Annotated in this window: 102 protein-coding genes, 1 tRNA gene and 2 pseudogenes (1 of these 105 cut by a window edge); 49 read left to right on the top strand and 56 right to left on the bottom strand. The window is 61.1% G+C overall.

Annotation, left to right across the window (positions count from 1 at the left end; translation table 11 throughout):
* The 3 genes from HBN54_RS14090 to HBN54_RS14080 all read left to right on the top strand — a co-directional run.
* A protein-coding gene (locus HBN54_RS14090) for a peroxiredoxin family protein (RefSeq protein ID WP_168673857.1) crosses the window boundary here: on the top strand, window positions 1–584 show its end. 742 nt of this gene lie to the left of the window's left edge; only the last 584 of its 1326 coding nucleotides appear in the window; the start codon falls outside the window, past its left edge; its stop codon occupies window positions 582–584.
* A gap of 150 nt (window positions 585–734) precedes the next feature.
* The gene (locus HBN54_RS14085; protein WP_168673856.1) at window positions 735–1607 is read left to right on the top strand and encodes a universal stress protein; all 873 of its coding nucleotides are present in this window, start codon (window positions 735–737) and stop codon (window positions 1605–1607) included.
* A 291-nt stretch (window positions 1608–1898) separates the two neighbouring features.
* A complete protein-coding gene (locus tag HBN54_RS14080; protein WP_168673855.1) occupies window positions 1899–2753 on the top strand; it encodes a universal stress protein in 855 nt (284 codons plus the stop codon).
* 160 nt (window positions 2754–2913) lie between these two features.
* Here HBN54_RS14080 and HBN54_RS14075 read toward each other — a convergent pair whose 3' ends face one another.
* Window positions 2914–4332, bottom strand: coding sequence for a cytochrome P450 (locus tag HBN54_RS14075; protein ID WP_168673854.1), 1419 nt, complete (start codon window positions 4330–4332; stop codon window positions 2914–2916).
* 159 nt (window positions 4333–4491) lie between these two features.
* On the opposite strand from HBN54_RS14075, the gene HBN54_RS14070 reads away from it, so the two are divergent.
* Window positions 4492–4794, top strand: coding sequence for a hypothetical protein (locus HBN54_RS14070; protein ID WP_168673853.1), 303 nt, complete (start codon window positions 4492–4494; stop codon window positions 4792–4794).
* Between the two features lie 185 nt (window positions 4795–4979).
* Here HBN54_RS14070 and HBN54_RS14065 read toward each other — a convergent pair whose 3' ends face one another.
* Complete coding sequence (locus tag HBN54_RS14065; RefSeq protein WP_168673852.1) at window positions 4980–5987, bottom strand: polyprenyl synthetase family protein; 1008 nt, start codon at window positions 5985–5987, stop codon at window positions 4980–4982.
* Window positions 5988–6112: 125 nt separating this feature from the next.
* On the opposite strand from HBN54_RS14065, the gene HBN54_RS14060 reads away from it, so the two are divergent.
* Window positions 6113–6973: an alpha/beta hydrolase family protein gene (locus HBN54_RS14060; protein ID WP_168673851.1), complete on the top strand. Its 861-nt coding sequence runs from the start codon at window positions 6113–6115 to the stop codon at window positions 6971–6973.
* Complete coding sequence (gene folK / locus HBN54_RS14055; protein WP_168673850.1) at window positions 6970–7467, top strand: 2-amino-4-hydroxy-6-hydroxymethyldihydropteridine diphosphokinase; 498 nt, start codon at window positions 6970–6972, stop codon at window positions 7465–7467. Before HBN54_RS14060 ends, folK begins: the two co-directional genes overlap by 4 nt.
* Here the strand turns inward: folK and HBN54_RS14050 are convergent.
* The 4 genes from HBN54_RS14050 to HBN54_RS14035 form a co-directional block, all read right to left on the bottom strand.
* Entirely contained in the window at window positions 7414–8751 is a 1338-nt protein-coding gene (locus HBN54_RS14050; protein ID WP_168673849.1) for a hypothetical protein, read from the bottom strand. The genes folK and HBN54_RS14050 overlap by 54 nt on opposite strands.
* Window positions 8752–8895: 144 nt before the next feature.
* Entirely contained in the window at window positions 8896–9792 is an 897-nt protein-coding gene (gene fabD / locus HBN54_RS14045) for an ACP S-malonyltransferase (protein WP_168673848.1), read from the bottom strand.
* 182 nt (window positions 9793–9974) lie between these two features.
* Window positions 9975–12932 (bottom strand): T9SS type B sorting domain-containing protein, encoded by a 2958-nt coding sequence (locus HBN54_RS14040; protein ID WP_168673847.1) that lies wholly within the window; start codon window positions 12930–12932, stop codon window positions 9975–9977.
* A 249-nt stretch (window positions 12933–13181) separates the two neighbouring features.
* Window positions 13182–16145 carry a T9SS type B sorting domain-containing protein gene (locus HBN54_RS14035; protein ID WP_168673846.1) on the bottom strand — a complete coding sequence of 988 codons (2964 nt, stop codon included), beginning with the start codon at window positions 16143–16145 and terminating at the stop codon, window positions 13182–13184.
* A 289-nt stretch (window positions 16146–16434) separates the two neighbouring features.
* Here HBN54_RS14035 and HBN54_RS14030 point away from each other — a divergent pair, with 289 nt between their 5' ends.
* The 3 genes from HBN54_RS14030 to HBN54_RS14020 all read left to right on the top strand — a co-directional run bounded on the left by HBN54_RS14030 (window position 16435) and on the right by HBN54_RS14020 (window position 20116).
* Window positions 16435–17193: a succinate dehydrogenase cytochrome b subunit gene (locus HBN54_RS14030; protein WP_168673845.1), complete on the top strand. Its 759-nt coding sequence runs from the start codon at window positions 16435–16437 to the stop codon at window positions 17191–17193.
* A 102-nt stretch (window positions 17194–17295) separates the two neighbouring features.
* The gene (locus tag HBN54_RS14025) at window positions 17296–19230 is read left to right on the top strand and encodes a fumarate reductase/succinate dehydrogenase flavoprotein subunit (protein ID WP_168673844.1); all 1935 of its coding nucleotides are present in this window, start codon (window positions 17296–17298) and stop codon (window positions 19228–19230) included.
* A 130-nt stretch (window positions 19231–19360) separates the two neighbouring features.
* Window positions 19361–20116, top strand: coding sequence for a succinate dehydrogenase/fumarate reductase iron-sulfur subunit (locus HBN54_RS14020; protein WP_168673975.1), 756 nt, complete (start codon window positions 19361–19363; stop codon window positions 20114–20116).
* Between the two features lie 156 nt (window positions 20117–20272).
* Here HBN54_RS14020 and HBN54_RS14015 read toward each other — a convergent pair whose 3' ends face one another.
* Complete coding sequence (locus tag HBN54_RS14015) at window positions 20273–21142, bottom strand: aldo/keto reductase (RefSeq protein WP_168673843.1); 870 nt, start codon at window positions 21140–21142, stop codon at window positions 20273–20275.
* A gap of 161 nt (window positions 21143–21303) precedes the next feature.
* On the opposite strand from HBN54_RS14015, the gene HBN54_RS14010 reads away from it, so the two are divergent.
* The 3 genes from HBN54_RS14010 (at window position 21304) to HBN54_RS14000 (ending at window position 23889) form a co-directional block, all read left to right on the top strand.
* The gene (locus tag HBN54_RS14010; protein ID WP_317170223.1) at window positions 21304–22530 is read left to right on the top strand and encodes an MFS transporter; all 1227 of its coding nucleotides are present in this window, start codon (window positions 21304–21306) and stop codon (window positions 22528–22530) included.
* Window positions 22531–22669: 139 nt separating this feature from the next.
* Complete coding sequence (locus tag HBN54_RS14005) at window positions 22670–23098, top strand: carboxypeptidase-like regulatory domain-containing protein (protein ID WP_168673842.1); 429 nt, start codon at window positions 22670–22672, stop codon at window positions 23096–23098.
* 263 nt (window positions 23099–23361) lie between these two features.
* Window positions 23362–23889: an NADPH-dependent FMN reductase gene (locus HBN54_RS14000; RefSeq protein ID WP_168673841.1), complete on the top strand. Its 528-nt coding sequence runs from the start codon at window positions 23362–23364 to the stop codon at window positions 23887–23889.
* A gap of 181 nt (window positions 23890–24070) precedes the next feature.
* Here the strand turns inward: HBN54_RS14000 and HBN54_RS13995 are convergent, their stop codons facing one another.
* Together HBN54_RS13995 and HBN54_RS13990 are read right to left on the bottom strand one after the other, a co-directional pair.
* Window positions 24071–25453, bottom strand: coding sequence for a DUF2254 domain-containing protein (locus HBN54_RS13995; RefSeq protein ID WP_168673840.1), 1383 nt, complete (start codon window positions 25451–25453; stop codon window positions 24071–24073).
* Between the two features lie 12 nt (window positions 25454–25465).
* A complete protein-coding gene (locus HBN54_RS13990; protein ID WP_168673839.1) occupies window positions 25466–26011 on the bottom strand; it encodes a DUF2062 domain-containing protein in 546 nt (181 codons plus the stop codon).
* Between the two features lie 105 nt (window positions 26012–26116).
* Here HBN54_RS13990 and HBN54_RS13985 point away from each other — a divergent pair, with 105 nt between their 5' ends.
* The 5 genes from HBN54_RS13985 (at window position 26117) to HBN54_RS13965 (ending at window position 31547) form a co-directional block, all read left to right on the top strand.
* Complete coding sequence (locus HBN54_RS13985) at window positions 26117–27052, top strand: YihY/virulence factor BrkB family protein (RefSeq protein WP_168673838.1); 936 nt, start codon at window positions 26117–26119, stop codon at window positions 27050–27052.
* A gap of 215 nt (window positions 27053–27267) precedes the next feature.
* Window positions 27268–28719, top strand: a complete 1452-nt coding sequence (locus tag HBN54_RS13980) for a DEAD/DEAH box helicase (RefSeq protein WP_168673837.1) — start codon at window positions 27268–27270, stop codon at window positions 28717–28719.
* Window positions 28720–28868: 149 nt separating this feature from the next.
* A complete protein-coding gene (locus tag HBN54_RS13975; RefSeq protein ID WP_168673836.1) occupies window positions 28869–29195 on the top strand; it encodes a low molecular weight protein tyrosine phosphatase family protein in 327 nt (108 codons plus the stop codon).
* A gap of 21 nt (window positions 29196–29216) precedes the next feature.
* Entirely contained in the window at window positions 29217–30572 is a 1356-nt protein-coding gene (locus tag HBN54_RS13970) for a gluconate 2-dehydrogenase subunit 3 family protein (RefSeq protein WP_168673835.1), read from the top strand.
* Window positions 30573–30608: 36 nt separating this feature from the next.
* Window positions 30609–31547 carry a M90 family metallopeptidase gene (locus tag HBN54_RS13965; RefSeq protein WP_168673834.1) on the top strand — a complete coding sequence of 313 codons (939 nt, stop codon included), beginning with the start codon at window positions 30609–30611 and terminating at the stop codon, window positions 31545–31547.
* Window positions 31548–31872: 325 nt separating this feature from the next.
* On the opposite strand, the gene HBN54_RS13960 is transcribed toward HBN54_RS13965, so the two are convergent.
* A complete protein-coding gene (locus HBN54_RS13960; protein WP_168673833.1) occupies window positions 31873–33471 on the bottom strand; it encodes an alpha/beta hydrolase in 1599 nt (532 codons plus the stop codon).
* Between the two features lie 84 nt (window positions 33472–33555).
* Window positions 33556–34551 carry a fasciclin domain-containing protein gene (locus HBN54_RS13955; RefSeq protein ID WP_168673832.1) on the bottom strand — a complete coding sequence of 332 codons (996 nt, stop codon included), beginning with the start codon at window positions 34549–34551 and terminating at the stop codon, window positions 33556–33558.
* Window positions 34552–34763: 212 nt separating this feature from the next.
* On the opposite strand from HBN54_RS13955, the gene HBN54_RS13950 reads away from it, so the two are divergent.
* Window positions 34764–35669: a hypothetical protein gene (locus tag HBN54_RS13950; RefSeq protein WP_168673831.1), complete on the top strand. Its 906-nt coding sequence runs from the start codon at window positions 34764–34766 to the stop codon at window positions 35667–35669.
* 97 nt (window positions 35670–35766) lie between these two features.
* On the opposite strand, the gene HBN54_RS13945 is transcribed toward HBN54_RS13950, so the two are convergent.
* The 4 genes from HBN54_RS13945 to HBN54_RS13925 form a co-directional block, all read right to left on the bottom strand.
* Complete coding sequence (locus HBN54_RS13945) at window positions 35767–36489, bottom strand: pirin family protein (protein ID WP_168673830.1); 723 nt, start codon at window positions 36487–36489, stop codon at window positions 35767–35769.
* Window positions 36490–36623: 134 nt separating this feature from the next.
* Window positions 36624–37460 (bottom strand): LexA family transcriptional regulator, encoded by an 837-nt coding sequence (locus tag HBN54_RS13940; protein ID WP_168673829.1) that lies wholly within the window; start codon window positions 37458–37460, stop codon window positions 36624–36626.
* Window positions 37461–37749: 289 nt separating this feature from the next.
* Window positions 37750–40449: a DNA helicase RecQ gene (gene recQ, locus HBN54_RS13935; RefSeq protein ID WP_210428063.1), complete on the bottom strand. Its 2700-nt coding sequence runs from the start codon at window positions 40447–40449 to the stop codon at window positions 37750–37752.
* 185 nt (window positions 40450–40634) lie between these two features.
* Entirely contained in the window at window positions 40635–41843 is a 1209-nt protein-coding gene (locus HBN54_RS13925; protein WP_168673828.1) for a THUMP domain-containing class I SAM-dependent RNA methyltransferase, read from the bottom strand.
* A 99-nt stretch (window positions 41844–41942) separates the two neighbouring features.
* Between HBN54_RS13925 and HBN54_RS13920 the strand changes: the two genes are divergently transcribed.
* Window positions 41943–43343, top strand: coding sequence for a sugar MFS transporter (locus HBN54_RS13920; RefSeq protein WP_168673827.1), 1401 nt, complete (start codon window positions 41943–41945; stop codon window positions 43341–43343).
* A gap of 128 nt (window positions 43344–43471) precedes the next feature.
* Window positions 43472–44026, top strand: a complete 555-nt coding sequence (locus HBN54_RS13915; protein ID WP_168673826.1) for a hypothetical protein — start codon at window positions 43472–43474, stop codon at window positions 44024–44026.
* A 15-nt stretch (window positions 44027–44041) separates the two neighbouring features.
* Here the strand turns inward: HBN54_RS13915 and HBN54_RS13910 are convergent, their stop codons facing one another.
* A complete protein-coding gene (locus HBN54_RS13910; protein WP_168673825.1) occupies window positions 44042–44587 on the bottom strand; it encodes an RNA 2'-phosphotransferase in 546 nt (181 codons plus the stop codon).
* A 131-nt stretch (window positions 44588–44718) separates the two neighbouring features.
* Here HBN54_RS13910 and murB point away from each other — a divergent pair, with 131 nt between their 5' ends.
* From murB to HBN54_RS13895, 3 genes are all read left to right on the top strand, one after another.
* Window positions 44719–45756 carry a UDP-N-acetylmuramate dehydrogenase gene (murB, locus tag HBN54_RS13905; protein ID WP_168673972.1) on the top strand — a complete coding sequence of 346 codons (1038 nt, stop codon included), beginning with the start codon at window positions 44719–44721 and terminating at the stop codon, window positions 45754–45756.
* Between the two features lie 115 nt (window positions 45757–45871).
* A complete protein-coding gene (locus HBN54_RS13900) occupies window positions 45872–46882 on the top strand; it encodes a fibronectin type III domain-containing protein (protein ID WP_168673824.1) in 1011 nt (336 codons plus the stop codon).
* A 153-nt stretch (window positions 46883–47035) separates the two neighbouring features.
* Complete coding sequence (locus tag HBN54_RS13895) at window positions 47036–49393, top strand: phospholipase D-like domain-containing protein (RefSeq protein WP_168673823.1); 2358 nt, start codon at window positions 47036–47038, stop codon at window positions 49391–49393.
* 181 nt (window positions 49394–49574) lie between these two features.
* Here the strand turns inward: HBN54_RS13895 and HBN54_RS13890 are convergent, their stop codons facing one another.
* On the bottom strand, window positions 49575–52019 hold the full coding sequence (locus HBN54_RS13890; RefSeq protein ID WP_168673822.1) for an endonuclease MutS2: 2445 nt from the start codon (window positions 52017–52019) through the stop codon (window positions 49575–49577).
* A 382-nt stretch (window positions 52020–52401) separates the two neighbouring features.
* Between HBN54_RS13890 and HBN54_RS13885 the strand changes: the two genes are divergently transcribed.
* The 5 genes from HBN54_RS13885 to HBN54_RS13865 all read left to right on the top strand — a co-directional run bounded on the left by HBN54_RS13885 (window position 52402) and on the right by HBN54_RS13865 (window position 57956).
* A complete protein-coding gene (locus HBN54_RS13885; RefSeq protein WP_168673821.1) occupies window positions 52402–53415 on the top strand; it encodes a WD40/YVTN/BNR-like repeat-containing protein in 1014 nt (337 codons plus the stop codon).
* A gap of 4 nt (window positions 53416–53419) precedes the next feature.
* Window positions 53420–54061, top strand: a complete 642-nt coding sequence (locus tag HBN54_RS13880; RefSeq protein WP_168673820.1) for a hypothetical protein — start codon at window positions 53420–53422, stop codon at window positions 54059–54061.
* Window positions 54062–54105: 44 nt separating this feature from the next.
* The gene (locus HBN54_RS13875) at window positions 54106–55812 is read left to right on the top strand and encodes a hypothetical protein (protein ID WP_168673819.1); all 1707 of its coding nucleotides are present in this window, start codon (window positions 54106–54108) and stop codon (window positions 55810–55812) included.
* 148 nt (window positions 55813–55960) lie between these two features.
* Window positions 55961–57643 (top strand): hypothetical protein, encoded by a 1683-nt coding sequence (locus HBN54_RS13870; protein ID WP_168673818.1) that lies wholly within the window; start codon window positions 55961–55963, stop codon window positions 57641–57643.
* Between the two features lie 172 nt (window positions 57644–57815).
* Window positions 57816–57956: a hypothetical protein gene (locus HBN54_RS13865; protein ID WP_168673817.1), complete on the top strand. Its 141-nt coding sequence runs from the start codon at window positions 57816–57818 to the stop codon at window positions 57954–57956.
* A gap of 23 nt (window positions 57957–57979) precedes the next feature.
* Here HBN54_RS13865 and HBN54_RS13860 read toward each other — a convergent pair whose 3' ends face one another.
* From HBN54_RS13860 to HBN54_RS13840, 5 genes and pseudogenes are all read right to left on the bottom strand, one after another.
* Window positions 57980–58360 carry a hypothetical protein gene (locus HBN54_RS13860; protein WP_168673816.1) on the bottom strand — a complete coding sequence of 127 codons (381 nt, stop codon included), beginning with the start codon at window positions 58358–58360 and terminating at the stop codon, window positions 57980–57982.
* Window positions 58361–58583: 223 nt separating this feature from the next.
* Window positions 58584–58877 (bottom strand): annotated as a pseudogene (locus tag HBN54_RS13855) (DUF2400 family protein); the annotation flags it as partial.
* A gap of 9 nt (window positions 58878–58886) precedes the next feature.
* Complete coding sequence (locus HBN54_RS13850) at window positions 58887–59561, bottom strand: hypothetical protein (protein ID WP_168673814.1); 675 nt, start codon at window positions 59559–59561, stop codon at window positions 58887–58889.
* A 102-nt stretch (window positions 59562–59663) separates the two neighbouring features.
* Window positions 59664–60416 carry a TIGR02757 family protein gene (locus HBN54_RS13845; protein WP_168673813.1) on the bottom strand — a complete coding sequence of 251 codons (753 nt, stop codon included), beginning with the start codon at window positions 60414–60416 and terminating at the stop codon, window positions 59664–59666.
* A 90-nt stretch (window positions 60417–60506) separates the two neighbouring features.
* Window positions 60507–61445 carry a DPBB and LysM peptidoglycan-binding domain-containing protein gene (locus HBN54_RS13840; RefSeq protein WP_168673812.1) on the bottom strand — a complete coding sequence of 313 codons (939 nt, stop codon included), beginning with the start codon at window positions 61443–61445 and terminating at the stop codon, window positions 60507–60509.
* A gap of 190 nt (window positions 61446–61635) precedes the next feature.
* Here HBN54_RS13840 and kdsB point away from each other — a divergent pair, with 190 nt between their 5' ends.
* Complete coding sequence (gene kdsB, locus HBN54_RS13835) at window positions 61636–62385, top strand: 3-deoxy-manno-octulosonate cytidylyltransferase (RefSeq protein ID WP_168673811.1); 750 nt, start codon at window positions 61636–61638, stop codon at window positions 62383–62385.
* Here kdsB and HBN54_RS13830 read toward each other — a convergent pair.
* The 4 genes from HBN54_RS13830 to gap all read right to left on the bottom strand — a co-directional run bounded on the left by HBN54_RS13830 (window position 62382) and on the right by gap (window position 65383).
* Entirely contained in the window at window positions 62382–62828 is a 447-nt protein-coding gene (locus HBN54_RS13830) for a DUF1622 domain-containing protein (RefSeq protein ID WP_168673810.1), read from the bottom strand. The two genes, kdsB and HBN54_RS13830, sit on opposite strands and share 4 nt — an antisense overlap.
* A gap of 59 nt (window positions 62829–62887) precedes the next feature.
* Window positions 62888–63223, bottom strand: a complete 336-nt coding sequence (locus HBN54_RS13825) for a translation initiation factor (RefSeq protein ID WP_168673809.1) — start codon at window positions 63221–63223, stop codon at window positions 62888–62890.
* 109 nt (window positions 63224–63332) lie between these two features.
* Window positions 63333–64202 carry a diacylglycerol/lipid kinase family protein gene (locus HBN54_RS13820; protein ID WP_168673808.1) on the bottom strand — a complete coding sequence of 290 codons (870 nt, stop codon included), beginning with the start codon at window positions 64200–64202 and terminating at the stop codon, window positions 63333–63335.
* 173 nt (window positions 64203–64375) lie between these two features.
* Window positions 64376–65383, bottom strand: coding sequence for a type I glyceraldehyde-3-phosphate dehydrogenase (gene gap, locus HBN54_RS13815; protein ID WP_168673807.1), 1008 nt, complete (start codon window positions 65381–65383; stop codon window positions 64376–64378).
* 315 nt (window positions 65384–65698) lie between these two features.
* On the opposite strand from gap, the gene HBN54_RS13810 reads away from it, so the two are divergent.
* Together HBN54_RS13810 and HBN54_RS13805 are read left to right on the top strand one after the other, a co-directional pair.
* Window positions 65699–65770: transfer RNA gene (locus HBN54_RS13810), tRNA-Glu, on the top strand.
* Between the two features lie 149 nt (window positions 65771–65919).
* Window positions 65920–67233 carry a tyrosine-type recombinase/integrase gene (locus HBN54_RS13805; protein ID WP_168673806.1) on the top strand — a complete coding sequence of 438 codons (1314 nt, stop codon included), beginning with the start codon at window positions 65920–65922 and terminating at the stop codon, window positions 67231–67233.
* Window positions 67234–67379: 146 nt separating this feature from the next.
* On the opposite strand, the gene HBN54_RS13800 is transcribed toward HBN54_RS13805, so the two are convergent.
* The 7 genes from HBN54_RS13800 to HBN54_RS13770 all read right to left on the bottom strand — a co-directional run bounded on the left by HBN54_RS13800 (window position 67380) and on the right by HBN54_RS13770 (window position 73336).
* Entirely contained in the window at window positions 67380–68303 is a 924-nt protein-coding gene (locus HBN54_RS13800; protein ID WP_168673805.1) for a hypothetical protein, read from the bottom strand.
* 22 nt (window positions 68304–68325) lie between these two features.
* Window positions 68326–69066 carry a hypothetical protein gene (locus tag HBN54_RS13795; RefSeq protein ID WP_168673804.1) on the bottom strand — a complete coding sequence of 247 codons (741 nt, stop codon included), beginning with the start codon at window positions 69064–69066 and terminating at the stop codon, window positions 68326–68328.
* 35 nt (window positions 69067–69101) lie between these two features.
* Window positions 69102–70013, bottom strand: a complete 912-nt coding sequence (locus tag HBN54_RS13790) for a serine hydrolase (protein ID WP_168673803.1) — start codon at window positions 70011–70013, stop codon at window positions 69102–69104.
* Complete coding sequence (locus HBN54_RS13785; protein ID WP_168673802.1) at window positions 69997–70860, bottom strand: ATP-grasp domain-containing protein; 864 nt, start codon at window positions 70858–70860, stop codon at window positions 69997–69999. The genes HBN54_RS13790 and HBN54_RS13785 overlap by 17 nt, the downstream gene beginning before the upstream one ends.
* Window positions 70857–71399, bottom strand: a complete 543-nt coding sequence (locus tag HBN54_RS13780; protein ID WP_168673801.1) for a GNAT family N-acetyltransferase — start codon at window positions 71397–71399, stop codon at window positions 70857–70859. The genes HBN54_RS13785 and HBN54_RS13780 overlap by 4 nt, the downstream gene beginning before the upstream one ends.
* Window positions 71399–72721: a hypothetical protein gene (locus tag HBN54_RS13775; protein WP_168673800.1), complete on the bottom strand. Its 1323-nt coding sequence runs from the start codon at window positions 72719–72721 to the stop codon at window positions 71399–71401. Before HBN54_RS13775 ends, HBN54_RS13780 begins: the two co-directional genes overlap by 1 nt.
* A gap of 414 nt (window positions 72722–73135) precedes the next feature.
* Window positions 73136–73336: a hypothetical protein gene (locus HBN54_RS13770; protein WP_168673799.1), complete on the bottom strand. Its 201-nt coding sequence runs from the start codon at window positions 73334–73336 to the stop codon at window positions 73136–73138.
* 70 nt (window positions 73337–73406) lie between these two features.
* Between HBN54_RS13770 and HBN54_RS13765 the strand changes: the two genes are divergently transcribed.
* The 6 genes from HBN54_RS13765 (at window position 73407) to HBN54_RS13740 (ending at window position 77723) form a co-directional block, all read left to right on the top strand.
* A complete protein-coding gene (locus tag HBN54_RS13765; RefSeq protein ID WP_235955535.1) occupies window positions 73407–74012 on the top strand; it encodes a thermonuclease family protein in 606 nt (201 codons plus the stop codon).
* Between the two features lie 60 nt (window positions 74013–74072).
* On the top strand, window positions 74073–74819 hold the full coding sequence (locus tag HBN54_RS13760; RefSeq protein ID WP_168673798.1) for a hypothetical protein: 747 nt from the start codon (window positions 74073–74075) through the stop codon (window positions 74817–74819).
* 117 nt (window positions 74820–74936) lie between these two features.
* On the top strand, window positions 74937–75329 hold the full coding sequence (locus tag HBN54_RS13755) for a hypothetical protein (RefSeq protein ID WP_235955534.1): 393 nt from the start codon (window positions 74937–74939) through the stop codon (window positions 75327–75329).
* A 267-nt stretch (window positions 75330–75596) separates the two neighbouring features.
* Window positions 75597–76064, top strand: a complete 468-nt coding sequence (locus tag HBN54_RS13750) for a LexA family protein (RefSeq protein ID WP_168673796.1) — start codon at window positions 75597–75599, stop codon at window positions 76062–76064.
* 2 nt (window positions 76065–76066) lie between these two features.
* Window positions 76067–77404, top strand: coding sequence for a Y-family DNA polymerase (locus HBN54_RS23860; RefSeq protein ID WP_168673795.1), 1338 nt, complete (start codon window positions 76067–76069; stop codon window positions 77402–77404).
* A gap of 55 nt (window positions 77405–77459) precedes the next feature.
* Window positions 77460–77723 carry a hypothetical protein gene (locus tag HBN54_RS13740; protein ID WP_168673794.1) on the top strand — a complete coding sequence of 88 codons (264 nt, stop codon included), beginning with the start codon at window positions 77460–77462 and terminating at the stop codon, window positions 77721–77723.
* Window positions 77724–77775: 52 nt separating this feature from the next.
* On the opposite strand, the gene HBN54_RS13735 is transcribed toward HBN54_RS13740, so the two are convergent.
* The 8 genes from HBN54_RS13735 to HBN54_RS13700 form a co-directional block, all read right to left on the bottom strand.
* Complete coding sequence (locus HBN54_RS13735; RefSeq protein WP_168673793.1) at window positions 77776–78831, bottom strand: AlbA family DNA-binding domain-containing protein; 1056 nt, start codon at window positions 78829–78831, stop codon at window positions 77776–77778.
* A gap of 42 nt (window positions 78832–78873) precedes the next feature.
* Window positions 78874–79509 (bottom strand): PD-(D/E)XK nuclease-like domain-containing protein, encoded by a 636-nt coding sequence (locus HBN54_RS13730; RefSeq protein ID WP_168673792.1) that lies wholly within the window; start codon window positions 79507–79509, stop codon window positions 78874–78876.
* Window positions 79510–79550: 41 nt separating this feature from the next.
* Window positions 79551–79799: a hypothetical protein gene (locus HBN54_RS13725; protein WP_168673791.1), complete on the bottom strand. Its 249-nt coding sequence runs from the start codon at window positions 79797–79799 to the stop codon at window positions 79551–79553.
* A gap of 138 nt (window positions 79800–79937) precedes the next feature.
* Window positions 79938–80669: a hypothetical protein gene (locus HBN54_RS13720; protein ID WP_235955533.1), complete on the bottom strand. Its 732-nt coding sequence runs from the start codon at window positions 80667–80669 to the stop codon at window positions 79938–79940.
* Window positions 80670–80734: 65 nt separating this feature from the next.
* Window positions 80735–81049 carry a DUF3846 domain-containing protein gene (locus HBN54_RS13715; protein ID WP_168673790.1) on the bottom strand — a complete coding sequence of 105 codons (315 nt, stop codon included), beginning with the start codon at window positions 81047–81049 and terminating at the stop codon, window positions 80735–80737.
* A 32-nt stretch (window positions 81050–81081) separates the two neighbouring features.
* Complete coding sequence (locus HBN54_RS13710; RefSeq protein ID WP_168673789.1) at window positions 81082–81339, bottom strand: hypothetical protein; 258 nt, start codon at window positions 81337–81339, stop codon at window positions 81082–81084.
* Window positions 81340–81384: 45 nt separating this feature from the next.
* On the bottom strand, window positions 81385–81705 hold the full coding sequence (locus tag HBN54_RS13705) for a hypothetical protein (protein WP_168673788.1): 321 nt from the start codon (window positions 81703–81705) through the stop codon (window positions 81385–81387).
* Window positions 81695–82150 carry a hypothetical protein gene (locus tag HBN54_RS13700; RefSeq protein WP_168673787.1) on the bottom strand — a complete coding sequence of 152 codons (456 nt, stop codon included), beginning with the start codon at window positions 82148–82150 and terminating at the stop codon, window positions 81695–81697. The genes HBN54_RS13705 and HBN54_RS13700 overlap by 11 nt, the downstream gene beginning before the upstream one ends.
* A gap of 195 nt (window positions 82151–82345) precedes the next feature.
* On the opposite strand from HBN54_RS13700, the gene HBN54_RS13695 reads away from it, so the two are divergent.
* From HBN54_RS13695 to HBN54_RS13685, 3 genes are all read left to right on the top strand, one after another.
* Window positions 82346–82753, top strand: coding sequence for an SLOG family protein (locus HBN54_RS13695; RefSeq protein WP_168673786.1), 408 nt, complete (start codon window positions 82346–82348; stop codon window positions 82751–82753).
* A 1231-nt stretch (window positions 82754–83984) separates the two neighbouring features.
* A complete protein-coding gene (locus HBN54_RS13690; protein ID WP_168673785.1) occupies window positions 83985–84284 on the top strand; it encodes a hypothetical protein in 300 nt (99 codons plus the stop codon).
* Entirely contained in the window at window positions 84271–84753 is a 483-nt protein-coding gene (locus HBN54_RS13685; protein WP_168673784.1) for a M15 family metallopeptidase, read from the top strand. Before HBN54_RS13690 ends, HBN54_RS13685 begins: the two co-directional genes overlap by 14 nt.
* A gap of 207 nt (window positions 84754–84960) precedes the next feature.
* Here the strand turns inward: HBN54_RS13685 and HBN54_RS13680 are convergent, their stop codons facing one another.
* From HBN54_RS13680 to HBN54_RS13635, 11 genes and pseudogenes are all read right to left on the bottom strand, one after another.
* Window positions 84961–85638: a hypothetical protein gene (locus HBN54_RS13680; RefSeq protein WP_168673783.1), complete on the bottom strand. Its 678-nt coding sequence runs from the start codon at window positions 85636–85638 to the stop codon at window positions 84961–84963.
* Window positions 85639–85672: 34 nt separating this feature from the next.
* Entirely contained in the window at window positions 85673–86074 is a 402-nt protein-coding gene (locus tag HBN54_RS13675; protein ID WP_168673782.1) for a hypothetical protein, read from the bottom strand.
* A gap of 4 nt (window positions 86075–86078) precedes the next feature.
* Complete coding sequence (locus tag HBN54_RS13670) at window positions 86079–86819, bottom strand: TIGR04255 family protein (RefSeq protein ID WP_168673781.1); 741 nt, start codon at window positions 86817–86819, stop codon at window positions 86079–86081.
* A gap of 304 nt (window positions 86820–87123) precedes the next feature.
* On the bottom strand, window positions 87124–90141 hold the full coding sequence (locus HBN54_RS13665) for a type ISP restriction/modification enzyme (RefSeq protein WP_168673780.1): 3018 nt from the start codon (window positions 90139–90141) through the stop codon (window positions 87124–87126).
* 158 nt (window positions 90142–90299) lie between these two features.
* Complete coding sequence (locus HBN54_RS13660) at window positions 90300–90761, bottom strand: VRR-NUC domain-containing protein (protein WP_168673779.1); 462 nt, start codon at window positions 90759–90761, stop codon at window positions 90300–90302.
* 13 nt (window positions 90762–90774) lie between these two features.
* On the bottom strand, window positions 90775–91539 hold the full coding sequence (locus tag HBN54_RS13655; RefSeq protein ID WP_235955532.1) for a hypothetical protein: 765 nt from the start codon (window positions 91537–91539) through the stop codon (window positions 90775–90777).
* Entirely contained in the window at window positions 91502–92500 is a 999-nt protein-coding gene (locus HBN54_RS13650; protein ID WP_168673778.1) for a hypothetical protein, read from the bottom strand. The genes HBN54_RS13655 and HBN54_RS13650 overlap by 38 nt, the downstream gene beginning before the upstream one ends.
* Window positions 92501–92585: 85 nt before the next feature.
* Complete coding sequence (locus HBN54_RS23560) at window positions 92586–92975, bottom strand: hypothetical protein (protein WP_235955531.1); 390 nt, start codon at window positions 92973–92975, stop codon at window positions 92586–92588.
* Between the two features lie 37 nt (window positions 92976–93012).
* Window positions 93013–93444: pseudogene (locus HBN54_RS24140) on the bottom strand (DNA cytosine methyltransferase); the annotation flags it as partial.
* Window positions 93441–93728: a DNA-binding protein gene (locus tag HBN54_RS13640; protein ID WP_168673776.1), complete on the bottom strand. Its 288-nt coding sequence runs from the start codon at window positions 93726–93728 to the stop codon at window positions 93441–93443. The pseudogene HBN54_RS24140 and the gene HBN54_RS13640, both read right to left, overlap by 4 nt.
* Before the next feature lie 2 nt (window positions 93729–93730).
* Window positions 93731–93991, bottom strand: a complete 261-nt coding sequence (locus HBN54_RS13635; protein ID WP_168673775.1) for a hypothetical protein — start codon at window positions 93989–93991, stop codon at window positions 93731–93733.
* Between the two features lie 207 nt (window positions 93992–94198).
* On the opposite strand from HBN54_RS13635, the gene HBN54_RS13630 reads away from it, so the two are divergent.
* Window positions 94199–94933, top strand: coding sequence for a S24 family peptidase (locus HBN54_RS13630; RefSeq protein ID WP_235955529.1), 735 nt, complete (start codon window positions 94199–94201; stop codon window positions 94931–94933).
* A 406-nt stretch (window positions 94934–95339) separates the two neighbouring features.
* Here the strand turns inward: HBN54_RS13630 and HBN54_RS13625 are convergent, their stop codons facing one another.
* Window positions 95340–95663 carry a hypothetical protein gene (locus tag HBN54_RS13625; RefSeq protein WP_168673773.1) on the bottom strand — a complete coding sequence of 108 codons (324 nt, stop codon included), beginning with the start codon at window positions 95661–95663 and terminating at the stop codon, window positions 95340–95342.
* Window positions 95664–96285: 622 nt separating this feature from the next.
* Here HBN54_RS13625 and HBN54_RS13620 point away from each other — a divergent pair.
* The 7 genes from HBN54_RS13620 (at window position 96286) to HBN54_RS13590 (ending at window position 107913) form a co-directional block, all read left to right on the top strand.
* The gene (locus tag HBN54_RS13620) at window positions 96286–96897 is read left to right on the top strand and encodes an RNA polymerase sigma-70 factor (protein WP_168673772.1); all 612 of its coding nucleotides are present in this window, start codon (window positions 96286–96288) and stop codon (window positions 96895–96897) included.
* Window positions 96898–97038: 141 nt separating this feature from the next.
* A complete protein-coding gene (locus HBN54_RS13615; protein WP_168673771.1) occupies window positions 97039–98070 on the top strand; it encodes a FecR family protein in 1032 nt (343 codons plus the stop codon).
* A 148-nt stretch (window positions 98071–98218) separates the two neighbouring features.
* Window positions 98219–101518: a SusC/RagA family TonB-linked outer membrane protein gene (locus tag HBN54_RS13610; protein WP_168673770.1), complete on the top strand. Its 3300-nt coding sequence runs from the start codon at window positions 98219–98221 to the stop codon at window positions 101516–101518.
* Window positions 101519–101527: 9 nt separating this feature from the next.
* Window positions 101528–103081, top strand: a complete 1554-nt coding sequence (locus HBN54_RS13605) for a RagB/SusD family nutrient uptake outer membrane protein (protein ID WP_168673769.1) — start codon at window positions 101528–101530, stop codon at window positions 103079–103081.
* A gap of 106 nt (window positions 103082–103187) precedes the next feature.
* The gene (locus HBN54_RS13600; protein ID WP_168673768.1) at window positions 103188–104534 is read left to right on the top strand and encodes a glucoamylase family protein; all 1347 of its coding nucleotides are present in this window, start codon (window positions 103188–103190) and stop codon (window positions 104532–104534) included.
* A 169-nt stretch (window positions 104535–104703) separates the two neighbouring features.
* The gene (gene bglX, locus HBN54_RS13595; RefSeq protein WP_168673767.1) at window positions 104704–107007 is read left to right on the top strand and encodes a beta-glucosidase BglX; all 2304 of its coding nucleotides are present in this window, start codon (window positions 104704–104706) and stop codon (window positions 107005–107007) included.
* Window positions 107008–107109: 102 nt separating this feature from the next.
* Window positions 107110–107913, top strand: coding sequence for a porin family protein (locus tag HBN54_RS13590; RefSeq protein WP_168673766.1), 804 nt, complete (start codon window positions 107110–107112; stop codon window positions 107911–107913).
* Between the two features lie 9 nt (window positions 107914–107922).
* Here HBN54_RS13590 and HBN54_RS13585 read toward each other — a convergent pair whose 3' ends face one another.
* Both HBN54_RS13585 and HBN54_RS13580 read right to left on the bottom strand, forming a co-directional pair.
* Window positions 107923–108528, bottom strand: coding sequence for an efflux RND transporter periplasmic adaptor subunit (locus HBN54_RS13585; RefSeq protein WP_168673765.1), 606 nt, complete (start codon window positions 108526–108528; stop codon window positions 107923–107925).
* 255 nt (window positions 108529–108783) lie between these two features.
* Window positions 108784–111501, bottom strand: a complete 2718-nt coding sequence (locus HBN54_RS13580; RefSeq protein ID WP_168673764.1) for an MGH1-like glycoside hydrolase domain-containing protein — start codon at window positions 111499–111501, stop codon at window positions 108784–108786.
* Window positions 111502–111600: 99 nt separating this feature from the next.
* Between HBN54_RS13580 and HBN54_RS13575 the strand changes: the two genes are divergently transcribed.
* Window positions 111601–112038 carry a DUF4174 domain-containing protein gene (locus HBN54_RS13575; protein ID WP_168673763.1) on the top strand — a complete coding sequence of 146 codons (438 nt, stop codon included), beginning with the start codon at window positions 111601–111603 and terminating at the stop codon, window positions 112036–112038.
* Window positions 112039–112207: 169 nt separating this feature from the next.
* Here HBN54_RS13575 and HBN54_RS13570 read toward each other — a convergent pair whose 3' ends face one another.
* Window positions 112208–114121 carry a DUF294 nucleotidyltransferase-like domain-containing protein gene (locus HBN54_RS13570; protein WP_168673762.1) on the bottom strand — a complete coding sequence of 638 codons (1914 nt, stop codon included), beginning with the start codon at window positions 114119–114121 and terminating at the stop codon, window positions 112208–112210.
* Window positions 114122–114337 lie beyond the last annotated feature (216 nt).

Raw genomic sequence — 114337 nt, 5'->3', positions numbered from 1 at the left:
ACTCCGGCAAAGCGGGCCACGAAACCTGGACGGCCGTGCCCGACCCCAAGGCCCAGCTGCCCGATGCCGATACCTTGGTTTACCTCAAAAAAGGCGAGTCGCGGCTGAATTTCAAGTTCCCGAACGTGCTGGAAGGCGGCAGCATCTCCCCCACCGACCCCAAGTACCGGGGCAAGGTGGTGGTGGTGCAAATCCTGGGCTCGTGGTGCCCCAACTGCATGGACGAAACCAACTTCCTGGCCCCGTGGTACGAGAAAAACAAGGCGCGCGGCGTGGAAATCATCGGCCTGGGCTACGAGCGCAGCGGCGACTACGCCAAGTCGGCACCCAAGCTGCGCAACATGCGCGAGCGGTTTCACATTGGCTACGACGTGGCTTTCGCGGGCGTTTCTGATAAGGACTCGGTGGCGCGGTCGCTGCCGCAGCTGGCGAAATTCGTAGCGTTTCCGACCACCATTTTCCTGGATAAAAAAGGCAACGTGCGGAAGATTCATACCGGCTTCTCGGGGCCGGGCACGGGCCAGTATTATCAGGAAGAAATTTCGGCCTTCAATAAGGAGATTGATAAGCTGCTGAAGGAGTAGCGGGGGGCGAAAACATGAAGCGGAAGGGAGGATTGGGCGCTGGAATAAGTTCTATTAAGCAGAAGCTTACGACCTAAGTTAGTAATCTACGTAAGCATTATAGCGGCTTTCTTACCCGCGCTGCATCTTTCAGCACCCAATCTTTTTCCTATGAAAAACATTCTTGTTCCCACCGACTTTTCGGCCGAGTCACACCACGCGTTTGAAGTAGCCCTGCAGCTGGCCCGGCAAACCGGCGGCACCGTAACCCTGCTGCACGTACTGGAAGCCCCCGAGACAACTACGGGCAATTTCAGCACCTACGGCGGCCCCGTGAACGGCAGCGAGCTACCCAACAGCGACGGCGGCATCGACAAGATTTTCTTCATCAAACTGATGGAGGTAACCAAAGGACGGCTGCATGCCCTGCGCAACGAAGCCGAAACCCTGGCCCCCGGCGTGCCGGTGACCGATGCCGTGGAAGCCGACCGCATTGGCGACGGCATTCTGAAAGCCGTGGAGCGCCACGGCTCCGACCTGGTGGTGATGGGCGCGCAGGGCCACGGGGCGATGGAGAACTTTTTTGTGGGTTCGAACACCGAGCGGCTCATCCGGCTGGCCAAGGTGCCGGTGCTGACCGTGAAGCACCAGCAAAGCACGTTTGAGGTGCGCAACATCGTATTCCCGTCTGATTTCACGGAGGAATCGACCGGGGCCATTGCCGGTTTGCAGCAGGTGCAGGCCGCTTTCCCCAACGCGGTTGTGCACCTGCTGCACGTAACCAACGGCGCCGAAACCACCACGACCCGGCAGCACGAGCTGGCCTTTGCCGAACGCGCCCAGCTGACAAGTTTCCAGACGGCCTCCATCTCCGCCGACAGCACCAGCGCCGGCATCGAGCAATTTGCCCGGCAGGTCAGCGCCGACCTAGTGGTGATTCCGACCCGCGCCCGCTCCGGCCTCAGCCGTCTCTTCCAAAGCAGCATCGCCGAAGCGGTGGCGACCAATGCCTTCCCACCGGTGCTCACTTACCATCTGGCATAGCGAGCGCCCGGGTTCCACGCGCTATTGCAACAGTTTCTTTCTCAACAAAAAAGGCTGCCCCAGGGGCAGCCTTTTTTGTTGAATACCCAGACTTCTGACAAGTACTATCCTCCAAAAACCTGACAATCATTTTACTTAAACACCCTTCAATCAATTACATATTTAAAATATAGAATTATAAATATCAATCCTGAAATTTATGTGGTAACTTATAGAACAACTCAATAGCTGCGCCCCGCCATTACACGGCAAAAATGACGGATTACTGCCCACCCTAATTCCATTTCGGCCATGAAGAACATATTGGTTTGCACCGATTTTTCGCCCGAAGCCCACAACGCTTTTGAAGTGGCCCTGCAGTTGGCCAAACGCACGGATGGCCGCGTCACGCTGCTGCATGTGCTGGAAGAAGCCGAGGGCGTAGCAGGCGGCTTCAGCACGATGGGCATCCCGACGGGCGCCCACAGCGTCGACCGGATTTTCACCATCAAGCTACTGGAAACCACCAAGCGGCGCATGCACTTCCTGCGCGATGAGGCCGCCCAGCTGGCCCCCGAAGTACCGGTGCACGACGAAGTAGAAATTGCCCGCGTCGGCGATGGGATTCTGCACGCCATCCGGCGCGACCACCCCGACCTGGTGGTGCTGGGCGCGCGCGGCCACGGCGCGGTAGAGCACTTTTTCGTGAGCTCCACCACCGAGCGCCTCATTCGGCTGGCGCCCTGCCCGGTGCTCACGGTGAAGCACCCGCACATAGATTTCGACGTGCAGAACATCGTATTCCCATCCGATTTTGCGGCCGATGCTGCCAGCGCCCTCGAAGGCCTGCGCCAGGTGCAGGCCGATTTTCCCAACGCCACGCTGCACCTGCTGCACGTAGCGGCCGGTGGCAGCGGCCACGTCGCCCAGCAGCAAATGGAGGCTTTTGCCCAGCAGCACCACCTGCTCAACTGCCAGACGGCCGAGGTAGACGCGGAGCGCACCAGCCTCGGCATCGAAGAATACGCCCAGCAGGTAGGAGCCGATATGGTGGTCATCCCCACGCACGCCCGCTCGGGCCTGAGCCGCTTCCTACGCACCAGCATTGCCGAAACCGTGGCCACCCACGCCTTCCCGCCGGTGCTGACGTACCATCTGGCAGCATAATCATTGGCTGTTTGGTTATTCAGACCGCCACAATCAGGACTGTCATGCAGAGCGCGGCGAAGCATCTTTACCTCGATACTAATTATTTACTACTGCGGTAAAGATGCTTCGCTGCGCTCTGCATGACGGTCTAACCAGTTCGTTCTGCAATCAAAAACGTTTACCCCCGCACCCGCAGCCGTACCTGAAAGTCATTTTTCGGCCTTAGCGTAACGAGCGGCTGCATGGCCACGAGTGGCTGTCCGGCCACCCACTCGATATCGAACTGCCGGAGCAACTCCAGGGTCACGAGTTGCATTTCGGTGAGGGCAAACTGCATGCCGATGCACAGCCGCGGCCCGCCGCCGAAGGGCATATAGGCATTGGCCTGCACCGGATGCGCCTGGCCGGGCGCGAAGCGGCCGGGCCGGAACTCCCCGGGTGCCGGCCAATACGTCGGGTTGTGGTGCAGGCCGTGGAAATAGAGCGAAAACAGCGTGCCTTTGGGAATGCGCAGGCCCTGGTATTCGTCGTCGGCCAGGGCCACGCGGTCTACCATCCAGGCGGGCGGGTAGCGGCGCATGGCCTCCTGCACGGCGTATAGCGCGGTGCCGAGGCGCGGCAGGTCCTCGAACGTGGGGGTGCGGCCGGCCAGTACGGCGGCCATTTCCTGCTGCACTACCACGGCCTCGGCCGGGTGGTGGGCCAGCAGGTAGGTGAGCCAGGTGAGGGCGTTGGCACTGGTTTCGTGGCCGGCTACGAGCAGGATGAGAGACTCGTCGATGAGCCGGTTGGTCGGCATGGGTTCGCCGGTGTCCTCGTAGCGCACGTCGAGCAGCATTTGCAGCAGGTCGTCGGGAGGCGCGGGGGCGTTGGGGTGAGCGTTGGCCTGCTGGCGCTGGGCAATGAGGCCGCCCAGCAGCGTGCGCAGCTTGGCGGCCAGCGCATCGTGGTAGGCAAACCGACCCCGCAGCCGGAACCACGGCTTGAGATAGGGCTGCCGGATGGAGCGCACGAAAAACGCCTGAATTTCGGTAATCAGCCCCGCCAGCCGGTCCAGCTCGGCTTCCGGAAAGTTGGTACTGAACACCGAGCGGGCGATGATGCGGAAGGTCAGGCGCGTCATCAGCTCGTGCACGGCCACGGTGGTAGCGCCGCCCGCAGCCGTGGCCTGCGCCACCAGCGGGGCCAGCGTTTCGGTCGTTATTTCCTGCATCAGGCCGGTGAGGCCCGCCACCCGCTGCCGGTGAAAACCAGGCTGAATGAGCCGACGCTGCCGCAGCCAGTCGGGCCCGTCATTGGTAAGCAGGCCGTGGCCGATGTAGCGCGAAAAGCCCCGCGTGAACTTCGACTTGGCGTAGTTCCGGTTGTTTTTCTGCAGCACATGCTGAATAAGGCCGGGGTCGCGGGTGAGGATGCTTTTTTCGACCCCACCAATGAACAGCTCCACCGTATCGCCGTGGCGGGCCAGCACCTGGTTCAGCACCGGCAACGGGTCTTTGGCCAGGGCAAATGAGCGCAGTAGCGAGCGCCAGCGCGGCAGCCGGGGCAGCCGAAACGGCGTTTCCGAGGCTTTATCAGCAACCAGCAGCTCACTCATGGCACGGGGCCGCACTTGGATGCAGCCCCCAAAAATACAGTCGGCCACGCGCCGGCTCATCTTTTTTGTCCCTATCGCGTACAGCCAAAGGCATCTGGCATATCCCCTACGCCCGTGCGCCACTTACCTTTCTTCCCATCCCAAAAACCCTTCTCCGCTATGTGGATTCAGCAACAAGCCAACGCTCCCGCCTCCCTTTCCGACCTGCAGGGCCGCACGGTGGGCCTCAAATTTGAGTGCAACAAGTGCCAGACCGAGGTATTCACGGACCTCATCGGTGTGCCGGAAATCAACGAAAGTGCCGACTCCATCAAGCACGCCGCCAACCATGAAATTGAAGAAGTGAAGTGCCCCACCTGCGAAATGACGCACCAGTTGGAAGTAGACAGCACTACCGCCGGGGTCCGCTTCAAAGTGAGCGAAGTGGCACCCGAAAAAGTGAGCTACCAACTAAGCCACTAATCAGCAAAGATTTTAGCAAATTTCACGGATTGTGTAGCCGACCTTCGTTTCTCCGGTTCCCACAATAAAAACACAAAAAAGCCTCTCACACGAGAGGCTTTTTTGTTGAATTAATACCATTAATTAAAATCAGCAGTCGACTACAAAATCCGTGAAATCCGCTAAAATCCGTGCTAATCAGTGATTTATTTTTCCCGCTCAATCGTGTAGTTAATCAACGCTTCCAACGACGTGCGGCTGGGCGATTCCGGGAAGGTGTGCAGGATGGCGAGGGCCTCATCGCGGTAGCGCTTCATGGTTTGCACGGCGTAGTCCAGGCCGCCCGATTTTTTCACGAATTCAATGACCTCCTGCACCCGGTCGCGGTGGCCGTTGTTATTTTTTACGTTGAAGATAACCTTGCGCTTTTCCAGCCAGGAAGCTTGTTGCAGGGCATAAATGAGCGGCAGGGTCATCTTTTTTTCTTTGATGTCGATGCCCACGGGCTTACCGATTTCGGCAGTACCGTAGTCGAATAAATCATCTTTAATCTGGAAGGCAATTCCCACTTTCTCACCAAATAAGCGGGCGCGCTCAATCACCTCTTTATCGGCCCCCACAGAGGCGGCACCCACCGCCGTGCAGGAGGCGATTAATGACGCCGTTTTTTGCCGGATAATGTCAAAATAAACCTCTTCGGTGATGTCTAATTTGCGGGCTTTTTCGATTTGCAATAATTCGCCTTCGCTCAGTTCGCGCACGGCGTTGCTCACGATTTTCAGCAGGTCGAAATCGTCGTTTTCGAGGGCTAATAAGAGGCCACGCGAGAGGAGATAATCGCCGACCAGCACCGCGATTTTATTTTTCCAGAGCGCGTTGATGGAAAAGAAGCCGCGCCGGTAGTTGCTCTCGTCCACCACGTCGTCGTGCACGAGGGTGGCGGTGTGCAGCAGCTCGATAAGGGCAGCGCCCCGGAAGCTGGCGTCGGGCAGCGGGTCGCCGGTGGCGGGCTCCAGGCGGGTGGCGCGGGCCGTGAGAAACACGAACATGGGCCGGATTTGCTTGCCCTTGCGCTTCACGATGTAGCCCATTATCTTGTCGAGGAGCAGCACTTTGGTGCGCATCGACTGGCGGAATTTGTGCTCAAACTCTTCCATTTCGGCCGCGATGGGGGCCTGAATCTGGTCGAGGGACAAGGAGGAGTGTTGGGGCATTGCGGCGACAATGATACGGCAGAACGGCGGAGGGACCACCCGGGAAGCGCCAACCTTTTGGGCCGGCTACGAATTATAACCGCGGCGGCGGCCAATTGGCTGCGCTTCGCTCCTACCTTCGCCCTATGCTCACCCACGCCTCCTTCCTGCTCACGGGCCCCGCCCACGGCCGGCCCTTCGAGGCCGACGCCACGTACCAGGCCACCGGCCAAGCCAAGCCGGTGCTGCTGTTCGTGCACGGTTTCAAGGGGTTTAAGGACTGGGGACACTTCCCGTTGCTGGCCGATTATTTCGCCGCGCAGGGCTTTGTGTGCGTGAAGCTGAACCTGTCGCACAACGGCCTGGTGGTGGGCGGCACCGGCGATTTGGAAGATTTGGAGGCTTTTGGGCGTAATAATTTCTGTATTGAGCTCGATGACATTGGCCAGGTCATCGACGCACTTTTTACGCCCGGCGCCACGCCCGTGCCCACCGCCGAAATGGATTTGCAGCGGTTCTTCCTGGCCGGGCACAGCCGGGGCGGCGGCCTGGCGCTGCTGAAAGCCGCCGAAGACCCGCGCATCCGGGCCGTGGCTACGTGGGCCGCCATCGCCGAAATTCATCCGCAGTGGCCCCAGGCGGTGTTTGATGAGTGGCAGCGCGTAGGAGTGCTGCACGTGCCCAACACCCGCACCGGCGTGGAGCTGCCCATGCACTACCAGATTGTGGAGAACTACCACGCCAACCGCCCGCGCCTCGATATTCCGCACAACGTGCGCCGCAAGCTGAAGCAGCCGCTGCTCATCATTCACGGCGATGAGGACGAGACGGTGAGCGTGGCGGCGGCCCACCAGCTGCAAGCCCTCAAGCCCGATGCGGAGCTGCTGCTGGTGCCCGGGGCCACGCATATGTTTGGCGGTGCCCACCCCTGGCCCGAAGCGGAATTGCCCGCGCCCGCCCGGCACGTTGCGGAGGCCACGGCAGCCTTTTTTAAGCGGCAAATATGAGCGAGCCCGTGCTGGCCTACCTGCTGCTGGGCAGCAACCTTGGCAACCGCGCCGCGCTGCTGGCGCAGGCCCGCGCCCGACTGGCGGCCACGGCCGGGACCATCGTGGCTGAATCCGGCATTTATGAAACCGCCGCCTGGGGCCGCGAAGACCAGCCGGCATTTCTGAACCAAGCGCTGGCCGTGCGCACGGTTTCATCACCGGAAGCACTGCTGGCAGTCTGCCAGGCCGCCGAGCAGGCCGCCGGCCGCGAGCGGTTGGAGCACTGGGGCAGCCGCACACTGGATGTCGATATCCTGTTTTTGGGGCACGAAACCATTGCCACGCCCACGCTGAGCGTACCGCATCCGCGCCTGGCTGAGCGCCGCTTTGCGCTGGTGCCACTGGCCGAAATTGCCGGCTCCCTGGTTCATCCGCAGCTGGGTGAAACGGTGGCCGCGCTACTCGCCCGCTGCCCCGACCCCTTGCTCGTACGGCCCTGGTCCGGCGAATGAGCCGGCCGGCAGCGGCGGCACCCGGCGCAATTCCTGCGCTACGTGGCCTACCCGCACCGCCGCGCCCAGCAGCAACACGGCCACCAGCCCCACCCCCAGCCAGCGCGGTGCCCGGGCCGGCCACGCCGCCAGCACCAGCAGCACAAATGGCGCAAATAGCACACTGGCGTACCGCTCGGCATCGTGAATGCCAGCCGCACTTTGGGAGAATACCGTCAGGCCCGCCACCAATAAAATCAAAGCGGCACCGGCACTCCAAAGTATTTTCAGCATTAGCTGACGGCTGAAATCAATATCCAATTGTGGCCTAAAAAGCAGATTTGAGCTACGTAGCAACGCGGCAGCCGGAGTAGCAGCCTGTTCAGTAGCAGCGGCCGTTTTGGTCGTGGTCGTCATATGGCGTGGCCATATCAGCCAACCCAAGCCAAACAGGCTGATGGCCCATATCAAATCAGGCAGCATGATTCGGCCCGAAACCGGCAGCGGTAGCAGCCAGCGGCCCAGCACGAAGCCGTAATCAGCCGCTGAGCTGAGCAGTTGGCTCCAGCCGCGGCTGGGGTGGTAGCGGCTGGGGCCAGCCACCAGCAGCGCGTACCACTGCCACAGCACGCCGCCGGTGCCGCTCATCAGCAAGTGGAAGAAAAACATGCCCCAACCACGCGCCGAAAGCCTGCTCCAGCCGCTCACCAGCAGCCACGCCCCTACCCCAGCCAACAGAAAAAGCCCCAAGGTCCGCTGCAAAGGCAGCAACGCCCCGGCAACCGTGAGTACGCCCCACCATTGCCACTGCCCCGTGCGCAGCCACTGCCACTGCGCCGTTGCATAAGCCGCGAATAGCAGCAAAAACACACTTTCGGCCCACACAAATTTGCTCACCAGCAGCCACGGTGTGCTCAGCGCCAGCAACAGCGGTAGCACCAGCGCCCGGCGGGCCGGCAACAGCTGGCGGCCCATCCAGCTCCACAGCAGCAGGCTGCCCAGCAGGCACGCGCCGTGCAGCAATCGCGCACCGGCCAGCGAGCCAACGGCACTCAGCAGCAGCGGAAATAGCGGCGGCCAGTAGCGGTACGGCGTGCCATCGAGGTTGAGCAGGCGGCCGGTTTCGCGCAACGTGTGGGCGGCGTGGAGGTAGTGGCGCGAGTCGCCGGTGCCGGCCAGGCCGGGCGCGGTGGCATAGGCAAAAAGGGCCAGCTGCAACAGCCCGGCCGCCACCAGCAGCCCCGCGAAGGGCCACTGGAAGCGCCGGGCGGCAGCAGGGTCAAAGGGAAAATTGGCAAACGCCATAGATTCTATTATGATGGCGTACAAAACGTCATGCTGAGCGGAGTCGAAGCATCTCTACCGCAGGAGTAAATCAAATTACTTGAGCAGTAGAGATGCTTCGACTCCGCTCAGCATGACGATAAAATTCACCCTGACGCCCTCGGTTTACACCACGAAGCTACCCACCGTGGCCGTGGGCACTATTTTTTTCACCAGGCCTTGCAGCACTTTGCCGGGGCCGCACTCCACGAAGTCGGTCGCGCCATCGGCGGCCATGTTTTGCACCAGCTGCGTCCAGCGCACGGGGGCGGTGAGTTGGGCCAGCAGGTTGGCTTTGATTTCGGCCGGGTCGGTGTGGGGCAGGGCGTCCACGTTCTGGTACACGGGGCAGCGGGCGGGACTGAAAGTGGTTTTCTCGATGGCCTCGGCCAGGGCGGCGGCGGCACTCTGCATCAGGGGCGAGTGAAAGGCGCCGCCCACGGGCAGCGGCAGGGCACGCTTGGCCCCGGCGGCTTTCAGTGCTTCACAGGCCTGGGCCACGCCTTCGGCCGAGCCGGAGATGACGAGCTGGCCAGGGCAGTTGTAGTTGGCGGCTACTACCACGTTGCCGGCGCTGGTAATTTCCTGGCAGATGCGCTCCACCGTGGCATCGTCGAGGCCGAGGATGGCGGCCATGGTGCCGGGCTGCTCCTCGCAGGCGGCCTGCATGGCTTGGGCGCGGCGGGCCACGAGTGGCAGGGCATCTTCAAATTTCAATACCCCGGCGGCTACCAGGGCCGAGAATTCGCCCAGCGAATGCCCGGCCGTGCTGGCTGGCTGGAAATCGGGCCGCGCTACAAACTGCGCCACCGAATGCACAAAAATGGCGGGCTGCGTAACGTCGGTGCGGCGCAGGTCGTCCTCGGAGCCGCCAAACATGATGTCGGTGAGGCTAAAGCCCAGGATGTCGTTGGCGTGGGTGAGCAGGGCGCGGGCGTCGAGGTTCTGGTCGAACAGCTCGCGGGCCATGCCAGGAAACTGGCTGCCCTGGCCGGGAAATAGCACGGATTGAGTAGGATTCATTGGAAGTCGCGGATTCGCGGTTTTCGGGTGGTGGGAATTGATAATCGGGGGCCGGCCGCTGCCTCAGCAGCGGCAAAGCGGGCGCAAGCTGCACAAAAAGCCGCATTGCCCAAAAAAAAGCGGAGCGAACCATCAGGCCCGCTCCGCTTCAATAGTAGCAGTCAATTAATCTAAAAGCGTGATTACCGGACGATTTCGACCCAGCCCTTGTATGTGCGCTTGGTACCGGCGAAGTCGGCAAACTCTACTTCGGCCAGGTAGAAGTACACACCGTCCACATTCTTCAGCTTGGTGTTGGCTTCGCCCGTGGGCCCGCCGCCGTCCCAGTTGATGAGGATGGGGTCGTCGGACGTGGTGGTATTCTCAAATACCTTGGTGCCCCAGCGGTTGAAGGCCTGGAAGTGGACGCGCCGCACCGGGCTGCTGTTCTTGGGCCGGAACTGGTCGTTGGCCCCGTCGCCGTTGGGCGTGAAGATGTTGGGCAATTTGAAGAACACGCAGTTGTCCTGGCAGGCCACGTTGCTGGTGTCGCTCACCGCCCCGCTGCTGGCAATGGCCTGCAAGGCGTAGCAGCCGCCCGAAAACGCCAGGTTGCCGTGCACGTAGCTGGTGGCGGTGGTGGTGCCCAGTAGCGTGAAGCGGCCCGTGGGCGTGGGCCGGTAATACACCCGGTAGCTCACCGGGGCCGCGTCGCAGCCAGCCGGCGTATTGCCCACCGTCCAGCGCAGGCGGTTGGTATATTTCTCATTCTGACGCGGAAATTCGGACAGATTGGCCAGGCTATCGCAGTTGGTGGGCAGCAGCTTGAGCACCGGCGTACAGGGCGGCGAAATGAGCGTGAGGCAGCGCTCCTGACTGCGGTTCAGCAGCGAGCTCAGGAAGGCAAAGCCCGGGTAGCGGCCGTTGGTTTCTACGTAGTAGCAATAGTTCTGGCCCTTCACCAGTGCGGGGTCGCGGTCGGCATAAGTGCCGCCAGCGGCGGTAGAAGTTGCCGTGCCGATGCGTACGTAAGCCCCGGTATTGCCGGTGCGGCGGTAGATGGCAGTAGGCTGCGTGGCGTTATCCCAGGGCACATTATACGTCCAGCTTACCGTGATGGCCGAGGCGGCCACGTTGGCCGGCAGGGCATTCACGCGCACGCTGCTGGCCGTGGGCGAAATCTCGCTGATGGGTGTGGCCAGGGCCTGCACAAACTCCAGCTTGTAGGTGTACTGCTTGTTCTGGGTGTCGAGGCCCAAGTCTACGTAGCTCGTATCGGTTAGGGCCGTGAAGGGGCCGTGGGCCACCGGCACGAAGTCAGCGGCGGCGGGGGTCAGCCCCTCGGCCCGCGACAGGTTGTAGCGCACCGCGCTGGCAAACGTGCCCCCGCCGGTGGGGCGAGGCTGGGTCCAGCGCACGGCAATCTGGCCGGTGGTGGCGCTGGTGGTGGCCACGTCCACGTTGGTCAGCAGCGCCCCCCGGCCCGATACCTGGGCGCAGGCCTCGTTCGAGGCGATGCTCTCGCCCCCGGCCGGCAGCGGGAAGTCGGCATAAATGCGGTAGCAGTAGTTCTGGCCCCGGTCCAGGCCGCGGTTGGTGTTGGTAGCGTCCGTGTTCAGGTCTGTAAACGTGGTCACGTTGGGTCCCACCTTGCCAATGCGCACGTAGCCCGACGAGGCCGGAATACCCGTTTCGCACGTTGCCGGCGCGGGTCCCGGGTTCACCTTGCGGTAGATGTAGAAGTTGGCCGCGTTAGCACAGGTGTAGGTGTCCCAGTTCAGCACCATGCTGTTGAGGCCGCCCGGGGCCGCCGTGGGCGTAGCGCGCAGGTTCTGGGGCGGCGGCCCTACTACCGTGATGCGCCAGGTTTTCTCGTCTATCAGCGCGGGGTTGGTGTTGGAGGGCAAAACGGGGTTGTCCTGAGCCTTGAACACGACCAGATATGGCACCTTGGCGATGTTGTTGCAAGCAGTCTGCCAGCTGAAGGAGCCGACGGCCTGCGGTGGGCCGGATGCGGTTTGGCGGAAGGTGGCCGGCGGAATAATGCCGCTGTAGGCAAATAGCGTGATAGGCGACTGCGGACTGCTGGGCGTAGCTCCGTCCACGGCCGTTACCGTGCCCGTTATCCGCTGCCCGGCCACCACGCAGATGTCCTGCGGAATGGTAATGGTGGGGCGGATATTGACCGAGGCCGTCACGATTATCTGCATGTCGCGAATCACGCGGCCAATGAGCCGACGCCCCAGCGGCACACGCCGCCATTCTTCCACTTCAAACGCGATGTTGTAGAAGCCCACTGCCACGGGCGCATTCCAGGTAATCTGACCGGTATTTACGTCCTGCACAAAAATGGCGTCGGCATCAACCACACCTGCCGGCACACCGCCGTAGGCTACCTGCACGGCGCGGGGGTTGCCGGCGGTAATGGCCTGGTCGCTGGGAAAGCGAAAATTCGGCACCGACCTCGGCACGGGCGTATTGTTACCTGTACCAGCCCCCGGGCCCGTGCACGGAAAGCCGCCCACTGTGCCGCGAATGCCAGCCGGCACCTGCTGGCTGGCCATGAGGTGGAAAGCCAGCGAATCCTGGTCGGCATCGTATGCCCCGGGGTTGTGCAGAAACACCTGGCCCGTGGCCGCTTTGTCGATGGCCGGAGCCGTGAATACGGGCGAGCGGTTCAGCCCCAGCGCCGGGTCGATGTAAACGTAGGTTCGGATGTAGAACGACTGGCTTTTTGAGTCGCTCATGTTCACCACACCGTCGTTGCGGTTTTCGCCGATAAACTCAACGTTGTAGCCGCCCGTTGCCGGGTAAATATGCTCGAAATAATAAATATTAACGCTCGTATCGGTGTTGCCCGGAATGGCCCGTTTCACGGCACGCGGAATGCCATCGATGCAGCTGGAGGTGCCATCGCCAAAGAAGATGGTGGCCGCCGGCTGGTCCACCGGCGAGCTGTTGTCGGTGTAAAGCACCATCTTAAAAAAGATGCGGCGCGGGTTGGCGGGCGACGTGGTGTCTACTTTGGCCTGAATGTCGCCGGCGCGCAGGTGCGATGCCTGAGCAGCATTCGGGCGCAGGCTCAGCCCCGTCATCATGAGCAGCAGCATCAGCGCCATCCGCGCCCCGGCCCCACCCCGGAGTAGAAAAGATTGTATCATATAATGTTGAACGGAAGAAAGAAAAATCGTTAGCCTTACGCTGATTCGGGTCTCAAGGGCGAGCCCGGCAGCGCGAAGCTATACGAGAAGTAACGGGAGAAAGAAAAGTTACGCCTTGTTTGGCCGAAAGGGCATCGGCCACCGGCCGCACCCAGCGGGTTGCTTACGCCAGATAGCCCCGCAAAAACCGCTCCGAGCAGGGCAGTTTTTGCGGGGCTATCAGTATATTAATCCAGCCAACCGCCAGCGTTAGCGGATAATTTCAACCCAGCCCTTATACGTACGCTTGGTATTGGCAAAGTCGGCGAACTCCACCTCGGCCAGGTAGAAATACACGCCATCGCTCACTTTAGCACTGTTGCCGTTGCCCGATTCGCCCGTGGGCCCGCCACCGTCCCAGTTGATGAGCACCGGGTCGTCGGCCGTGGTGGTATTCTCAAATACCTTGGTACCCCAGCGGTTGAAGGCCTGGAAGCGAATGCGCCGCACCGGGCTGTTGTTCTTGGGCCGGAACACCGAGTTCTGCCCGTCGCCGTTGGGCGTGAAGATGTTGGGCAGCTTGAAAAACAGGCAATTATCCTGGCAAGCCACGTTGCTCGTGTCGCTCACCGCGCCGCTGGCCACCACGGCCTGCAAGGCGTAGCACCCACCCGAAAACGCCAGGTCTGAATGCACAAAGCTGGTGGCCGAGGTGGTGCCCAGCAGGGCGAAGCGCCCCGTAGGCGTGGGCCGGTAGTACACCCGGTAGCTGATGATATTGGCATCGCAGCCGGCGGGCGTGGTGCCCACCGTCCAACGCAGGCGGTTGGTGTAGCGCTCGCGCAGGCCCGGGAACTCGGGCAGGTTGGCCAGGCTGTCGCAATTGGTGGGCAGCAGCGTGAGCACCGGCGTGCAGGGCGGCGAGTTGAGCGTGAGGCACTGCACCTGGCTGCGGTTCAGCAGCGAGCTTAGGAAGGCGAAACCGGCATAGCTGCCTTCGGTCTGCACGTAGTAGCAATAGCTCTGGCCCTTTGCCAGCGTGGGGTCGCGGTCGGTAAATGTGCCGCCGGTAGCGCCCGTGGGGGCGGTGCCCACCTGCACCAGCGCCCCGGTAGTCCCGGTGCGGCGGTAAATAGTCACCGGCTTGCCCGCATTATTCCACGGCACCTGATAGGTCCAGCTCAGGGTGATGGCCGTGGGCGGGTTGTTGGGCAGCGCCGTGAGGCGCACGCTGCTGGCCGTAGGCGAGGCCTCGGTGAGCGTGGCACCCTGGCCCGGGGCGAAGGTGCGCACAAACTCCAGCTTGTAGGTGTACTGCTTGTTCTGGGTATCGAGCCCTAAGTCTACATAGCTCGTATCGGTAAGCGCCGTGAACGGCCCGTGCGCCACCGGCACAAACGCCGTGGCCAGCGGGTTAAGCCCCTCGGCCCGCGACAGCAGATACGATGGCGTGCCCGTGAACGTGCCCCCGCCAATGGGGCGGGGCTGGGTCCAGCGCAGGGCCATCTGGCCGGTGGTGGTGCTGGTGGTGGCCACGTCCACGTTGGTCAGCATGGCCCCCCGGCCCGATACCTGGGCGCAGGCCTCGTTCGAGGCGATGCTCTCGCCCCCGGCCGGCAGCGGGAAGTCAGCGTAAATGCGGTAGCAGTAGTTCTGGCCCCGGTCCAGGCCCCGCGTGGTACCGGTAGCGGGGTCCACGTTCAGGTCGGTGAAGGTGGTGGCACCGGGCGCTACCGTGCCAATACGCACGTAGCCCGCCGAGGCGGGAATGCCGGTATCGCACGGCCCGGGCGTGAACGTGGAGGGGTTCACCTTGCGGTAGATGTAGATGCGGGCCGCGTTGGCGCAGGTGTAGGCGTCCCAGGTCAGCACCATGCTGTTGAGGCCGCCGGCTGCCGCCGTAGGCGTGGCGCGCAGGCTTTGGGGCGGTGGGCCTACTACCGTAATGCGCCAGGTTTTCTCGTCTATCAATATCGGCGCGGGGGCCGTGGGGCTGTCCTGGGCTTTGAATACCACCTGGTAGGGCAGTCCGGCCACATTGCTGCAATTCGTCTGCCACTGGAAGGTGCCAGCGGCCTGGGGCGGGCCGGTCGTGGTTTGCCGGAAAGTGGCGGGCGGGAAAATTCCGCCGTAGGCAAACAGCGTAATCGGCGTTTGGGGGCTGCCGGCAGCTGCGCCGTCCACGGCGGTCACACTGCCGGTCACGGTTGTCCCGGCCACCACGCAAATGTCGGACGGAATGGTCAGGGTCGGCCGCAGGTTGTTGGTGGCAACGATGGCAATCTGCATATCCCGAATCACCTCGCCGATGAGCCGACGCCCCAACGGCGTGCGCCGCCATTCTTCCACCACCATCGCCACGTTGTAGAGGCCGGCCGCCACGGGGGCGTTCCAAGTAATCTGGCCGGTGTGCACGTCCTGCACAAATATGGCGGGGTTGCCACCGGTGGGGTCGGCCGGCACCCCGCCGTAGGGCACGGTCAGGGGGTTGGCCGCAATGGCAGGGTCGTTGGGATATTTAAAATCGGGCACCGTTACCGGTCGGGGCGAGTTGTCGCCGGTGGCACCGGGGCAGGGTGGGCCGATAATGGTAGAGGCCAGCCGGGGCTCCTTCTGGCTGGTGCGCAGGTGAAAGGCCAGCGAATCCTGGTCGGCATCGTATGCCGCCGGGTTGTGCAAAAACACCTGCCCCATGCCTCCCTTGTCAATGGCCGGAGCCGTGAGCACCGGCGAATGATTCAACCCCAGGGCCGGGTCGATAGTGATTTTGGTGCTGATGTAGAACGACTGGTCGAGTGGGTTGCTCATGTTGATGACACCCCCGTTGCGGTTTTCGCCCACAAAGCTGACCGTGTAGCTGCCCGTGGCCGGATAAGTGTGCTCGAAGTAATAAATACTGAGCGCCGTATCGGTGTTGCCGGGAATGGGCAGCCGCCCCCCCTGCCGGGCAATGCCCGGATTACAGCTCGACGTGCCATCGCCAAAGAAAATAACCGCGTTGGGCTGGTCTACCGAATTTGCCCCCCGGCTGATGTCGAGGTACAGAATCATCTTAAAAAAGATGCGTCTCGGGTTTGGGCTGGCCGTGGTATCAACCTTGGCCTGAATGTCGCCCGCCCGGATGTGGGTGGCCTGGGCCACCTCGGGCCGCAGGCCCAACCCTACCAGCAGCACCATCAACAGCAGCGCCGTCCGCGCCAGCGTGCCAGCCCTCGGAATAGTAAACTGTACCATACCAACTAATTTACAAGAAAAGGAAACCGCGATGCAGGCACGGGCACCCGGCAAGAAAGCCGGCCGCTGAATTCGACTTCATCAGCTGTTACTATTTGCCAATAGCTAACATCAGCACGCCCGTGCGTGTTAACGATGCCGGGCGCGGATAGATTCACCACGCCCCCGCAATGTTTTTCGGCCTGCCTCTCCTTGCAAGAATCGGGCCCGCCCGTTGCCCGGTTAGCGGGTGGGGGCTACCTTTGAGCAACCTAAACACACCTCTTCACTTCCCTAGTTTGGCTACTTTATGAGTTGGATAACAAAAACCTTAACCAGCAGCATCGGCCGGAAGATAATTATGTCCGCTACGGGCCTGTTTCTGTGCACGTTCCTGGTAGTTCACCTGGTTGGCAACTTGCAGTTATTCAAGCACGACCAGGGCGCGGCCTTCAATACCTACTCCCACTTCATGGGCACCAACCCCATCATCCGCACCATCGAGTGGGGCCTGGTGCTGGGTTTCGGCTTCCATATTTTTGAAGCCTTCGCGCTCACCCGCCGCAACAAAGCCGCCCGTGGCACGCAGGGCTACGTGAGCAACCACTCGGAGCAAAACAGCGAGTGGACCTCGCGCAACATGGGCATTCTGGGTAGCATCATCCTGATTTTCCTCATTGTTCACCTCTACAACTTCTTCTGGCGCGCCCGCTTCGCCGGCGACCTGCCCCGCATGGGCGGTGCCGACCCGCTGACCAGCGACTACGACAACCTGTACCTGGCCGTGGTATCGTCGTTCCACATCTGGTGGTACGTGCTGCTGTACGTGGCTGCTCAAATCAGCCTTGGCTACCACTTGTGGCACGGCTTCCGCTCGGGTTTTCAGACCCTGGGCCTGAACCACCGCAAGTACACCCCGCTCATCAAGTACGTAGGCTATGGCTTTGCCGTGTTGGTATCGGCGGGCTTTGCCTCCATGCCCCTCTACTTTTTCCTGTTCACCGATGCGCAGGGAGAAATGGCCGCCAACGCCCCCGCTTTTCTGCACACCGTGGCTTCGGCTTTTTAATTGATTAGGAGCGATAAAACTCGCCTAACGCGCTAACACCTGCGGCGTTTCGCTGTTATCTTATTGCTCCATCACTCAGTCATTCAATCACTCCGTCGCTCTATGCTGTTGGATTCCAAAATTCCCGAAGGCTCCCTCGCCGAAAAATGGGACAAGCACAAGTTTAACGTCAAGCTCGTGAACCCCGCCAACAAGCGGAAATACGACGTGATTGTGGTCGGCACGGGCCTGGCTGGTGCTTCGGCCGCCGCCTCGCTGGCCGAGTTGGGCTACAACGTGAAAGCCTTCACGTACCACGATTCGCCCCGTCGCGCGCACTCCATCGCCGCGCAGGGCGGCATCAACGCCGCCAAAAACTACCAGAACGACGGCGACTCCGTGTTCCGCCTGTTCTACGACACCATCAAGGGGGGCGACTACCGCTCCCGCGAGGCCAACGTGTACCGCCTGGCCCAGGTATCGGTCAATATCATTGACCAGTGCGTGGCGCAGGGTGTGCCTTTTGCCCGCGAATACGGCGGCCTGCTGGCCAACCGCTCATTCGGTGGTGCCCAGGTAAGCCGAACGTTCTACGCCCGGGGCCAGACTGGCCAGCAGCTGCTGCTGGGAGCCTACTCGGCCCTGAGCCGTCAGATTGCCTACGGCAAGGTGAAGATGTACACCCGCTCGGAAATGCTCGACGTGGTGATTGTGGATGGGCAGGCGCGCGGTATCGTGACGCGCAATACCATCACGGGCGAGATTGAAACCCACGCCGCCCACGCGGTAGTGCTGGCCACGGGTGGCTACGGCAACGTGTTCTACCTGAGCACCAACGCCATGTACTGCAACGTGACCGCCGCTTGGCGGGCGCACAAGCGGGGTGCCTATTTCGCCAACCCCTGCTTCACGCAGATTCACCCTACCTGCATCCCGGTGTCGGGCGACTACCAGTCGAAGCTCACGCTGATGTCAGAATCGCTCCGCAACGACGGCCGCGTGTGGGTACCCAAAACGGTGGAAATGGCCGAGCGCGTGCGCCAGAACCAAATCAAGCCGCAGGACATTCCCGAGGACGAGCGCGACTACTTCCTGGAGCGTAAGTACCCGGCTTTCGGCAACCTGGTGCCACGCGACGTGGCTTCGCGCAACGCCAAGATGATGTGCGATGAAGGACGCGGTGTGGGCAGTACCGGCCTGGCCGTGTACCTCGATTTCTCCGACATCATCAAGCGCACCAGCGCCGAGGCGGTGAGCCAGAAGTACGGCAACCTGTTTGCCATGTACGAGAAAATCACCGACGAAAACCCCTACGAGCGGCCAATGCGCATTTACCCGGCCGTGCACTACACCATGGGTGGCCTGTGGGTTGACTACAACCTGCAAACCAGCGTACCCGGCCTGTATGCTGCCGGCGAGTGCAACTTCTCGGACCACGGCGCCAACCGCCTCGGTGCTTCGGCCCTGATGCAGGGCTTGGCCGATGGTTACTTCGTAATCCCCTACACCATTGGTGATTACCTGGCCAGCACGCCGCCCAAGCCGGTGGACACCAACCACCCCGCCTTTGCCGAGTCGAAAGCCTACGTGCAGGCCCGCACCGAGCAGCTGCTCAACATCAAGGGCAACCGTACCCCCGATGAGTTCCACAAAGAGTTGGGCCTCATTATGTGGGAATACTGCGGCATGGCCCGCACCGCCGAAGGCCTGCGCCACGCCAAAGCCGAGATTCAGAAAATCAAGAAGGCTTTCTGGAGCGACGTGAAAGTGGTGGGTACCGGCGAGGAAATGAACCAGGCACTGGAGAAAGCCGGCCGCGTAGCCGACTTCATCGAACTCGGCGAGCTGATGGTGGACGACGCCCTGGACCGCAACGAAAGCTGCGGCGGTCACTTCCGTGAAGAGTACCAGACCCCCGAAGGCGAGGCCCTGCGCGACGACGAAAACTACGCCTACGTGGCGGCCTGGGAGTATCAGGGCGAAAACCAGCCCGAGAAGCTTAACAAGGAAGAATTGACTTTCGAAAACGTGAAGCTGACCCAGCGCAGCTACAAGTAATTAATTAATAATTATGAATTAATAATTAGGAATTGAGAATTGGCAAAAAATTAAATGCGCTAATTCTCAATTCCTAATTATTAATTATTAATTCAAAAAAATGGCCGGTTCCAACCCCAACGCTAAACCGATGAATCTGACCCTGAACGTATGGCGGCAGCCCAACCGCCAGGCGCAGGGGAAAATTGTGGAGTACCACGTGAAGGACATTTCGCCCGATATGTCGTTCCTGGAAATGCTCGATGTGCTGAACGAGGACCTGCTGCGCGGCGGCCAGGACCCGGTGGCTTTCGACCATGACTGCCGCGAGGGCATTTGTGGCTCGTGCGACCTGTTCATCAACGGCCGTTCGCATGGTCCAGAGAAGGGCACCACTACCTGCCAACTGCACATGCGCAAGTTCTCGGATGGCGATACCATCACCATCGAGCCCTGGCGCGCATCGTCGTTCCCCGTGAACAAAGACCTGAGCGTGGACCGCTCGGCGTTCGACCGCATCATTCAGGCGGGCGGTTACGTGAGCGTGAACACCGGCGGCGCACCCGACGGCAACGAGATTCCGATTCCGAAGGAAATTTCGGACCGTGCTTTCGAGGCGGCTACCTGCATCGGCTGTGGTGCCTGTGTAGCGGCTTGCAAAAACGCCTCGGCCATGCTGTTCGTTTCGGCCAAAGTTTCGCAGCTGGCGCTGCTGCCCCAGGGCCATGTGGAGCGCAAAACCCGCGTCGAAAATATGGTGGCTCAGATGGACAAGGAAGGTTTTGGTGCCTGCACCAACATCGGCTCGTGTGCGGCTGAGTGCCCGGTGGGGATTTCGCTGGAGAACATCGCCATCCTGAACCGCGAGTTCCTGGCGGCTAAGGCTACGTCGAATAACCTGGCGTAAGGCAGATAAAGCGTAAGCAACCGAAAGCCCCGGCAGTCGTGCGACTGCCGGGGCTTTCGGTTGTAGGGTGCGGGGCTTGCCCCCGCCCGTCGTCGAACGGCTCATTCACAGACGTTCAACGGCGGGCGGGGACAAGCCCCACACCCTACTGCACTTCTAGGCTGTTACGGCATCAAGCGCCTTCATATCCTCGGCGGAGAGGTGAATGTCAGCCGTTTTCATGTTCTCTTCCAGGTGCTTTACTTTGGAAGTGCCGGGGATGAGCAGGATGTTGGGCGAGTGATGCAGGAGCCAGCTCAGGGCAATCTGCTGGGGCTTTACGCCGTGTTTGGCAGAAATCTGGTCAAGGGCCTTGAGTGCGTCGGCATTGCCGCCGCCCAGCGGGAACCAAGGGATGAAGGCGATGTTCTGCTCGCGGGTGTAAGTGAGCTCGGCTTCCCACTTGCGGTTTTCGACGCTGTACATGTTCTGCACCGACACGATGGGCACGAATTCCTGGGCCTTTTTGATGTCGGCTACGCTTACTTCGGACAAACCGATGTGCTTGATACGGCCGTCCTCCTGCGCCTTTTGCAGGAATTTCAGGGTATCCTCGAAGGGTACGTTGGGGTCGATGCGGTGGAGTTGGTAGAGGTCAATCTGTTCCACCTTCAGGCGCTTCAGGCTGCCGTTGAGGACTTCTTCGAGGTGCTTGGGGCTGGCATCGATGGGCCACTCGTTGGGGCCGGTGCGGAGCAGGCCGCCTTTGGTGGCAATCACCACGTCTTTGACGTAGGGATGCAGGGCTTCGGCAATCAACTCCTCCGACACGTTGGGGCCGTAGCTGTCGGCGGTATCAATGAAGTTGACGCCCAGCTCCACGGCCCGCTTCAGCACGCGGATGGATTCGTCGTGGTCGGCGGGCGGGCCCCAGATGCCTTCGCCGGTGATGCGCATGGCACCATAGCCGAGGCGGTTGACAGTGAGGTCGCCGCCGATGGCGAAGGTAGCGGGGTAAGTAGTAGCGGTGGCAGTGGTATCGGACATGAAAACTGGTTTGAGATGAAATGCCCCGGCACAAATAATAGCGGGGTGGTTTATAAGACGTTTAAAAGACAGATTTGTTTTATTTGGGCAGGAACCGTGGGATAGCGCGGGCGGGTGGGCACCAGCCGGATTACCCCGCAGCAGTGCCGTTACTTTGTCGCGTGCCCCTGCCCTCCGACCGTCGCCTGCCGCTTCTCTACGCCATTATTCTTGTTGATGTGATTGTGGGGGCGGCGGTGGGGCCGGTGCTGCCGGAGTTTGTACGGGGCCTGCCCCAGCCGCAGCTGTGGCTGAGCGTGGGCACGGGCATTTTCCTGGGGGTGCAGCTGTTTTCGGCTCCGCTGCTGGGGCGGCTGGGCGACGGCTACGGGCGGCGGTCCATTTTCATTCTTTCGGCGGTAGGCACGCTGCTGGCTAATATGTTGCTACTGCCGGTGCGGGCGGGGCTGTACTTCGCAAACCGGGTTTCCGACGGCCTCACCAACGGCATGTACGCCACGGTGCGCTCGGCCATTACCGATATTTCCCCGCCCGAGCGGCTGTTTCGCAACCTTGGCATCGAAGGCGCAATTATCTCGCTGGGCTTTGTGCTGGGGCCCATGGCGGCGGGGCTGATGCTGACGTTTCTGGCGGTGCCGCCAGGCCAGCAGGCCACCTACGTGGTGCGCCTGGCCGTGGCGCTGGCCGCCCTCAACGTGCTGCTGAGCGTGTGGCTGCCCGAAACGCACGCCGGACGCGGGGGCGTGCGCGGGGCCGAGCTACGGGCCGAGCTGAGCCTCGCCATCAACCCGCTCACGCTCTGGGCACGGCTGCGCGAAAAGAACGGGCAGAACCCTGGCGTGCGGCGCATCGTGCTCACGCAGGTAGCGCTTACGCTCAGCACGGGCTATTATTTCTACTTTGTACCCTTCGCCAGTCTGGGGCCGCTGCACCTCGATGCGCGGCAAATTTCCTACTTCTTCATGTACTTCGGGGCGCTGAGCGTGGGGCTGAATTACGTATTCTACACCTATTTTGCCGACCGCATTAACCAGCGCCGGGCCATTGTGTGGCTGGCCGCGCTGGGCGCCCCGGTACTGGCCGGCTACGGCCTGATGGGCACCTCCAAGCTGGCGCTGTATGTGCTCGTCACGCTGGACTGCTTCACGCTTTCGCTCATTCAGGGCTTGCTGGAAGGCCGCCTGGCCCGCCACACCACCGAGGCCGACCGGGGCGAAATCTTCGGGTTGAACCAGGCTTTTCAATCCCTGGCCAGCTTCGGCACGGCGCTGGTATTCGGGGGCTTATCGGTGCTGGATTTGCGGCTGCCGTGGGCATGGTTTGCGCTGTGCCTGGGGGCAGTAGCCGTGCTGGCGGCTACGGATAGCGAAGGCCGGAAACGCGGGTAAGGCACGGGTTGCTATATTGCCATATCAGGGAATTATTGTTTTTTCACTTTTAGCTGATTTCCTGATTCCGGCCTGGCACTCTCCGCTTCCTGCGGGCGTTTGGGGTGAACTGGTTTCATTACTGCTAATTACCGCTCTCATGAGGCACTTTTCCGTTGCGATTAAGCTGGCTTTGCTATTGACTGCTACCACCGTGCGAGCCCAGCAGCCGGCAGCGGCTAAGCCATCACCGCAGGCCGATGAGCTGGATTGCCGGGTGCTGACCGGCCGGGTAACCGACCCGTTTGCGTACCCGCTCACGGGGGCCACCATCATGCTGCGGCATCCCGGGCAGGGCCTCAGCCCCGATGCGTTCAGCACCAACGCCGAGGGGCACTACATCATCACATCGAAGCAGCCCATTGCCCGCAATACCATTATGGAAATCAACGCCCTGGGCTACAGCAGCCTGGAGCTGCCCCTGACCAACTGCCAGCCGCTCGACATCACCCTGACCCCACTGGCCAGCCCCTACGCCAAACCCAAAGGCCGCAACAAAAAGCTCCCCGGCAACGGCAAGGTGCGTTAGCCTGGGGCGGGCCGGAAAAGAGCCTGTTTTATTTCAGAGCCCCACTCTATTGCCCCGAACCTATTGCCCGAACCGGGTAGCCGCTCAGGCAGCTATGGTAGCCGCACCGTCCTGCGTTGGGCACCCCTTTCTTTTCGCGTCAGCAGGTTGCTTTGCCGAGGCTATTTCCGGCAAAGTGATACTATTATCCAATTGGCCGTAACCAGCAGCCATCCCAACCGGTTAGCAACACGGTTTCCATTGTTAGTTAGCCCATTCTTGTTTTGATTACCATTCTCGCGGGCACCAACCGGCCCCATTCGCGCGCCCGCCGCATTGCCGACTACTACCGCAACCTGCTCACGGAACTGGGGGACGAAAGCCAGATTCTGGACCTGGCCGAGCTGCCGGCCGATTTCGTTGCCACGGCGCTGTATGCCAACGCCGGCACGCACCCGGAGTTCAACCGCCTGGCCGCCATGCTCGATGCCAGCGCAAAGGTGGTCATCATCGTGCCCGAGTACAACGCCTCGTTTCCCGGCGTGCTGAAGGCGTTTATCGACGGCCTCACTTACCCCAGCGGCCTTCAGGGCAAAAAGGCAGTATTGGTGGGCCTGAGCAGCGGCGGCCAAGGCGGCCTGCTGGCCATGGCCCACCTCACCGACGTGCTGATGTATCTCGGCACCACGGTATTGCCCCAGCGCGTGCGCCTGCCCTTCATCAATCAGGATTTGAACGCCGAGCACGGCCTCAACCACGACCTGTCGCGCCAGCTGCTGCGCGAGCAGGCAGTGGCACTGCTGGCGTCTTAAGTAGTCGTACGACAATAACCGTATGCTCCGGTCTGACCGCCCTAGGCGGTCTGACCGGTTGTCGTTAAACCGAAATCGCTGGTGCTTCAACCGGTCAGACCGTCTAGGGCGGTCAGACCGGCGCTTGCGCCAACCAGTCGCTTACTTATTGCTGCATAGCTCCCTGGCAACCCGCACCCCATCATTGCCAGGCGGCACTCAGTTCCGCATGGGTCGCCTCCACTTGTTGGCGCTCGTAGGCGTAGGGCAGGGTGGCCACGGCACCGGCCAGGAGTAGGCCGGCCTGCTCGCGCAGAATGTGCCGGCGCTCGGGCAGGGTAGTCTGGCCGCCGATGAGGGCCAGGGCGCACAGCATTCGGCGCAGCACGGCCGGATTGTTCAGGGCATTAGCACGAATCAAATCGAAGGCCAGGCGGATGTAATCGTCGAAATCGGGCACTTTCACCAATACGCGCAGGTGCTGGCCGTCGGAGCGCAGGGGGCTGGGGAAGTCGCGGCGGGCCAGCCGGCCGCCCAGCTCGCCCAGGTAATCGATGGCCATGATGGCCGTGGTAGTGTCGTTCACGGCCGGCGAGAGGGCTTTGAGCGCAACATCGACCAATTGCTGGAGTCCAAAGGCCACATCCTGCGCCGGATTGCGGTGCCGGCCAATGCCCACGTAGCGCATCAGGTCGTCGGGCCAGTCGGCGGGAGTCTCGTCGGCGTCGGGAGCGGCGGCGCGCTCCATCCCGGCCCGCACGCCAAACAGCGGCTGGCCCTCGCCCACAAAGCCACCCACCGGCACATTGATGCGGACCACGGTGCGGTGCCGTTGCGCCCAGCGCAGGAGGCCGTCGGCATCGATGCGCTGGAGGTAGCCGGCCGTGTCGGACGGCACCGCGTGCCAGCCGTGCCGGGCCACGAAGGCCTGGGCCGCCGCCTGCTCGGCCTCGGGCACGGGCTGGCCAATGCGGTCCGGGAAAAGCACCTCAATCTCCGCCTCGGTTTCGAGCGCGATGTTACGCAGCAGGGTGCCGGTTTGCAGGGCCTCGGCTACGTGGTGCACGAAATACACCAGCGCGCCCACGCCGCCCAGGGCCAGTACCAGGCCCACCAGCACGGCCGTGGTGGGCACAAACTGTGGCAAACCCACCTGGTGGCCGCCCACCACCGAGCGAATAGTGCCCAACACCACTAGGCAGTAAGTAAACACGCTCACGAAATAGCCCAGCACCACTTGGTTCACCCGGTCGCGCATGAAGTTGCGCAGCGCCCGGGGCGAATATTGGTTACTGACCTGCGCCAGCGCCGCCAGCAGCAGCGAAAACGTGAGGGCGGCCACCGTCAGCATAGAGCCCGCAATGGCCGACAGCATCCCGCTGGCCCCGCCCGCATCAATGCCAAACAGCAGCGGCAGCCGCCGCAGGCCCTGCACGCTGCTGGCCTGGTCAAACTGCACTACGCTATAGGCCAGCCCGAATGAGGCCAGCACCATCAGGGCGGGCACGAACCAGAGCGACTCACGCAGCGGCTGCCACGCCTGCCGCAGGTAAAACGTAAGGGATGGGCCAGTAAAACGAGACATAGGGCAGGTTATTTAGGCTTTTACCTCCGCTTCGCTATCCAGCGTGGCCGCCTGCCGCACCAGTACCCGCCGAAATACCACCCGAAGTGTGAAATACAGCACTGCTACCAGTGGCACCATGGCCCCAGCCCACAGCAGCAGCGCGCCCAGCTCGGCCCGCCACAGGAGCTTGCCCACCGCGGCCCAGCCTTCGAGGGCGATGAGCTGGCGCAGGCTGGCTACCGTGAGGTTCGCCACTTTATCGCCCTGGCCCATGATAACGGCCCCGGCGCGCAGAAACGGAATAAACAGCGCCAGCTGAAAAAACGTCATCAGGTGCGTGGCCAGCTGCATGGCGGCCACGTTGAGGCGCAGGCGCAGGGCCACGGCGGCGCTCAGCACGGTGGTGATGCCGAAGGCAGGCACCAGCCCAATGGCCACGCCCAGCCCCACGGTGAGGGCCAGCTGCTGGGGCGAGAGGCCGGCCTTGAGCAGGTCCAGCAAGGGGTCGAGCACGCGGCGGCGCAGCCAGGAACGCGGTGGGACTACTGGCGGCAATTGGGTTTCGGAAGGCGACATACAGAAATATAACGGGGCCGAAAGCCGGGCCGCACGGCAGCCCGTACCTTCGTCGGGGGCTTTCCTCATACGGCGGTGGCCCGCAATGTTGCCCCACGGGTATTTATGACAAAGTTAGATTCCCCGGTCGAGTTGCCGGGTCCGTGGTGGCGCGAGCTGCCCATTCTGCTGCACCGCGCCGCCCGCGAGCTGGGCCAGAACGACCCGCTGCGGCTGGGCGCGGCCACGGCGTTTTTCACCTCGTTTGCCCTGCCGCCCATCCTCATCATTCTGGTGCAGCTGCTGAGCTCGCTCTACCCCTCGTCCATCGTGCGGGTGATGCTGCTGGGCAAGGTGAGCAACCTGGTGGGGGCCCCGGCGGCCGGGCTGGTATCGCAGATTGTGATGAACGTGGCCGACCCCATGCGCAGCCGGCTGGTAACGTGGCTGGGCTTCGCGTTTCTGCTATTTGTGGCCACCACGCTGTTCACCGTCATCCAGCATTCGCTCAATCAGCTCTGGCAAATCCGGCCCAAGCGGGGCACGGGCAAAGTCCTGCAGGCCGTGCGCGAGCGGGTGCGCTCGGGCGGCGTGCTGCTGGCCACGGCGGCGCTCACGCTGCTGGCATTCGGCACCGATGCTGCCCTGAGCTTATTCGCCGAAAGCATCCGCGACTTCGATACCACCTTCACTTATTTCATTGTGCGCGGGCTGAATTCCTTGATTGCCTGGCTCATTCTGGCGGCTTGGTTCGGCGTCACCTTCCGCACCCTGAGTTTGGCCAAGGTGCCGTGGCGGGCCGTCACGCGCGGGGCGGCGCTCACGGCCCTGCTCATCAGCCTGGGCGAAGTGGTGCTGGGCCAGCTGCTGGTAGCCCGCGATTTGGGGCCGGTATACGGCCCCGCCTCCAGCCTGGTGCTGGTGCTGCTGTTCGTGTTTTACTGCGCCATGATATTTTATTTTGGGGCAGCATTTACGAAGGCCTACGCGCACCGCATCGGGCTCGATATCCGGCCCAAGAAATCGGCCGTGCGGTACCGGCTGGTGAATGTGGAGGAGTAACGGGCGGCGACAGGCGGCGGGAAACGCTGGCGCGCGTCTGCGACGCGTGCCGACTAGTGGCGAGCCTGTGGCTCGGGTATAGCGTCAGCAGAACAGCACAATTGCGAGTCGTTCGCCCCCGAGCCACAGGCTCGAACCCAGTCGGCACGCGTCGCTGACGCGCGTCAGCGTTTCGTCAGCAATGCCCTACCTGCCGCAAGCCGTACCTTTGTCCCGTGCAAACTCCTGATACCTCCGCCGCTGCCGGCGCTTCGCCGGCCCAGCCCACGCCCAAGCCCGACCTCCAATTCGCCGATTTCGGCCTCTCCCCCGCCCTGCTGGCCGGTGTGGCCGAGCTGAATTTCACCCAGCCCACCCCCGTGCAACAGCTGGTGCTGGCCCCCGCCCTCGAAGGGCAGGACGTGGCCGGCCAGGCCCCCACCGGCTCGGGCAAAACCGCTGCCTACGGCCTGGCCGTGCTGCAGCAGGTGGATGTGACTTCGGCCACCATGCAGGCTCTGGTGCTGGTGCCCGCCCGCGAGCTGGTGATGCAGGTGCGCGACGCCCTGCGCAGCCTCGGCAAACACATGCCCAACCTGCGCGTGGCCGGCTACTACGGCGGCCACGCCATGCGCGAAGAAGTAAAAGGCCTGCAGCAGATGCCCCACGTAGTTGTGGCCACGCCCGGCCGCATGCTCGACCACCTGGAGCGCCGCACCATTGTGCCCAACCGCCTGAAAGTGCTGGTGCTGGACGAGGCCGACAAGCTGCTGGAACTGGGTTTTCAGGAAGAAATGGCCACCATCATCAGCCGCCTGCCGCAGCGCCGCCAAACGCTGCTGTTCTCGGCCACCATGCCTGATAAGGTGCTGAACCTAGTGCGCGAGTACCTCACCCGCCCTCGGGTGATGAACGTGGGCGGCTCCAACGCCACTACCCTGCCCGAAAGCCTGGTGCTGCGCGGCCACGTCGTGAGCGCCGCCGACCAGAAGCCTGCCGCCCTCTTTCACCTCATCACCCAGCCCACCGCCGGGCGCTCGCTGGTGTTTGCCAACACCCGCGACCGAGTGGAGGAGCTCACCCGCTTCCTGCGCGGCCGGGGCCTGGCCGCCGAGGCCCTGCACGGCAAAATGCTCCAGCCCGAGCGCGACAAGTCCATGATGAAGCTGCGCAACGGCTCGGCTACCGTGCTGGTAGCCACCGACGTAGCCGCTCGCGGCCTCGATGTGAACGAGCTCGACACCGTGGTGCAGTTCGACCCGCCCCACGAAACCGACACCTTCCAGCACCGCGCCGGCCGCACCGCCCGCGCCGGAGCCGTAGGTACCGCCCACCTCATCGTGACGCCCTTCGAGCAGGAAAAAATTAAAAACTGGCCCGCCGCCAGCACCGTGCAGTGGGCCGGCCTGCGCCCGCCGGTGCTGCCCGCTGCCGCTCCCAAAGCCCCGCGCCCCAGCACCGTTACGCTGCACGTATCGGCCGGCAAGAGCGAGAAAATCAGCCGGGGCGACCTCGCCGGGGCCTTCGTGAGCGTGGGCGGCCTGGAGCGCGACGCTGTGGGCCGCATCGAAGTATTCGACCACCACAGCTTCGTGGCCGTGCCCGAGGCGCTGGCCGAGGAAGTGCTGGCGAGGATGCAGGGAGCCAAAGTGAAAGGCAAGAAGGTGAAGGTGGCGCTGATTCGGTAGCACCACCATTTAATTAGGACGTCATGCCGAGCGTAGCCGAGGCATCTCGCATGCAGCAGTAAATCAATCGTTAGGCGAAAGAATTACTGCTGCATGCGAGATGCCTCGGCTACGCTCGGCATGACGTCCTTTTAGTTATCCCCCACCGTTTGAAAATACTTTTCATCTGCAGCCAGAACAAGTGGCGCAGCCTCACTGCCGAGCGTCTTTTTGACGACCACCCGCACTACGAGGCCCGCTCGGCCGGCACCGAGCCGGGGGCGCGGGTGCGCGTCACGGCCGGCCACCTGGGCTGGGCCGAAATCATCTTCGTTATGGAGCGCCGCCACGCCGACCGCCTGCGCGAAAAGTTTGCGTCGGAGCTGCCCGGCAAAACCGTGGTTACGCTGCGCATTCCGGATAAATACCCGTTTGGCGACAGCACGTTGATTGCCCTGCTGCGGGATAAGCTGGCGACGCATTTGCCACTACTTTAGCAGCCGCATCAACTACCCTTTATGCTGCAACGACTTTTACTCCTGCTGGCCTTCGCGCTATCCTATACTTTCCAAACCCAGGCCCAGGCCTTTGAGCCGGGCCTGCTGGTGCGCGCCAACGGTGATACGCTACGCGGTGAAATCGAGAACAGCTTTTGGAAAGAGCCCCCCGCTGTTATTCGTTTCCGGGCCACGCCCGGCAGTTTGGTGCAGGTGTTGAAGCCCCGGCAACTGAGGGCTGTCCTCTTTACCAACGGGCGCTATTTCCGCTACGAAGCCCTGCCGGTTAATCACGCGGCCGAAGTTCAGCTGGACCGGCTGCCACGTGGCTACACTATTGATGTGCACACAGATTCCCTGCTGGCCGACGTGCTGCTCGAAGGCGCGGCCGAGATGCTGCGGGTTGAACTGAATGGCATCATCCACTACCTCGTTCGTCGGCACGGCCAGCCTTTTCTGGACCTGAGCGAGCAGAAATACCTGCGTGAAACGGTAGCCGGCACCCAGGCCATCACCGATGGCAACAATTACCAAAACACGTTGGGAGTATATTTCGGGGATTGCCCGGCGGCCCAGGCAGCCGCTGCTAAGGCCCCATTCACTGCGCCCGGCATAGCGGTGGTGGTGCAGGCCTATAATACCGGCTGTGCTCCCAGCCAGCAGCCGGGGCGTAGCTGGCTGGTCCAGTCTAAGGTGCGACGCCGGGTATCAGTACAAGGCGGTATTCTGCTGGGGATGCGCTACAACCGGGTGGCTTCGCCCCGGGACATGGACGGCTATGAAGTACTCGACCAGCGCCCCCGTCCCACGGCCGAACTGTTTGCCGAGATGTTTCTTCCCGGCCGCACAACTTCAATCTACGGGGAGCTCAGTCTGAGCACCTTTCGCAGCCGCCAAGGACTGTATAGCTACCGCTCCGGAATCACGGTGGGAGGCGTTAAGGCTTACGAATTTGCGTATGCTGACTATTCGGCCTGGCTGGGTTCAGCGCGCATTGGCCTACGTAAGTATAGTTCGCTTAAGCACAATCAGCAATTGGTACTTGGTGTCAGCTACGAGCTGAACAGTATTTTCAATCCGGCGTTTTCCACCATCACCACTGGCAGCAGCGGCAATCCCACCGAAACAGCACCTGCCGCGCCTGCTTTTAACACCCGAGTGGGATTTACAGCCCAAACTCTTCTTCCCGCACTGACCCTGGGATGGCGGGTCAATCGCCTGACGTTGACTGTAGATGCTCAGCGGAGCTACGATTTTCGCGATAAAAATAATGCCGTAGAGAGCCTATTCCTGGGCTCGGCATGGAGCGCCCGGCTGATGGTCACCTACCAACTGGGCCGCAACCCGGACGCTGTGCGCCCATCAGCCGCCCGCTAAGTGAACCCGGCCGGCGCCGGGCCGTACTAACGGGCCATGCCCTACCTCATTTCTCTGGCCGTATTGGTGGCCATTCTGTACGCGTTTTACCAATACGCCACCGCCGACGCGCGCCTCCGCACGGCCGCGCTGGCCCAGGAATTTCCGGCCGCCTGGCGGCAGATGCTATTCGAGCAGGTGGCCTTCTACGTGGCCCTGACGGATGCCGAAAAAGTCCGGTTTGAAAAGCAAACGCAGGTTTTTCTGGCCCGCACGCGCATTACCGGCGTGCAAACGGAAGTGGATGACAACACGCGCCTGCTGGTGGCTGCCTCGGCCCTCATCCCTGTGTTTGGGTTTTCCGATTGGGAGTACCGCAACCTGAGCGAAGTCCTCATCGTGCCCGATGCCTGGCAGCTGCAAAACGACCCAACCAAGGAAATTAAAACCTTGCAGGGCACGCTGCTCGGCTCGGTGCAGGGCTTCCAGAACCAGCACTACATGCGCCTCTCCAAAGCATCGCTCGAACAAGGCTTCCGCGACGCGGTGGACCGCCAGAACGTGGGCATCCACGAATTTGCGCACCTGCTCGATGAGGCCGACGGCGTGATTGACGGCCTGCCCAAAGTCGCCATGCCCCCCGATTTGCTGCCCCAGTGGGCGGCCGTGGTGCAGCGCGAAATCGCGGCCATTCAGGCCGGCAAATCAGAAATCAACCCCTACGCCGCCACCAACGAGGCCGAGTTCTTCGCCGTCGTCACCGAATACTTCTTTGAGAAGCCCGAGAAGCTACAGGAGCACCACCCCGAGCTGTACCAGCTGCTCACCCAGGCCTTCCGCCAGAAGCCCAAACAGCGCTTCCTCCGCTTCGCCACTGACCCGCGCGAGTGGATAAAAACCTTGCGCAGCCGCCGCAAATTCGGCCGCAACACGCCCTGCCCCTGCGGCAGCGGCCGGAAGTACAAGGACTGCCACCTGGCGGTACAGGCGGTATAATTAAGTAGGTAGTCAGTAATAGAGCAGTTATCGGGTTTGGGTACAGCTTATGAGGCCAGCAGGCAGTAGCGCGAACTTTGTAGTTCGCGTCCCCGCGCCGTTCGAACTGCTCTGATGGAGCGGGGACGCGAACTACAAAGTTCGCGCTACGTGTACAAGAACCTCAAAACCGCTCTAAGTAGTCCGTAATCAGATTTCAGCTATCTAAAAATCAGTCAATTGATTCCTATCTGACTACCGATTACTTATGACTGACTGCTTACGCAATGTCATGCGTCGACTGCGCTCAACATGACGGACTGTTTTGGTTTATCCTGACCTCCCGCTAACGGCTTCCCTGCTGCAATACCCAGTCGCGCACCGCAGTTAGCAGCACCGGGGCAACCACGGGCTCCACCGTGCCATCGGCGGCGGCAATGCGCTCGGCGGCGGGGGTTTGAAACCAGTGGTTGAGGCCCGGCAGCCGGCGGGCGCTGACGCGCTTATTCCCTTTAAGGCCTTTTTCGAGGGCGGTCAGGTTGGTAGCGGCATTCACCTCCGCATCGTCGGTGCCGTTGAGCAACAGTACGGGGCACTGCACATCGGCAAGGCTGGGCTGGGGGTCGAATTTTAGGTAATAGCGGTACCAGGGCGTGAGCAGGTCGGTGGCGCGGGCGCGGGCCAGGGCGGGGTCCTGGTCGGGGTAGCGCTGGCGCAGCATGTTTACCACAATGGCCTGCGCCTGGTCGTTGCTGGCCGTTTGGCGCACAATTTCCAGCATAGTCCGTCGAAATTTGAGGGTTGCTTCCGTCTGCTTGCGCTCTTCGCTTTTGATTTTGAGGCGCTGCTGGGCCACGTAGGTTTCGACCTGCGCCGAGTTGGAGCCACTGGTCCGCAGCTTGGCGGCTTTGGCCAGCACCTCGGCCCAGGCCTGACGGCGGGCCTGGCCAGTGCGGGCCGTGTCGGCGGCGCTCAGCGGTTCGGCCTGGCTGGCCAGCAGGTCGAGCCCCACCAGGCCAGATGCCGCCAGCGTCACTACAAAGCCAGGCGGCACGGGCTGGGCCGCCGCCAGCAGGGCCACGTTGCCCCCCTCGCCGTGGCCGATGAGGCCGGTGCGCGCCGGGTCGATGCTCGGCCGGATGCGCAGGTAGCTGAGGCCCGCCTGCGCATCGCGCATCAGGTCGGCGGTGGTGGCCAGCGGGCCGTTGCCACTCGACTCGCCCACGCCCCGGTCATCGAGGCGCAGCACGGCAATGCCCTGGCGGGCCAGCGTGGCGGCGATATCGGCAAAGAAGCGGTAGCTGCCCTGGCGCGAGTCGCGGTCCTGGCTGCCCATATCGGAGAGCAGCATGGCGGCCGGAAACGGCCCGGCCCCGTCCGGAATACTGAGGGTACCGGCCAGCGCCACGTTGCCCGGCTGGCTGGTCAGGCGCACGGCTTCAATGTGGTAGGTAGTCGCCTTCACGGCTGCGGTTTTTTCCACGGCCACCGTGCCGGCACCGTTGGGGTCGGCGCGCTGCAGCACCAGCGGCACGCGCAGCCCGGGCTGCGACCACACGCCGCGCAACTCCTGCCCCGCCTCGCCCGCCTGAGTGCACACAAAGCGGCAGTCCACGGTAGCGGCGTAAAAAATGAGTGTATCGCCCCGCAGCGTGAGCGAGGCCGGCACCTTGTTCAGGCGCTTGGCGGGCAGGTCGAGGGTGGCAATCAGCTTATTGGCCCCCGGCTGAATGATGCTGATTTGAACGGGTAGCGTCCCGCCGGGAATTGACAGCGGCCCCTTCCAAACGCCGGCCACGCTGGGCATACTGGCCACTGGCGCTGCGGAATGCTGAGCCGCCGAGTCGGGACGGATAGGCGCGCTGGCTTGCCCCAGCACTACCGCCGGCCACAGCCCCACGCCTATTACCACCTTTCCCGCGTTGCGGAGCAGCTTCCGTATCATATCAATTTAAGGCAACCTCATGGCCGCATTGGCTGCGGTAGTTGGGCATCCGGCACGAGCAATAAAAATATGCTTGCTAGCCGCTTATGGCAGCAGCACGCGGTCAATCACGTGGACCACGCCGTTGGTGCACTGCACGTCCGGAATCACCATGTTGGCGGGCACGGTATTGCTGGCCCCTTTCACGGTAAGCACACCGCTCTGGAAGCCTCCCAGTACCACCGGTGCGCCACCGGCCGAGGCCACCGAAGTGTTTTCGGGTAATTCGGGCGTGAATTTCCCGCCCTGCGCACCCCCAACTACGTGGTTGAGCAGCACCGCCGTCACGGTAGCCACGGGCAGCTTGCGGATGTCGCTGGGCTGATTCAGGGGTACGCCCAGCAGCACGCCAAGGTCTTTAAACGCCTGGTCGGTGGGCGCAAATACGGTGAGCGGCGCGCTGCCGGGCGACCCCGTGAGGGCACCTTGCAGGTTGCAGTACACCACGGCTTCAACGAGAAAAGTCAGCTCCGGCTTCACGAAAACCTTGCTGCTTTGCAGGGCCAGCGCCGAATTAAGGATATCGACACCCGTAGCCAGCAGCACCTTGTCAATGGGGTGAATCAGGCCGTTGGCCGCCTTCACATCGGTACCCAGAATCTTGGAGCCGTTCACATACAGCGTGCCGTCGGCCCGCCGAATGATACGCCGGGTGATGCCCAACGCCGAACCTGAGGTGCTGCCCGCCGTGAGCGCGCTGCCCGCCAGCGACCCGCTATAGACGTGGTAGTAAAGCGTGCTCTGCAAAAAAGACTGCTGCAGGACCTCCAAATCCTGGGCCGTGTTGAGGCCAAGGCGGCTGAAAGCAGCGTTGGTGGGGGCAAATACCGTGTAGTTGCCCTGCGGGTCGTTCGGGTTTTTGTTGCCGAGTAGCACGGCTACGTTGCCGCGAATAGCGGCATCTTCCAGTTCCTGAAAATCGGGATTGGTAACGGCAATATTGGTGATAGTAGGTTCAACCTCTTTGTTCTTGGCGCAGCCATTCATGGCTAAAAGGCCCAATGCCAGCAAACCGGCTTTAATGGGGAAATATTTTTTCATCGGGTAAATTATTGTTTTTATCGTGCTAACAAGTGCGTTCAACTCAAATCGCTGAATATAAACGATTTCATAAAGCCATCGGATTGCGCTAAGGTAAATCCGTTCCAGTAAACACACCCGTAGATTGCGTCAGAATAGACTAAATGAGCTGTTTTTGTTTGGCCATACCCAGCCAGGCTACCCCTAATAGTAGTTTCTTATTTATTGTTTTTATGCAAAATTTTTCCAAGCTGTTTTGTAGTGTTCTTTTTATTACCGGCGTGGCTACTACTGCTCAGGGGCAGAGCTTGGTGAGCGGTTTTATGGCGGGCAAGGGCCACGGCTCGGTGGTGGTATCGGGCACGGCTGAGCGCTACACCGATGTGTACCTGGCTCCCGAAAAAATATCGGGCGTTCCGGTTTTTCAGGAGGTGCGCGTCAATTCGCTCAACCTGTACGGCACCTATGGCCTCTCCGACAAGATTGACGCCATCATCAGCCTGCCCTACATTCAGTCGAAAGGCCGCGCCCCGGGGGCGGTTATTGATGGCTTGAACTCCTACTACTCCACGCAGGGCTATACCAACGTGCGCCAGGGCCTGCAGGACGTTACCGCCCTGCTCAAGTTCAAATCCTACACCCGCGAAATCGGCAGCAGCATCCTCGACCTGCTGGGCGTGGTCAGCTTCAGCACCCCGGTGAGCGACTACCAGAGCAACACCGGTTACGGCTATATCATCGCCATCGGCAACCGGGCCACCAAGTACACGGCCTCCGGCGTGGCGCACCTCAAAACCAGCTCGGGCGTGTTTGCCACCGCCCAGGTGGGCTATAGCCTGCGCACCGGCTCCGTGCCCGATGCCCTGGTGGGCGAGGCGAAGCTAGGATACGCCGGCCCCAAAATCTACCTCGAAGGCAATGCGTCTTTTCAGGAATCGAACGGCGGCACCGATATTGCCGCCCAGGGCTTCACCGGCTTTTTTCCCTCCACGCGCGTCAACTACCTCCGCCTGGGGGCCAGCGCCTACCGACCCATCACCAACGGCTTCGGCCTGACGCTGGGGGCTAACACCTACGTGGCCGGCCGCAACATTGGAAAGTCCACCGGCTACTCGGCCGGTATCACGTATAACTTCTAAGTTATTAAGCTACAAGCCACAAGTTCCAGGCTGCAAGCTTTCTCCGGTGTTTCGGAAAAGGCTTGCAGCCTGGAGCTTGTGGCTTGTAGTTTAATTCTTAATAGTTCGATTCCGACGACGGCAGGTCGATGAGGATAAATTGCGCGTCTTTGGCGGCGCGAATCTGTACCACATCGTCGTCGGTCATGCGGGCCTGGTCGTTGGGGCCGAGCTCGGTGCCGTTCACGAAAATGGAGCCCTGCTTCACGTAAATGAAGGTGAGGCGAATGGGGAAGGTTTTGAATTCAATCTCCTCGCCCTCGTCCAGATTCGACCAATAAACCGTGCTGTTGGAATTCATGTACACCACGTCTTCCAGCACTTTCTGGCCGGTCACGAGGGGCACCAGTTGGTTCTTGTTGCCGCTGGTGAAGCCCAGGTCCTTCTGCTCGTAGCTGGGGGCCAGGCCCTTCTGGCCGGGGATGAACCACAGCTGATAGAGGTGCAGGGGCGTATCCTGGCGGTTGAACTCGGAATGGGCTAGGCCGGTGCCGGCCGTCATGCGCTGTACTTCGCCGGCCTTGATGGTCGTTTTGTTGCCCATCGTATCTTGGTGCGTGATTTCGCCGTCGAGCATCAGCGTCACGATTTCCATTTCAGAGTGCGGGTGCTGCGGGAAGCCCGACTGGGCGGCCACACTATCGTCGTTGAACACGCGCAACGGCCCGAAGTGCATATTGGCGCGGTCGAAATAATCGGCAAACGAAAACAGAAAGTAGCTGCTGAGCCAGGCAGCGGGCGCAGCATGGTGACGGTCGGCGGCGGAAATGTATTTGAGCATAGCGTGAGAGCAAGAGGATATGGCGTGCCTACCATACGCGCAGGCCGGGCTGGAAGTTGGCCTTGTCCCGCACAACAAAGCCCTTCCGGGGGCCGGAAGGGCTTTATGGTCTTATTTAAGGAAGCCGCTCCGGGCTATGCTTTGCGCAGCAGGGCTACCTGCTGCTGCAGGTCGAGCACGAGGCTGGCCACGCGCTCCAGCGAGAGTTCGGCAATGGGGAACGTGCTGCTGATGTAGCTTTTTGCCTCCCAGATTTCGAGCACATCGTCGGCCTTCACGTCGTAGGGCGAGAAGTTCGGGTTGTCGGAATGCAGCACGAACATGGCCCCGGAGCGCATTTTATTGAACACGCGCTTGAACACGATGCCGTCGCGCGAGCTCACCACGATGCAGGGCGTGCCATCCTTGATGCTGGCCCACTCTTCCACGTAGCGGCCCACGATGACGGTGCCGCTGGCAATGGGCAGCATCGAGTCGCCGGCAATTTCGAAGGCGCGGTAGGTGCCCGTTTGCGAGAGCATGGGCAGGCGGAACTTGGGCAGCACCTCCAGGTATTCGCGGTCGGCGTAGCCATTGAGGTAGCCGGCAGCGGCTTTTTGGGGCACCAGCTCGATGTTCTCGTTCTGGTCCTTATCCACGGTGAAGGCCAGCACGCGGAGCCGGCCGCCAGCCGCCGGCGTAGGCGGCTCGGGGTTGTCGTCGGCGGAATCAGAATCGGGCGCGTTGGGGTCGGGCGCGGGCAGCGAGCCGATGATTTTGGTGTTCTTCTTCTTGCTGAAATCGGTGGTTACGAGCTGGTCGAGCGTGATGCCGAACAGGCGGGCCATGTTGACGAGCGTGGCGAGGCGGGGCTCGGCGCGGCCTTCTTCATAGGCACCCACCAGCGAACGTTTGATGCCGAGCTTTTCGGCCATCTGGGCCTGCGTGAGGGCGAGCTCGCGCCGGCAAAACTTGAGGTTGGTATTTATCATCGGTGGGAGGCGGCAGCCGGGAGTGGCGTTGGATTCAACGCAGATTCGGCTGGTGAAGTTAGCAACGCAGGCGCGAAGTTACTAATTCACTTAGCTAATAAATTTCTGCCCACCACTTTAGCGTCGAGCAATTTATCTTTCGGCTCCTAATTACCCGTTTTTTCTTATTCTCGCTGAGGTTCGCCGAGGGTAACGCGGAGGTTCGCAGAGTTTAGGTGGTTGGTTTAGCAGGCTTTTTGGGCTCTGATAACGGCCTGAATTCAAACGGCAAGCGAAAGCTTACCTCACTTTACTGGCCGCGCAAACGCCTGTGATACAGCGCGGCCATGCGCAGTTGGAAGTAGTCGTACTTCTCGCGCAGGTGGTCGAACAGGTCGCGCAGGGTGGGCTCGCCGCCGAGCTGGGCGCGGGCGGTGAAAATTTCGGCCAGCTCGGCATCAGTGGTGAAGTCGTGGATGCGCAGCTCGCGGCCTTTGGCGTAGGCGTTGTAGAGGTGGGTTTTCACGGTGCTCAGGGCCAGGCCGCGGCGCTCGGAAATGTCCTCGGGGGTGAGGCCCATCTGGTGGAACTGGATGGTGGCGTCCTCGGAGTCGCTCACGGGCTTTTCGGCCACGGCCACGCGGGGGCGCGGCTCGCTGAACATGTTGTCCGAATCGGAGGGTACGGCCCCGCCGCCATCTTCCAGAATGAGGCGGATGAAGCTCTCGCCGTAGGTCTCGAACTTCTTCATGCCCACGCCCGAAATACCCAGCATGCCCACGCGGTTGACGGGCCGCTCGGCGGCCATCTCCTGCAGCGTGGCATCGGAGAACACCACGTAGGGCGGCACGCCCTGCTCGTCGGCAATCTGCTTGCGGAGCTTGCGCAGTTTGTCGAACAGCTGCGCTTCGGGGGTGCCGAAGGCAGCCGTGGCAGCGGCGTTGGCGGCTTTTTTGCCGGCGCGGGTGGGCTTCTCGGCCTTCTCAGTGGGCTGGAATTTCTTGAGCGGCAGGGCGAGCTGGCCTTTCAGGACTTCGTGGCCGCGCTCGGTGATTTTCAGGGCGTAGCCTTCCTCGTAGGCAATGTAGAACAGGCCGTCGTTCAGCATCTGGTGCACGTAGCTGTACCAGTCGAGGTAGGGCAGGTCGGAGCCCGCGCCGTAGGTTTTTATCTGGTCGTAGCCGCCTTGCAGCACGGCCTGGTTGCGCATGCCGCGCAAGATGTCAATCAGCAGGTTGATAGCGACTTTCTCCCGGCTGCGGAACACGGCCGACAAGGCTTTTTGGGCAATGAGCGTGCCATCGAACGTGGTGGGCGGGTTGCGGCAGATGTCGCAGTTGCCGCAGTCCTGGGGCAGGGTTTCGGAGAAATAGTTGAGCAGGATTTTGCGGCGGCAGCTGGCGGCTTCGGCAAACTGCTGCATGCGCTCCAGCTTGGCGGTGTTGAGTTGGGCCTGACGCGCGGGCACGTCCTTGGTCACCATTTCGCGCATTTGCATCACATCGGCGAAGCTGTAGAACAGGATGGCGGTGCTGGGCGCGCCGTCGCGCCCGGCCCGGCCGATTTCCTGGTAGTAGCCTTCGATATTTTTGGGCAAATTATAGTGCATCACCCAGCGCACGTTGCTCTTGTCGATGCCCATGCCGAAGGCGATGGTAGCTACAATCACCTGAATATCATCCTGCAAGAAAGCCTCCTGAGCCTTACCGCGCTGCAAGGGCGTGAGGCCGGCGTGGTAGTGCGCGGCCTTGATGCCCTTGGCGACGAGCTTGGCCGAGATGGTTTCGCAGGTCTTGCGCGAGAGGCAGTAGATAATGCCGGGGTCCTGCGGGTGGCGGCCAATGTAGTCGATTACCGAGCCCACCCGGTCCTGGCCGGGGCGCACGTTGAGGTTGATGTTGGGCCGGTCGAAGCTCGACAGAAACACCTTGGGCTCGCGCAGGTTGAGTTGGGTGATGATGTCGCGCTTGGTAAGGCGGTCGGCCGTGGCCGTGAGGGCGATGATGGGCGTGTTGGGAAAGTGCGTGCGCAGGGTTCCCAGCTTGGTGTACTCGGGCCGGAAATCGTGGCCCCAGCTTGAGATACAGTGGGCCTCATCGATGGCAAAAAGGCTGATATTGACGCGGTTCAGAAATTGCATGAAGCCCTCGCTCAGCAGCTTCTCGGGCGATACGTAGAGCAGCTTGAGGTAGCCGCCGGTGGCGGCGCGGGCAATGTCGTTGGCCTCGCTCTGGCCCACGCTGCTGTTGATGTAGGCGGCCGCGATGCCGTTGGCTTTCAGGGCTTCCACCTGGTCCTTCATCAGGGCGATGAGAGGGGATACGACAATGCAGGTACCCTCGCTCACCACGGCCGGAATCTGGAAGCAGACGGACTTGCCGCCACCGGTGGGCATGAGCACGACGGTGTCTTTACCGGCGAGGATGTGCTGGATGATGTCGCCCTGCATGGGGCGGAAATTGTCGTAGCCGTAGTACCGTTTCAGGGCCTGGCGGGCGGCGGTGAGTTGCGGCGGGGTGGCTAGTTCGGGCATATCGTTCGGGGTAACCTCCCCCCCCGGCCCCCTCTCCAAAAAAGAGGGGGAGCCAGACGAGGGCATTTGATGGGGTATTTTAAGGAAGCGGGCTACTTCAGCCAAGACTTCGTCTAAGCTGGTTAGCACTTGCTGGTTGGTGAAACGCAGTTCGCGGTAGCCTAATTCCGTTAGCGTGAAGGTACGGCCGGCATCGTATTCAGCCTGCTCGGGGGAGTTGTGGATTTCGCCGTCAAGCTCGATGGTGAGCTTGGCCTCAACGCAGATGAAATCGACGATAAAAAAGTCAATGCCGTGCTGGCGACGGAATTTGAATCCAAGCTTTGAGCCACGTAATTTCTGCCAAAGGATGTTTTCGGCGGGCGTGGGGGCCTTGCGGTTTTCGCGGGCGTAGGCTTTTAGGTGCTTTTCCCAAGTACGCGGGTCGGTGGTGTAGATGTGCTCCTGCGGGCCGCTTAGCTTGGGCGGGGTTTCCATATTGGGAAGGTAGCATCGGCAAGCGTCAACCTCACCCCCTGACCCCCTCTCCAAAAAAGAGGGGGCACCGGTTTGGCCCTGATTTTGGTTTTTCTAGCCTCGAAAAGGCTAAAAAGTCAATTCAGAAAACACATCAAAATTTACATCCGAGCAATGCCGGTGCCCCCTCTTTTTTGGAGAGGGGGTCAGGGGGTGAGGTTTTCCGGCTGCGCCGCCCGCGGCTCCCTCTTCGACCCCCGGTACAGCTCATACTTCAGCAACCGGCAATCAATCGGCCCATTAAACAACGGTACGCGCCGCGCCGGCTTCAGCCCGATGCTCTTCGACGCCTCCAGATTCCCGGTGAACACGAACGCATTGTAGCCCTGAAAATTCGTTTTCAGCGAATCGCCAATCGTCTTATAAAGGGCCGTCATTTCGGCCTCTTCCCCTATTCGCTCGCCGTAGGGCGGGTTCATCAGCACGATGCCGGGCTCCTCCTTGGCCGGGGCTACGGCGTCCTTCACGTCGCGCACCGACAGCTTGATGTAGTCTTCCAGGCCGGCGGCGGTGATGTTGGCGGCCGCCATGTCGATAACGCGGGGGTCGAGGTCGGAGCCGGCGAGGTAGGCTTGCGGCTCTTCCAGGCGCTGGGCTTTGGCTTCTTCGCGCACCTGGTTCCAGAGCTCGGGGTCGAAGTCGTACCAGTTTTCGAAGCCGAACTTGCCCTGGTGGAACAGGCCGGGCGCGATGCGCTGGCTGATGAGGCCGGCCTCGGTGAGGATGGTGGCCGAGCCGCACATGGGGTCGATGAGGGGCTGCTGGCCATCCCAGCCCGAGAGCAGGACCAGGCCGGCGGCCAGCACCTCGTTCAGGGGGGCTTCGTTGGTGTGCTGGCGGTAGCCGCGGCGGTGCAGCGAGTCGCCGGCCGCGTCGAGGCTGAGGATGACTTCGTTTTCCGTCATGCGCAGGTGCAGGCGGATATCGGGCTGGCGGGTATCCACGCTGGGTCGCTCGCCGGTGCGGGCCCGGAACTGGTCCACGATGGCATCCTTGGTGAGCTGGGCCACGAAGAGCGAGTGCTCGAAGGTGGAGCGGTTCACCACCGGCGTGATGGCGAAAGTCTGGCCGGGGCCGATGAAATCCTGCCAGTCGATGCGGCTTACTTCGCGGTACAGCTGCTTTTCATCGGCGGCGTGGAAGGCGGCGAAGGGCCGCAGCAGGCGCATGGAGAGGCGGCTCCAAAGGGCCGCTTCGTAGAGCAGGCGGTGGTCGCCGATGAACTCGACGGCGCGGCTGCCTACGTGGGTAATGTCGGCCCCGAGGGCGTAGAGCTCGTCGGCGAGCAGTTCTTCCAGGCCGAACTGGGTGGTGGCGGTGAGGTGCATAAAGTAGCGCGGACTTTTGGTCCGCATCCGCAAAGGTCGGCAGAAAGTGTAGCGCATGCTTTAGCTTGCGCCATCAAACCCGTCACATTCCCACTGGGCGCAGGCTAAAGCGTGCGCTACGCTCCTATGGCCCTCGCCCCTTCCTCCGCTCCCACCATCAGTGCCGCCGCGCCCGCTCGCTCCTACGCCGGCCCCATGGTGCTGATGACCACCCTGTTCTTCCTGTTCGGGGCCGTCACCAATTTCAACGACGTGCTCATGCCCTACCTCAAGGACGTGTGCCAGCTCACCGATTTGCAGTCCTCGGCCGTGCAGTCGGCGTTTTTTGGGGCGTATTTTCTCATGTCGCTGCCGGCGGGCTGGGTCCTGAAGAAGCTGGGCTACCAGCGCGGCATCGTGGTGGGGCTGCTGGTGATGGCGGGCGGCGCGCTGCTCTTCATTCCGGCGGCCGACTCGCGGGCTTTTGCGCTATTTCTCACGGCGCTGGCCACGCTGGGGGCCGGCATCACGCTGCTGCAGGTGGCGGCCAATCCCTACGTGAGCATTCTGGGGCCGGCGCGCAACGCAGCGGCGCGGGTAAGCATTGTGGGCGTAGCCAATAACTTCGGCGGGGCGCTCTCGCCGCTGGTGGGCGGGCTGGTACTGTTCGGCGGCTCGGTGGCGCTTAAGGCGCGGCTGGCGGCGCTGCCCCTCACCGAGCGGCTGGCCGAAGAATCGCAGCTGGTGAAGGGGCCTTATATAGGTCTGGCCGTGTTTCTGGTGCTGCTGGCGGCGCTGTTTTTCTTTCTGGTGAAGCTACCCGACATCGAAGGCATACCCGAAGAGGCCGCCGAAGAGGCACGGCCCATGGCAGCCGGGCGCACGTCGGCGCTGGCATTTCCGCACCTCGTGCTCGGCATTGCAGCCATTTTCGTGTACGTGGGCGTGGAGGTTGGCTTGGGCTCATTCTTGATTCGCTACGGCGAAAGCCAGGGTATCCGGCAGCTTTCCGCTTTCACCCAAAGCCTGGTGCAGGGGCTGAATGTGGCCACCAACTACGCCCTGGTGCTCTTTGGCAAGGAGCCGTCGGCCATCGACACCACCGTTGGCTTCACCAAAGCGGTGGGCGCGGTGCTGGTGTCGTCGTACTGGTTTGGGTCGCTCATCGGGCGTGTGGTGGGCATTCCGCTGCTGCTCAGGTTTCACAACCGCGTGCTGCTGGTAGCAGTGTGCGCGGCCGGTACGGCGCTGGTGGGCGCGAGTATTCTCAGCACTGGTGAAACCGCACTTTGGCTCATCGTGCTCTGCGGGCTGATGAACTCCATTATGTGGCCCGTCATTTTCCCGCTGGCCATCACCGGGCTGGGTCCATTCACCAAGCAGGGCTCTTCTTATTTGATTATGGCCATCGTGGGCGGGGCGCTTATTCCGCCGCTCATGGGCTGGCTGGCCACGCACGGCGGCGGGCTGCGGGTGGCGTTTGTGGTGCCGGCGCTGTGCTATTTGTACCTGTTGTTTTATGCCGTGAGCGGCTACCGGGTACGGTAGCGCGGCTGTCCCTGCCCGTGAGACAGGGCTTTCAAACCAAGAGCTGAGGTTGGCCGTAGATTGCGCCGTGGTCCATAAATTTACCGGCACGGTTCTTTCTTCTATTTTATTTAAACCCTTCCCTGAATATGAAAAGCCTGTTTAACACTTCCAAAATCCTATCCTTTATTTTGGCATTCCTGCTGCTGAGTGCCAGCGGCTGCAAGAAGATTGAAGACCTGCTCACGTTTAAAATAGACGATTCCAGCAGCTTCGTGGTGCCGGCCTCGGGCCTGCTCAATACCACGGTATTGTCGTTGCCGGGCACTACGGTTAATTCCTCTTCGTCGGGCACGTATTCGGCCAACAACACCAACGCCGACCATGTGCAGGACGTGACCCTCGACCGCCTCACCCTGACCGTGACCGACCCGGCCGGCCAGAATTTCGACTTCCTGAAAAGCGTAAAAATCTACATCGCCAGCGACAACCAGGGCACCAACAAAACCCTGCTGGCCTCCCTCGACCCCGTGCCCACCGGCCAGACTGCCATCAACCTGACGCCCTCCGGTGCCAAGCTCGACCTGTACCTGCGCAACGGCTCCTACTCGCTGTTTACCGATGTGACCATGGCCCAGCCCGTGCGCCAGAACACCACCGTGCGCGCCGACTCGCGCTTCAACGTGAAAGCCAAGCTGAAGTAACGGCCAAAGACGCGCCTACGCCTCCCGCAGATATGCTGGCGGTACGGCCTCCACCAGCCACACGCCGTTGCCGGATTCATAGAACACCACGCCGGCGGCGAGCAGGGCGGCGGCATCTACCGTCAGGATGATGGGCGGGCCGCGCCGGGCGCCCACACGCCGGGCCGTTTCGGCATCGGGCGAGAGGTGGACGTGGTGACGCTTCATCTTCTGCAGACCTTCACGCCGGATAGCGGGCAGCGCGGCTGGCGCCGTGCCGTGGTAGAGCACGGCGGGCGGCACGGCCGGCAGCAGCTGCAAATCGACTTCCACGCTGTGGCCCTGCTGGGCCCGAATCCGGGTGCCGTCGGCATCGAAGGCGAAGCGCTGTTTGTCGCTGCCCGTCACGATTTCCGTCAACTCGTCCTGGCTGATGGGCATGCCGTGCACCGCGCTGGCAGCCAGCAAATCAGTGACGCCTACCCAGCCGCCTTCCTGCAAGGTCAGGCCGATGGCGGCGGGCGTGTGACGCAGGTGCAGGCTGAGAAACTTGCTGAGGCGGGTGGCTTGCTTGGGGTCCATAAGTACGAAGGTAGCAGGCTGTACCGTGGACGCTGCGAGCCCGCGCGCATGAACGCCGACATCACCCAGCACCAACGCACGGACTCGCGGCGTCCACGGTACTTCGTCTGGCCGCTACCTTTGCAGGCATGATGCCTACGCTCGAAGAAAACGTCTCCCTCCGCCCCTACAATACCTTCGGCCTCGATGTGCGGGCCCGCTACTTCGCCCGCTTCGCCTCGGCCGATGAGCTGCGCGCGCTGCTGCAGCTGCCCCAGGTACAGGCGGCTGAAAAGCTCATTCTGGGCGGCGGCTCCAACCTGCTGTTCACCCAGGATTTCGCCGGCGTGGTGCTTAAGAATGAGATTCGCGGGCTGGAAATTATCAGCGAAGACGGTGATGCCCAAACGGCTCTCGTGCGGGCCGGGGCCGGCGAGAGCTGGCACGGCCTGGTCGAATACACGCTCGACCAGCAGCTCAGCGGCATCGAAAACCTCTCCCTCATTCCCGGCACGGTGGGCGCGGCCCCGCTGCAGAACATCGGGGCCTACGGGGCCGAGTTGCGCGACACCTTCGACCACCTGGAGGCCGTGGAAATAGCTACCGGCGAAGGCCGCGTGTTTTCGGCCGGCGAGTGCGGCTTTGGCTACCGCGAAAGCGTGTTCAAAAACGTGCTCAAAAGCCAGTTTGTGGTGACGGCCGTGGTGCTGCGCCTGCACCGCCAGGCCCGCCCCAACCTCCAGTACGGGGCCATTGCCGATACGCTGGCCGAGCTCGGCATCGAGGGCGAGCCCACGCCGCAGGACGTGAGCCGGGCCGTGGTGCACATTCGTCGCTCCAAGCTGCCCGACCCGGCCGAAATCGGCAACGCCGGCTCGTTTTTCAAGAACCCCGAAATCTCCCAGGCCCGGTTCGACCACCTCAAAAGCCAGTACCCCGACCTGCCCGGCTACCCCGTGCCCGGCGGCGTGAAGGTGCCCGCCGGCTGGCTAATCGAGCGGGCCGGCTGGAAGGGGCTGCGGCGCGGCCCCGGCGAAGGCACCCACGGCGTGCACGCCCGGCAGGCCCTGGTGCTCGTGAACCACGGCGGGGCTACTGGCAGCGAAGTACGCCAACTGGCCGAAGAGATAATCTCGTCCGTACGCCAGCAGTTCGGCATCGACCTTCACCCGGAAGTTAATATTTTGTGATTGAATAGCACCCGGCCAATCAGTCGATAATATTGCTGAAAATGAGAAATGATGCGTAATTTGTCGCATTCTTTACATCAGCCATTTCGCGGCCGGTCTGCTTATTCTTCAATTTATGAAACCAACTTTCCTCCTGCTTGCCGGGGTGCTTGCCGGCCCGGCGTGGGCAGCTCCGGCTTCCCTGCTCACCCTCCCTACGCCCCCAGTTCTCACCCTGAAAGCGGCCCGGGCCTTGGGGCCGGGCAGCACCGTTACGGTGCGAGCCGTAGTGCTGAACGGGGCCGAGATGGGCAACATTCGCTACGTGCAGGATGGCGAAGCCGGCCTGGCCCTCTACGCCCAGCCCGCCAAGCTGCCGGGCTTCGGCGACTTGCAGGCCGGCGACAGCATTCAGGTGACGGGCCAGCTCAAGGTCTACAACGGGCTGCTGGAAATGGACCCCGTCGCTTCGTTTCATAAGCTGGCCGGCGGCCGGCGGCTGCATCCGCTGCACGTGCCGGCAGACCAGGTTGCCACGGCTTTTGCCGAGGCGAATGAAAGCCGGCTGGTTGAGATAACCGGCATAACGCGGCTGCTCACCCCAACCAGCGCCCCCGCCGAGGCCCTGGTTGGCAACGCCAATTACCTGCTCGACGGCACGGCCGGCGCGCTGCTGCGCGTGGGGGCCGCCAGTACCGGGCCCGATGGCCTTATCGGAACCACTCCGCCCACCGGCGAGCCGTTCGACGTGCGCGGCATCATGAGCCAGTACGCGCCGGGGGGCACCGGCGGCTACCAGCTGCTGCCCCGCCTGGCCACCGACTTTGTGCGCGGCAGCGGCCTGCCCCGCCTCACCGAAGAGCCCGTGCCCGTCGATGTCAGTGCTACGGGCTTCACCGTGGTGTATTCTACCCTGAACCCCGGCGATACCCGCGTGCGCTACGGCCTCAACGCCAAAGAACTGAAAGAAAGCCGCCTGGATGCCAGCCTGACCACCCACCACAGCCTCACGCTGAACAACCTGATTCCCGGCACTACCTACTACGTGGAGGTGAGCTCGCGCAACGGAGCCGGCACCGAAACGGCCACGCCGGTACCCTTCATCACGAGCACCGGCAAGCGCAGCCGGAGCAGCGGCAAAAACTAAATCGGGGACGCTGAATACGCCAACGCCCGGGTTGGCCGCCACGCAAACCGGCGGCCCGACCCGGGCGTTGGTTTGCCCAAAATTCAGCATCTTTGTATTTCGGCCCAGTGCTTCAACTTTAACTTAATCATTTCTTTACATTCTGTTTTTCTTATGAAGAAACTTACTCTGCTGGCGTTGTTGGCGTGTGCTACGTCGTGGCACGCGGCTTCCGCCCAAACGGCCATCACCATTGCGGCGGCCCGCGCTCAGGCCCCCACGGCCAACAACGTGGCCGGCCCCACCGTGACGGTGCGCGGCATTGTGACCAACGGCGACGAGTTGGGCTCCACGGTGAGCATCGTTCGTTATATCCAGGACCGCACGGCGGGCATTGCCGTGTACACGACGGGCGGTGCCACGGGGCCGCTGGTGTCGCCGCTGGTTCCCGGCGACAGCATTGAAGTTACCGGCAGCCTGAAAATGTATCGCGGCCTGCTCGAAATCGACCCCATTGCCTCCCTCACCGTGCTGGCCGGCAACCGGCCGGTGCCGGCCCCGGTCGTGTTCACGGCGGCCCAGGCTGCTTCGGCCTACGCTGAGCAGTACGAAGGCATGCTGGTACGCATCAACGGCCTGACTTCGGTGAATACCACCGGCGGCGGCGCGGTAGCGGCCTTCACGGCCAACACCACCTACCGCCTGAACAACAATACGACGCTGGTCAACTATGTACCGACCAACTCCAACGGCCCCGATGGCCTCATTGGCAAGCCCAGTCCCACGGGCACCTTCGATGCCATTGGCATCATGAGCCAGTACTCGCCATCGGCCACCAGCATTGTGGGCGGCTACCAGATGCTCAGCCGCAAGTACGCCGACTTCGTGCAGGGCCTCACGCCTAACCTGACCACCAGCCCGGTGCCTTCCAACATCACCACCACCGGCTTCACGGTCAGCTTCAACACCCAGAACGCCGGCAACACTATCCTGTCGTATTCCACCACGCCTAACGGCACGTTCACGACGGTACCGGGGTCCACAGCCCTCACCACGGCTCACAGCCAGGTTATTACGGGCCTGCAGCCCGCTACCATCTACTACGTACAAGCCGTGTCGGTGAACAGCGTGGGCCGGTCGGAGTCGCGCGCGGTACCCATGATTACGGCTTCGCTGTCGTCGGGCGTTATCAAGAACTTCTTCAACCGGACGGTAGATGCCTCCCTGGCCCTGCCCGGCAACGCGGCCGTGACCATGCTCAACGGCGCGGCCCCCGATACACTGGTGCGCTACATCAACCGCGCCACCCAGACGCTGGACATTGCCATCTACAACTGGAACAACACGACTATTCTGAACGCGGTGAATGCCGCCAAAACGCGTGGCGTACAGGTGCGCGTTATTTTCGAAGACGACAACGCCAACGTGAGCGTGGGCCAGCTGCTGGCTTCTATTCCCCGCGTACCCCGCCCGGCCCAGCCCGGCAGCAGCGGCAGCAGCATCATGCACAACAAGTTTGTGATTATTGATGCCGAAAGCACCAACCCCAACGTGCCGTGGGTGTGGACGGGCTCGATGAACTGGACCCCGGCCCAGCTCACCACCGATGCCAACAACGTGATTGCCATTCAGGACCAGTCGCTGGCCCGCGTCTACGCCGTGGAATTCAATGAGATGTGGGGTTCGCAGACGGCTACGCCCGGCACCAGCCTGTTTGGCTCGCGCAAGTCCGACAACACGCCGCACTACCTGAACATCGGCGGCAAGTCGGTGGAGTCGTACTTCTCGCCCACCGATAACGTGAACGCCCGCTTGCTCACCGCCATCGCCTCGGCCGACAACGACCTGCACTTCGAGTCGATGCTCGTGACCCGGGCCGACCTGGGCCGCGCCATTGCCAACCAGATAACCACGCGCAACATCGCGGGCTGCTCCGACGGCCTCGTGAACGACACCAGCGGCACGGCCGGCTACGCCTTCCGCCTCGCGCAGGCAGGCCTGGGCAACCGCCTCATCATCAAGCGTACAGCAGCCGGCTTCGGCATTATGCACCACAAAACCCTGATTGTGGACGCTGGCGCCAGCCAGTCGGACCCCACGGTGTTCGTGGGCTCGCACAACTGGACGGCTTCGGCCGATACCGAGAATGACGAAAACACGCTGGTGGTGCACGATGCCCGCGTGACCAACCGCTACTACCAGGAGTACGCCGCCCGCATCGCCGAGAACACCACGGCGTTCACGGTGTGCCGCCTGGTGCTGGCTACCCGCACCGGCACGGTGCAGGCCAGCACCATGCAGGCCTACCCCAACCCGGCCCGTGGCAGCTTCAGCCTGCACCTGGCCAGCAGCTCGGCCCGCACCGCCACCATCGTGCTGCGCGATGTGACCGGCCGCGTAGTGCTCACCCAGACCCAGCCCCTCACCGGCACCGACCTCACCATCGACGCCACGGCGCTGAAAGCGGGCCTGTACATGGTGCAGGTAACTACTCCCGAGGCCGTGCAGACGAGCCGCGTAGTAGTAGAATAACCTGAGCGAAACTGACGCAAAAAAGGCGGCTCCCGAATAGGGAGCCGCCTTTTTTGTTGGTTGCTTAGTGGCTGTTTCGTGTCATCCTGAGCGCAGCGAAGGACCTTATCATGACTGAATGGCTTACAGTAATCAACGCAAACGTGGCAAGGTCCTTCGCTACGCTCAGGATGACACGGGTTTACTTCAGCACCGCAATGGTCACGCCGTCGCCGCCCCGGTCGGCGTGCTCGTCGGCCACGCTGGCTACGGCCCGCTGCGAGCGCAGGTAGTCGCGCACTACGTGGCGGAGTACGCCGTTGCCGCGCCCGTGCAGGAACTTGATTTCGGGCATGCCCAGCATCACGGCGTCGTCCACGAAGCTCATGGTTTTGGTGAGGGCGTCTTCGGCGCGCTCGCCGCGCAGGTCGAGGGTGGGGCTGAAGCCGGCCATGCGGTCGGTGATGTTCACGCCGTTGCCGCCACCGGAGCTGCCGCCGCTGAGCCGCGATTTTTGGGATTTGGCGGCCTGCTCGCGCTCGCGGATTTCGGCCCGGCCCAGCTTTTCGAGCTGGCTGAGCTTGGTCAGCGTCTTCATGCCGCCGAATATGACTTCGGCGGTCTGGCCTTTCACGCTCACCACCTCGCCGTGGCCTTCCTGGCCGAACAGGGCCACTTTGTCGCCGGGCTTGAGGTCGCCGGCTTCGGCGCGCTCGCGGGTGGCTTTGGGCTTGGGCGGCTCAATCTGCAGTTCTTTCTTGACGAAGTTATCGAGCTTCTCGCGGGCAGCCTTGTTGATTTCCTTGTCGGCATTGCCGCGCCGGATTTCGCCGATGGTGGCTTCGATTTGCTGGTTGGTGTTTACCAACAAGGCTTTGGCCTGCTGCTTGGCCGTGCGCAGGGTTTCGATTTTGGTGTCTTCGAGGTGCTGCTTGAGGTCCTGGTATTCCTTGGCGGCGCTTTTGAGGCGGCGTTCGGCTTTGGCGGCTTCGGCGGTGCGGGTTTCGAGTTCGGTTTTCTCCTTTTCGAGGCCTTCGAGCAGGCGGTCGTAGCGGATTTTATCCTTGCCCACCAGCTGGGTGGCGCGCTCCACCACTTCCTTCGGCAGGCCGATTTTGCGGGCAATTTCGATGGCGAACGACGAGCCCGGCTTGCCCACTTCGAGGCGATACAGCGGCTGCAGTTTCTCGGGGTCGTAGCGCATGGCGCCGTTCACGAGGTGCGGGGTGCGCTCAGCGAAGTTCTTCAGGTTGGTGTAGTGCGTGGTAATCACGCCGTAGACCCGCGCCTTGTTCAGCTGGTCGAGCACGGCTTCGGCAATGGCCCCGCCCAGGCTGGGCTCGGTGCCGGTGCCGAATTCGTCGATGAGCACCAGGCTTTTCTTGCCGGCCAGCAGCATGAATTGCTTCATGGCCAGCAAGTGCGAGGAGTAGGTACTCAGGTCGTTTTCCAGGCTCTGCTCGTCGCCGATGTCCAGGAAAATATCCTCGAACACGCCGGCTTCGGAGTTGTCGGCGCACGGGATGAGCAGGCCCATTTGCAGCATGAACTGCACAAGGCCCACGGTTTTCAGGCTCACGGATTTGCCGCCGGCGTTGGGGCCGGAGATGACGAGGATGCGCTGCTCGTGGTTCAGTTCCAGGTCGAGCGGCACTACTTCGCGGGGGTCGCCGTTGTCGCGCTTGTGCTGGGCAAAGGCCAGCTGCAACAGCGGGTGGCGCACCTGCACCCACTTCAGCAGGGGCTTGTTGTGCAGCACGGGCAGGCGGCAATCGAGCGTGACGGCCAATCTGGCCTTTGCTCTAATGAAGTCAATCAACCCCAAATAGGAATACGCTTTGCGCAAGTCCGGAATGTGCGGGCGCAGCTGGTCGGTGAGGGCCGTGAGGATGCGAATCAGCTCGCGATGGTAAGCGTTATCGAGGTCCTTGATGTCGTTGTTGAGCTCAAAAACGGCTTCCGGCTCGATGTACACCGTTTGGCCCGAGGCCGATTCGTCGTGAATCAGGCCCTTCACCTTGCGCTTGTGCTCGGCAATGACGGGCAGCACCAAACGCCCACCGCGAATGGTGGGCTCGGAGTCGCTGGGAATCCAGCCCTCGTTTTTGGCGTGGCGCAGAATGCCGGCAATCTGCTTGCGCAGCTGGCCCTGGCGGGCAATGAGCTCCTGCCGAATCTGGCGCAGCAGCGGGCTCGCGTCGTCGCGCACCGCGCCTTCATCGTCCACCACTTTATCCAACGCGGCCAGCAAATTGCGGTCGACCTGGATGCCGATGCCCAGCAGGCGCAGCGAGGGGTACAGGCTGGGGTCGGCATCGGAGAAGAAGCTCAGCGCCTGCCGGATGGTGCGCAGGCTCATCTTAACCTCGAAGAAGGCGGCCACGTCCAGGTACGCGCCCGGCAGGGCGGCGCGCTTGAGGTGGGCCTGAGCATCGTGGTAGTGCGAGGCCGGGAAATCGGCCCCGGAGCGCAGCAGGTAGGTGAATTCGTCGGCCTGTTGGAGCAGTTTCAGCAGGGGCTCGTGCTTGGGCTGGAACTCCATGCGGGCCACGTAGTGCCGGCCCAGGGCGGAAAGGCAATTGGCTTCAAGCTGCTCGCGCAGGGTGGTGAAGCCGATTTTTTGTTCGAAGTGTTGTGGTAACAGCAAGAAATTGAGCTTTGCGGGATTTCAGAATTGGGTACGAAGGTAAACAGCGGGCGGGGCGGGAAAGATTCGCGGCGGGCCGCTCAAATTGAGGCTGTTTCGTGAGTGTCCGTCATCCTGAGCATTTCGCGCATAAAGCGAAGACGAAGGACCTTATCACCGCCACAGGACTACGGGCAACCTTGAACAGGTCCTGCGTCTTCGCTTTATGCGCGAAATGCTCAGGATGATAACCGCTCAGACTATCGAATTAATAAACAGCTTCGCGCTCAAAGGACCAGAAAATCAAAAAAATACCGGTGGTTGGGAGCGCCGGTATATAGCATTTATCCAAGCCGGCCCGTAGATTTGACCCCAACTATCATTTCCACACATTCATTTTTACATGAATAAACGCTACCCGTTTCTTCTCGGCGGGCTGGTGTTGGGCCTGGGCGCGTGCAAGGAAACCGTGTACATCGCGGATTCCTACTCTACCATGCGCTACGACGCGCTGGCCCTGCCCGCCGCCGCCGATTCCCTGGCCCTGTACACTGTCGATTTTGTATCGGCCCGCGAAGGCTTCGTGGGCGGGGCCGGCGGCAGCCTCTTCGCCACCACTGACGCCGGCGCTACCTGGTCGCGCCGCTCGCAGCCGGCCTTGGGCACCATCAACAAGCTGCTCTTCACCACGGCCACCGCCGGCTGGGCCGGTACCAGCTCGGGCCTCTACCGCACCGCCAACGGTGGCCAAAGCTGGCAGTATGTGCCCACGGGCGACGCCTACGGCTACGCCATTGGCGTACAGGACCTGCAGTTTGTGACGCCGCTGGTGGGCTATGCCGTGGGCTCGGGCGGGGGCATCAACAAAACCACCAACGGCGGCACCACCTGGGCCAGCGTGCAGCGCCGCCCCGACAAGCGCTACACTTTCCGGGCCGTGTCGTTTACCTCCCCCGATTCGGGCACCGTGGTGGGCAACGAGCAGTCGCGCTGGCTTACCACCAACGGCGGCCAGACCTGGAGCTTTGTTGACTACTACAGCGGCCGCAGCGCCGACTATTACGGCTACGACATTCTGCGGTTTAATGCCAGTACCTACCTGCTGGCCGCGCCCGACGGCTTCAAGGCGTTCAGCCCGGCGTACAGCTATGGCCGCGACGCCGACGACGGCTACCAGCACGCCCTGTACGGCTTGGCCACGGCCGGCCCCAAAGGCCCGGTGGTGGGCGTGGGCTACCGCACCATTGTGCGCAACCACCCGGCTTATTCCCTGCAAAAGGACAACCCCTGGGTGAACGTGCACGCCCCCGACGGCACCAGCTACGCGGCCACGTACTTCGCCGCCGATTTTGCCGATGCCGGCACCTTCTACGCCGTGGGCCCGCGCGGGCTCATCCACCGCTTCCACTACCAATAGCCTGATGAACAAGTATTTCTTCGCGCTGGCCCTGGTGGCCGGCCTGGCCGGGGTGCGACCCGCGCAGGCCCAGGTAAGCAAGTTTCACGGCGATTTGGGGGTGGGGCTGGTGCCGCTGCGCGCCACCGCCCCGGTGCAGGCCAACCCCAATGGCTACCAGGGCATGCCGCAGGCCTACGTGCTCCAGACCACCAACGCCAACCTGTTGCTGCTCAATGGCAACCTGGGGTTTGATGCCCCGCTGTACCAGCTGAAGGGCGGTGAGCAGTCGCTGGGCATATCGCTGAACGCGGGGGCCGGCCTGCTGGCCACCACCCGGCAGGACGTGGACGGCTTCAACGCCCAGTTCGTGCTCGATTTTCCGGAGTACGTCACCTACCGCTACGGGGCCAAGGCCAGCAAGCATTCCAAAAAGGATTTTGGCGTGGGCGTGGGCCTGGGCTACCGTTTTAGCAAGTTCTTCCTGCCCTTCAGCTCGCCCAGCGCCATGCTTGAGGGCGTGTACGCCACCAACGACCACGACTGGTTTCTGCGCCTGAGCGCCGACCTGCGCCCCCGCCGTATCTACAACGACTACTCCAGCGAGGGCCTGGTTGAAGCCCTGCGCATTCGGGAGTTCAACGCCACCATCGGCAAGTCTTTTTAGGCTGATACCGCTTCCATTTTCTCATTTTCCTCTCTTTCTTTTTCATGAAAAACCTTTACCGTTCGCTGTCGGCCGTGCTCCTGCTGAGCGCTGCCACGGCCGCCACGCCGCCGCCGCCCGCCGCCGGGCCGCTGCAAGCCGCCCAGAGCATTGCCCTGGGCGAGCACGCCATGCTGGCCGGCACCCTGAGCCTGCCCAACCACAACATGGTGCTGCTGCTCACCGATGCCGAGTCGTTCGACATCACCGCCCAGTGCCTGGCCCCCGATGGCCATACCGTGTGGAAAACCGGCCTCAAGCGCTTCCAGCGACTCGCCGGCAGCGGCTACATGTTCGATACCCGGCAGATGGCCTTTAGCCGCACAGCCCGCGACAACAAGCAGCTGCAAAAGGACAAGCTGGCGGCCGCGCTCTACCCCGTCAACGTCTTCACCGACGGCAACCGCGTGGTGCTGGCCGAGCGGCTCGACGAGGATTCCTTCAAGAAGCAGAATAAGGACAAGGCCCTCAAGGATGGCCAGATGTTCGTGCAGCGTATCGATGAAAAGGGCGGCCTCCAGGCCCACCTGTTCGACCCGCGCCCCGGGCCCGAATCGAAGAAAACCGAGGCCAATACCCTGGGCCGCTACGCCGATGCCACCGGCTACGCCGAGGTGGTGCGCGAAACCAACAAGCGCGAGGAAACCCTCGTCTTCGCCACCATGCACTACGACCTGGGCACCAACGCCGTGCGCCGCGAGGTGCTGGAACTGCCGGCCACGCCCGAGCACGTTGGGGGCATGAACAGCTTCCGGCACTGGTACCAGGAGTGGGCCTACCTGGGCCACCGCCCCAACCAAACGTATTTCTGCCGCCGCACCGTCACCAGCGTCGCCGCGCCCAAGGAGAAGGCCGGCAACCAGCCCATCGTGTACCAGGTGCACATTGCCGACGACCAGGGCGGCCTGGCCGGCGGCTTCAGCACCACGCTGGGCCTGAACAAAGGCACCCGGCCCATGAACTCGGGCTACATGCCCAGCCCCGGCGAGATGAACCACATTCCGTTCAACTTTAGCGCCTCGCAGGGCAAAAGCTACGTGACCTACGACGAATGGGATGTTTCCTGCGGCGGCATGGGCTCGTTCTACCTCGACTACCGCACCGGCGATGTGCTCGTTTACGGCGAGTATGGCGAAGGTGAGCTGCCCGAAATGAGGGACGACGGCGATTTGCTGGGCTTTTTTGAACGTCGTTTCGCGCCCGATGGCCATGTAGTGGCCCAGGTGCAGGCCCCGTACAGCGAGGCCATGAAGGCCAAGAAAAAGAAGGCCAGCTTCAGGGGCTATTCGTACCGCAGCACGCGCTTCCACGTCGACCCCCTCACCGGCCAGCACCAGTTCAGCTTTGCGCCCGTGCGCCTGTACGGCAACGGCGAAGACTTCGACCTGTTCCTTGACTCGGAGCTGAAACCGCTGCGCTACGACTATCTGCCCGGCAAGGACAAGGACGAGCGCACCTACACCTCCGTGATGTACACGCAGCCGTTTAAGCTGGCCACCACCTTCAACAGCACCGACGAAATCCGCTTTTACGAGCACGCCGGCAAAACGGACCACCCCGTGTACGCAGCCCTCGAAAAGCAGCGCCGCACCGCCCCCGTCGATGCCCCCGACCACTGGTTTCACCTCTGCCCCACTGGCCCCGCCACCGGGCTGGTAGTGGAGCAAAAAAGCGCCCTGGGCGGCAGCCTGCAGGTATACACGTTCCAGTAGGCCCCGGTCCGACCGCCCTGGGCGGTCTGACCGGTTGTCGTTGTTTACCGGAACAGGGTCCCGGTCCGACCGGTCATCGTTGTTTACCGGCACTTATCGACGACAACCGGTCGAACCGGCGGTCAGGCCTACTTAACCATTCATTCCCATGACAACCCGCTCCCGCCTGCTGCTGGCCGTGCTGTTGGGCACGGCCGGCCGCGTGGCGGCCCAGGCCCCGGCCACGGTGCCGCTCCACCTGGTGCAAACCATTGAGCTGGCCCCCAATGCCGCGCTGGGCGGCACCATCCGGCTGCCCAACCACAACACCGTCCTGTTCATCACCGACGCGGACCGGGCCGCCGTGCGCGCCCAGTGCCTGGCCCCCAACGGCCACACGCTCTGGGAAACCCCCGTGCGCCGCTATCAGCGCCCGCGCCAGGAGGGCCTGCTGGGCAACACCCTCACCTCGACCGATAAAATGGACGCCGACCAGGTCCGCGAGGCCGCCTCCATGCTGCCCCTGAGCGTGCTCACGGAGGGCAACAACGTGCTGGTGGTGGAGCGCATCGATGCCTCGGCCGCGAAAAAGCTGCCCCAGGGTTCGCCCCTCGCTGCCGGGCAGGTGTACGTGCAGCGCCTCGACGAGCGGGGCGAGCGCACCAGCGCCGACTTCGGCCCGCCGCTCCCCATTACCATGGAAGCCGAGGAAACGGCCCAAACCGTGGGCCGCTACGCCGATGCCGGGGGCTTTGTCGAAATCGTGCGCGAAACGGCCTTCATCGGCAAGAAGGAGCGGGTGCAGCGCTTCTACCTGCTGCACTACGACCTGGGAACCACCACCCCGCGCCGTGAGCCCTTCACCCTGCCGCCCAGCCCCTGGATTGCCAGCAACTGGGACATGTTTGGGCAGTGGAACCAGGACTGGGCCTACCTGGGCCACCGCCCCAACCAAACGTATTTCTGCCGCCGCACCCTCATCAGCTCGGCCCAGGAAAAGGCTGGCCAGCAGCCGCTCACGTTTCAAGTGTACGTGGTCGATGACTTAGGCCACGCGGTACCCGGCGGCTTCAGCACCACGCTGGGGCTGGCCAAGGGCACCATTCCCATCTACTGCGGCCAGATTCCGAACTACGGCGAGCTGGATTTCGCCACGCGCCGCCACATCAGCCCCACCGACCTGACTACGCCCCGCTACGACAGCTGGGCTACCACCGCCGTGGGCTCCTTCTACCTGGACTACGCCACCGGCGACGTGCTCATTTTTGGCGAATACGGCGAAGGCGACCTGCCCACCTACGAGCTGCGGCCCGAGCTGCTGGGCTACTTCGAGCAGCGCTACGCCGTGGACGGCACCCCGCTGGCCCGCCTCCAGATGCCCTACTCCAGGGAGCTGACGGCCCACAAGAAGGCGGGCAGCTTCACGGGGCAGTACGGCCGGCGCATCGGCTTCCACCTCGACCCCCTCACCGGCCAAAGCCAGTACAGCTTCGCCCCCATGCATGTGATGGGCACCGGCGAAACCTTCGACCTCTTCCTCGACCCGCAGCTGAAGCTCCAGCGCGTGGAGTTCGTGCCCGGGGCCGGGCGCAACGCCAACGTGGCCACCACCGTGTACTACGCCCAGCCCTTCGCCGTCTTCAAAGCCAGCGGCACCACCGCCGAGCGCCGCCGCTACGCCCACGCCCACCCCACCGACGCGCCCGTGTACGCCGCTCTGGAGCAGCGCAGCCAGGCCGCCGGCTCGCTGCCCTTCCACGAGTACCACCTCAGCAGCACCGGCACCGGCACCGGCCTCGTGGTCGAGCGCCGCCTCGCCACCGGCGGCACCTTGCAGGTGTTTACGTTCTGATAGTTCGGCGTTTTCGCGCGCAAAAAGCGCTGGCAATACTACCGGCGCTTTTTTTGTGCGCGCCCCCAAATGTAGGTTTCACCGGCATAAGCAGTGCCGTTACTGACAAAGCCAGTGCTCAGGCTACCGTCTACGAACAGAAGTAGTTCTGCTCCGGCTGGAGGAGCGCGACGTGGCCCGCCAGCTGACCCGGCAAGGCTATGACCTCACGTACTACGTGAGCTACATGGGCAAGCACTACTGGCACCTATCCAGCACCGGAGAGGATGCGCTGCTGGTCGGGGTGGCGGGGACGCAGAAGATGGTTGTTTAATTCACCGTTTTCTTGAACCGACTTTACCTGTAGGACCTCTTCTTGCTTACCCCCCTCGTGTAGTCCCGCACTTCAATGAGTTGCAATCGTCCGGTTTGGTCAGGCGAAAACGTTTTTATCGTCGAATCAGGTTGTATCCACTGCTCATTTCCTATCCGATAAACTCGCTGTGGGTCACCATATCGCTCTTTAATGAGCAAATAGGGGCCGTTGACGGCATATGTTCCTGTTGTCTGAATCTCCCCCTGACGGGTGATACTTTTCAGAAAACCACTACACTGCTGCTTTGCGCCGGAATTGGCGCTTGTGACCACAAAGTAAGTATTGTCGGCATCGTCGTCATGCACATATAATGTTTCTAGAGTGATATCGTAGCGGTACTTGCCGACGAGCAGGTGGCGCATGGGACTTGTCCTCCATGATAGGCCCCCACCACCGAGCATAACCATAGAAAGCAAACAGATTAGAAGCCTCATCGTGTCTAATATATGATTTCTTTCCTTAAACGTCCAGCAGCAGCTTGCTACATAGGTGCCAGCAAGGCAATACATAGCCGGAGGAGTTCAAGAAACTGGTTCATCGTTGCTCGTTTACGAAATGCAATTTAGTAGATGAACTTCGTGAACTTCAATTTTGCAGATAGTACTCGAATCCCCCTGCTGGCCCGCGTCTGCGACGTGCTACCGAGTACTTATCCACCCCCGCCCCGAACAGGGCGAAATCATACTTCACCGGGTCGCTCGGGTCCATCTTCCGCAAATTAGCCGTCAGTTCCTCAGCGGCTTCCCAGTCCACGAGCTTGCGGGTGAGCAGGCCCAGGGGGCGGGCCTGGCGCTCGACGTGCAGGTCGATGGGCATGATGAGGTCGGCGGGCGAGAGGCGCTGCCAGAGGCCGAAATCCATGCCGTAGGCATCGCGGCGGGCATCTAGTTATTGACGCGCATTTCTGCGCTTTTTGGAGGCGGCCAGCCAGGCGGCTACGTACGAAATGTAGATACCAATGCCCATAATCATGTTGCCGTTAACTGATAGATTGTCACGCACAATTTGCCAAATAAAAAAGATATAAATCGCCGTTCCAATTATCAGCATAATGGTTGAAGCAGGCTTCTCAAAAAATCCAGGCTCGCGAATAATAGGTTCGGCATTTTCGTTCTGAAAATTTGCGGTTGCTTGTTCAACGGCCCGCTCCAGACCGTTGAAATTACCTAAGTTGCCAGCGACCTTATTGGGCGCTAACTGTAGCTGCTGGCCATTTATTAATTTCAAGTAGAACCGTTGCGCGCCGTTAAAGGATTCCTGCCGATAAGAAGCCAGACTGACAAAAGGCACTGTTATTTCTTCGCCACGATTTATATACCGTATGGTAATATCGTCAGTGTTGACCATGACCAATACGTCGCATTTCAACCACCTTTTGAGTAATTCATAAGCGATATAGCCACTGCTGAGCATCGCAATAATACCCCCAGCAATTCGCCAATTGATACCACTGAATTGCCCCCCCACGAAAACACTCAATGCGCATACGGATATGAACGCCAGAATAAACCCAAAGATGGATTTAGCTGTGCTAACGAGGGTTGCTTCAAACTGATAATTCATTGTGCTATACAATGTTAGTGCAGCACGAATAGGGTACTGACACTGTCTTTTATCGAAAGATACTGTACCAGATAGCAACGCTATTATCGGCATTTTTAACCGTTACTTATCCACCCCCGCCCCAAACAGGGCGAAATCATACTTCACCGGGTCACTCGGGTCCAGCTTCCGCAAATTGGCCGTCAATTCCTCGGCCGCTTCCCAGTCCACGAGCTTGCGGGTGAGCAGGTCCAGGGGGCGGGCCTGGCGCTCGACGTGCAGGTCGATGGGCATGATGAGGTCGGCGGGCGAGAGGCGGGTCCAGAGGCCGAAATCCACGCCGTGCTCGTCGCGGCGCACCAGCCAGCGCAGGTACATGTTCACCCGCTTGCAGGCCGATTTGCGGGCCGGCGTGGCGACGTGCTTGCGGGTACGTTGCGGTGCATCGGGCAGGCTGAAGAAGTGGTTGTGGAAGTTTATCAGCCGCTCACGCTGCGTGTGGCCCACCAGAAACGCGGTTTCCAGCGACTCGTGCTGCCCGTACCAATGGCGCAGGAAATGCACGAAATACAGCAAATCGGTATCGCAGAAGGTACGGTGGCAGAAGCCGAGCAGCTTCTTTAAGTCCTCGTCCTGGTGCTGGGTGATGAACTGGTGCGGGGCATCGTCCATGCGGCGCAGCAGGTCGTTGGTTTTGTTGATGATGGTGGGCCGCTGCCCCCAGGCCAGCAGCGCCGCAAACAGGGCCGCGATTTCAATATCCGGCCGCTGGGTGAAGCGGTGCGGAATTTGAATGGGGTCGTTTTTGATGAACTCGGGACGGTTGTAGCGCTCGTATTGCGCGTCGAGCTGGCGGCGGAGCTGGGCGATGTTCAAAGTGAGGTAAGCTTTAGCTTGCCGTCTAAGACGGGGATTGCAGATGAGCGCACAGCCGCATCACGGCAAGCTAAAGCTTACCGCACAAGGCTACTGCGGAATGTAGTTCGTCTCCACCCGGAAACGGGAGTCGGCGGTGCCGAGCTTCTGCACGGCGCGGGGCGAAAGGCGCACCAGCACGTTGTTGTTCTCGCCCGTATCGGGCAGCTTGCCGATAACGCGGACGTACACCGAGAGGCCGTTCATGGCATTTTTCACCTGCATGATGGTGCCCACGGGGGCCGTTTTGTGCAGGGCGAGGTACTTATCGGTAATGCTCTTTTCGATGGGCGCGCCGAGGCCGGACTCCACCACGCGGGCCAGCACTTCGCTGGCACGGCTGGGGGTGCGGTCCTCCTTATCTTCCTCGCGGTCGGGCGTCACGGTAGCTACCTGGGCGGGCTTATCGGGGGCCGGGGCTTTGGCGGGCGTGGCGGGCACGGCTTCTACCTCGGCGGGGCGCACGGGCGCGGTTTTGGCGGGGACCGGGGCGGCAGCGGTTTCGGCCGTGCCGGTGAGGATGAGCTGCTGGCCCACGCGCACGGTGCCGCCAGCGGGCAGCTTGTTAAGCTTAATCAGCTCATCGGGCGTGAGCTGAAACTTGCGGGCAATACCAAACAGGGTTTCGCCCTTCACCACGGTGTAGCGAGCGGGCACGGCCACGGGCGCGGCGGCCGAGGGGGATTTGTCGGGCGCGGCAGCAGCCGTGGCACGACCGGCGGCGGGGCGGGGCACGTACACAATCTGGCCCACGCCAAGGCCGTTTTTAATCTGCGGGTTGGCCGCGTTGAGCTCGGCCAAGGTGACGTGGTAGCGGCGCGTGAGGGCGGTGAGGGTTTCGCCGGCCGCCACGCGGTGCTTCACGAAGCGCTGGCCGCCGCGCATTTCCTGGCCAATGGAGTCGGCAGGGGTACTTTTGGCGTGGCCGGGTTTGCCCGGGCCGGGACCGCCCAGGGCCAGCAGCGTCAGCAACGAAAGAATTACAGTCATAGAAAATAGCCTTCCAAAATTCACTTTGCCCCCGCCCGGGAGCGCCGGCTCAGGCAGCCCGCGAGGCAAAATAACGCAATAACCGGCGGGAAATTGGGCCCGGCCGGTTTCAACCCGGCCCAGTTTCGTTATTTGGGGCTTATTGGCAGTCATTTTCCCGCTCCTCATTTCCCACTTCCCACTTTCATCCATGGTTCTTGGCCTAATTCCCGCCCGCTTTGCCTCCACCCGCCTGCCCGGCAAGCCGCTCGTCGATTTGGGCGGCCAGAGCATGATTCAGCGAGTGGTGCGGCAGGCCCAACAAGCCAATCTGGCCCGCGTGGTGGTGGCCACTGATGACGAGCGCATCCTGCGCCACGTTGAGGATTTTGGGGGCGAGGCCGTGCTCACCCACCCCGACCACCCCAGCGGCACCGACCGCCTGTGGGAGGCATTCCAGCAGCTTGGCAGCCCGGCCGACGTGCATTGCATCGTCAATATTCAGGGCGATGAGCCGTTCATCCACCCCGCCCAAATCAACGCCTTGGCCGATTTATTCGCCGATGCCGCCACCGCGCCCGCCATTGCCACGCTGGTGAAGCCGGTGGTTTCGGAGGAAGAGTTATTCAGCCCGCACCTGCCCAAAGTGGTGCTCAGCCAGCAGGGCCACGCCCTGTATTTCAGCCGCCACCCCCTGCCCTACCAGCGTGGCCGCGAGCCGGCCGAATGGCTGGCTCACCACCGCTACCTGCGCCACCTGGGCCTGTATGCCTACCAGCCGCAGGTGCTGGCGCAGCTCACGCGCCTCCCCGTGTCGCCCCTCGAAGCGGCCGAAAGCCTGGAGCAATTGCGCTGGCTGGAGGCCGGCTTCCAGATTCGCTGCGCGGAAACCGAGCTGGATGCGTTCGGCATTGACACGCCGGAGGATGTGGCGCGGGCGCGGGCCCGGCTGGGCGTTTAGCTATCGGCGCGGTCTGCCACGGCCGGCGTTTCGGGGTTGGTTTGGTGGCGCTCGCTGCGCATTTCGAGGGAGAGGAAGTAGTTGAGGGCCGTGCGGATGATGGCAATGGCCCCGAGCTTGCCCAGTTGCTCCCAGCTGGGCGAAATGGCCGTTGATAGGATATCAGCGCCCAATTGAAATTCAAGCGCCAAAGCCAAGTACCGGGCCAGCGCCAGCCGAATAGCCGTAAAATCGGCCGTCTGGCCCTTGCTCAGTGCTTTCACCAGCAGCCAGCCCGCGCTCAGAATACCCAACGCGATGATGACCGCGCCCACCATTTCTACCCCCAGCTTCAGCCACAGCACGGCATCGATAACCGCACTTTCAGCGCGGCCGTGCAGCGAAGTCACGTCGCGGGCCGTTTCGGGCAGGGCCGACAGAATGGGAGTAAGCAGCAAAAGCATAGGCGCAAACGAAGCAGGAACGTGAGGCGAGATACGGAAAACCCGCGCCCGAAGCCGAATCAGCCGCCGGCTTTCTTGGCCTTGTAGCCCTCTTTGAGCACTATCTCCAGCACTTTGTCGCGCAGGTCGCCCTGCACCACTATTTCGCCGTCCTTGGCGCTGCCGCCCACGCCGCACTTGGTTTTGAGAAGCTTGCCGAGAACCTGCAGGTCTGCATCGGTGCCCACAAAACCGGTGACGAGGGTCACCTGCTTGCCGCCGCGCTGCTTCTTATCGAGTTGCACGCGCAACTGCTGCTGCTGGGGGGGCAGCGTGGTGGCCGCCGCCGGCTCGTTGCTCTGATACGTGAAATCGGGATTGGTGGAATAGACCACGCCGGTGCGGTTCTGTTTCATTTAACAATTAACATTTAGCATTTAACAATTCGGAAAAGCTGGGCCGGCATCAGTTTATCGAGGCATCATCCAAAATTTGTTAAATGTTAAATGACACCTGTTAAATGACCTATACTGCCACGGCCAGGGCCAGCGGCCGCAGCTCTACATCAAATTCGGTGGCGTGGCCCAGGTAGTCGCCATCAACGTGAAAGCCGATGGGCGCGGCGGCCACCACCCGGCCGCGCGGCACCCGAAAATACTCAGCCGCCTTGCTTTGCGGGAGGGTGCCGAGGGCCATGGCCAGGCTCACGCGGAAGGCGCGGCCCACGGGCAGGGCATCAATCAGGCACACGTCGAGCAGGCCGTCGCGGAGGTCGGCCAGGGGGGCAATATAGGCGTTGTTGCCATACTGTGAGGCATTGGCAAAGGCCAGCACGTAGCAATCGGTGCTGATTTGCTGGCCGTCGAGGTTGGCCTGCACGGGCACCGGGCGGTAGCGGCGGTATTCGCGCAGCGTTACCTGCAAGTATGTGCTCAGGCCCCGCGAGCCCGCCTGGGCGAAGTGCTGGCTTACGTGCGCATCAAACCCCAGCCCGGCCGTGCAGAAGAACGGGTGGCCGTTTATCACGCCCACGTCCATGCGGCTGAAGGTGGGCGCGGCCAGCCGGCGCAGCGCATCGGCCAGGCCCAGCGGCACCTTCAGGTGGCGGGCCAGACCATTGCCCGAGCCCTGCGGGATGATGCCCAGGGCAGTTTCGGTGCCCAACAAGCCCCTCCCCACTTCGTTCACGGTGCCATCGCCGCCCACGGCGGCCACCACGGCAAAGCCTTCGGCGGCAGCCGTGCGGGCCAGCTCCACGGCATGCCCGGCGTATTCCGTAGGCCGAATTTCGTAGTCGGTTTCCCGCGCACCGAAGTACCGCGCAATCAGGGCGGGCATGTCGTGGCGCTGGCTGGGGCCGGCTTTGGGATTCAGAATGAAGCAGGTTTTGGGCAATTTTTTGAATGTGAAGGAGACGGAAAACAGGAAGAGTGTGCTGAATGAAGGAAGGATGTATAGGCTACGGATATAAAGCAAAAAAGCCTGCCAGAAGGCAGACTTTTTTGTTGCTTTGCCGAAAATCCGCTGTTGCGCACATTTTCACATTCAGCACATTTTCACATCAAAGCTTACCCGTTCATCTGCTCGCCGAGCTTCTGAATCAGGTCGGCCGTGCGGGTCGAGTAGCCGGTTTCGTTGTCGTACCAGCCAATTACCTTGGCCAGCGTACCGTTGGCCGAAGTCAGCTCCGAGTCGAAGATGCAGCTGTGAGGGTTGCCCACGATGTCGATGCTCACAATCGGGTCGGTGGTGTACTCGATGATGCCTTTCATGGGGCCTTCAGCGGCGGCTTTCAGGGCGGCGTTGATTTGCTCCTTGGTTACTTCCTTTTTCAGGATAACGGTCAGGTCGGTCATCGAGCCATCCGGCACGGGCACGCGCATGGCCAGGCCGTCGAGCTTGCCCTTCAGCTGGGGTAGCACCAAGCCCACGGCCTTGGCCGCACCGGTGCTGGTGGGGATGATGCTGTAGGCAGCGGCGCGGGCGCGGCGCAGGTCCTTGTGAGGCGCATCCTGCAGGTTCTGGTCCGACGTGTAGGCGTGCACCGTGGTGATGTAGCCTTTCTCGATGCCGAACGCGTCATCCAGCACTTTGGCCATGGGGGCCAGGCAGTTGGTGGTGCAGCTGGCGTTGCTGATGATAGTTTCCGAGCCGGTGAGGATTTCCTCGTTCACGCCCAGTACCACGGTCGGAATGTTGCCCGTAGCGGGAGCCGAAATCACGACTTTCTTGGCACCAGCGGTGATGTGCTGGCCAGCGCCGGCCTCGTCCACGAAGCGGCCGGTAGATTCCAGCACCACGTCGACGCCCATTTTGCCCCAGGGCAGGAGCTTGGGGTCGCGCTCGGCGAGGGCAGCGATTTTCACGCCGTTTACCGTCAGGCTTTCCTCGTCGTAGCTCACAGTACCGTCGAAACGGCCGTGTACGGAGTCGTACTTCAGCAGGTGGGCCAGCGTTTTGTTGTCGGTCAGGTCGTTGATAGCAACGATTTCCACGTTGTCGCGGCCCAGCAGCGACTTAAAGGTGAGACGGCCGATGCGGCCGAAGCCGTTGATGGCGACTTTAATTTTTGCCATTGTAAAACAGGTGGGGATTAGTGGCCAGCCGCCACGCTGGCGGCCGGTTGAAACGCGGGGCGAAGATAGCAGACCGGCGCGGGTTAGCCCACATTCTGCTTCGGCCTTCCCTAAAGCCCGATTCCTCTCCGGCCTCCGGCCCGATTCAGCGGGCAGTTGTCCGGTCCCAGGCCCCACGACAGCCTCGTAATAGGACGCCGCGAAAATTTTTCAGCCTGAAAAACAGGGTACTTTGCTCTTAACAGCACTTTTTTTTCGCCCAGAACTTGCACGAAACGAAGCGCGCCGTACCTTTGCATCATCAAAACGAACAACGGTCCGTTCGTCTAGGGGTTAGGACAGTAGATTTTCATTCTACCAACAGGGGTTCGATTCCCCTACGGACTACAATACACCACAACCGGAAGGCCCGGAAAATTGCTCCTCACGTCGTGAAAGCAGTTTTCCGGGTTTTTTGCGTTTGGCCCGCACGGTGGTTCACGACGCGAAACCGGGGGTTCCCTATCCGAGGGACGCCCCCTCTTACGCCCCCCCGTATGGTTACCCAATTTGTGTTGCGAAGCGACAAGAAAGATTCTGCCGGGCGCTGCCCGGTGCATCTGGTGGTTTATTTTGATGGTGCCCGCCTGAAATGTGCCACTGGCGAAAAGTGCAAGCCGGCTGACTGGAACGCCGACAAACAGAAGTTTCGGGCCTCATTTCCCTTGGCAGAAGAAGCCAACGACCTGCTGAAACTAATGGCGGGCAATGTGCTGGCGTGGTGGCGCAAGCTGCGGGCGGCCGGTGAGGCCCCTACCCTGGCGGGCCTGCGAGCGGTACTGCGGCCCGTGCCGGCACCGGAGCCGGAGGTTGTGCAACGTCACTCTTTGCCGACGTTGTTTGAGCAGCACCGGCAGGCGCTGCGGGCCCGGGGCTACGCTGGCCACACCCTGCGGCAGCGAAAAATGTTGTGCAGCTGGCTCCTGGGATTCGAAAGCAGCCGGGGCGAATTTCTAGACCCCACGACGTATACCCTGGCCACGCATGACCGGGTGCTGGCCTACCTGCGCTTTGACCGGAAGCTGGCACCGAATACCATTGCCAGCTTCGTGCGTGGGCTGAAGGTATTTTTGAAGTGGTGCCGGGATGAGTTGGGATTACCAGTGCCGGTGGAGTTGCGCAAGCTGCAGAGTAAGCACCAGAACGTGGTAAAAATGTGGCTCAGCGCCGCCGACCTGGACGCCTTGTCTAGTGCGATACTGCCGGCTCATTTGGTGCGGGTGCGCGATGTGCTGCTGTTCTGCTGCTACACGGGCCTACGTTATTCGGACGTGTTTGCGTTGCAGCCGGGCCACCTGCACGAGTGGAACGGGTCGCGGGTGCTGCGGTTAATACAAACCAAAACGCGCACGGGGGTGAGCATTTACCTGACGGAAGCGGCGGGGACCATCATTGACCGGTACGCGGTGGATGGCGAGCGGAAGCGGCTGCTGCCGGTGCTGGCCAACCAGGTGATGAACCGCTACCTGAAGAAGGTGGGCCAGTACGCCGGGCTGACGGGCGACGTGGTGGTGACGGAGCTACTAGCGGGCGAGGTGGTGAAAAAGTCGGTGCCGAAATACGAGCTGCTGACTTCTCACACGGCCCGCCACACCTTCGCCACGCAAAGCCTGCTGCGCGGGATGCCGGTGGAGGTGCTGCAGAAAGTGATGGGGCACGCCAACATTCAAACCACCCTGCTGTACGCGAAAGTGGTGGAGGACCTGCAGCACAACACCATGCGCCGCATTTGGGAGGGTCAGGGAGCCGCTACCGAAAGCGCGGGAGCCCGGTCCAGCCAGATTTGTGCGGTAGAGCCTCTGGCTGCCTGAACAAAACATTGCACCAGCACCACCCGCCTCTCCAGCTTGGCGGGTGGCTGCTGGAACTTGTCCAAAAGCTCACATGGATGTGCAGTTGGGCACCTCTGTGCTAGTTCTGATTGAAGGTGCAGGCGATTAAACCAGAACAAGTTGGGTTACGCGGGAGCGACCGTCTGTTCTGGCTTGGTTTTAACTTGGGCATCTGGCCATAGTAGGCTGGGCGCTTTGGTGAGTGTAATGAGGTAGACGACACCCACCACCAATAGCACAAACAGAATGTGTAAGGGCGCAAACAGCTTATGCTCGGTAAGCATTTCGAGGAGCAAAATGACGACAGCGCTAAGCAAATACGGACGCTGGGCCCGGGTGACGTCATGGTGGCGGAAGAGGATGGCCATGACATAATTCAGGATGAACTGTGTAATGGTGATGACGCCGAACAGCCAGAGGTCGGCTAAGTGCACCTGACTAAACTGGCCACGCAGGACGCATACGAGCAGCCCAACGCCGACGCAGCCGAGGTTTGTGGTGTTGAGAACAGTCAGGTTATTTTCGACAGTAAGGCTCTTTTTTCCTAGCAGATAAGCTATGGACGTCATGGCCACGGCTAGAATGGCTAAGGCAAGACCAGCAGGGTCTTCATCTATTTTGCCCGCAAAAAAAAAGGACGAGAGCACTATTGCCAAGGCAAGCACAGACAAGCCGAATTTACTATCACGCAGTCGTTGCCCCAAGACAACGCCAATGATGACGGCGAAAGGGACGTCAAGCCGCTGGATGGTCGCAACAGTGACGCCAGCTAAACGGTGGAAGGCTTCAAAGGCCAGCAGCACGGCAATACCCGAATTGAGAAACCGGACTACTTGGGTTTGGGGAACCTGCGGCACTAAGCTGATTCCTTGCCGCCAAGCGATGATTACAATGAACACTACACCCGCTAAGCCGCGGTAAAGCAGCAGCGAAGGAGCAGTATAGCTGCGGTCCATTAAGTGCTCTACGGAGAGGTTGTAGCCTACAGCCGCAACCAGGATAATCCAGGCATTGTAGCGAAGAACAAACTGTTCGGTGCGCGTCATCATTAACCGTAACTATAAAGCTATATCACTTCAACTCGAAAAACCACTTCGGCTTAAATGTTATGTCGTCAGCGTTGGCTTCCTTCGTCAGCGGCTTCCACGTTCCGTGGTCGTCGTATTGCTTTCCCAGCACAAACACGGCGTGATTATCACTGTATGCCACGACTGCTGTTTGGGTTGAAAAATCGCGCTTAGGGTCGTACTCATGTCCTCCCGCCGTTGCATCCGTTGCTAACAAGCCCAGGTGGCGGTAAGCATTGTCGCTGCAAATACTTCTCTTGGTCAGTCGCTTCAGCGCTGTATGATAACTGCCGAGTGCCGCGCTGGAATCAATACGATTGGTTGCCTCATTCGTGCAGCCGTACAGCTTCTGTGTTTCTATATATTTTGCCATCACCGCGTAGCAGAAATTGGCGTAGCTGACCAATGCGGCGCGCTCTCCGGCAGGCATTGTCACTCCTGCCGGCTGCTTGAACTTGGCCCAGTCGGCTGCCTGCTGCCGCTCAGCATCGGTTAGGGTTAGTGCCGTATGGTCGCGTAGCGTAACGCGCACTTGGCCATCGGTGTGCAGCGTGTCAAAGACCTGACCCACTCCGTAGCGCTGAATAGCCGCCTTTATCAAGGCTACCGAAATGCAGTTGTTGGCTTTGCCTTGCGCAAAAGCCTGCATCCGCATCTCATCAGGTGATTGGGAATAGACAGCCGAGGTGTGCAGTCCAAGTAGTAGAGCAGCCATTAGGCCGCGCAGTAGAACAAGGTTTTTCATAAAAACGAGGGCGACTGAAGAGAGAAAGAAAAACATCAAGCTGCCACCCCATATACCTTCGCCAGCTCCAACCCCATACAGCCCATTATGTCGGCAATTTCATAATACCGTAGCCGATTGTGCTGCGAGAAAAAGGAGAAAAACCCCAATTGCTTTTGTGCTGCCGGGTCGTATAGCATATTGGTTTCATTCATGACAGTACCCGCTCCTAAGGACCCTGTTTTGCCACTTAGCTTTGGCATAGTGTAATAATTAGGGTAACGTCCGGTTCGTGACCACACATTGTGTGTTCGCACAATATCAAAAAAAACCTCTCGCGCTTGCTCCCCAAATGCTTTTCCGGACAAGTACTGCCACAAGAGGTTACAGTCGCTGGCGGTGGTGCAGTTGTCGGGCAGGGTATCAGCAATAACAACTTCATAGGCGGCAAACATCTCGGCCGAGTACATGTAGCCGGGCGTACTCCAGTGGTGCGGGGCGGCCAGCAGGCGGCCAATGAGGGTGTCGAGGTTGTCGGTTAAGCAGGAATGGGTGCAGCTGGCCGCCACGAATAGCCGGGCCACCCGCGCATTACCTACCAGTTCATGCAGGGTGTCGGCGCAAATATTATCCGAAGTGGCCACTATCATCTTGCAGCAGTCCACCACGCTCAGGTGGGTGAGATGGCTGAACTGCTGGAGAATACCTTCGCCGTGCTGGAAACGGTCTTTTTCCAGCCGTATCTGCTGGTCGGGCTGCAGCAACCCTTCCTCTATCATCTGGACGGCCGCGGCAATCACAAACAGCTTGTACACGGAACCCCATGGCATGGGTTCGACGAGAGCTCCGCGTCCGTAAGCCTGCGCAGTGGCCAAGTCGTACAGCTCGAACTGATACAGGCTGCCGGGCATCCGGGTCTGCACCAATGCTTCAATGGCGTCGAGGTGTTGATTAATGCGATTGGTCATGGAGGAGCAGGGAGGCTTTTTGGATAAGGTGTTCCACCATTCGGCCGGGCACGTCGATGCCGAGCTTGGGGAATGTGGCAAAGCCGCAGGGAATGTTCATTTCGAGTAGTTGCGGGCGGCCCTGCTGGTCAAACAAGAGGTCGACACCGCCCAGCTCCACCCCGGCCGCGTGCACGGCGGCAACCGCCAGGGCCTCGGCCGCGGCAGAAACACTGACAAGACGTGGGTGCAGGTCGGGGGCGGCGTTGGAGCGGAAGTCTGCGGGTGGATTGTCGTACTCGAGCGCGCCCACCACTTCGTTGCCGACGACCATGAGCCGGGCTGTACCGCTACTTTCCATGTACTCGCGGAGCAGAAAGTCAGCCCCGGTGGCCATCAGGTAATCGGCCAGGGAAAGCAGGGCCGCGTGGGAGTCCACGCGCATGACGCCGGTGCCCAGGGTGCCGCCGGCCGTTTTGAGCACCAGTGGGTAGCCGCCGAGGTAGTCAGCATAGCGGGACAATAGGGCGCGGTCGGCCGTGGCATGGGCAACCGTGCGCGGCTGCGCGAGGCCGGCGCGGCTGTGGGCAGCCAGCCAGCGGGTGGTGTCCTGTAGGCCAAGGGGCGGCCCTGCAGTGTAGAAGGTGGCCACGCCGGGACGCCACAACTCCTCTTCCAGGCGCAGCCCTTCACGCGTGGCGTTGTAGAGTGCATCGCCGGGGTGCATATTGGGCAGCGCCAGGCGGTCGACGGTGGTACTTTCGAGGATGATACAGGGGATGCCGCGCTGCTGGCAGGCCGTTTCCAGCAGGGCAGCCCGTTCCAGGGTATTGGCGGAAAAGCCGGTGGTAAGGATGTAGAGAGTCATATCCTGGTGAGGGTACTGGCTGCCTGAATTGGCTGTTCTACTTCGACTACTGGTTCTATAGCAAACGACCAAAATATCTTGGGACCGTACAGCGGCGGGCTATGCGGCGGGGGTAGCTGACCGGTGGGCACAAAGCCACAACGCTCATACAGGCGCCCCACGGCTGTGTTGCTCTCCAGCGTATAGGCCAGCACAAACTGTAGTCCCGCTGGGCCTGCCCACGCAAGCGCCGCCCGAAGTAAGGCCTCCCCGGCTCCGTTTGAGTGACTGCCAAGAGCTCTGTAGGTGCTGGATTCGGCCAGCAGATGCCGTTTCATCGGATTGCTGGTACATGGCAGCAGCGACTGCCAGCCCACCACATTTCCCGCTACCTCAGCCACCCAAAACCCAAACGGCGGCCGGCAGGTAGTAAAGTTGTCGTGAAACTGCTCCTGCAAGTCAGCAGGACGGTCAAACTCGGCGAAGGAGTGCACGATGCCATCCAGCCAGATGGCGTAGATGGCGTCGAAGTCGGTGGGCAGCGCGGGGCGAATAGTCATCACTCGAAGACTTGCTTCAGAAAATCTTTCATAATTGCCTGACGCTTGAAGTAGACTAACCAGTCATGCTCTTCATATGCGCCGTGCTGGTACTGCTTGGGGGTATCTTTTCTTGAAGTTGAGGTACAAAAACCGATTGGCCGCAAATCAATGGGATAATGAGCAGTCTGCTCAGCAGCATATTTTAGTGCACATAAGCTAGCTCCCATTCCGGTTGCCCCTGCTTTCTCAGCGCCAACCCATTTTTTGTTGATAGCATAATCCCGTTCATTGCGTCCGACTACCAAGCGGTATCCCACCATCTGGGCACTGGTAACCTGAGGTGTGCGTTGACCATAGTAAGTAAACGCCTGTGATGTCAGGGCGGGCACCAACATTCCCACCCTGATATCAGGATTTGTGGGCGTACTAGTGGCCGCTGCCCAAGCAGTAAGGTCATCCTCGGCACTACCGCCGCCGTTGAACGCATCATTGTTCCAAAGCGCCTGTGAGATGACAATGGCGCCTGAACTGTGGGTAAGCACTCGCACTGGTGTCCGATTGTCAAGTTGGCTAAGTACTTCTCTCAGGCGTAGCCCCGCATATCGCGCACTAAGCTGTGCTGCACTCCAAATGAGTAGCGGATTCTCCTGTAACCCATCCCAATATACCTCCAGCCACACGGCGTTACTTGGTAGCAGGCCCGTTGCCATGAGCGAGTCTTTTACACGGCTGTAATACGGTTCGGGCAGCTCGCAATGGCCGCTTGGATTCTTGCAGGGGGAGTTGTCGCAAGAAATTTGGGCAGCCAGATGGTCGGTGTCAGACACATTGTAGCCGTGAATGAGCATGATGAGCGGCCGAGCACCCTGTTGCGTTGTGCTGTCGATTTGCCGGACGGCAGCAGTAGTCAATTGATTTTGAATAATTTGCCAGCCGCGTGAGTTCCAAACGCCTGCTTTGCCAGCCAGTTGCGGCGTTTGGTGGTATTGTGCAAAGAGCTTGTCGCGCAGGCCAGCATTGTGGTTATAGTAATGTTCCAAATCAGCCGAGCCATTATTCACGTCGGCCCGCAGCCCGGTATTGGTCGGCAGACAGGAAGCATCAGGATACAAATTGCCGCCACTGTCGATATAAAGTCGAAGGATTCCATCCGAATGCGCTTGCCGCGCCTTTTTCAAACAGCAGTACACTGCGTGGTGAGCCGGGTTGGTTTGAATGTACCCGGCAATTGGATTGTACACCCTGCCTGTTGTTGTCAACCATGCCAGCAATAGACCAATGCAAATAAGGCTTGCAATAACTAATGAAATTTTTCGGCGCAAATGCGGGGTAGATGCCATGGTCGTTTAAGATGAATCACATGATTTCCATGGCAAAACCCACTACCAGCAGCTGGTCGCCGTTGCGCTTGTGCTACTTCCCGTGTCTGACGTAAGTGCTGACTTCAGCGCTCGATAATTGCTTAAGCGGGTGCATTAAAGCCGGCAGGACAAAGCACGAGCAACGCACTAATTCGCTGTATAAAGCTATTAGGATACGTCTGAATTTGCAATACGCATTTATAGATATTTGTTATGACATGAAAAGCAGGTTCAGCAGAACCGGAATGGAAGCAATAATCCATGGGCGCTCTTGGCCTATCGAGCGATGCCTGTACAATATAGAATTAAGCTGGGTGAGGCGCTACAACGTGGGGCGAGGGTGGCTTTTGCTATACTCCAGCTATACTCGAAGCCCGACCTAACGGGTGCTAACTACACAGACCGTTGGTTCAGGGCGCGAGAAACTTCGGCCTCTGGGAGGTGGGTAAATTGGCAGAACTCAGCTACTGATACGTAGGCGCGGGCGGGCTTGTCGAAATGCTTCCGGATACGCTGAAGCAGCACCTTGGCGGTGCTGTATTTGGTGCCGGTAAGCTGGGCTGCCTCCTTCGGGCAGATGCAGACCTGGGGCATAATGGGAGGGTTTTGGGTGAAAGTGGCAGGCTAAGATACAACCGCTAAAACCGGGCCGTAGGTTCGGGGCATGAAGGTTAGGCAGACTATTTTACGGGTGGGCGAAATGGCGCTGGTCGGGGCGTTGGTCGCGGGCTGTTTGTCGAGCCAGCGCGAAACGGGCGCGCCGCTGTCGCTGACAGCTCGGGCTGCTGCTGCCGCTGAGGCTGCCCGGGTGGTGCGCGTCATCGACGCCGATACCTACATCATGCTGTCGGGGTCGAGCACTTTCCGGCTGCGGCTGCTGGGCGTGGATGCGCCGGAGCAGGACCAGGCGTTTGGGCCGCAGGCTACTGACTCGGTGGCGCGGCTGTTGGCTCCGGGGCGGGTAGTGCTGGTGGCGCGGGCCGGGCTGGACCTGTATGGGCGGACGCTTGGCGCGGTGCTGCTGCCAACGGCAACGGTGGCCGCCGCGGGCCGCGCCGTGCCGCTGGATTCACTCATGGTAGTGCGCGGGTGGGCCTGGGCCATTGACCCCAACCGCACGGTGGCCGGGCGGGCGCAACAGCAAGCGGCCGCGCAGCGGGCCGGGCTAGGCCTGTGGAAATGCGGCGTGAGCCAAGCCGTGCCGCCGAAGCTGTGGCGGTCCTTCAATGCAGAAATCAAGCGGCGCTACCGGGTTGGCTGCACCTGGTAACGATGCCGCGCAAATGAAAGCAGCCGGGTTTTTTATCTCATTTTTTATCCCCCTTTTCTCATGGCCTCACAAACTGGCATTCTGGGACTGCAAGGCACGGTAGGCGGCCTTGTCTTTTCCAAAAACGGCACTGTCCGTCAAAAACCTGCCTCCAACAAAGCGGCCTTCGCCAACTCGGCGAGCCTGGCCCGTACCCGTGAAAACGCGGCTGAATTCGGCTTGTCGGCCAAGTATAGCAAACTGCTCCGCGACTCGCTGCGCGTGGCCATTTCCTCGTCCAGCGACAGCCGTGTGGCCTCGCGCCTGACCAAGGCGATGCGCGCCATCATTGGGCTCGACGACACCAATGACCGGGGCCTGCGCGTGTTCGACTCTTCGAACTCAGCCCCGCTGCTCGGCTTCAACTTCAACATCGGGGCCGGCATCGGCCAGACCATGTACTTCCCCTACGAGGTGAAGGGCGCGGGTGCGGATGTGACGATGACGATTCCGGCCCTGAACCCGGCCTCGGACATTGCCGCTCCGCAGGGGGCTACGCACTTCGAAGTGGTGTTTGCCGCTTCGGACCTGGACATGGAGATGCTGACTTACACCAACGGCGTGGTGGCGGCTCCCCTGGGCATTCTGCCCCTCAACAGCGCGCCGCTGGTGAATCAGGCAGTGGTGGCCAGCTTCCCGGCCGCTCCGGCCGATGCCAACTTGGTGGTCGGCGTAGTGGGCATCAACTTCTACCAGCAGATTAACGGCAAGTTCTACCCGCTGAATAACAACAGCACGAACCCACTGGCCATCGAATATGTGGCCTAGGCCGCAAATGCGCTGGTATTGAACGGCCGGCCCGCAACGGCCGGCCGTTTTCTTTTTACCTCTTAAATCTCAACTATCATGGCACTGACGGCCTATCAAACCCAATTTAAGCGGCGTATGAAACGCGCCATTAAGCTCCGCGCCAAAGCCGACCAGAAAGCCCGGCGCTACACGCAACTACTGGCTGATGCCATCGGGGCGGCCGAGGACGCGGCTATGCAGATGGATGCGCTCAACCAGCTCTATAACGTGGACGTGAGCACCTACACGCTGCTCACGCAGGCACTGCACGCGAATAGCGGGCAGGAGGTGCTGGTAGACCATTTGGCACAAAGCACGCCCGGCGAGGAAGCGGTACTTTTCAACCAGGTGCCGGACGGCAATGGCGGGCAGGAACTGCCTGCCAACCCGCTGTTTGGCGAACTAGTGGCGGGTACGCCCATTATGCCGCCTGCACAAACGGCATTTGACGTGGCTCCGAAAAAAACACCCGAGCAAGTAAGTAACTAAAGGGAATAGTAGCCCTTGAGGCAATTGCAGCCGTTGAAACCTTACTTACTGGCCGGCTTCCTTAATTGGGAGCCGGCCTTTTTTGTATTGAAGGCAGAACAAACTATCAAAACTACCTGATTAGTGACGGGTTAGCTTGGTTGGTGTAGGTGGCGAAAAAGTTTTCAGCCTGAGCATCAGGCTGAATTGCCAATTATATTAGTCGCACAATAAACTAAATCAGTTAGTAGGCGTTTACTTTGCCTCTACACTGATTTGTTCCGCCTTATGTACGACGTGCTGCTTATTCCGGTGCATGAAGCACCATTGCCTGCTTTCCTGCCTGTATTTAGTTATCGGGTGCCGGCTGGATTCCCCTCCCCGGCCACCGATGAGCTGGAAGGGCTTTTTGATTTGAATAGCCTGCTGTTCCGGCACCCTGACGCCACGTACCTGGTGCGAGTGGCTGGGGAGTCGATGAGCGGCGCGGAGATTCATGCCGGCGACCTGCTAGCGGTGGACAAGCACCTGGAAGCCGACCATGGGCACATCGTGGTAGCGGTGGTGGAAGGTGACTGCACGGTGAAGCGATTGGAGCGCCGGGGGGAGTCGTGGTGGCTGGTGCCGGCGAATCCGGCCTTTAATCCCTACCAGATTCGGACGGGGGAAGAACTGCACATTTGGGGCGTAGTGACGCACGTTGTCCATGAACTGCTGCCGGGCCGGTTAGCGGCGCTGCTGCACAGCCGCGACTAGGTATGTTCGGCCTTGTAGATTGCAACAACTTCTACGTGAGTTGTGAGCGGGTATTTCAGCCGCGGCTGGAAGGGCGGCCGGTGGTTATTTTGAGCAACAACGACGGGTGCATCATTTCGCGCTCGGCCGAGGCGAAGGCGCTGGGGCTGAAAATGGGTGACCCTTATTTTCAGGTGAAGGAGCAACTGCGGCGGGAGCAAGTCCAGGTGTTCAGTTCAAACTACACGCTGTACGGGGATATGTCGCGGCGCGTGATGCACTATTTAGGGGCGTCGGTGCCGGGGGTAGAAATCTATTCCATTGATGAGGCATTTCTTGATTTGGGCGGCTTGGAGCAGCGGCTGACGCCGTACCTGGGCAACCTGACCGACCTGGCGCAACGGCTGCGGGTGGGCGTGAAAGCGCGCACCGGCATCCCGGTGTGCGTGGGCGTGGCCCCGACCAAGACGTTGGCCAAGCTGGCGAACCGGCTGGCCAAGAAAGATGCTGGCCTGGGTGGGGTGCTGTACCTGGACTCGGGGGCGCGGCGGGCCTGGGCGCTGGGGCAGGTGCCGGTGGGCGACGTGTGGGGCGTGGGGCGGCAGTACGCGCAGAAGCTCACGGCGGCGGGCATCGACTCGGCGGCCGACCTGTCGCGGGTATCGGAGGCCTGGGCGCGCAAGTTCCTGGGCGGCGTGGTGGGGGCGCGGCTGGTGCGGGAGCTGCAGGGCTACCCCTGCGCGGGGCTGGCCCCGAGCGAGGATGGCACGCTGCACCGGCAAAGCATCAGCTGCTCGCGCACGTTCGGGCGGCCGTTGCGGGAGCAGGCGTCGGTGCTGGGGGCGGTGTCGGCGTTCGTGGCGCGGGCGGCGGAGAAGCTGCGGCGGCAGGGCGACCTGGCCCATGTGTTGACGGTGTTCGTGAGCAAAAACCGGTTCGGGCCGGCGGCCGATGCGGGCAGCGGGCATTCGCGCTCGGCGGTGCTGACGCTACCGGTGCCCACCAGCGACACGCGGGAGCTGACGGCGCGGGCCGCGCAGCTGCTGGCCCGGCTCTGGGAGCCGGGGGCGGTGTACGTGAAGGCGGGCGTGGTGATGGCGGGGCTGGAAGCGCCGGGCGGCCAGCAGCTGGGCCTTTTCGGGGAGGCCGCGCCGTTGGCGGCGGGGGCGGCGGGGGAAGGCCGAAGCGCGCAGATGATGGCGGCGCTGGACGGGCTCAATGCACGCTTCGGGCGCGGGACGGTGCAGCTGGCGGCGGCGCTGGGGCCGAAGGGCGGCGGGCCGGTGCCCTGGCAGGGACAGGCGGCCTGGCGCACGCCGGCCTATACGACGCGGCTGGAAGATTTAATGATAGTCAAGTAGCTTTTTCGGGCTGGCTGAGGGCTGGCCTTTTCCTCACCCTTTTTCCTTTATTGAGATGCCACATTTTGTTCCGGACGCAGAGTCCATCACCGAGTTTTACGGCGCGTATGAGCAGCAGGGATGCAAATTTGAAGTAGTACCGGCACCCGAAATGGGCGGCTACGGGCTGCGGATGCGGCTCGGGGGAGGCGGTAACGTGTGGCCGATATTCCCACTGCCGCAGTCGGAAATGGACAGCGTGGAAGCGGCCGAACGGTGGCTGGCCCATCTGCGCGACCATGAACTGAGCTTGTTTTTTTCTTTGCGAAAAGCGGGGTAATCAGCACTTGCCTTCCACAAAAAGCCCCGGCAATTTGTGGGCTGGTCGGGGCCTACACGAGTACGCCAAGTGATGCCAGTGTGGATTGCTCCGTGATGTTCCTATCGGTTTGACGTTGTGATAAAAGCTCGTTTTGATAAGATATACTAAACGAGGGATTTATGCTGTTACCGTTGAAATCAATAACATATTCTGAACTTTTCATTGGAGCCGTTTTTCCACTGAAAGAAATTATTATTCGGGCTATATACCCTAAGCGTGCAAGTAAGGCTGTGGGGAAATAAATAGCTTTAGTAAAGTGGTGCGGCTCTCCGTGCACTATTGATAAGTTCAGCGAAGCATTGCGAGAGTTACTCCTGTACTCTTGACCGTTCATTGTATAATCTAAATGCCCCATTCCTGAAACTGTACGCCTATGTTCTGGTGAGTTTGATGCTCCTTGAAATACTCCCCCTACAACGATAATTCGATAGTAAAACCTTTCCTCATTGATAAAGGGCGAGAAGTTGAAGAACATGAATTCAATGCTTGTACTCAAGCCGTCCACATCAATTTGAGTGGCACCAGGCTTGATGTATGCTTCTAAACGCGGGAAACTTATGCGTTTCATCAAAGCCTCAACATAGTGATGAGGGGCAGGCTTATTCTGCCCATCAACCCTCATATAGTAGATGTTGCTTGTTTGATGGGGAGCATAAGGGCTTTCGTCAATCTCAAACACTGCAACTTGGCTATCAGATGTCGAAATTAACTGCACCCTTATCCCTAGGGGCAACGGAATGATTTTGTCAACTATTTTGCTGATTAACCAGTCCTTTTCAACAGTCAAAGGGACTTGCGTTAGGTCACCAACAAAAGCTTTTTCTCTGCGACCTGGTACTGAAACGCCAACCGGCGCACCCCAAATAAGTAGCCCACCGCTCGAATTTAAAAAAGCGGATATGCTTTCTATCACGCCTCTTAAAGAAGAATCAATCTGACTAGAAAGGCTACATGACTTGAATTCGATTTGGTCGGATTCCGTTTTTTCAGATGAAAAAAACTGTTGTACATCAGTGTACTCAAGTTCGGATAATGGCTTTCCTAGATAGGTTCGTGCGTATTCCATTAGTGAGATTTACTCGTTGGCTTTTGCAAGCAAGGTAGAAAATCATTTGGCACTGATGTATGCCTTTATCAGCCGCTCGTACTTTTTGCGGCCCTGCTCGATGAGGCCGGGGGCCGGCGTCACCTCGAACTGCCACACCTCGAACGGGCTCTTTTTTTGGACACCGATGATGATGAAGCGGGCGGCTCCTAACAAGTCGGAGTATAGGGCGGCCTGGCGGTCGTAGTCGTACTGCTCGATGGTGGCGACAAAGTGGGCGTAGTCCTGGGCGCTGGTGGTTTTGAAGTCCACGAGCACCACGCGGCCGGTTTTGGGGCTGGTTATCATCAGGTCGGGGCGCACTTTCACCGTGAGGCCAGTGGCCTCGTGGGTGGCAGTGTGGGTCTGCTCGGCCTGGCCCCGGTAAAGGAGGTCGCGGCAGAAGCGTTGGCGGCGCACGGCGGCGGCCAGGTCCTCAATCTGGGCCCACGGGACGCGCTGGGGGGTGCGCTGGTACTGGTCGGGCTCCAGCACCGCCGTGTGGAAATGGCTGCCGAAAGCGAGAGCCTGCGGGTTGGGTTGGCGGGTGATGCCGAGGGCGCGGTTTTTGGCTTCGGTCAGGTCGGTGTTGGAAATGTAGGGCAGGGCGCGGTGGGCTTCCTGCGTCAGGCCGGCGTGGTGGCGGTGGTTGGTGAACATTTGACAGTTGGCAATTAACAGTGAGCAATTGGCAGCCGGGGCTACTGGTAGTGGTCGATGATGCAGGCCAGGCGGCCGGATTCTTCAGCGCGGTGCAGCCAGATGTGGGAACCGCCGCAACCGACCTGGTAGGCCGGTTCGGGAAACAGGTTGCGCACGGCGGGGGCCAGGTCGCGTAGGTCAGGCAGCGGGGCGGTGGTGGCCAGCAGCTGGGCCAGCTCCAGCAGGCGGGCGGCCTCGGCGGGGGAGTTCGGGGTTTGCTCCTGGCGGAGCTCGGGGAGTTGCAGCATGAGAGTGGGAATGAATTGGTGAGGAATTGGCGCGGCTCGTCGTTTCGGGCGGTAGCTGGCGCTGTCCTTCGGTTGTCGTCGAAGGGGGCCGCCGGTTCGGACGGGGCCAGCGGTGGCGGTGCTGGCCCCGTCCGGTGGTTAGGCAGCCGCGGCCGGCGCGGCTTCGGCGGCCTGGCTTTCGCCGACCTGGCTTTCGCCGACCTGCGGTTCAAGCTGCAAAGGCTGCTCGTCGGGCTGGGGTACGGTGTAGCCGGCGCTGGTCTTGATGTCGGCCAGCCCGGTGTAGGTTTCGGCCCGCCAGATGGGGAAGTCGGCGGCGTAGTCGCGCAGGGCGGCTACCTCGGCCGGGGCGGCGGCTTCGTAGCTGAACTGGGCGATGTAATAGGTGGCCTTCTTGCCGTCCTTCGTCGTTTCCTTCTTCTCGGCCTGTACTTTCACCTTCACGTCGGCCAGGGTCAGGTCGTCGTAGAAAAGCGGCTCGATGAGGCGGTACAGGTTCTCGACGCTGTAGCCGTGGAACAGCACGGCGCAAACCGCGCCCTTCTCATCGACAAAGAACAATTCGGCCCACGTCTTGCGGCCCATGTTCAGAATGTCGTCCTGGAAGATGCGCCAAGCCAGCGGCACGAAGCTCAGCGAGCTGCCGAGCGGCGTGGTGCCGCCGATGTTGAACTGGCCGGCCTTTGCGTCGAACCGAATCTGGCGCGGGTGGCCAGCTAAGTAGCGGAAGCGGCTGGTTTCGGTGACTTCGCCGCTGTCCTCGTCCACGGTGGCCGTGAGGTAGGCGCGGGTGGGCTGCGGGGTAATGGTGAGGGTTGCGGCGGGCGCGGCTGTTGCAGCACCGGCGGCGGTCGTTTTGGGAGTTGCCATGGGGGCGGTGGTTGGGGGTTGAAAAAGTGGGGGCCGTTGGCGGCCGGCCCCCGATGGCCGGTGGTTTATTTGAATTGCTTGTCGTGACAGATGATGGCGCGGCCCACGATGGAATCCTGGCCCCTGGCTTCGGGCTGGTGCTGGTACCACAGGTAGGTGGCCAGCAGATTGAGGTAGGCCGGGTGGCGGAACTTGCCTTCGTCGTCGATTATCAGAATCAGCTCAGGCGTGAGGCGCACCACGTCGACCAGGCGGCAATCGAGCAGTTGGTACAATTCGGCCAGCTTGAAGCTGCGGCCGTTCTGGGGGCTGACCGGCTGCGGCGTGGCGCTGTGCGGGTCGAGCAAATGGGGCTGATAGGTTGTAGCGGTGCGGGGCATCGGTAAAGCAGTTTTGAGGGTTGAAAAGCCGGCTATTGGGGAGCGTAGGCCACGGTACCGGGATATGCGTGGGCGCTGGCGTGGAAAAGCCGCACGGCGGCGGCCAGCGCCTCGTAGCAGCTGCGGCCGGTGGCGTGGTACTGCGCGGGGCAGCCGGTGCCGGCCGGAGTGTGAATGGTGAGGTTGTAGCGGGTGCCCTGTGCGAAAGCGTAGCCGCTCACCGAGCAGCCGGGCAAGGGAAAGCAGGCGGCGGCAACCTGCGGGAAGCTGGGGGCGAAGCGAGCGGGCATGGCGGGGGCAGAAGGGGCCCGCGCTGCGGGGGCGCGGGCCGGTGACTACTGAATGGGGGTGCCGTACTTGGCGGCGTAAGCGGCGCGAACGGCTCGTTCGGCGGCGGCCCTAGGCGTGGCGTGGTAGGCAGCAGCGGCGGCTGCATAAGCGGCGCGGGCGGCCTGACGGTGACGGGCAGCGGCTAATAGCTTGCGGAAGCGCAGGGGGCCAAAGTCATTATCCCGAATTTCCCACAAAGCCCGGTCGGCGTAGTATTTGACGGACTGCACACGGGCCAGCACCTCGTAGGGCGTGAGCGGGGCCGGGGCCGGCAGGGTGGCCGCCCCCACGACGGGAGCGGCCGGGGCGCAGGCGCTAAGCAGCATGGCTGACCAGCTGGGGAGCGTGAACGTAGCAGCACCCGCACTGGCCTAGCGCGTCGCGCCCCTCCTGGCAGACGACGCAAACTATCTCGGGGGCCTGCTCGGCAAGGGCCAGCGGTGCGCCGCTAAGTGCCTGCTCGGCCGCCGACAACACGCGGGCGGCGTGGCCCTCGGCGGCCTCGGCCAGCATGACGACCCCGGCGGCCTGCTCTTTGGCGGCCTGCGCATAGTGCGCAACGGCGGCAGCAATGGCTGCGAAGGGGCACAAGTGGCCGCAGGAGAAGTGCGAAACCCAACCGTGCTCGGTGCCGGCCTGCGCGACGAAATAGTGGACTCCGTATTGGGTATGGGCAACGCTGCCGGTGATGCTGACGTGAACGCCGGAATGAAGTGCGGGACCACACCAGGCGGCGGCGGCCAGCTCTGCGAATTGGAAATGGGTAAACATGACCTGTAAGAATTAGGTGGTGGTATGCGCGTGCGGTGCTGGCTGGGCCCAACCTGCGCCGCTGGCGCGTGGCGCGCAAGCCTCTCTTGCGCTACTATACAAATATACGGAAAATAGTCGGATTAGATACGCTATTATACAATAAAATTTACTATATTGTAGAATAAAATACAGATGAAAGCCGTATCTTTGGGTATGGAAAATGTGCAAAAATGGGTGGTGGCCGTGGTGGGCAGCCGGGGCGTGACAACCTGCCCGGCGCTGTTGGCCCGGCTTGATGCCCTACTGGCCGCCGGTGCGCTGGGCCAGGTGGTGAGCGGCGGGGCGGCGGGCGTGGACCGCATGGCGGCCCGGTGGGCCGGGGGTGCGGGCGTGGGGCTGCTGGAACTGCTGCCCGACTACCGCGCCCACGGCCAGGCCGCGCCGCTGGTGCGCAATGCGGCCATAGTGGCGGCGGCTGATGTGGTGCTCGTGGTGTGGGACGGGCAAAGCCGGGGCACCCTGGACGCCGCCCGCAAAGCCGCCAGGACGGGCAAGCGGGTGGAATGGCTAGGTGCGCCGGCCCCTGGCACGGTGCCGGTACCGGGTGGCCTGGGGCTGTGAGGCCTGCCCCACCAGGGCCGGCGGTGGCCGCGATGCCCGACCCAACAAACCACTAGATGCCCCTGGCCAGGGGGTGCGGGGGCCGGCCGTGAGGCCCCCGGTGCGCGCGTAGCCGCACCATACGCCCGAAGGGCACCTTATGAGGGCGTAGCGGCCGTTTTCCGGCTGCGGAGCCCGAGGCAATGCAGAGTGAAACAGAGCATATTCCGGGGGTGCGGGGGACTCCCCGCTGGATGCCTGCCCGCAGGGCTCCTAATTCAGCCAGGGGCCGCTGCTGCCGCTTTGGGAGCCTGCGCAGCTGCCGGCCGCGCCCTGGCTTTATTTCTGCCGAATCTGACGTTGCTCCAGTGGGCTTTGGGTTGGTGGGTTGGAAGGCTGAACCCGACCAACGTGAGTGGTTCAGCCGGGGAACGACAACGCCGCTTGCTGCTACTGCCGCTTGTGCTGCTGGTATTTGGGACCGGGTGGAAAGAGGCCGGGCGAATGGAGGGACGGGCTGCCGGCAAGCGGAGGTACGGAGCGCAGTCCGGCCGCTCGGCCCGGAATGAGGTGGGCCGGAGCGGAGGTTTGCGGTAGGGGCGGCTGGCTGACCAACGGGAAGCGTGCGGCCCCGCTGACGGTGCTTCTGTGGCTTCCTGGTGACTGGTGGCGGGTGGGGAGAGGCTGGCCGACCATGGGGAGGTGGGCCGGGGTGGTGGGTATCGGTAGGGGTGGCTGGCTGACTAACGGGAAGCGGGCCGGCCCGTAGGCGGTGGTACTGCAGCTTCCCTGAATCGGGAGTAGGCGGGTGGGTAGAGCGCGGGACGGGGCGAAGCGTCGGGGCGGAGGGCCCATAGTGAGCGAGGGAACGACCAACGGGAGAGAGGGAGTGAACGGAGGGCTCCGTAGCCCCGATGCGAAGCCGCGGCCGGCGCGGGCGGTGGGCATCGGTAGGGGCTGGCGGCACCTTTTGGGGTGTGGCCTGACCCGCTGCCGGGCTGTTGCCGGAGAGGCACTGAGTAGCTGCTGAAATGCGCAAAGGATGGGAAGGGCGCGACCAAAGGGAGCGGTGCGCAGCACGGAAGCGAAGCGCACCCCTGGACAGCCTGCCCCCCGGAGCGACCAGCGGGAGCGGAGGGGATGCGCTCAAAATAATCCTATATTCTGGATGCAGATAAAATCATGGCCATAATGTGCGCTTTAGCGTAAATTTGTATCAAAGCGCAGTTCATCCTTTAACCTTTAGCAAGCCATGTTATTCAGCAGCTCAAAACTTGGTCACATTGGCCAGATAATCAGTACCGGCGCAGTCTGGGAAATCGGTACCTCGGCCTTCACCCCGCCGACTGCTACCGAGATTGAAACCTTCGTGCACGTCGTGATTCAGGTGGTGGTGGGCATCGTGACGATTTATGCGACCGTGCGCAAGATGTTCCAGAAGCCGGAAACGGTGGTGAAGCTGCCGGCGGTGGGGGCAGTTGTGGGACCGCCGGTGTCGTCGGCTGCTGCTGCCGAGGCCTCCCCTACTGATGCTGGCCATGTCGCCGAGTAAGCCCGCATCCGCTGGGGCCGCGCTACAGCCGCGGCGGTGGGTGCCGGTGCTGACGCCCGCGCAGCTGCAACGCCAGGCCGCCCGGTTGCACCAAGCGGTGCCGAGTCTGGCGGCGGCTTATTCGGATGCGCTGCGTCGGTGGATGGGTGACCCGGTGCTGCGGCTGGTTGGGCTGCCCATCATTACGGAGTGCTACCGGAGTCCGGAGCGTCAGGATGAGCTATATGAGCAAGGGCGCAGCAAGCCGGGGCCGGTGGTGACCTACAAGCGGGGGGGCGAATCCAACCACAACAAGGTGCCCACGCCGGCGCTGGACGTGGCCTTTCTGCTGGCCGACGGGTCGGTATCGTGGTCGGCGCTGCTACTCTCCAAGTTTGCCCGGCTGATGAAGGCGGCCGATGCGCGGGTGCATTGGGGCGGCGACTGGCCGGGGTTCAAGGACCGGCCGCATTTCGAGGTCTTGGGCTGACACCGCAAGCCTTTTTTCTTTCACCTTTTAACCCATTTTACTGATGAAGCTCTGGCAAATACTCGTTCACGCGGCGGTTAGCGTGGTTCTGCAGCTCGTGGATAAGAAGCGCGACCAAGCCGGCAAGTAGCTGGCTGCTGTACTACTGGCACAAACAACGGGGCCAGCTGGCCGGGCATGATGCTCGACTGGCTGGCCCCATTAGGTTTATGCCTGTTCTGAATTGCGGTCCCGTTCTTCAGGCAGGCGGCAAAGGTGATATGAGAGCTTGAGAATGAAAAGATAGTAGCCCCACTGGCTGAGGGTAGCCAGACGATTCTTAAGCAATTCTGGACCAACGGCAACCAACTCAGACGAGGGAAACCAAAATGGTCGGTCGAGCAAGGCCACGCACTCGGGCAAGCCGCCGGGACTTGCGGGCAGATAAAAGACGTTGGTGAGCAGTTGGCCCCGCAACTCTTTTTCAATGTTCTGCAGCTTCGTCTTAATCGTAGCAGGTTTCAGCGCTTGCGTTTGAAACTTACGCGTGAGGGCAGCGGTAAAATCCGCCAGTGGCACCAACGGAACGAAACCAACTTCTTTGGGCACGTTGCGTGGGTTGCCAACTACGTCCACGTCGCAGGTATTGGCGATGAGCAAGGCGTTGGTGTAGCCCTTGGTGAATATAGCTGGCCCGGATTGCCAGACGGGCAGACGAATCGACGGCAACAGGTCGCCCTGCAACAAGTAATCAGATACGCCCGTCGCGAAGAAATCATTGTACAGCTTGGGAGTCGTTGCTACCGACTCGCCAAACTGGCTTAACCCTTGGGTGATGCGGTCTTTTTCCGTGTCGGATAGGAACGCCGGGAAAAGCCGCGCTACTTCCGTTACGTCAAATGCCATGCGCTCTGGGTGCCTAGTTCGTGCTGGGATGCGCTTAGCGCATGCCTGGAATAAGCGAATGAGTCTGGGCCAAAGCCAATTCGTCGACCAGGTCGCTAAGGACATCATACTCAATACCCGCGAGGGGGCGCGAACCCTGGAACATGGTTGCAGCAACTCCCGCCACGACGGGGCTATCGGACGTGAGCTGAAAATGCTCGGCGGGTTGATGAGCAACGGAGGCTTCGCACGGAGCCGAAGGCGTACGCGTTAAGAAAAGCGCCGGCAACTTCTCAAGGTCGATGTAGCAACCGCCGGCGGGCAAAGTACGCAGCATGTCACCGAGCCACTGGGGGCCGGGGCCAGCCACTGCCATTTCCTCACTGCGGCTTTTGTATAAGCTGCTGGTAATGGGGTTGTGGGTGACGGGCAGGTCGAGAGCTTGGGAAGAGAACATAGGATTAGGCGATGCTTGATTTGAACTTGGACGAAGCGACGCTCATAAATGCAGCGCGAGCAGCTGCGTGGGCCTTGGTGGCCAGCGCAAGCTCATCGGCGTCATCAGAATCAGGCGTGGTAGTGGCGTTGCATTCCAATACTACGCGGGTGAGGGTCCCGGGTTGGCCGACCAGGACTCTGGTTTGTAAGGTAACGGTGGTGGTTGGAGGAAAATGAAAATGGCTTTGCGCTGCGTGACCAGCATCTTGCGCCCCGGCTAGCTCGGTGAGCTGAGGTAGATGGGAAAGGTAGTCGTGAGCAACTTCACCCGGCTCCAAGTCAAACTCATTGATGTAGGCCATTTGCGCGGCGCGCAACTCCTGCTTAATGGCTAACTGTTTGTAGATGGGCAGGTAGTGGTTAACAAGTTCCGAGAGGAAAACCTCCCAACCCGGATAGGGTTTCAGGCAGTTGAAGGACAACACGCCAACACCGATTATGATGGCGTAGCCAGTCGTTTCATTGCGCAAAACCATCGATGGATGGCCTTTGCTAAGCTCGTGTTTTATGGAGTCGGGGTCGCCGCTGGTGTCAACTCGAATTGTTAATTCGAACGGTTGCTGTCCTTGGGAAGTAAAACCATCCTGCTTCAGGGTTGTGTAGAAACGGTGAAAATATTCTACGGGCGGTTCAGAATGTGCCGAGTCGACCTCATAGCGAAAGGCACACAAGGCTTCACGCAAGAAGTGGTTCTGAAATTCCATAGAAGCCGGAGCGGGGCGAAAGGATTAAGAGCGAAAAACCGAATACAACGAACTGCTTAACTCACTTTCGCTCGTTGCAGTTACGTAAAAAGAACCGCACATATCAACAAACGTTGCGGCAATTATTCGCAAATGTAGAGCAAATACTTCGAGCGGCCTATAGCCAGCCTGCGGCGAGGTGCAAATATACGTCAACCACTATTCTGCGCACAACGGTGAATTTTACCCGAATACCGCCCCCCGCAAATGCCACATATGTAGCCAGCCGCGTTCCGGCCACTCGTACCGGTTGGAGACTGGTGGATTATGCTTCCGCACGCAGGGGCGACTGCGCCGCCAGCTCGTCCACAATCCGCATGGTTTCAACACTGACGGTGCAGACACGGGCCAGCAGGTCGGTAAACTGGGTGGTGAGGTCTGCGAAGCGGTAGGCATCGAAGTGGGCACGGATAGTGGGGTCTTTGGGGGTTCGCTCCTTATACTGTTCAAGCACCCAATCCAGGGCCGAGCGGTTGCCGAGGCGGTACCGCCAGGCGGCTTCGGGGATACCGGTGAGGGCATCGGCATCGGTGAGCAAAATGCTGCCTTCGGCGGGGTTAGCTTTGAGTCGGGGCTTTATGTGACCTTTGGGTGCCAGCGCCACGGTGGTCAGGGGGTATGGAGCTGCAGTTTCATAGTTGAGATGCAACGCCAGCAACTGACGCCCCGCCGTGGCCCAAGCGGCGAAATCGGGGTAGAAGGGCAAACGCGGAAAGTCCTGCTTCAGATTCTGGGCGTAGGCGGCGCGGTAGTGCGGGTCATGCAGCACGGCGTAAGCATAGTGAAAAATTTGTTCCCCGCTGATGCTGATGTCGCCGTAGTGTGTGCGGAATTGGGCCAAGCCCCAGGCAGTGATGTTGGGTTGCTTGTCGCCATTTTTATTGTAAGAGTAAAGAGGAATGCACTGGGTTTTTTCAAGAAAGTCCAAACTAGTGAGTCTATCAGTAGCTAATGCTTGGAATGGTTTACTACTGCCTGCACCGCTAATATTCAGTATATGTGATTCTCCAAAGCTTTTACCGAATAACCCAGCTTCATCTATAAAAAGAGAAGAGTGATATAACTGGTGCGTATTGAAAGGCCGATAGTTGAAGCTCTTTACGCGACTTGCATCAAAACTTTCTCTTTCGCCCTTTTTAAATTTTACTTTCAAGTTTCTCGACCATTTGACTGAAAGGTCGAATTCCTTACTTGGTTCCTGCTTTGCAAATACTTTTGAAAAGTATTGCATCTTGGCCGAAACAGCCTCAGCTGTCATACCAATTACCCATTCATCGCGGTTGGTGCTCATACCAGTTGCATAGCGCCGAAACAAAGCCCGCTCTCCCGCAATACTTTTAGCGCCTTTCGTTTCCTTATCAATCAGCGGCACCAGACTTTCCCAATCGTTATTTGTTAGCCCCAGCCAGTTGCCCTTTGTATCGGGCTTAATGCGGTCGAAATCGACTGCTCTGAATTTAGTTTCGTGCAGGAAGGTGAGTTTATCGACGGCTGTTTCTAAAGCGGGGCGGCCGGCGTAGTAGATTTTGGCAAGCTGATTTTTCTTTTTAGGCTGTTTGATGAAAAAAGCCATAGCCACGCCAGCTTGGATGCCAAACACGTTGTGCTTGGTACCTGAGAGTTTGGGGTTAGAGCGCACATCACCCCCAAGGTCAACAAGATAGATGTCCGAAAATTCGTCACCAACCGATTTGCGGAAGCCGTCGAAGATTCCTTTATGAATAAAGCTGCTATTAGTGATAAATGCCAATACACCTTTGTCATCCAATCGGTCGGACGCCCATCGGATAAATCGGACGTAAGGGTCGTAAAGCTTAGTTTTTTGAGCCTTGCTCCGGTTTATATAAGTTTCCTTTACTCGCTTGTCTACGTCAGGGTACTTACGATTCTTGTTGTTATCGTTCTCACTTTTCTGGTTGGCGTTGTAGGGCGGGTTGCCGATTATGACGGAGATTTCGCGTTCGTTCTGGCGCTTAATGCGCTGGGCATTTTCGAGGCCTAGACCGAAGCTCAGGCCGAGTTGCCCGCGCCGGGTTTTCTGAAAGCCCACGTTGTCGAGTGTATCCACGAAGCAGATGTTATGAAACTCTGCGTAGTCGCCCATCTTCTGCTTGTAGGTGTATTCGATGTTGAGGTTGGCGATATAATAAGGCAGAATGGCTACCTCGTTGGCGTAGAGCTCATGCTGGTATTTATGGGCCAAATTTTTCTTGGGCAGGTATTCCAGCAGCTCGGTGATGAATGTGCCGGTGCCGGTGGCGGGGTCAAGAATTTCGACACCCTTGTCGCCGAGCGTTTTGCCGAAGTGCTCATACGTGAGGTAATCGGTGCTTTCAATCATGAAGCGCACCACCTCGTTGGGCGTGTACACGATGCCGAGGCGGTCGGCCCCCTTGGGGTTGTAGGCCTTATAAAAATTCTCGTACACCACCTTCAGAAATTTCTGCTTCTCCTTGTGGCTGGCAATGCCCGAGGCCTGGGCGTTTATCACGTCGAAGAAGGGGCGGATGCGCTCCAGGGTATCGCGCCTGGTGGGGCCGGTGAAGAAGGTATTGATGACCTGCTCCAACTCGTGGGCAATGTTGTTTTCACGGTGAAACTGCGTCTCATCGAACACCCGGTTAAAGATGTCTTCAGTGAGAATGTGCTGAATCATCATCTCACGCGCCTCGCTGGCCCCGAATTCGGGGTTGATACTGTTCTGGCCCAGCACCACGAAATCGGCGAGTTTACTCTTGAATTTGACGTTGGTTTTTTCGGCCTTCTCAATCACCTTACGCAGACTGTCGACTACACCGGGCAACTCCTGTCGAAAATGCTCGATGGCACGCCGGAAGGTGCGAACTTCAGGCCGCTCGTAATTAAGAAACTGTAGGAGCAGCCGGTCAGTGGCAGCGTCGTCGTCGAGCAGCACGCGGCCGGCCTCGCTGCCCGCCTGAATGAGCACCAGCGTGCGCGAGTCTTCAAACAGAATATTATCCTGAGGGTAACCTTTAGCGAATTTCTTCTGGATTTCCTCGTCTAGGTCGTCGTCCGTATCCTTTGCCTCCCAGTACCCCCAACTCAGGCGCAGGGCATCTTTGACAGTACCATCGGGAGCTACGCGCTTGCCTTTGGGAGTGAGATAATCCAACTCCGGCACGAGCAGGAAGTCTTTCTGGCGGCAATACTCATTGAGCAAGCTTTGAAATGCTCCCCGAATGGCGGTTTCCTTGGAGCTGCCCCCGTACTGAATGAGTTGAGCAATTTCGTTTTGGTAGCGTTGGACAGCTTGGCGGGACATGAGGTAGTTGGAGCAGTGACTGGAAGTGGCGAAAGGACAGCGTAGTCGGTGGCCGATAAGTGAGAGACTTTTGCCGGCTGCTAGCTCGGAAAGGTAGCAAGGTCAACGACAACTTTGCGGTTGACCTTGCTACTGTGCACCAATTTGTTTGTGCGGGGTTATGTATTGTTAAGGGCATAGGATGTGGGCTCGTCGTGGGTGATGGTGAGGGTGCTGGGCTTAACTAGGGCCGCAGTGGTGGCAGGGATGTGAAGGCCCCGGCCCTCGAATGACCGTTGGAACTGGGCGAAATCGTAGGCGACGAAGGCCAGGCCCTGGGCCTGCTTCAACTCGTTGAGAAACTGCTTCTGGTCATCGCGTAGGGTGTCGCGGCCGGCTTTGACTTCGACACCGAGGAATACGCCGTCGGCGAGGCGGAAGCCGATGATGTCGGGCACACCGTTGCAGCCCTGGGGGTTTTTCCGCCAGCGGCCGGTTTCGGGGTCGTAGATGCCGCTGGTGTTCTGGCGCCATACTTTGAAGCCGTGTTTGGTGAGGTAGGCAATGATGGCGCTGGTAATCTCGCCGGCTTTGAGGGTGCCGAAATCGAGCGGTAGCTGGTCGTGTTTGCGGGCAATCATGGGCTGTCTGGGGCTACTCGGGGCGGTATTTTTCCATCAGGCGGGCATCTTCGGCCCGGTGGCGCTTGTCGATGAGCTTCTGGGCCCCGGGGTTGGCTTTCCAGTCCGGGCGGGGCTTGCGTTCGGTGGCCTGGCGGGCTTCGGCGCGCTGGCGCTCGGCTTCCTCGGGGGTGATGAGGCCGCGGCGGGCCCTAGCTTTGGTGATGGTGAGCTTCTGGCGCAGGCCTTCGGCGTTGGGGTGGTCGGCGGGAATCTGCTGGGCCACGTTTTCGAGCATCCGGGGGGCGGCTTCGCCCAACAGCTTCACGTCGGCGGCCTGCTGGCTGGTACCGGTGGCTTTCTGGTCGAGGTGGCGGTTTTCGAGGTAGCTAGCCTTGCGGGTGAAATACTCCTGGATAAGGCGGTAAAGGGTGCTCACGTCCATCGCCTGGTAGAATTTGGTGCCGAGGGTACGGGCCTCCTTCAACGCCAGAATAATATCCTTCAGGCTATCGTGGGTGTAGGTGTGGGCCAGCGTGTCGGCCAGCTCCAGAATGTCGGCGGCATCGGGCTTGTCGGGCACGCGCAGCGAGTCGATGAAGGCGCGCAGCACAACGACCAGCAACTTGATGAGCACGGCTTCGCCCAAGCGGTGGCGCAGCTGGAACAGCTTGGGCGCGGCCGTGGCCTGGGCCACGGTGAGGCCGATGGACACTTCGGCCAGCAGAGCGCGGGCCTCGGGGCTGGCGGTGCTGGCCAACTCACGTATCGTACTTGGACCGGTAGCCAGTTCGAGCAAAGAGTGTTCCGGGGTCGGTGCCGGGCTGGCCAGGCTGGTGGGGCTGGGTGCCGGGTGCGAGTTTGAGTCGGTTGTCAGATGCATCGTTGAGCATGAATTTTTTGGAGGTAGCGACCCAATCGCGGCGCAGGGGCGGCAGGCCGGTTTTCTTGTCGCGCCAGTTGTCGACGAGCTGGTGGTAGTGGCGCAGGTCGGTCAGGGCGTAATCGGTGCCGGCGAAGGCGGCGGTAAAGGCCTCGAAGTCGTAGATGGCGGCCTGGCGGAATGGGAGCTCAGGCAGCGGGGCGCGCCGACGGGACTCGTCGCGGGCGGCGGTGGCAGCTGCGCGGATGGTGTCGGCCTGTACCCCTTTTTTCTTTGGCGCAAGTTTCTTTTTTGGGGCTGCGCCTGGGGGCGGCTGCTCAGTATCGAGCACCTGCGCTTCTGACAGCCCTTCTCCGGGAAACCTCTCCCCTATTTTTTTTTGCGGAGCGGCGGCGCTGTTTTGATGTACTGTTTTAATACTTTCTGTTTTATCATATAAGGAGTGTTCGGGCACTTCTGCCCCCGATAAACTGCCTACCGGGGGCACTTCTGCCCCAAGCGGTTCGGGCACTTCTGCCCCTGATAGGCCACTTTTACCGGGGGCACTTTTGCCCCTGGTAGCGGTTTTTACTTCGGGCAGTTTTGCCCCCGATAAGTCGGTGAGGTAGCAGCGGCTGGGCTGGTGGCGGGAATGGCTGGGCTGGTAGGTGAGCAAGTCCCACGCTTCGAGGTCGCGCAGGGTGGCGCGGTAGGTGCGCTCGTTGCCAATGTGCGCGGCCTGCATGGCGGCGGCGTGGTCGAGGGCGAGGCCGCGTTCAAAGAAGCCAGCATTCCACGCGAAAAACAGGGCCCAATACAGGCTGACGTGATGCGGCGTGGCCGCCGGCTGCTGGGCCAGCTGGTAGTGGGCGGCGCGGGTGTGCTGAATAAAATTCACGGCTGGCCGCCCTCCGGTGCGCGGGGTGTCCGGCCGGCTTCGTAGTCGGCGATGAACTGAAAGAAGAGCTCAGGAATGGTGGGCACTAGGGCGTTGCCAGCGGCTTTGAGGGTGTTGCGGGCCCAATGGCGCGGGTCTTTTTGCCGGTGGCCCGAATCTGCTGGCGCACCTGTTTCATCTCGGCTTCCGTCAGGTCGCACCAAGTGGCAGGGAAGCCCATCATCTCCAGGACAAAGCGGGGGTTGAGTAAATACCCATCCCATTCCGTGGTCATCGTCGGCAGCAACCGGTTCGTTGTCTCGGCCGCCAGACCGGAGGCTTTCGCCTTCCGGAGCCGGGACGAGTAAGCCGCCGGGTTGGCCGCGTCGTTGGCTATCGGGGTCGGGAGCAGCTTCACCGCCAAGGCCAGCGGCATCCCGCCCTGGGCGTAGGGCCGGCGGCGCTGGTACTGGCTGTCGGTGGTGGGCGTGGGCAACAAGCCAAACCCGGTCGCGCCGGTGCGGGGCGTCGACGGCGCAAGCTGGAAGTACAAGCGGCCAGACTTCAAAACCTTCGGCTTCCAGGTCAGCCAGCACACCTTCGAGGCCCAACGTGAGGTGGCCAGCAACGTTTTCACCAACAAACCAGCGGGGCCGGCACTGTGCAAGAAGCCGGCGCACTTCCGGCCAGAGCCAACGGTCATCCGCCGGGCCCCGGCGCTTCCCGGCATAGCTGGCGGGCTGGCAAGGGTAGCCGGCGGAAATAATGTCAACTCGGGGCGGGTGGTGGACATCGTAGATGTTCAGGTACTGGTGGGCGTGGGGAAAGTGCTTGCGGCTGACGGCGTTGCAGAATGGGTCTATCTCGCAGGTCCAGGCGGTGCGGATGCCGACGCGCCGGGCGGCCAGGGCGAAGCCGCCAATGCCGTTGCAAAGGGCTCCGTGGGTAAGGATGGCCGAACTCATGCGGCGGCGCGGTGGTAGCGCCGGGGGTAGGCATCGAGGACGGAGCGGCGGAACCCCCAATCTTTCTCGTTGAGCCGGACGCCGGCAATGCGGCCGGTGCGGCGGGCGCGTAGCAAGGCCTCCGCGCACAGGCCGATGTACTCGGCGGCGGCTTTGGTGCTCAGCACTTCGTCGGACTTGGCGGTGGTGGCCAGGGCGCGGGCCTGCTCGGCGGCTTCGAGGCGGGCCAGCCGCTCAGTCAGTTCCTGCCAGTCGGTTGCGGATAGGATAACAGCGGGCTGCATGGCTATTCGGAGGCGGCTAGTTGGCGGGTGCGTTCCTCGGCCTGGCGGCGGCGCGTGAACTCGGCTTCGGCTACTTCCAAAAACGCCTCCACTACTTCCCGGCGCTGGCTCCGGCCGTGGATGGTCTGGTAGATACCGGCGCGACTGGCCTTAACACCCCTGTCGGTCAGCAGTTTGAGGACGTCTTTCACCGACTGATTGCGCGGGCCTAACCGGTCATAAATGTCGCGCAAAGTGGGGTTGGCGCTTGTATTATGTTCCATGTTGTTTGTAATTGTGTATATTTGTACTGGTAATCAATGCCCCTGTTGGACAAAAATACACCCACTAAAGCGCAATAATTACGCTTTGTTACAAATAATATGGACCTAGCCAACGCCGCCAGCAGCCGTATTGAGGCCTGGCTTACCCATAAAGGCCTGAATGCCAATTCAGCATCGCAGAAGCTGGGGTATGCAAATTCCAGCAAAATGTACAAAATCTTACAAGGCACCAGCCCTGGTTTTGAAACGCTGGTGGAATTTCTGAAGGTGTGGCCTGACCTGTCGCCGGACTGGCTGCTACTTGGGAATGGACCGATGGCACGCGGTGAGGCGGCGGATGCACCCAATCGTTCATTATCACTACAGCAGGTTGTGCGCGGTGATAAGGTGGTCGTGGTGACGGTGGACGACAAGGGCAATGAAAACACCGTGCTGGTGCCTATTCCCGCACAGGCAGGGTACTCAATGGCGCACAACGAAGCGGTGTATCTGCAGCAATTCGGCACCTACAAAATCCCGGGCTTTGAGCGGGGCGAGTTCCGGGCGTTTGAGGTGGCCGGCGACAGCATGGCCCCGACGATTAATCACCGCGACGTGGTAGTAGCCTCGCGGGTGGAAGAGCTGCGCTTGTTGGAGCCGGGCGAGGTGTATGTGGTGGTCACGGCCGAATCGGTGATGCTTAAGCGCATCAAGAATAGGCTGCGGTCACACGATGTGGAGGTGATGCTGTATTCGGATAACGCCCACCGGCTGCCCTACGGCATGGAAACCCGCGACATCATCGAGCTATGGCGCGTGCGGGGCTACGTCTCCAGCTACATCCCGAGTGCGCCGGATGTGACGGTGGAACGGCTGTGGGAAGTCATCGAGCAGCTGGGCTTTGACCGGGGCGAGGTGCGGAGGCATTTAATTGAAAACGCCCCCTCTGACGCCCCCCATTGAAATAATGACGCCGCTACCAAGTGAGTAAGCGGCTGATAATAGAGTGTTTACCGTGCCTTTCGGAACTGTGGTTGTATCACCCTACGGACTACTAAAAAGGCCTTCGCAGCAATGTGAAGGCCTTTTTTATTGTGCCCAATAGCATCACTGGTAATGGCTGAGCGAAGGTTACACTGCTCATGCGGCTTCAATTGTGCCAACTGATACGAAGCACGAAATGCCGCAGCGCTTCAAAAATCGTTTTTAGTTGCGATGAGTGACAGCTTTTCCGGCAGAGCGGCGCCGTTGCTGCGTAAAATCAGGTGCCGGGTCTTTGAACACCTCCCCTAACACGCACAAAAAAATCCTCGCCTGGCACGGACGAGGATTTTTTGAACATATATAAGGGCATGTCCCTGGGGCTGGGTTACCGCTTGCGTTGCAGGCCCGTTTTGTAGCCGTACCAGTAGTATTGTTCGTCGGAGCTGCCGGCAGATTGGGCATTAGCCTGGGCCTGGGCGATTTCGGCATTCATTGCCGCGTTGAAATCGGGCGTGCCGTAGCCGTACTGGGCAGCGGCCGCGTCGCCGAAAGACATACCGTCGGCCATGCCTTCGTAGAAAAACTCATTGTCCGGGAATGCAACCCGGACCGCCGTGGTGGTGGGTGCCAGCGCCGCCGCGCTGGCCGAGGAGGCATAACCGCCGGCCAACAGCGTCACGAGCGAGAGAACCATGCTTGCTTTTTTCATAGGGGTAAATGAAAAAGGAATGTGGAAAATTGCGCCCCGGTCAGGGAGAGCGAGGGCAAAACACGCCGGTCTAGAAGCTAAATAAAAGGACAATGCTTGTGCATTTCAGACATGCTACTTAGCTAATATTCAATCAAATAACACAAATACATACTAATAGAAACCTGTTTTAAGGTATTTCCACAATCGATTTCTGAATTAAAACCTTTGTTGTTCAATAAATTAACCTCATTTGTAGCTTATCGTAGAACAAGCTACATTGTGACCTTTGACAACTGGCAGACCCTGGAAAAAACCGCCCGGATAATGATGGTGCAATTCCAGGACCGGCCGGTGAAATGCCTGGCGCGGAACAGTGGCAGCCCGTGCTGGTTGGATATTAGAACGGCTTTCAGATTAGCATATGGCCGATTGAAGGAGGTAGCGACGCAAAAGAGTTGCATCGCAACCATCCGTATACTAACATTGAAACCGCTCTAAGTGACAGAAATTTGCTAATATTCTGCCCGGCCCGGCTTTATCAAGCGCCACGTTTATCGTTGAGCGGGCTTGGCTCGTATCTGGTGTTTCGGCCGGGGCAGCGTGGGCTTTCGGCTGCGCTATACAGGCTTACTTGCTGACGATGCACTCCTCCGATAACCAACTGCCTTTCAAGCCGAAACCCTGCTCCAGCTGGGACGATGCAGCGTTGGTGCAGGCTTTGCGCGGCGGGAGTGAGCCGGCTTTTGCCGAGATATACCGCCGCTACGGCTTCGGCCTCATCGAGCAGGCGTACCGCAAAGTGGGCTCGCGCGAGGCGGCCGAGGAAATTGTGCAGGATTTGTTTGCGGCCCTTTGGCACAAGCGCGATGGAATTGCGATTCAGAAACTGCCCGAATACCTGGGCACGGCCGTGAAATACCGCGTCATCAACCTTATCAAAACCCGGCTTACCCACGCCGATTACCTGGCCTACTGCCGCACCCAGCCCTCCCATGCCGACCACCGCACCGAGCAGGAGTTGGCCGCCACCGACCTGGCCGGGGCTCTGCGCCGGAGCCTGACCCGCCTGCCGACCCACACCCGGGAGGTTTTTCAGCTCAGCCGCATCGAGCACCAGACCGTGCCGGAAATTGCCGGCCGGCTCAAGCTTTCCACCAAAGCCGTGGAGTACCACATTACCCGTGCGCTGAAGCAGCTGCGCGTTTCGCTCAAAGATTTTCTGGTAGTGCTGGCATTGCTGATGTTCCGCTAGGCTACTGTTAGCCAAACAGATTCATAATAAAAAAATCAAACCACTTGGGCAATCGGTGGCTTTGATGCGGTTTTTTTTTGTGGTAGGATTAGGGATGCGGGCGGGTTCATTGACTACTGTTTTAAGCACCACTTTCGAGGTATGGCCACCGATAAATCCGAATTCCGCCAGCTGCTGCAACGCTACCAGGAGGGCAAATGCTCTTCTGCGGAAGCGCAACGCATTGAGGCGTGGTACCGCCATCTCGACACCGAGCAGCAGTTCAATCTCTCCCCCACCGAGAAAAAAGCGCTGATGGCCACGGTGTGGCAGCGCATCAGCCGGCAAACGGCCCCGGGCACCGAGCCGCTGGCGGCCCTGCCGGGCGGGTGGTCATCGTGGCCCGCCCGGGTGCGCTGGGCGGCGGCAGCGGCGCTGATACTGGGCGCGGGCCTGGTGGGCCTGCAGGTAACGGACGTGCCCGCGAAATGGGCCGTCCTGGCCCCGCCCACCGCCACAAAACCAGCCGTGTGGAAGGTTTACGCCAATACATCGGCCCGCGAAACCCAGCTGGCCCTGCCCGATGGCAGCGCCGTGACGCTGGCCCCAGCCAGCACGCTCCGGTACCGGCGGGGCCTAGACGGCCGCCGCGAGGCCTACCTGGCGGGCGCGGCGTTTTTCGATGTTTTTCATGATAAGCAACACCCGTTTTCGGTATTTACCGATAAGGTGGTTACTACTGTGCTGGGCACCAGCTTCCGGGTGCGGGCCTACGCCGGGCCGGCCGATGTGCAGGTGCAGGTGCACACCGGGGCCGTGCGGGTGAGCCAGCGCCGCGCCCCGGCCGGGGTGGCGGTGGCCACCGTGGTGGTGCTGCCCAACCAGCAGGCGGTATACTCGGCGGGCGGGCAGCGGCTGCGCCGCGAGCTGGTGGCGCAGCCGGCGCAGCTCACGGCGCAGTCGTTCGTGTTCAACGACCGGCCGGTGGCCGAGGTGCTGGCGGCCCTGGAAAAGGCCTATGGCGTGCGCATTGAGTACGATGCGGCGGCGGTGCGCAACTGCACGCTCAACCTGAGCCTGGGCAACGAACCCTTGTTTACGAAGCTCGACATTATCTGCGAAACGCTGGGCGCGACCTACGAAAAGGCCGGCGACCACCTCCGCTTTCATAGCCCGGCCTGCCAGGTCGAGTAGCCCGTTTACCGCTCGCCCAACCTGCTGCTTATGACTTCATCAACTGCAATCGATTCCAGCACTGCCAATGCGCTTTTGAGCTGAAGCGGCCCGGCCCGCTCATCGCAGAGCAACCCATCTTCTAATTCCCACCAAACCAATTTCTTATATGCCTACTCCCTTACAATTCCCACCGCTACTGAGGCGCTGCCAGCGGTTTGCGCTGGTGCCGGGGCTGGCCCTGTGCCTGCTTGCAACCGTTGGCCCCGCGCAGGCTTCGGCGGGGCAACCCCTGATGGAGCAGCCCATTACGCTGCAGGCCCGCGGCGAACGCATGGCCACCGTGCTCAGCAAGATTGAAACGCAGGCCAACGTGCATTTCCAATATAGCCGGCAGCTCATCGGGGCGGGCCGGCGGGTATCGGTCGATGCCGTGGGGCAGCCGCTGGCCCAGCTGCTGGCGCAGCTCCTGGAGCCGCTGCACATCAGTTACAAAGTGATTGATGACGGCATTATTCTGCGGCCGGCGCTCGCGGCTACGGCCGATGAAACCAGGGCCGACGCCACCGTGACGGGCCGCGTGGTGGACGAGAAAGGCGTGGGCCTGCCCGGCGTGAACGTCGTTATCAAGGGCGGCACCAACGGCACCCAGACCGATATGGATGGCAAGTTTACGCTGGCCGTGCCCGAGGGCTCCACGCTGGTGTTCAGCTTTGTGGGCTACACGCCGCAGGAAGTGGCGGTGGGCAGCCAGACGAGCATCAACGTGGCTCTGCTGCCCGATGCCAAGGCGCTGAGCGAGGTGGTGGTGGTGGGCTACGGCACCCAGCGCCGCCAGGACCTGACTGGGGCCGTGGCCCGCGTGGAGGGCACCGAGATTGTGAACCAGCCCGTGCAAACGCCTACCCAGGCCCTACAGGGCAAGATTGCGGGCGTGCAAATCATCAGCGACGGCACGCCGAACTCCCAGCCCAAGGTGCGGATTCGGGGCACGGGCACGCTGCTGGGCGGAGCCGAGCCGCTGTACGTGGTGGACGGCGTGCAAACCACCGACATCCGCAACCTGAGCAATGCCGACATTGCCACGATTGACGTGCTGAAGGATGCTTCGGCCGCTGCTATTTATGGCGTGCGCGGGGCCAACGGCGTGATTATCGTGACCACGAAGCAGGGCAAATTGGGCAAGCCGGTGCTGAGCTACAGCGGCACGGCGGGCTTTAAGGAAGCCGCCCACCTGGTGAAAATGGCCGATGCCGGCCAGTATGCCAGCTACCTCAAGGATATTTCGCCCACCACGGTGCTGCCGGACTATTCGGGCTCGACCAACTGGTACAATGAAATCTTGAAGCGCGGCACTTATCAGAACCACAACCTGGCCGTGTCGGGAGCGTCGGAGAACGTGAAATACTACTTCTCGGGCAACCTGCTGCAGGACGATGGCACGGTGATTAACAACAAGTTCCAGCGGCTGACCATTCGCTCGAACACGTCGTTTGCGCTCTCGGATAAGGTCACGATTAGCTCGAACGCCTCGTTCAGCCACGCCGATACGCGCGATGTGAACATTGCCACGGCGTATGGCAACGCCTACCGGGCGGCCCCGATTATTCCGGCCAAAGTGGACGGCTTGTACGGCAACACGTCGGCGTTTGGCAGCGTGGGCAACCCCGTGCTCGACATTGAGAACACCGACAACAAGTCGCTGGAAAACCGCTTGCAGGGCAACATCGGCATCGACGTGCGGCCCGTGGAAGGGCTCACGCTGCGCTCGGCCATCAACGTGGATTTGAACGCCGACAACCGCCGCGTGTACCAGTACCAGTTCGCCAACGACAAAACCACTTTCCTGACCACCGGCGGGGCCCAGCGCAACCCGCAAAGCCAGCTGGCCGTGACCCAGGTGAACGGCTACCGCTACCTGTGGGAAAATACGGCCACCTACCAGCGCACCTTCAACGAGAAGCACAACCTGACCCTGCTGGCCGGCACCGTAACCGAGGAAGGCCTGCGCAACGTGTTTTCGGGCATCCGCAAGGACGTGCCCGCCGACCCCAACCTGTGGTACCTGAACACCGGTGACCCCAACACGGCCACGAACGACGCCAACGCCGCCAAAGACCGCCGCCTCTCGCTGCTGGGCCGCATCAACTACGCCTACGACAACCGCTACCTCTTCACCACCAACCTGCGCTACGACGGCACTTCCAAGTTCAACCGCAGCCAGCGCTGGGGCTTTTTCCCGTCGCTGGGCCTGGGCTGGGTGATTTCGCAGGAAGACTTTTTGCGCGATAACAAGACGCTGAGCTTCCTGAAGCTGCGCGCCAGCTACGGCCAGCTCGGCAACGACCAGATTCCGGCCGACACCTACATCCTGACCACGGATTCCAACATTCCCTACGTCTTCAATGGCAAGCCCGTGCTGGGCTCGGCCATCCGGCAGATTAAGGACCGCAACGTGCACTGGGAAACCACCACGGAGTACGACGCGGCCCTGGAGTTTGGCCTGCTCGATAACCACCTGACCGGCGAGGTGACCTACTACGACAAGCGCACCACCAACGCCCTGATTCCGGTGAACATTCAGGCCGTATTCGGCGACCCTGATGGCCAGTACATTACCAACGCGGCCGACATCACCAACCGGGGCGTGGAAGCGGCCCTGAATTGGCGCGCCGCCATCGGCAGCAGCACCGACTGGAGCTACAACATCGGGGCGAACGTGACCTTCAACAAAAACCGCATTGCCAACCTCAACGGCGGGCAGGCCCTGTTTGGCGGCGATAACCTGGTGACCAAGTCCGACAACGGCGTGGCCGCCGGCAGCTTCTACCTGCTCAACGTGATTGGGGTGTACCAGAGCGCCGATGAAATCGCGAAATCGCCCACATCCAACGTGGGGCCCCGCGAAATTGGCAGCCTGAAATACGAAGACACCAACGGCGACGGCGTAATTGATTTGAACGACCGGCAGTACTTCGGCTCGTACCAGCCGCCGGTGTATTTCGGCATCAATGGCGGGCTGAATTTCCGCAACGTGGACTTCTCGTTCGTGTTCTCGGGCAACCTCAACAACAAGATATTCAACGCCAAAAAGCGGGCCCGCAACGCAATTACCGACAACGTGGAGGCCAGCTTCGCCACCGACCGCTGGACGGCCGCCAACCCCTCCAACACCAACCCGAAGTCGCTGATTAGCGGCATGCCGAACTCGACGTACTTCCTGGAATCGGGCTCGTACCTGCGCCTCACCAACCTGGTGCTGGGCTACACCGTGCCCGGCACGGCCCTGGAAAAGGCCCATTTGGCCTCGGTGCGTGTGTTTGCGGCCGCCCAGAACGTGTTCACGGTCACGAAGTACACCGGCTTCACGCCGGAGCTGCCCGGCGGCCCCCTCGATTCGGGTATCGAGCTGAACTCCTACCCCACCAGCCGCACCGTGACCCTGGGGCTGAACGTCAACTTCAAATAAGCTACGCCGATGAACCCTCATTTCTCCGCCATTTCCCGCCGCGCCGGCACGGCCGCGCTGGCCCTGACGCTGGCAGTGGCCAGCGGCTGCAAAGACTACCTCGACGTACCGCCCCAGGGCCAGCTCAGCGCCGATGCCATTGACCCCGGCACGGCCCAGAAGCTCGTCGACGGCGTGTATAACTCCATGTACCAGGGCGGTTTCGGCAACGACGTGCACGGCCTGCAGTTTGTCATCCTCACCGATATTGCCTCCGACGATGCCGACAAGGGCAGCACGCCCACCGACTACGGCGACGCCCTGGCCGTGGACAACCTCACGCTGACCTCCTCCAACGGCAACATCAACAACGCCTGGAAGGGCTACTACCAGGCCATTGCCAGCGCCAACCAGGCCCTCGATAAAATCCCGCTCAGCACCGCGCCCGACGCCACTAAAAACCGGCTGATTGGCGAGGTGCGCTTCCTGCGCGGCTACTTCTACTTCAACCTGGTGCGCCTGTTTGGCGGCGTGCCCAAGCTTGACCGCGTGCCGCTGCCCTCCGAGGCCAACAGCCCGGAGTTTCGGCAGCGGGCCACGGCGGCCGAAATCTACAACCTCATCATCAGCGACCTGCAGTTTGGCGTGGACAACCTGCCCCTGAAAAGCGCCACTGACGTGGGCCGCGCCACCAAGGCCGCCGCGCAGGGCATGCTGGCCAAGGTGTACCTCTACCAGAAAAACTACCAGAAAGCCTATGACCTGACCGATGAAATCGTGAAGGGCAAGTCGGGTGCCTACGGCCTGTTTACGCCCTACGCCGACATCTGGCGGGCGGCCGGGGCCAACAGCAATGAGTCGCTGTTTGAGGTGCAGACTGGCATCAACGCGGCGTGCAACAACTCGGCCGTGGAGCTCTACGTGGTGAGCCAAGGGCCGCGCTCCGGCGGCCGTGGCGGCTGGGCCGATTTGGGCTTCGGCTTCAACAACCCGACCATCGAGTTGGCCAATGCCTACGAGCCCGGCGACGTGCGCAAGGCCGGCAGCATCATCTTCATTCAGCCCACGGCCCCGGCCGGGCAGCGCTCTACGGGCACGGTGCTCTGGGACGGTTTCCGCATTCCGAGCAAGGACTCGGTGGAGAATTTCCGCTACAGCTACAAGGCCTACCACAGCCGCACCAAGGAAGCCAACTGCGGCAACAACGACTTCCTGCCCAAGAACATCCGCGTGCTGCGCTACGGCGAGGTACTGCTCATTCATGCCGAAGCCGCCGCCCAACTCGGCAACGCCGCCGCCGCCCAAACCGACCTCGACGCCGTGCGCGTGCGGGCCGGGCTCACGGCCGGCTCGCGCACTGCTACCGTGGCCAACATCTGGCTGGAGCGCCGCGTGGAGCTGGCCTTGGAGCACGACCGGTACTTCGACCTCGTGCGCCAGGAAAGCGTGACGCCGGGCCGCATCGTGCCCCTTTTCGCCGCTCAGGGCAAGACGTTTACCAAGGGCAAGAATGAGCTGTTTCCTATTCCCCAGCCGCAAATTGATTTGAGTGGTGGGCTGCTGAAGCAGAACCCGGGGTATTAATTTTTAGCCCGCAGAGGGCGCAGAAGTTTTCGCAGAAGACGCAGAACGTTCTGCGACTTCTGCGAAACCCTCTGCGCCCTCTGCGGGAAAGCTATTCGCTCGATTTATGAAACACCTGCTCCTGCTGCTGCTCCTGCTACCCGGCTACTGCCAAGCCCAACAAAAGCCCGCGCTCAAAAAAGCCGCCGCCTTCGACCCACGCCAGCGCCCCCGCAACCTGACTGACGACCAGTTGCTGGACCTGGTGCAGAAGCAGACCTTCCGCTATTTCTGGGATTTCGGCCACCCGGTTTCGGGCATGGCGCGCGAGCGCAGCAACGTGGCCTACGACTACGGCAACGAGGTGGTGACCACCGGCGGCACTGGCTTCGGCATCATGGCCATCGTGGTGGCTGCCGACCGCAAGTGGATTACCCGCGAGCAGGCCGCCACGCGCATCTACAAAATGGTGCGCTTCCTGGAAAAAGCCGACTGCTTCCACGGCGTATTTCCGCACTGGCTGAACGGCGCCACCGGCAAGGTTATCAAGTTTGGGGCGAAAGACGATGGCGGCGACATCGTGGAAACCTCCTTCCTGATGGAAGGCCTGATTTGCGCCCGCCAGTACTTCACCGGCGAAAGCGCCGTAGAGCGCGACCTGCGCAACCACATCGGCTGGATGTGGGAAAACGTGGAGTGGAGTTGGCAAACCCAGGGCGGCCAAAACGTGCTCTACTGGCACTGGAGCCCCAACAACGGCTGGAGCATGAACCACCAGATTCATGGCTGGAACGAGTGCCTGATAACCTATGTGCTGGCCGCCTCGGCCCCGAAATACGCCATCGACAAGCCCGTGTATGACCAGGGCTGGGCCACGGGGCCGGAGTTCAAAAACGGCCGGGAGTACTACGGCATCAAGCTGCCGCTGGGGCCGGATTTCGGCGGGCCGCTGTTCTTCACCCACTACTCTTTTCTGGGCCTGAACCCCCACGGCCTCAAGGACCAATACGCCGACTACTGGCAGCAGAACCAGAACCAGACGCTCATCAACTACCAGTACTGCGTCGAGAACCCCAAGCACTTCAAGGGCTACGGCCCCAACACCTGGGGCCTCACGGCATCCGACAGCTACCAGGGCTACGCCGCCCACAATCCCAAGGAGGATTTGAGCGTGATTTCGCCCACCGCCGCGCTCTCAGCCTTCCCCTACACGCCCGAGCAGTCAATGCGGGCGTTAAAGCATTTTTACTTCGACCTCGGCGATAAAATATGGGGCGAATACGGCTTCGTCGATGGCTTCAGCGAGGAGCACAACTGGCAGGCGAAGTCTTACCTGGCCATCGACCAGGGCCCCATCGTAGGCATGATTGAAAACTACCGGACAGGCCTGCTCTGGAAGCTCTTTATGAGCTCGCCCGACGTGCAGCGCGGCCTGGGCAAGCTGGGCTTTGAAAGCCCGGCGCTGAAGAAGTAGCATAATGAAACAACCTTAGGACGGTCATGCTGAGCGCAGTCGAAGCATCTCTACCGCAATAGTAAACTAATCGTCAAGTCTAGTTGCACGGTAGAGATGCTTCGACTGCGCTCAGCATGACGTTCTACCTTATTCTGATAAACAAACGCTTCCCAAATTCCCCTCCCGCATGAAACTAATACCCCTGCTTCTCCTTGCTCTCGCCCTGGCTCCCGCCGCCCAGGCCCAGAAAAAGCCCGCTCCTACCGCAACTTCCGCCCAGAAGATGAAGCAGTACATCGACGGCCTGATGGCGAAGATGACGACGGAGGAGAAAATCGGCCAGCTCAACCTCGTATCCGTGGGGTTTGATGTGACCGGGCCGGTGGTGAGCAAGGACGTGGACGCCAACATCCGCAAAGGGCTGGTGGGCGGCGTGTTTAATACCTACACGCCCATTGCCGTGCGCAAGCTCCAGGAAATGGCCATCAAGGAGTCCAGGCTGCATATTCCGCTCATGTTTGGGTACGATGTGATTCACGGGCACCGCACCATTTTTCCCATTGCGCTGGGCCTTTCGGCGAGCTGGGATTTGAAAGCCATTGAGCAGAGCGCCCGCATCGCGGCCGAGGAATCGACGGCCGACGGCCTGAACTGGGTATTCTCGCCGATGGTGGACATTGCCCGCGACGCCCGCTGGGGCCGCATTTCGGAAGGTGCCGGCGAAGACCCCTACCTCGGCTCGCGCATTGCCGAAGCCATGGTGCGCGGCTACCAGGGCCCCGGCAACGATATGACCCAACCCAACACCGTGATGGCCTGCCTCAAGCACTTCGCCCTCTACGGCGCGGCCGAGGCCGGCCGCGAATATAACACCACCGACATGAGCAAGCAGCGCATGTACAACGAGTACCTGCCGCCATACAAAGCCGCCGTGGAGGCCGGCGTGGGCTCGGTCATGTCGTCGTTCAACGACGTGAACGGCACGCCCGCCACCGCCAACAAGTGGCTCATGACCGACCTGCTGCGCACGCAGTGGGGCTTCCAGGGCTTCGTGGCCACCGACTACACCGCCATTCCCGAGTTGGTGGAACACGGCATGGGCTCCCCCGAGCAAGTGGCCGCTATGGCCCTGAACGCGGGCATCGACCAGGACATGGTGGGCGAGTCATTCCTGAACTACACGGCTAAAAACCTGCAGTCGGGCGCGGTAAGCAAGGCCCAGCTTGACGCCGCCTGCCGCCGCATTCTGGAAGCCAAGTACAAGCTTGGCCTCTTCACAGACCCCTACCGCAACGTGAGCACCGAGCGCGCCACCAGCACCCTGATGAAGCCCGAATTCATCGCCGCCGCCCGCGACATTGCCCGCAAAAGCATGGTGCTTTTGAAGAATGACCGCAGCGCCCTGCCGCTGAAAAAAACCGGCAGCATTGCCCTCATCGGCCCGCTGGCCAACCGGCAGCGCGACGTCATCGGCAGCTGGAGCGGGGCCGGCGACTGGCACCAGGCGGTATCGGTAGAGCAGGGCCTGCGCGCCGCCGCACCCGGCCTGAAAATCACCTACGCCAAGGGGGCCAACATTGCCGACGACCAGCAGATGCTGGACCGCCTGCAGGCCCACGGCGGCGAGCTGGAGTTGGACAAACGCAGCGCCGAAGACATGATAAAAGAAGCTGTGCAGGTGGCCCAAAGCGCCGACGTGGTGGTGGCCGTGGTGGGCGAAAGCCAGGGCATGACCGGCGAGGCCGCCGCCCGCGCCGACATCAGCCTGCCCGGCCAGCAGCTGGCCCTGCTCAAGGCCCTCAAAGCCACCGGCAAGCCGCTGGTGCTGGTGCTCATGAACGGCCGCCCGCTGGCCCTGCCCTGGGAAAACCAGAACGCCGATGCCATCCTCGAAACATGGTTTGCGGGCACGCAGGCGGGCAATGCCATCGCCGACGTGCTGTTTGGCGCCTACAACCCGAGCGGCAAAATCACGGCCACTTTCCCCGTGGCCGTGGGCCAGGAACCCATTTACTACAACCACAAAAACACCGGCCGGCCCTACACCGGCGCGAAGCTCGACAAGTACAAGTCGCGCTACCTCGATGTGCCCAACGAGCCGCTCTACCCCTTCGGCTTCGGCCTGAGCTACACCACGTTCACCTACGGCAAGCCCACGGTCAGCAAAGCCACCATCGGCCCCGCCGAAACCCTGACCGTGAGTGTGACCGTGCAAAACACCGGCCCCCTGGACGGCGAAGAAGTGGCCCAGCTCTATATCCGCGACCTGGTGGGCTCAATCTCCCGCCCGGTTTCGGAGCTAAAAGGCTTTCAGAAGGTGATGCTAAAAAAGGGCGAGAGCAAAACCCTCACCTTCCGCCTCACGCCCGACGCGCTGAAGTTCTACAACAACGACCTGAAATTCGCCGCCGAGCCCGGCGATTTCCAGGTGATGGTGGGCGGCAACTCGCGCGATGTGCAGATGGTGCCGTTCAAGCTGGCAGCCCGCTAAAACAAGCGGCGCGTGTTGTCGGGCCGGTTGAGTACTTTGTGGCACCGAGGCGAGGCCTTGGGTACGCGCCAATGCGCGTTGCGACTTCATTCCTTCCACAACATGAAGCATTTTCTACTTCTTGCGGCCACCGTAGCGGCGGTTGCGGCGCTACCCGCCGCCGCCGTTCGGGCGCAGGTACGGGTTAGTATTGGCCCCCAACTTGGGGCTAATGTTTCATCTACTCCTTACGCTACCTACTACCGCCCCGATGGCTTCCACACCATGGCGCGCACCGGCGTTGAGGTGGGCGCCATGGCATCCATCAGCACGGGACATTGGGCATTACAGCCCGCGCTGCTCTTCTCGCAAAGGGGGTTTAAAATCGACGATAAGTACGCTGATGAACAAACTGTTATTGGAATTACCGGAATCCCTGGCCGCTATTACAGCTCGTACAGCACCAAAGACGAGTACCGTTTCAACTACCTCACCCTGCCGCTCAACATAGCCTACACCCAACGGGCCGATGGCCAGGGATTCCAGCTATTTGCCGGGCCGTACCTGAGCTTATTGCTGGGCGGGCATTACACCTCCACACTGGGCTACCTTTACTCAACGCCCCATTCTGGCGGCGGCAGTTCCTCGCAAACGAGCGGAACCGTTGCGGCTTACGTGGACTCGTGGGCCAACTCCGTCAACAACAACACATTCTACACCCAGCGCTTCGATGCCGGCGTGCAGGGCGGGCTGGGCTACGGGTACGGCCGGGCCGTGCTTCACATCGGTTACAGCCTAGGGCTGCGCAACCTAGGCAAAGAGCAGCAGATTACCGGCAATGCCGGCAGCACTACTGTTACTACGGCCACTTACCACAACAGCGCGTTTCAAGCCTCGTTGGCTTACTGGTTATTTGTGAAGCCCTGACGGCACCAACTAGCGCTTCAGTTGCACGCTGGCCACTTCGCCCAAACGCAGCGGAGCCCGCGAGGGCAACCGGATTTCAAGGGTGATGCCGCCGGTGGTATCGGTGGCGGGCGCGACCACACCGGTTACCACGCGGGTGGGCCGGGCCGTGGCCCACACCTGTACCGAATCGCCGGGCTGCACGTGCGTCTTCTTTTTGGCCAGCAGGCCCACCGGCACCTGCAGGTAGCCGTGCTTCGAGATGGTGCTGACTACGGTGGCGGGCGTCACGTACTGGCCCACCGTTACCTGCCGCTCGCCCAGAAAGCCGTCGTGCGGGGCTACTACGAAGTTGTAGTCGGCCAGCTTGGCCATCACGGCCCCTCGGTGCATGTACTCGCCGGGGCTGAAGTACACGTTGCGGATACGGCCGCGCTTGCGCGACAGTACCGGCTCGGTGCCACCAGCCCCCACGCGGCCCGTTAGGATGACGACCGTCGAATCGGGCACAACGGCGGCGGGCGCGGGGCCAGCGGCCAATGTCGCAACCTCAGCCGTGGATTTCCACCACCACCGACGGCCCGCCACGGCCACGACAATTAGCAACAGGACTACGGCAAGGAGTGGTTTTTTCATAAGATTCGGGAGGGGCTCAGCAGCCGGAACGCGGGCGAAACTTACCAGCATACGGTAAAAGCGGTTCGGTAGCTGCCCCACTCTGTTGTACCCCGTTGCTCTTTCGGAGGTGCACTCCGAAAGCACCCACTGCCAGGGACTTGTAGTTCCCGGTCGCTGCCCATTCACGGACGGAGTATAACTCCGCAACAGGGCGACTTTTGGCGTACAACTCCGAAAGAGCAACGTACAGCTCCGAAAGAGCAGAGCGCGAAACTACTCCACCCGGCGCACGCGCAGGTAGTCCAGCATGGCCTGGTTTACCTCGCCGTTCATGTTCTGGTTGGCGGGCTCGTAGGCCAGGGTGAGGGCGTTGGTGCCTTTTTCGAGGCGCACGAGGATGGGGTTTGAGAAGCCCCAGTTGCTCCATTCGGCCACGCCGCGCTGGGGCAGCACCACGGTGCCCAGCAGCGCGGCCCCGCGCCGCAGCGTGCGAATGGCGCACTGGTTGTTGGTGTTGATGGGGCCGTTGCCGTTGGCATAGCGGAAATCGAGGGCGTAATCGCCGCCTTCAGGCACCGTGACGGGGATGGTTAGGGTCGGGTTTTTGGTGGTCGAGATTTCGACGAATCCCTTGCCGGAATAGCCTTTGTAGAGCTGGGTGGCTTTGGGGGCCACGGTTTCGAGCTGAATCTGCTGGGGCGTGCCGCCAATTTCCACCGGCTCGCTGGCGAAGGACTCGCGGCTGGCGTCGTCTACGGCCACCACTTGGTACACGGCGAAGGGGCCGGCGGGCACAATGTACTCGGTGGCTTTTATGGTAGTCACGAGCTGGCCGTTCTTCAGCACCTGAAACTCCTCCGAATCATCGGCCTTGCTCCAGCTCAGGCGGCGGTTGGCCAGGGCCACGGTGGGCGTTTCGGGGGCCACGCGATTGGGCACGCGGTTGATGGGCTGGGGCGCGGGGGCGACGCCACTGAGCGCGATAACCACCTTGTGCCGCCCCGTGAGGCCGCCCGAAACGGCGGCATCGGGCAGCGGCTCGCCATCGAGGGTGATGCTGGCAATCTGATTGCCGAAACCGGTCATCTCCACATCGAGCACCGCCTTGCGGTACCTGAAGCCACTGAGCCGGCGCTGCCCCTCAAACGCCTGCGGCACAAAGGGCCGAAACACCAGCCGCTCGCCCTGGTACTGCATCCCAAACAACACCTTATACACCAGCCCCAGGCTGCCCGACAGGCTCCAGAGCGTGTTGCTGGAGTTGATTTGGGTGCCCGCATAATCACCGTTGCGGGCCACGAAATTCTCCTTATTGGTGAGAAACAGCGCCGCCGGCCGGTAGATGGCGGCCATGCTCTCGGTGAGCGACGCCTCGTTGCCGGCCTGCGCGGCCGCCAGCGCCCAGAAGCTCTGCACAAAGGGCCACACGGCATCATTATGGTACGGCGGGATGCCCGGAATCTGCGGGTAGATGCACGGGATACCGAAGGGCACGGTGGGCGTACGGCTCACCACCTGCTGCGCCCGCTCTCCCTCGGCAATGCCGAAAAGCACGCACAGGGCCTCGCCCAGCGCCTCGGCTTTGGGCGAGCGCACCAGGGCGGTGCGGCCGTAGAGGTACTGGCCGTAGTAGCCCTTGTCGTCCTGCCACAGGTGCTGGTTGATGGCGTCTTTGATGTTGGCGGCCTGGCGCCTGTGCTGGGCGGCCACGCCGGGCTGGCCGAGCCGGGCCGCCATCTGGGCCAGCACGATGTTGCCCTGGTAGTGCACGGCGTTGGTGCCCAGGTTTTCACTCTGGTAAATATCCACGGGCTGCATCCAGCGCGAGTAGGTCTGCTCGCGCCAGTCGAGAAACGACGACTCGCCGCGCACCAGGCCGGTGGCAGGGTCGTAGGCGTTCTGCACATCATCGGCAATGCTCTGCCTGATGATGGGGTACACCTTGCGCAGCCAGGCCTCGTTGCCGGTGGCCTGGTAGACTTCCCACGCTGCCGTAGCCCAGATAATGCGGTCGGTGGAGCACGGGTAGGCCCCGCCCGTGCCGGTGTCCTGAATGATGCGGCCGGTGGGGCTCACCTTGCGCATCAGGCTTTTCATGGCCACTTTCGGCTGCAGGGAAGCCTGCGCGAGGATGATGCTATAGCTCACATCCCGCGTCCACACGCCGGCCCATTCCTTGCCGGTGCGGAAGGTGCTATCCGGCTCCACGGCGCGGCGGGCTTCCTCCAGGGCCAGGTTGTAGAGGGCATCGGCCAGCGGGTAGTCGGAAGAATAGTGCGGGAAATCGGCGGTGTTAATGGTCTTTTTCCAGCTGGCAGCAGTGGTTTTGGTGGCGGCGGGCTGGTTCAGCGTCAGGGTGGCTTCGTAGATGCCGTCGCCGTCCGGGTCCTTCATTTCGAGTTCCGGCTTGTTGGTCAGGTTGTCGAAATCCCAGCTCAGCGGCGCAGTACCCCCTGCAATATAAACGTGCTTGAAATCCTGCTGGTACAGCTTGTCGCCCTTGAACGTGGTGTAGAAACCCTGCTTCTTAAAATCCGCCAGCACCGGCCGCAAATCCAGCCGGATTTTCACTGCGGTATTGGGGGCCAGATAAGTATCGGCAGCGGCGGGCGTGGCATCCACGTATCGCTGCCCGAACACGATGGGCGGCGTTTCGATGGGCCCGCCGCCGGGCCGGGGCACTGCCACCAACAAATGGTTGAGGCCGGGAGCCATTTCATTGTCCTTGCCATTGATGCTGAACTTGAACTCGATGCGCGGGTTTTGCCGGTCGTTGGCCGGGCTCACGTAGTTCGACACCAGCTCGGTAGCGGAGAGGGCGCGGGCCTCGCGCGGGCCCTGCACCACTTTATCGCGGTAGAGGCTGTAGGCGTCGGATTGCCAGATGGGCGTTTGCACGGCGGGGTCGGTAGTGGTAGGCTTCGTGGTCTGGCAGGCCGTGAAAAGGCCGAGGGTGAGCAGGAAACCAGTAGCGAAGGAAGTTGATTTCATCAAGGCGAAAGGAAGCGAAAGCAGCGGGAGCGCACAATTTACGGCACTTATAATGCGCTCAGCCGTTATCATGAGCGCGCTGCTTTTAATCAACTCCCTATGAAACGACTGCGTTTTTTGCTTCCGGCCCCACTCCTGCTGCTGAGCCTGTTCTTATTCACCGCCCAAACCTCCAAACCCATGCCGCTGGAACAAACCCTACGCGAGTACCGCTGGAAAAACCGCGTGCTCCTGCTGGCCGCGCCCACGGCCGACCAAGCCGATTTCAAAGCCCAGAAAGCCCTGCTCGCTGCCGAAAAAGCCGGAATGATGGCCCGCGATTTCGTCGTACTGGAAATATTCTACAACCAGCTTTCCGCTGCCGACCAGCAGTTCCTGACAAAGAAAACCGGCATCTCGCCCTCGCAGTTCGCGGCCGTGCTCATCGGCAAAGACGGCGGAGTGAAGGAGAAAAGCAGCCGCCCGGTAGAGCCGACAACCTGGTTCAACGTGGTGGACAAAATGCCTATGCGCCGCGAGGAAATGCGGAAAAAGTAAAACAACAGCCGCGTAGCGGCGACAGGTTTGTAGTTCCAATAACCGTTTACCCACTAAGCCGCGTAGCGGTGGCAGAAACGCCCGCAAATCTGTCACCGCTACGCGGCTTTTGAATCACTTGAATCGTGATTCTCTACAAACCTGCCGCCGCTGCGCGGCTATTTTCAGCTCAGCCCAACGACTTCGTGAACCCCACCTTAATCTTCAGTTGAAAATCGGCTATCACCTTGAAAATCTCCTTCAGGGTCACCTGCTCTACTTTGGTCAGGGTTTTGGGGTCCAGGAAGTTATCTGGAGCTACGTTGTCGCTGATAATCTGCGCGGCTTGCTTTTTCAGGCGCACGCCCATCAGGTAGTAGTAGGATTGCAGCAGCTCGTGGGCCTCGCGCTCGGTGAAGATGCCCAGGGCCTTGAGAGCCTCCAGCCGCTCGCCGGTGTTGGTGGCGAAAATGCGGTGCTTGAGGGCGTACATGCGCACCAAATCGACGATGGGCGACATGGTTTTCTTCAGGTTGAACACCTGATGCGCGCCGTGGGCGAAGGTGCGGATATTGTTGAAAAACGTGAGCGGCGGCTCGTATTGCAGCGCGTTCACGGCCATGTGGTGGAAGAAGCGCTCCACCGGCTTTTGCAGCTCTACGGCCAGGAAATCGTGCAGCTCGTCCATGATGGCGGGGTCGCCGTAGAGGTAGCGGCAGTCGAAGGAAGCGGCGAACTGCATGCCGGTTTCGGGGTTCGAGTCGGTCATCCACGCCACGTAGTTGCGCTTCCAGTGCGAGAGCGAATGCGTCCACTTCGGGTTTTTAGCCATGAAGCCGCCATCGCAGTAGCTGAAACCGATTTCGTTGAGCTGGTCGCTCACCATTTCGGCAAATTTCAGGAAGTAGTCGCGCACCAGCTCGCGCTGCTCGTTGGCCTTGTCTTCGTAGATAATGGCGTTGTCCTGGTCCGTGAGCAGGGTTTGCTCCTTGCGGCCCTCGCTGCCCAGCACCATGTACACGAACTTGGCCGGCGGCGGCCCCAGCTCGGCAATGGCCCCTTCAATCAGCTTCAGGGCAATGGCATCCGACACGGTGGTAATGACCTGATTCACGATTTCGGGCTTCACGCCCCGGTTCAGAAGCTGGTACACCATTTCCGGCACCTGCTCCCAGCGGCGTTTCAGCTCGGGTACGGCCTGCGCCTGCTTCACCGACTGAATGAAGATGAACGGCGACTGCGCCTGGTCGTCGGTCAGCAGCTTGTTGCGGCTCAGGAAGCCAACGTACTCGCCATCGGTTTCCACCAGCAAATACCGCGTCTTGGTTCTGAACATCAGCAAAATAGCCTCGTACACAAACGCCCGCGAGCTGATGCTGACCACCGGCGCATCCACGATGGTTTCGACCGGTTGGTGGGCGTCGGCGCAGGCGGCCACCACCTTGTCGCGCAGCGTGATATCCGTGACGTAGCCGATGATATGGCCGTCCACGTCGGCGTTGGTGATGAAGTAGCAGCTGGTGCGGGCGGCCGCCATGCGCCGGGCCACTTCGTGAATTGGCGTGTAGGCGGCGCACACGTCGAGCGGCCGCAGCTCCAGCGTCTCGATACGGCGCGAAAACAGCTGGTCCGAAGCCAGGTAACTGGAGCCGCTGCTCGTGGCAGGCCGCACAAAGTGGGCGTATTCCTCGTTCAGCATGCGCTGCCCATAGCGCGTAGTGAAGAAGTGGAAGAAGCCCTCGTAGCCCTGGCACAGCGCCAGAAACTCGCGCCGGTGCAGGAAGTACACGCGGGTGTGGCGCTTGGCTACCACCGTACGCAGCGACTTCTTCTTATTGAGCAGCAGTGAGATACCGCCGTAGCACTCGCCCCGCCGGGTGAATTCTACCACGCGCCGGTTCTGCTGGCTATCGTAGAAAAACGTCTCGTATTCGCCCTCCACAATGATGTCGAGGCCGCGCAATTTCGTCTCGTCCTGGTAGTAGATGACGCCCTCGCGGGGGTGGCGCACTTCTTCCAGGCCCTCGGCCACTTCGGCCAGCACGTCTTCGGGCAGGTGGTCGAAGGGCTTCACGGTGCGCAGGAAATCGAGTTTTTCGCTCATGGGGCAGAGTATCGAAGGTTTAACGGGTAAAAGTAGACCGTCATGCAGAGCGCAGCGAAGCATCTCGCGTGCATTACTAATTCATTCGATTGAGTCACTATCACAAGCGAGATGCTTCGCTGCGCTCAGCATGAACTGTGTTTAAGAAGCAATTAAAAGATGATGATTCGGGTCAAAAGCACATTCGTTTGCCACCACGGCCCAGGCTTGTCGCAA

The organism is Hymenobacter artigasi (genome assembly GCF_012275535.1).
Lineage (GTDB): Bacteria > Bacteroidota > Bacteroidia > Cytophagales > Hymenobacteraceae > Hymenobacter > Hymenobacter artigasi.
Note: the sequence above shows the minus strand (reverse complement) of the source record. Positions and strands in the feature narration are given on the sequence as shown.

Coding starts and splice junctions, on each gene's coding strand:
- HBN54_RS14085 (WP_168673856.1), top strand. CDS start 735: ATGAAAAACATTCTTGTTCCCACCGACTTTTCGGCCGAGTCACACCAC.
- HBN54_RS14080 (WP_168673855.1), top strand. CDS start 1,899: ATGAAGAACATATTGGTTTGCACCGATTTTTCGCCCGAAGCCCACAAC.
- HBN54_RS14075 (WP_168673854.1), bottom strand. CDS start 4,332: ATGAGTGAGCTGCTGGTTGCTGATAAAGCCTCGGAAACGCCGTTTCGG.
- HBN54_RS14070 (WP_168673853.1), top strand. CDS start 4,492: ATGTGGATTCAGCAACAAGCCAACGCTCCCGCCTCCCTTTCCGACCTG.
- HBN54_RS14065 (WP_168673852.1), bottom strand. CDS start 5,987: ATGCCCCAACACTCCTCCTTGTCCCTCGACCAGATTCAGGCCCCCATC.
- HBN54_RS14060 (WP_168673851.1), top strand. CDS start 6,113: ATGCTCACCCACGCCTCCTTCCTGCTCACGGGCCCCGCCCACGGCCGG.
- folK (WP_168673850.1), top strand. CDS start 6,970: ATGAGCGAGCCCGTGCTGGCCTACCTGCTGCTGGGCAGCAACCTTGGC.
- HBN54_RS14050 (WP_168673849.1), bottom strand. CDS start 8,751: ATGGCGTTTGCCAATTTTCCCTTTGACCCTGCTGCCGCCCGGCGCTTC.
- fabD (WP_168673848.1), bottom strand. CDS start 9,792: ATGAATCCTACTCAATCCGTGCTATTTCCCGGCCAGGGCAGCCAGTTT.
- HBN54_RS14040 (WP_168673847.1), bottom strand. CDS start 12,932: ATGATACAATCTTTTCTACTCCGGGGTGGGGCCGGGGCGCGGATGGCG.
- HBN54_RS14035 (WP_168673846.1), bottom strand. CDS start 16,145: ATGGTACAGTTTACTATTCCGAGGGCTGGCACGCTGGCGCGGACGGCG.
- HBN54_RS14030 (WP_168673845.1), top strand. CDS start 16,435: ATGAGTTGGATAACAAAAACCTTAACCAGCAGCATCGGCCGGAAGATA.
- HBN54_RS14025 (WP_168673844.1), top strand. CDS start 17,296: ATGCTGTTGGATTCCAAAATTCCCGAAGGCTCCCTCGCCGAAAAATGG.
- HBN54_RS14020 (WP_168673975.1), top strand. CDS start 19,361: ATGAATCTGACCCTGAACGTATGGCGGCAGCCCAACCGCCAGGCGCAG.
- HBN54_RS14015 (WP_168673843.1), bottom strand. CDS start 21,142: ATGTCCGATACCACTGCCACCGCTACTACTTACCCCGCTACCTTCGCC.
- HBN54_RS14005 (WP_168673842.1), top strand. CDS start 22,670: ATGAGGCACTTTTCCGTTGCGATTAAGCTGGCTTTGCTATTGACTGCT.
- HBN54_RS13995 (WP_168673840.1), bottom strand. CDS start 25,453: ATGTCTCGTTTTACTGGCCCATCCCTTACGTTTTACCTGCGGCAGGCG.
- HBN54_RS13990 (WP_168673839.1), bottom strand. CDS start 26,011: ATGTCGCCTTCCGAAACCCAATTGCCGCCAGTAGTCCCACCGCGTTCC.
- HBN54_RS13985 (WP_168673838.1), top strand. CDS start 26,117: ATGACAAAGTTAGATTCCCCGGTCGAGTTGCCGGGTCCGTGGTGGCGC.
- HBN54_RS13970 (WP_168673835.1), top strand. CDS start 29,217: ATGCTGCAACGACTTTTACTCCTGCTGGCCTTCGCGCTATCCTATACT.
- HBN54_RS13965 (WP_168673834.1), top strand. CDS start 30,609: ATGCCCTACCTCATTTCTCTGGCCGTATTGGTGGCCATTCTGTACGCG.
- HBN54_RS13960 (WP_168673833.1), bottom strand. CDS start 33,471: ATGATACGGAAGCTGCTCCGCAACGCGGGAAAGGTGGTAATAGGCGTG.
- HBN54_RS13955 (WP_168673832.1), bottom strand. CDS start 34,551: ATGAAAAAATATTTCCCCATTAAAGCCGGTTTGCTGGCATTGGGCCTT.
- HBN54_RS13950 (WP_168673831.1), top strand. CDS start 34,764: ATGCAAAATTTTTCCAAGCTGTTTTGTAGTGTTCTTTTTATTACCGGC.
- HBN54_RS13945 (WP_168673830.1), bottom strand. CDS start 36,489: ATGCTCAAATACATTTCCGCCGCCGACCGTCACCATGCTGCGCCCGCT.
- HBN54_RS13940 (WP_168673829.1), bottom strand. CDS start 37,460: ATGATAAATACCAACCTCAAGTTTTGCCGGCGCGAGCTCGCCCTCACG.
- recQ (WP_210428063.1), bottom strand. CDS start 40,449: ATGGAAACCCCGCCCAAGCTAAGCGGCCCGCAGGAGCACATCTACACC.
- HBN54_RS13925 (WP_168673828.1), bottom strand. CDS start 41,843: ATGCGGACCAAAAGTCCGCGCTACTTTATGCACCTCACCGCCACCACC.
- HBN54_RS13920 (WP_168673827.1), top strand. CDS start 41,943: ATGGCCCTCGCCCCTTCCTCCGCTCCCACCATCAGTGCCGCCGCGCCC.
- HBN54_RS13915 (WP_168673826.1), top strand. CDS start 43,472: ATGAAAAGCCTGTTTAACACTTCCAAAATCCTATCCTTTATTTTGGCA.
- HBN54_RS13910 (WP_168673825.1), bottom strand. CDS start 44,587: ATGGACCCCAAGCAAGCCACCCGCCTCAGCAAGTTTCTCAGCCTGCAC.
- murB (WP_168673972.1), top strand. CDS start 44,719: ATGCCTACGCTCGAAGAAAACGTCTCCCTCCGCCCCTACAATACCTTC.
- HBN54_RS13900 (WP_168673824.1), top strand. CDS start 45,872: ATGAAACCAACTTTCCTCCTGCTTGCCGGGGTGCTTGCCGGCCCGGCG.
- HBN54_RS13895 (WP_168673823.1), top strand. CDS start 47,036: ATGAAGAAACTTACTCTGCTGGCGTTGTTGGCGTGTGCTACGTCGTGG.
- HBN54_RS13885 (WP_168673821.1), top strand. CDS start 52,402: ATGAATAAACGCTACCCGTTTCTTCTCGGCGGGCTGGTGTTGGGCCTG.
- HBN54_RS13880 (WP_168673820.1), top strand. CDS start 53,420: ATGAACAAGTATTTCTTCGCGCTGGCCCTGGTGGCCGGCCTGGCCGGG.
- HBN54_RS13875 (WP_168673819.1), top strand. CDS start 54,106: ATGAAAAACCTTTACCGTTCGCTGTCGGCCGTGCTCCTGCTGAGCGCT.
- HBN54_RS13870 (WP_168673818.1), top strand. CDS start 55,961: ATGACAACCCGCTCCCGCCTGCTGCTGGCCGTGCTGTTGGGCACGGCC.
- HBN54_RS13860 (WP_168673816.1), bottom strand. CDS start 58,360: ATGCGCCACCTGCTCGTCGGCAAGTACCGCTACGATATCACTCTAGAA.
- HBN54_RS13850 (WP_168673814.1), bottom strand. CDS start 59,561: ATGAATTATCAGTTTGAAGCAACCCTCGTTAGCACAGCTAAATCCATC.
- HBN54_RS13840 (WP_168673812.1), bottom strand. CDS start 61,445: ATGACTGTAATTCTTTCGTTGCTGACGCTGCTGGCCCTGGGCGGTCCC.
- kdsB (WP_168673811.1), top strand. CDS start 61,636: ATGGTTCTTGGCCTAATTCCCGCCCGCTTTGCCTCCACCCGCCTGCCC.
- HBN54_RS13830 (WP_168673810.1), bottom strand. CDS start 62,828: ATGCTTTTGCTGCTTACTCCCATTCTGTCGGCCCTGCCCGAAACGGCC.
- HBN54_RS13825 (WP_168673809.1), bottom strand. CDS start 63,223: ATGAAACAGAACCGCACCGGCGTGGTCTATTCCACCAATCCCGATTTC.
- gap (WP_168673807.1), bottom strand. CDS start 65,383: ATGGCAAAAATTAAAGTCGCCATCAACGGCTTCGGCCGCATCGGCCGT.
- HBN54_RS13805 (WP_168673806.1), top strand. CDS start 65,920: ATGGTTACCCAATTTGTGTTGCGAAGCGACAAGAAAGATTCTGCCGGG.
- HBN54_RS13800 (WP_168673805.1), bottom strand. CDS start 68,303: ATGATGACGCGCACCGAACAGTTTGTTCTTCGCTACAATGCCTGGATT.
- HBN54_RS13795 (WP_168673804.1), bottom strand. CDS start 69,066: ATGAAAAACCTTGTTCTACTGCGCGGCCTAATGGCTGCTCTACTACTT.
- HBN54_RS13790 (WP_168673803.1), bottom strand. CDS start 70,013: ATGACCAATCGCATTAATCAACACCTCGACGCCATTGAAGCATTGGTG.
- HBN54_RS13785 (WP_168673802.1), bottom strand. CDS start 70,860: ATGACTCTCTACATCCTTACCACCGGCTTTTCCGCCAATACCCTGGAA.
- HBN54_RS13780 (WP_168673801.1), bottom strand. CDS start 71,399: ATGACTATTCGCCCCGCGCTGCCCACCGACTTCGACGCCATCTACGCC.
- HBN54_RS13775 (WP_168673800.1), bottom strand. CDS start 72,721: ATGGCATCTACCCCGCATTTGCGCCGAAAAATTTCATTAGTTATTGCA.
- HBN54_RS13770 (WP_168673799.1), bottom strand. CDS start 73,336: ATGCCCCAGGTCTGCATCTGCCCGAAGGAGGCAGCCCAGCTTACCGGC.
- HBN54_RS13765 (WP_235955535.1), top strand. CDS start 73,407: ATGAAGGTTAGGCAGACTATTTTACGGGTGGGCGAAATGGCGCTGGTC.
- HBN54_RS13760 (WP_168673798.1), top strand. CDS start 74,073: ATGGCCTCACAAACTGGCATTCTGGGACTGCAAGGCACGGTAGGCGGC.
- HBN54_RS13755 (WP_235955534.1), top strand. CDS start 74,937: ATGAAACGCGCCATTAAGCTCCGCGCCAAAGCCGACCAGAAAGCCCGG.
- HBN54_RS13750 (WP_168673796.1), top strand. CDS start 75,597: ATGTACGACGTGCTGCTTATTCCGGTGCATGAAGCACCATTGCCTGCT.
- HBN54_RS23860 (WP_168673795.1), top strand. CDS start 76,067: ATGTTCGGCCTTGTAGATTGCAACAACTTCTACGTGAGTTGTGAGCGG.
- HBN54_RS13740 (WP_168673794.1), top strand. CDS start 77,460: ATGCCACATTTTGTTCCGGACGCAGAGTCCATCACCGAGTTTTACGGC.
- HBN54_RS13735 (WP_168673793.1), bottom strand. CDS start 78,831: ATGGAATACGCACGAACCTATCTAGGAAAGCCATTATCCGAACTTGAG.
- HBN54_RS13730 (WP_168673792.1), bottom strand. CDS start 79,509: ATGTTCACCAACCACCGCCACCACGCCGGCCTGACGCAGGAAGCCCAC.
- HBN54_RS13725 (WP_168673791.1), bottom strand. CDS start 79,799: ATGCTGCAACTCCCCGAGCTCCGCCAGGAGCAAACCCCGAACTCCCCC.
- HBN54_RS13720 (WP_235955533.1), bottom strand. CDS start 80,669: ATGGCAACTCCCAAAACGACCGCCGCCGGTGCTGCAACAGCCGCGCCC.
- HBN54_RS13715 (WP_168673790.1), bottom strand. CDS start 81,049: ATGCCCCGCACCGCTACAACCTATCAGCCCCATTTGCTCGACCCGCAC.
- HBN54_RS13710 (WP_168673789.1), bottom strand. CDS start 81,339: ATGCCCGCTCGCTTCGCCCCCAGCTTCCCGCAGGTTGCCGCCGCCTGC.
- HBN54_RS13705 (WP_168673788.1), bottom strand. CDS start 81,705: ATGCTGCTTAGCGCCTGCGCCCCGGCCGCTCCCGTCGTGGGGGCGGCC.
- HBN54_RS13700 (WP_168673787.1), bottom strand. CDS start 82,150: ATGTTTACCCATTTCCAATTCGCAGAGCTGGCCGCCGCCGCCTGGTGT.
- HBN54_RS13695 (WP_168673786.1), top strand. CDS start 82,346: ATGGAAAATGTGCAAAAATGGGTGGTGGCCGTGGTGGGCAGCCGGGGC.
- HBN54_RS13690 (WP_168673785.1), top strand. CDS start 83,985: ATGTTATTCAGCAGCTCAAAACTTGGTCACATTGGCCAGATAATCAGT.
- HBN54_RS13685 (WP_168673784.1), top strand. CDS start 84,271: ATGTCGCCGAGTAAGCCCGCATCCGCTGGGGCCGCGCTACAGCCGCGG.
- HBN54_RS13680 (WP_168673783.1), bottom strand. CDS start 85,638: ATGGCATTTGACGTAACGGAAGTAGCGCGGCTTTTCCCGGCGTTCCTA.
- HBN54_RS13675 (WP_168673782.1), bottom strand. CDS start 86,074: ATGTTCTCTTCCCAAGCTCTCGACCTGCCCGTCACCCACAACCCCATT.
- HBN54_RS13670 (WP_168673781.1), bottom strand. CDS start 86,819: ATGGAATTTCAGAACCACTTCTTGCGTGAAGCCTTGTGTGCCTTTCGC.
- HBN54_RS13665 (WP_168673780.1), bottom strand. CDS start 90,141: ATGTCCCGCCAAGCTGTCCAACGCTACCAAAACGAAATTGCTCAACTC.
- HBN54_RS13660 (WP_168673779.1), bottom strand. CDS start 90,761: ATGATTGCCCGCAAACACGACCAGCTACCGCTCGATTTCGGCACCCTC.
- HBN54_RS13640 (WP_168673776.1), bottom strand. CDS start 93,728: ATGCAGCCCGCTGTTATCCTATCCGCAACCGACTGGCAGGAACTGACT.
- HBN54_RS13635 (WP_168673775.1), bottom strand. CDS start 93,991: ATGGAACATAATACAAGCGCCAACCCCACTTTGCGCGACATTTATGAC.
- HBN54_RS13630 (WP_235955529.1), top strand. CDS start 94,199: ATGTACAAAATCTTACAAGGCACCAGCCCTGGTTTTGAAACGCTGGTG.
- HBN54_RS13625 (WP_168673773.1), bottom strand. CDS start 95,663: ATGAAAAAAGCAAGCATGGTTCTCTCGCTCGTGACGCTGTTGGCCGGC.
- HBN54_RS13620 (WP_168673772.1), top strand. CDS start 96,286: ATGCACTCCTCCGATAACCAACTGCCTTTCAAGCCGAAACCCTGCTCC.
- HBN54_RS13615 (WP_168673771.1), top strand. CDS start 97,039: ATGGCCACCGATAAATCCGAATTCCGCCAGCTGCTGCAACGCTACCAG.
- HBN54_RS13610 (WP_168673770.1), top strand. CDS start 98,219: ATGCCTACTCCCTTACAATTCCCACCGCTACTGAGGCGCTGCCAGCGG.
- HBN54_RS13605 (WP_168673769.1), top strand. CDS start 101,528: ATGAACCCTCATTTCTCCGCCATTTCCCGCCGCGCCGGCACGGCCGCG.
- HBN54_RS13600 (WP_168673768.1), top strand. CDS start 103,188: ATGAAACACCTGCTCCTGCTGCTGCTCCTGCTACCCGGCTACTGCCAA.
- bglX (WP_168673767.1), top strand. CDS start 104,704: ATGAAACTAATACCCCTGCTTCTCCTTGCTCTCGCCCTGGCTCCCGCC.
- HBN54_RS13590 (WP_168673766.1), top strand. CDS start 107,110: ATGAAGCATTTTCTACTTCTTGCGGCCACCGTAGCGGCGGTTGCGGCG.
- HBN54_RS13585 (WP_168673765.1), bottom strand. CDS start 108,528: ATGAAAAAACCACTCCTTGCCGTAGTCCTGTTGCTAATTGTCGTGGCC.
- HBN54_RS13580 (WP_168673764.1), bottom strand. CDS start 111,501: ATGAAATCAACTTCCTTCGCTACTGGTTTCCTGCTCACCCTCGGCCTT.
- HBN54_RS13575 (WP_168673763.1), top strand. CDS start 111,601: ATGAAACGACTGCGTTTTTTGCTTCCGGCCCCACTCCTGCTGCTGAGC.
- HBN54_RS13570 (WP_168673762.1), bottom strand. CDS start 114,121: ATGAGCGAAAAACTCGATTTCCTGCGCACCGTGAAGCCCTTCGACCAC.